Consider the following 84,238-nt stretch of genomic DNA (forward strand, 5'->3'; position numbering starts at 1 on the left):
GGTTCATAGCTAACGAAAACGTTGACTGACACACCGTCTTCGCGAGCAAGCCCGCTCCCACACTGACCCGGTTCGCAACGCAACAGTCTGTTCATTCGACCTCCGGCGGCGTTGTAAACGTGTGATACGGCGCAGGCGAGGGCACGCTCCATTCCAGGCCCTCGGCGCCATCCCAGGGCTTGGCCGGCGCAGGCGGGCCGCCACGGATGCACTTGATGACAATGAACAGGAAGAAGATCTGCGTGGCGCCGAACATGAAGGCACCAATGGACGAGACCATATTGAAGTCAGCGAACTGCAGGTTGTAGTCCGGCACACGGCGCGGCATACCGGCCAGCCCCACAAAGTGCATGGGGAAGAACGCCATGTTCATGCCCACGAAAGACAACCAGAAGTGCAGTTTGCCCAGGGTTTCGTCGTACATGTGGCCAGTCCATTTCGGCAGCCAGTAGTAGGCCGAGGCGAAGATCCCGAAGATCGCGCCGGGCACCAGTACGTAATGGAAATGCGCCACCACAAAGTAGGTGTCGTGGTACTGAAAGTCCGCCGGGGCAATCGCCAGCATCAGCCCGGAGAAGCCGCCGATGGTGAACAGGATCACAAAGGCCACCGCAAACAACATCGGCGTCTCGAACGTCAGTGAGCCTTGCCACATGGTGCTGACCCAGTTGAATACCTTCACCCCCGTGGGTACGGCGATCAGCAGGGTGGCGTACATGAAGAACAGCTCACCCACCAGCGGAATGCCCACCACGAACATATGGTGCGCCCACACGATGAATGACAGGAACGCGATGCTCGCGGTGGCGTAAACCATTGAGGTGTAACCGAATAGCGGCTTGCGCGAGAAGGTCGGGATGATCGAGCTGACCGCGCCAAAGGCCGGCAGGATCATGATGTACACCTCGGGATGCCCGAAGAACCAGAACACATGCTGGAACAGCACGGGATCGCCACCACCGGCCGCACTGAAGAAGCTGGTGCCAAAGTGGATGTCCATCAGCATCATGGTCACGCAGCCCGCCAATACCGGCATCACCGCGATCAGCAGGAACGCGGTGATCAGCCAGGTCCACACGAACAGCGGCATTTTCATCAGGGTCATGCCCGGCGCGCGCAGGTTGAGGATGGTGGCGACCACGTTGATCGCGCCCATGATCGAACTGATGCCCATCAGGTGGATGGCGAAGATAAAGAACGTCACGCTTTCCGGCGCATAGGTGGTGGAGAGCGGGGCGTAGAAGGTCCAGCCGAAATTCGGCCCGCCGCCGGGCGTGAACAAGGTGGACACCAGCAGCAGGAACGCCGCCGGCAGCAGCCAGAAACTGAAGTTGTTCATGCGCGGCAGGGCCATGTCCGGCGCGCCGATCATCAGCGGGATCATCCAGTTGGCCAGGCCGACAAACGCCGGCATCACCGCACCGAACACCATGATCAGCCCGTGCATGGTGGTCATCTGGTTGAAGAACGCCGGTTGCACGATCTGCAGGCCCGGCTGGAACAACTCGGCGCGGATCACCATGGCGAACGAGCCGCCGAGCAGGAACATGGTGAAGGCGAACCACAGGTACAGGGTGCCGATGTCTTTGTGGTTGGTGGTCAGCACCCAGCGCATCAGGCCCTTGGCGGGGCCGTGGGCGTGGTCGGCATGACCATGGTCGATCACAGTGCTCATGGCCGTTCTCCTGCAAGCGAGTGAGCGGGACGATTCAGGGCATTGGCAATGAAAGTCGTCATTTGCTTTCCGCCTGTTTCAGAGCCAGCACGTCTTTGGGCGTGACCATGTCGCCTTTGTTATTGCCCCAGGCGTTACGCTCATAGGTCACCACAGCGGCGATATCCACTTCCGAGAGCTGCTTGCCGAAAGCTGCCATCGCGGTGCCGGGCTTGCCGTGATACACGATGCTCAGATGGTCTTTGGCCGGCCCGGTGGCGATTTTCGAGCCCTTGAGCGCCGGGAACATCGGTGGTAAGCCCTGCCCCTCAGCCTGGTGACAGGCCACGCAAGTGGTGTGATAGACCTTGTCGCCACGGGCCACCAGTTCGTCCAGCGTCCACTCCTTGGAGGTCAGCTCCTTGAGCTTGGCCGCCTCCTGCTTGCGCTCGCCCAGCCAGGTGTCGTAGTCGGCCTTGGACTTGACCTCAACCACGATGGGCATGAAGCCATGGTCCTTGCCACACAGTTCGGCGCACTGGCCACGGTAGATGCCGGGCTTCTCGACGCGGGTCCAGGCCTCGTTGACGAAGCCGGGGATGGCGTCGCGCTTGACCGCAAAGGCCGGCACCCACCAGGAGTGGATCACATCGGCGGCGGTCACCAGAAAGCGCACCTTAGCGCCCACCGGCAACACAAGCGGCTGGTCGACTTCCAACAGGTAGTGTTCGCCCTTGGTGGCCTGGTTATGGATCTGCTCGGCGGGCGTGGCCAGGTTGCTGAAGAACTCCACTTCCTGACCCAGGTATTTGTAGTGCCACTTCCACTGATAGCCGGTGACCTGGATATCGATATCCGACTCACTGCTGTCGTAGATGTTGATCAGGGTCTTGGTGGCCGGAATGGCCATGGCCACCAGAATCAGCAAGGGCACCACGGTCCAGAGGATTTCCACGGTGGTGCTTTCGTGGAACTTGGCCGCTACCTGGCCCGTGGACCGACGGTGCAGGATCATCGACCAGAACATCGCGCCAAACACGACGATGCCGATCACCACACAAATCCAGAAAATGGTCATGTGCAGGTCAAACACAGCGTGGCTGACTTCAGTAGCCCCTGGCGCCATATTCGTAGTCCAGGCGGCGTGCGCCTGGCCGAATACCGACCACAACAGGAGGCCCATCCAAACGTGTGGATGTCGCGTCATTGCGGGTTCCCCTTTATGTTTCTTGTTATCCCGCCGGTTTGCACCTGCGGCGAAGGGAGCGGCTTCCATACTGCTTACAACCGCCAAGCCTTGCCTGCGCCATGCAGTTGGGCGTCATCAGCTAATTGCGTACAAAATCGAGTATAGACAGCCGTAGCAACCCCGCAATGTGTGGGGGCAAATGAATAGAAACAGACAGACGGAGCCCGTAAAATGGACGGCGGAATCGTTTATCCGACGAACGATGGCATTTCGATATAACCCCTGCCTATAACCATGAAATAATTATGACAAATGCGTCTTAGGCGCTCGTATAAACGAACTACCTTATCTTCTCCCTTTTCCTACGCCTGCTTCACTGGAGCCCTCATGAACACCGCCGCATTGCGCGAGCAGATTTCCCGTGCCCATCAACACGAAGCCAGCACCGGCCAGCTCGTCAGCCAGCTGAAAAAACAAGTGCCGCACCTGCATTCGTCCATCGCCCTGGCTGACGGTGATCGCAACATGGTCATGACCCGTTTTGTGACCGCTTACATCGACCTGGTTCCTGACTTGCTCGACGCCGCCAATGACGTGGCCCGTGAGGCCGGGATTGAAAGCCAGATCAAACCGGTACTGAAAATCGCTGAACATTTCTTCCTGCAGCCGCCCGCGATTCTGGCCGGCCACGACGGCCTTGATGGCCTGCTGGATGAGGCCTACCTGGCGCATCGCCTGGTCGAAGAAGTGAACGATCTGTATATCAAGCATTTTGGCCAACCGTTGATTCCAGCGGATACCACGGTGGCCAACGTGATCGCCCATCAACTGATCGGTGAAGACTTCGCCAACCAATTGGATGAAGCCGTGCACCTGGCGGTGGATGAGATGCTTAACGAGGAAAGCTTTGCGCTGGAGTCGGTCGAGGCCTATCGCGAACAGCTCAAGAGCCCGCAGACCGAAGCATCCTGGAAGCGCTGGCCATGCCTGTCGCGCCAGCTTGGGGTTGAGCTGTCGCTGGATCAGCCGGCATAAATCACAGCGCCAACAGGCGAGCTGGACAAGCTTTTTGTAGGAGCGAGCTTGCTCGCGAAAAACTCACAGACGCCGCGTTTATTCAGCAAGCACGCGTTATCGTTAGCGTTTTTCGCGAGCAAGCTCGCTCCTACAAAGAACAATGACACCCACAGTTTTTTGAGGGGTCAGGCAGGCGCTGAGCCGATCCCCACTGTTGTTCTCACCCGACCTTCCAGCCGACGCTTCAACCCACGCGCCTCGATCACCAACGTCGAGCCCTTGGCCGCATTGGCCCGGCCCCATTCTTCCAACAACTCCAGGCAAGAGTGGTCGATGTAACTCAAGTTGCTCAACGGCACATGCAGGGTGGTCCCCGCAGGTACCGCCGACAACACCTGAGTCAACGCCGGCACCTTCAGAAAGGTCGCCGCCCCCGTCAAACGCAGCTCCATCTCACCTTCCTGGGGCAGGTCGATCAGGCTGACTTTCAGACGCGACGCCTTGAAGGCCAACTTGAGCAATGTGAGCCCGAAGCCCACCAGCACGCCGGTCAGCAAATCGGTAAAGATGATTGCCAGCGCGGTGGCCGCATAGGTGAACATCGGCATCCGCCCATAGCGCCCCAGCGCCTTGAACGCCTTGACGTCTACCAGCTTGATCCCGGTGTACACCAGCACACCCGCCAGGCTCGCGACCGGAATGCTCTGCAGCACGCTCGACAGCAAGAGCACGAAACCCAGCAGCCACAGGCCATGGAACATCGCCGACAGACGCGTGGTAGCACCGGCCTGAACGTTAGCCGAGCTGCGCACGATCACGCCGGTCATTGGCAATGCTCCTACCAGGCCGCAGAGCATGTTGCCCACCCCTTGGGCCGACAATTCCTTATCGAAATCCGAACGTTGACCACTGTGCATGCGGTCCACCGCTGCGGCAGACAGCAGGGTTTCGGCACTGGCAATAAACGCCACGGCGAATGCCGCGATCAGCAACTGTGGATCAGCCAGGTTCAGCAGGTCGCTGGGGCGCAGCCAGTCGATTGCGTCCGCCAGGTTTTCCGGGACTTCCACACGCTTGACCTGCAACGCCAGCACCAGGCTGGCGACGGTCGCCAGGCCCACGCCAAGCAACGCGCCAGGCACAAACCGCAGTTGTTGCGGGCGGAATTTGTCCCACAGGTACATCACCAACATCGTCGACAGGCCGAGTACGCCAGCCTGCCAGCCGAGCCCTCCGCCGAAGGTAGGAATTGCTTCAGCCAGCGCTGCCGGGAAGCCTGCGAGGTTATCCAGTCCTGACGGCTTGGGCGCGCCGTCGAGCATCACATGGATTTGCGACAGCACGATCAACACGCCAATCCCGGCCAACATGCCGTAGACCACCGCCGGCGCGGTGACTCGAAACCAGCAGCCCAGGCGCAAACGCCCGGCCACCAATTGCAGGAAGCCAGCCAGCAACAGGATCGGCCCCAGCATCAGCATGCCGTGCTGGCGCACCAGTTCGAACACCAGTACCGCCAGACCCGCCGCCGGGCCGCTGACTTGCAGCGGCGAGCCGGCCAACCAGCCCACCACCAGGCCGCCGATGATGCCAGTGATCAGGCCCTTGGCCGGCGGCATGCCGGACGCAATCGCAATGCCCATGCACAGTGGCAAGGCGACCAGAAAAACAACCACCGAGGCGAGCAGCTCCCGTGGCAATACAGCTTTCAATTGAGCAGCACGCATGATGACTCTCCCGAGGCATTCGCCGGGCGCGGTAAAGCCTGGCTGCATCCATGGCAGCCACCGCATTACCCGGCAGGGAAGTGTTTTAGAAGCGCGCTTTAGGCGTCGCTGAAGGGATCGGCTCGGTGCCGTTCAGCGGTCGGAACGCCGCCTTGTCCGCATCGTAGGCCCGAATTTCGCTGGTCTCGATGTTGTAGATCCAACCATGGATAAACAAATGACCATTGGCCATGCGCGAAGCCACGGAAGGGTGGGTGCGCAAATGTTGCAGTTGGGCGATGACGTTTTCTTCGGTCAGCACCGCCATGCTCTCGCCTTCGTTGGCGCAGTCGCAGTTGTCATGGACCATGGTCTTGGCGACCTCGGCGTGACGCAACCAGGCCTTGACCGTCGGCATCTTTTCCAGGCTGTCGGGGTTGAGCACGGCACGCATGGCGCCGCAGTCCGAATGCCCGCACACGATGATGTGCTGTACGCCAAGGGCGAGCACTGCGTACTCGATGGCCGTGGAGACACCGCCGTTCATCTGACCGTAGGGCGGCACCACGTTACCGACGTTACGGGTCACGAACAGGTCGCCTGGGGAGCTCTGGGTAATGAGCTCGGGCACGATGCGCGAGTCGGCGCAGGTGATGAACATCGCCCGTGGGCTCTGAGCGGTGGCGAGTTTCTTGAAGAGTTCTTCCTGCTGGGGGAAGACGTCGTGATGGAAATGCAAAAAGCCGTCAACGATATGCTGCAGCGCTGCATCGGCGGATTCCGCCACCTGAGGGGCTGAAGCCGACGCAGCCAACGGCTGTTTATCCTTGTCACTCATGATTCATCCTCTTGATCAATGCAGGGGAGGGTTCAGGTCAGTTCGACGCCATGGCGGTGAAATAGTTGTAAAACACACACCGGCCAGGCCGCCGACTCATCAGTCACTCGCTGAACAAGGTAACCACCGAAACTTAACTCAAACTGAATGAACCGCTCTAGAACGCGGGTTTCAGTGATATCAAAACGCAACTATTCCTACAGCAAAGTTGCACGTCTCTCCCTCAGTCTACAACAAAGCCATCTGCCTGCCCGGTGGGCAAAACACCGTGCAATCGAGGTTGAACCCTTCCCGCCGATTCAGCCCCAGACGCTTGATTGCCTTACTGAAACGCTGCGCCAGCAAATCGGCAAACGGCCCCTCACCACGCATGCGCACGCCAAACCGGCTGTCATACACCTCACCCCCGCGTACCTGGCGCACCAGGCTCATCACATGGGCCGCTCGCTGGGGGTAATGGGCCGCCAGCCACTCCTCGAACAACGGCGCCACCTCCAACGGTAGGCGCAGTATCATATACGCCGCGCTTTGTGCGCCGGCCGCATGAGCTTCGGTAAGCAGGCTCTCCAGCTCGCTGTCGTTGATCATCGGGATCATTGGCGAGCACAGCACGCCCACCGGGATACCCGCGTCGCGCATTACCCGAATCGCCCGCAGCCGTGCCTTGGGCGCTGCGGTGCGCGGTTCCAGGATGCGCTTGAGCTCGTCGTCCAGGCTGGTGAGGCTGATCATCACCGCCACCAGGCGCTGGCGGGCCAACCCGGTCAGCAGGTCGAGGTCGCGCAGGATCAGCGAGCCCTTGGTGATGATAGTCACCGGGTGCCGGTAGCGCAGCAGTACTTCAAGGGTTTGCCGGGTTATCCGGTATTCGCGCTCGATTGGCTGGTACGGATCGGTATTGGAGCCCAGGTTGATCGGCGCACACACGTAGCCCGGCTTCGACAGCTGCTGTTCCAGCACATCGGCCGCGTTGCTCTTGGCAATCAATTTGGTTTCAAAGTCCAGCCCGGGCGACATGTCCCAATAGGCATGGCTGGGCCGCGCATAGCAGTAGATGCAACCATGTTCACAACCGCGATACGGATTGATGGACCGATCAAACGGCAAGTCCGGCGAGTTGTTGCGGGTGATGATGGTCTTGGCCGTTTCGATACGCACTTCGGTGCCTTGGGTCGGCGGTACTTCCTGATACCAACCGTCGTCCTCGGCCACGCTGACGGTGGGTGCAAAGCGATTATGCAGATTGGTGGCCGTACCCCGGCCACGGGGCGGCAGCGCAGTAGACATGAAAACGCCTCGATACTGTTTTTATATACAGTATCGAGGCGCGTGGGTTCTGACCAGTGCCGTTGGGCGGCCAGCGAACTTATCAGTGCTTTTGCGTCACCTGCCCCAGGTCATCGCCCGAGGTGGTGTGCAGATCGTTTTTGCGCAGATCCGCCACATCGCTGGCCTTGCCCGGCGCGCCCTGGTTGCCCCAACTGCCACGGATAAAACGGCCCACATCCGCCACTTCCTGGTCCGACAGACGCCAGGCGAACGCCGGCATGGTGAAGGTTGACGGCGCCGCATGGGTGGCCGGCAAGGTGCCGCCGTTCAACACAATGTTGATCAACGACGTGGCATCTGCCGTCTGCAACACCGGGTTGCCCGCCAGCGCCGGGAATACCCGTGTATAGCCATGGCCGTCGGTACGGTGGCAGGCCGCGCAGTTGTCGATATACACCGACGCACCCGGCTTGCTGTCATCCCCCTTCCACAGCGCTTGCGCTACCTGCTTGTCGTACTGGTGCGGCTGATCCTTGGGATCGACCGCCGGCAGGCTCTTGAGGTAACGGGCGATAGCGGTCAGGTCCTCTTGCGACATGTACTGCATGCTGTGGACGACCACATCACTCATGCCACCGAATACCGCGCTGCGGTCGCTGCGACCGGTCTTGAGGAATTGCACCAACTGCTCCTCGCTCCAGCTGCCGAGGCCGTCCTTGTGGTCGCCGCGCAGGCTTTTGGCAATCCAGCCTTCCAACGGCGCACTGCCAGACAGGAAGGCGCTGCCGTCCGTGGCACTCAGGGCTTTTTCCTGCATGGTCAGGGCGCGCGGCGTATGGCAGGCGCCGCAATGTCCGAGACCTTCCACCAGGTAGGCACCGCGATCGATCACCGGGTCGACAGCGGCTTGCGGCTGATGCGCCTCGACCGTTGGGGCAAACATCCAGCGCCAGGCCGCCAACGGCCAACGCATGCTCAGGGGCCAGGGAATATCGCTGTCCTTGTTTTCCTGGGCAACCGGTTCGACCCCCTTCATGAAGTACGCATACAACGCTTGCATATCGCTGTCGCTGACGCGTGCGTAAGACGGGTAGGGCATCGCCGGGTAAAGCGTACTACCGTTCTTGGCGACGCCATGGCGCACGGCCTTGTCGAAATCCTCGAAGCTGTAGTCGCCCAGGCCGGTCTTGTCCGGGGTGATGTTGGTGGAGTAGATCACGCCAATCGGTGTTTCCATCGGCAGGCCGCCAGCGAAGGGCTTGCCCCCCTTGGCGGTATGGCAGGCGACACAGTCGCCGGCGCGCGCCAGGTATTCACCCTGTTTGATCAAATCGGTTTCGGCGGCGCTGATCGAGCAGCTGCTGAACAGCGCCAGGGAGGCGATAACGAATGCTTTCATGGTCATCGCTCCTTATGCCTGAACCAGTGGGCCGGGGTTTTTGAGGTACTGCTCGCGAATCGCGCGAGCCGACCAATAGGTCAACGCTGCCACCAGGCCGGTAGGGTTGTAGCCCAACCCTTGTGGGAAAGCGGAAGCGCCGGGGACAAAGACGTTGTGCACATCCCAGCTCTGCAAGTAGCGGTTCAAGGCACTGGTTTTCGGGTCGGTGCCCATGATCGCGCCACCGTTGAGGTGGGTGGTCTGGTACGAGGCGGTATTGAAATGCTCACCGACCTTTTTACCCAGCACGGCGATGGCCTTGGGGTTCATGGCCTGGGCCACTTTGCCCATTTTTTCCATCATGAAGCGGTTCATCTTGATGTCGTTTTCTTGCCAGTCGAAGGTCATGCGCAGCAGTGGCAGGCCGTAGGCATCGCGATAAACCGGGTCCAGATCCAGGTAGTTGCTGCGGTAGGACTGATGGGCACCGTGGGAGTCCATTGAGACCTGATGGGTGTAGTAATCGGCGGTGGCGCGCTTCCAGGCGCTGCCCCAGGCCGGCGTGCCCGGCGGGTTGGACGTACCGGCAATCGGCCGGCTGCCCGCCTGGTTGACCCACATCGGCGAACCACCCACAAAGCCATGGGGGCCATGGTCAAAGTTGTCGGCATTGAAGTCGTCGATGGCCACGCCATTGCCGCCCGCGCCGATAAAGTTGTTGGTGTGGGTGTCCTTGTCGAAGAACGCCTTGATGGTGCCCATGTTCTGGTAGGCGAAGTTGCGGCCTACCACACCCTCGTTGGTAATCGGGTCGTAGGGTTTGCCGATGCCGGACAGCAGCATCAGGCGCACGTTATGGAACTGGAATGCGCCAAGAATCACCAGGTCCGCCGGTTGTTCGCATTCGCGGCCCTGGGCGTCGATGTAGGTCACGCCGGTGGCTTTCTTCTTGGTGCTGTCGAGGTTGACCTTGAGCACGTGGGAATTGGGGCGCAGCTCGAAGTTAGGCACCTGGCGCAAGGCCGGCAGGATGTTCACGTTCGGCGAGGCCTTGGAGTACATGTAGCACACGTAGCCACTGCAAAAACCGCAGAAGTTGCACGGGCCCATCTGCGCACCGTAGGGGTTGGTGTACGGCCCCGACGTGTTGGCCGAAGGCAGGTTGTAAGGTTTATAACCTACGTCGGTCGCCGCTTTCTGAAACAGCTGGGCGGAAACGGTATTTTTCTGCGCCTCAAGCGGGAACGGGCTGGAGCGATCCGGCGCGTAGGGGTTGCCGCCACGGCCTTCGCCGACCAGTTGGCCCTTGACTGTCCAGGCTTGCCCGGAGGTGCCAAAGACTTTTTCCGCATAGTCGAAAAACGGCTCCAGCTCTTCATAGCTGACGCCGAAGTCCTGGATGGTCATGTCCTTGGGAATAAAATTCTTCCCGTAGCGCTCTTCGTAATGGCTGCGCATGCGCAGCTCAATCGGGTCGACGCGAAAATGCACGCCCGACCAGTGCAGCCCCGCACCACCAACACCGTTACCCGGCAGGAATGCGCCCAACTGACGATTGGGCAGGGCAACGTCATTCACGCTGTGGCGAATGGTCACCGTTTCTTTGGAGATGTCCTGGAACAGCTTCTTACGCACGCTGTAGGTCAGTTCGTCGATGACCTGGGGATAGTTGCCGTCTGGGTAAGTGTCCTGCATCGGGCCGCGCTCCAGCGCTACCACGTTGAGGCCCGCTTCTGTCAGCTCTTTGGCCATGATCGCGCCCGTCCAGCCGAAGCCCACAATCACTGCATCCACTTTCTTCATGATGGTCGCCACGTTTACGCCCTCTCGCCGCGAATGGAAACAGCCGGGAAGGGGTATTGCTCGTTGCGTTCCACCCAATCCATGAAATCGGCGCGGGCGCCGGGGAAGCCGATCATGGTCCAGCCGACCATGCCTTTATTACCGCCGTGGATAGGGTCGCAGAAGAAGCCTTCCTTGGTGTTTTGCAGCAAAAGGTTAAAGAACATCTTGGGTGGCACGGCGTCGAAGTGCGCCGCCACTTCGCTGCCGCCAGCCTCCAGACGCCTAAGCATATCGTCTCGGGTAGCGCTGTCTTGCGCAGCAAAAGCCTTACCGTTGAACGCTTTCGACCACGCATCCGTAGCAGCAATGCCGAGGCGATAGATCTCCTTGGGTACCAATTTGCTTTGCCAGCCCATCTCCGGCGCCGCATCGGCGTTGAACGGGCCTTGCATGAACCACAGGGCGCCACTGGCGTAAGGGGTGTTCATCTGGCGGTCGATGTATTCCGGCGCGCCAGCCTCCAAGGCACCGGGGCCCTGGGCGTCAGCGGGAATCAAGCGCTCGACGGCGGCGTTGATAAACGCCCATTCCTCGGCCGTGAAATAGCTTGGCTCGTAGGCTTTGTCGCTAACCGCGGATTTGGCCGGCTCGGCCTGGGCCGGTTCCGGAGTGGCCATCAACATCGAACCGCCAAGGCCGGTGCTGGCAACCGTGACCACCGGGATCAAGGTCAAGGATTTGCGTAAAAAGTCACGCCGGGGGTTGTCTTGATCTTGATCAGACATAGGTACACCTCATCATGTGGTCACGGGTTTATCCGCCGCTTCTGGGAGCAGCGTGAAGGCTTTGCCGCTAATTGGATCCAAGCAGACACAGCACAATGGCAAACATTAGTTACAAATGATAGCAGGCTAAGAATTCAGAGACGTCGATTCGGTGACAAAAACACCGGATCAGATCGCAAGAATCACGATTCTTTGACGCGGACCTCACGCCGTATTGACCCGCCGTGAGTGAGTCTGTGGCCCATCAGCCACTTCCTCGCTCGGTCACAACGTTCATGTTCAACTCACGCTTACTGCTCGCTCTCGGCCTGGCGCTCATGAGCCTGTTCAACACCGTACAAGCCGATGAGGCTGCGTCGATCCGCTCGCCGGAATGGGCCCAGCCGGTGGGTAACCAATACAACCTGCACCAAATGACACCCACGCTCTATCGCAGCGCATTGCCGGATGGGCGTGCGCTGCCGTTATTGCAAAAACTCAAGATCGTTACGGTCATCAACTTCCTGCCAGAATCTGATGCGCAGTGGCTCCAATCCTCTGATATCAAACAGGTGCAGTTGAGCTATCGCACCAACCACGTCGACGATGCCGACGTGCTGGCGGCGATCAGAGCGATTCAGGCAGCAGAGGCCGATGGCCCGGTATTGATGCACTGCAAGCACGGCGCCGACCGCACCGGCCTGATGGCAGCGATGTATCGGGTGGTGGTTCAAGGGTGGAGCAAGGAGGACGCGCTGAACGAAATGACCTTGGGCGGCTTTGGCAGCAGCAATGGTTTCAAGGATGGCGTTCGCTACATGATGAAAGCTGATGTCGACAAGTTGCGTACAGCTTTGGCGAATGGGGATTGCAGCACCAGCACCTTTGCGTTGTGTTCAATGAAAGACTGGATCACCACAACGGGTAAGGAAGAGAAAAAATTGTAGGAGCGAGCTTGCTCGCGAAAAACTCAACAGCGCCGCTGTTTATCCTGGAAACGCGCGTTATCGTTGACGTTCTTCGCGAGCAAGCTCGCTCCTACAGTGAGTGCCGGCTTAGTCTTTTTTCAGCTTCGGGTTCGGGAAGAACTGCACTGCCTGCACTTTAGGATCCGCCGGCGCTTTCAACGCGGTGGTATTGACCCTTGTGCCCAATTCCTTGGGCACCGAGAGGCCTTGATCATTCAGCGTATCGGTATACCCGCACGCCACGCATTCGCGGTGCGGCACGCTGTCTTCGGTCCACATCTTCAACTTGTCCGGCTCGCTGCACGCCGGGCAGACCGCCCCGGCGATAAATTGCTTTTTGGTGATCACTGGCCCTTCACTCATGCTGCCGCGTCCTCACTCAGGCCGCTGTGGCGCAAGAGTGCGTCAATCGACGGCGCGCGTCCGCGGAAATCGACGAACAGCACCATCGGCGCCTGGGAGCCGCCACGGGCCAGGATGGCTTCACGGAACGCACGCCCGGTCTGGGCGTTGAGCACACCGTCTTCCTCAAACTTGGAGAAGGCGTCCGCCGACAACACTTCCGCCCATTTGTAGCTGTAGTAACCCGCCGCATAACCGCCGGCAAAGATGTGGGCGAAGCTGTTGGGGAAGCGGTTGTAGGCCGGAGGGCGCATGACCGAGACGTCATCCCGCACGCCTTCAAGCACCTGGGCCACGCTGCGACCATCGCCATGGGTGGCGTGCAGTTCAAAGTCGAACAGCGAGAACTCCAGCTGACGCACCATCATCAGGCCGGACTGGAAGTTTTTCGCCGCGAGCATTTTCTCCAGCAGATCCTGGGGCAGTGGCTCGCCGGTTTCGTAGTGGCCGGAGATCAACGCCAGGCCTTCAGGCTCCCAGCACCAGTTCTCCATGAATTGGCTCGGCAGTTCCACCGCGTCCCACGCCACACCGTTGATACCGGATACGCCGGCGTGTTCCACGCGGGTGAGCAGGTGATGCAGGCCGTGGCCGAATTCGTGGAACAGGGTGGTGACTTCATCGTGGGTCAGCAGGGCAGGCTTGCCACTGTCGGCCGGGGTGAAGTTGCACACCAGGTTGGCGACGGGGCTTTGCAGCACGCCATCAAGGGTACGGCGGCGGTCACGGGCACCGTCCATCCAGGCACCGCCACGCTTGTTGGCGCGGGCATACAGGTCAAAGAAGAAGCGCCCGACGTGCTCGCCGTTCTCCTTGATCTCGAACAAACGCACATCCGGGTGCCAGGTGTCGAAGCCTTTAAGCTCGGCGATCTCGATGCCGTATAGGCGCTGCACAATGGCAAACAGGCCGCCCAGCACTTTGTCGATGGGGAAGTAGGCGCGCAGCGCTTCCTGGGACACGCTGTAGCGCTGCTCACGCAGTTTTTCGCCGTAGAAACCGCTGTCCCAGCTTTGCAGATCGGCGCAGCCTTGCTCGGCGGCGTAGGCCTTGAGTTGCTGCAGGTCCTGGGTGGCAAATGGCTTGCTGCGCTTGGCCAGGTCACGCAGGAAGCTCAGCACCTGGTCGCTGGACTCGGCCATCTTGGTGGCCAGGCTCAGCTCGGAGAACGACGCATAACCCAACAGTTGGGCCAGTTCCTGACGCAGGTCGAGGATCTGCTCCATCACCGGGCCGTTATCGTTCTGACCGGCATTCGGGCCTTGGTCCGACGCACGGGTGCAGTAGGCGGCGTACACCTCTTCACGCAGGGCACGGTCCTGGGCGTAGGTCATGACGGCGTAGTAGCTGGGGAATTCCAACGTGATCAGCCAGCCGTCAAGGCCCTTGGCCTGGGCGGCGGCAGCCATTTGCGCCTTGGCCGAATCGGTCAGGCCGGCAAGGGTGGCTTCATCGGTGACGTGCTTGGTCCAGGCCTGGGTGGCGTCCAGCAACTGGTTGGAGAATTTGCTGCCCAATTCGGACAGCTTGCTCTGCACCTCGGCGTAGCGTTTTTGCTGCTCCGGCGGCAAGTCGATACCCGACAGGCGAAAGTCACGCAGGGAGTGTTCCAGAATGGTTTTTTGCGCCACATCGAAACCGGCAACTTCCGGGCTGTTGGCCAGGGCTTCGAAGGCCTGGAACAGCTCACGGTTCTGGCCCATTTCGGTGGAGTAGGCGCTCAATGCCGGCAGGCACGCCTCGTAGGCTTCGCGCAGTTCGGCGCTGTTGCACACGGCATTGAGGTGGCTGACCGGGCTCCAGGCGGCGCCGAGGCGATCATTGAGTTCATCCATGGCGAGGACCAGGCCGGCCCACGTCGGGTTTTTACCCTGGCTTTGCAGGATCTCGGCGATTGCCACGCGGTTGTCGGCGAGGATCTGTTCGATGGCCGGCTGGACGTGCTCGGCACGGATCGCCGAGAACGGCGGCAGGTCGTAGGGCTGCAAAAGAGGGTTGTTCGCGCTCACGGTGGGCACCTTGGCTGAAGAAACATGTAGAACAAAGATGGGGCCATCTTAATTACAATCAACACCCACCGCAGCTATCAGCAGAAGAGAGAGAGGCTATCGTGACCCTTCGCACCTATCAGAACCACACGCCAACCCTCGGCGCCGGGGCGTTTGTCGATATTTCAGCGGTGGTGATCGGCGATGTCGAAATCGGCACTGACAGCTCGGTTTGGCCGCTGACAGTGATCCGCGGCGACATGCACCGCATCCGCATCGGTGCGCGCACCAGCGTGCAAGATGGCTGCGTGCTGCACATTACCCATGCCGGGCCGTTCAATCCGCAGGGTTACCCGTTGCTGATCGGCGACGACGTGACCATCGCCCACAAAGTCATGCTGCATGGCTGCACCGTGGGTAGCCGCGTCCTGATCGGCATGGGCAGTATCGTGATGGATGGCGCCGTGGTCGAAGACGATGTGATCATCGGCGCCGGCAGCCTGGTGCCGCCAGGCAAGAAACTTGACAGCGGTTTTTTATATGTGGGCAGCCCGGTTAAACAGGTTCGCGCATTGACTGACAAAGAACGCGCCTTTTTCACCTACAGCGCCGCGAACTACGTGAAGCTCAAAGACCTGCACCTGGCTGAAGGATTCGATCAATGACCCTGCATCACCCCACCGTCCTGTTCGACCTGGACGGCACCCTCACCGACCCACGCGAGGGCATCACCCGTTCGATCCAGTACGCCCTGGCCAAACTAGGCATTGATGAGCCCGACCTGACCAAGCTCGAACACTTCATCGGCCCGCCCTTGTTGCAGGCGTTCATGCAGTTTTACGCCTTCGACGAGGCCAAGGCATGGGAGGCGGTGAATTTCTACCGTGAGCGCTTCAAGGTTACCGGCCTGTACGAAAACCGTGTGTTCGACGGCGTCATGCCGTTATTGGAAGAGCTGAACAGCCAAGGACGCCAGCTGTACGTCGCCACCTCCAAACCGTGGGAGTTTGCCCGCGAGATTGCGCGGCATTTCGACTTTGCCAAGCACTTCAAGGTGATCTACGGCAGCGAATTGGACGGCACACGCACCAACAAGGTCGAGTTGATCGCGCATTTGATGCGTGAGGAACGGCTGGATCCGGCCACCACTTTGATGATCGGTGATCGCAAGCATGACCTGATCGGGGCACGCAGTAATGGGCTGGATTCGGCCGCCGTGGGGTATGGGTTCGGTAGTTTTGAAGAGCTGAGTGCCGAGGCACCCACCTGGCATTTCGAGACGTTGGCGCAGATGCACCAGGCGTTTTTGTAGCGCTCTTAAGAGCGCTTTCGCAGGCAAGCCAGCTCCCACAGTTGACCGATTTTCAACATGAGAATGCGGTCAACTGTGGGAGCTGGCTTGCCTGCGATAAGGCCCTAACGGCCAACCTTCTCCAACTGCCTCAACGCCGCTTTACGCTGCTCCACCGGCAGCTCACCCAACTTCTCCACCGCCGCATAAAACCTCACCCAATCCCCTCCTTCTCGCGCAAACAACGCCGCAAACGCCGGTACCCACTGGTCATACAACCCAAACGGCAAAAGCCGAGCGTTATTCATCGGCTGGTTGATCCAGGCGTCATAACGCTTGTCACCACCCCATTGGCTATCACGCAGTTGCCGGTATTCGCTGCGCAACTGCTCGAATTGCGCCGCTTTGGCCCGGCGCATCGCGTCCGCTGCCAAGGGCTGTGCGTACAACGCCTCCAGACGTTTACGGGTATCGAGAATCAGCCGGATAAATTGATCGCGTTGCTTCAACGCCGCATCGCCGACAGGCGCCAGGCCCCGCGCCGCACGCCATTGTCGGGTGCCTTCCTGCTCGACAAAACTGGCATAGGACTCGTTGAACTCGGTGTCGTCCTTCACGTAAAAGCGCTGGTGGGCCAGCTCATGGAAAATCAGCGTGGCGAGGCGCTCATCGCCCCAGCTCATCATCGAGCTCATGATCGGGTCGTTGAACCAGCCCAGGGTGGAATAGGCCTCCACGCCACCGATTGACACATCCATGCCCTGTTGCCGCAACAGCGCTGCCTCGCCCCGTGCCGCGCCTTGGTTGTAGTAGCCGCGATAGGCGACGCAACCGGCGATGGGAAAGCAATGGGTCTGTGGTGACAGAGAAAATTCCTGCGTGGCGAAGACATTCCAGACCACATAGGGTCGGCCGATATCGGCATACAGCCGGTAACTTTGGTTGTCAGGCAGATGCAGGTGTTCACTGGCAAAGGTTCGGGCTTTCTGCGATTGAGCCAGATGCTCGCGCAGCACTGACGGGCGGGCAGGGTCGGCGATGACCTCGGCTACCGGTTCCCGGGCCCGCAACAGGTGCCACTGGCCGCTCGCCAACTGGCCGTAATACCCGACACTGGAACAGCCGCTAAGCAGCACAACCATCAGCCCTGGAAGAAAACGCCTGATCATGCACTGACTGCTCCTGGGTGATGGGTTCGCCAGACTATCGCGCTTGCAGGGGATTTTTCCACGGCGTGGCGTGTTTATACTCAAACCTCTCTTCGTGCTGAGTACCTGCCATGCGTCCGTTCCTGTTCCCCGTCGCCGCCCTGTTGCTCAGCGCTTGCACCTCGACCCCCATCCCCCCCGTGGACCCGCAGCAGGCCTGGGTCGATTTCACCACGCCCACCCCGGGTTCCAAGTTGGTAATGGCTCAGCGCCTGGACGGGAAAAACCTCGACGACGGGCGCTTTTTTCAAATGCCTCCCGGCCCTCACGAGCTGATGGTGCGCTTTGACTTTGAAGTGCCCGCCGGCGGCGGCCTGGGTGGCCTCAGCCAGATGATGTATCGCACCTGCTTCATGACGCTGCAGTACGACCACTTTCAGGCCGGCCAGCGCTATGTGCTGGAAGGGCGATCACTGGCGTTCACGCCCAACATCCGGCTGTACGACTCAACCCGCCAGTTATTGGCCGAAGAGCGCAGCGTGAACTGCATCTGAGTCAGTCGTTGTTCTTTTGGTAGATGATGCGCTTGGTGCCGTTTTCGCACGAACCGACAATCATGGCTTCGTCATGGTTCTTGGCTTCTTCGGCGGTGATGATTTCCAGGGTGTAGGACGGAATCGCCTTGGCCTGGATCTTCACTTCGATTTCTTTCCTGAGCTCTTCACAATCTTTTGGCGCGGCCACGGCCGAAGTGGCCAATACACCGCAGATGATTGCCAAGGCAAAACGTTTCATGTGTGGAGCTCCCTGAATGCGCTGCGCACGAGTGTGCGCCTAGGCTGCATGGGCTATTCGACCACATTTTACAAACACGAGTTCTGATTTTACGCAGAACTAAAAATGAGGGAGCGGGCTTGCTCGCGAATACGGAGTATCAGTCACCGAAGATATCGGCTGATCCACCGCTTTCGCGAGCAAGCCCGCTCCCACATTTTTGATCCGGTTCCTATAGCAGCCTTCGTTTAGCCGCCGAGGTACGCCTCCCGCACCTTCGGATCCGTCAGCAATTGCTCCCCGGTGCCCTGCATCACCACCCGGCCATTCTCCAGCACATAGGCACGGTCAGCGATTTTCAGCGCCTGGTTGGCGTTCTGCTCCACCAAAAACACCGTCACACCGTCCTTGCGCAGCTGTTCGATGATGTCGAAGATCTGCTGGATGATGATCGGTGCCAGGCCCAGGGAAGGCTCGTCCAGCAACAACAGCTTGGGCTTGCTCATCAGCGCCCGGCCGATGGCGAGCATTTGCTGCTCGCCGCCGGACATGGTGCCGCCGCGCTGGCTGAAGCGTTCCTTGAGGCGGGGGAACAGGTGCAGCACCTTGTCCATCTGCTCCTGGTAGTCGCCCTTGTCGGTAAAGAACCCACCCATGGCCAGGTTCTCTTCCACGGTCAGGCGCGAAAACACCCGACGGCCCTCTGGCACCACCGCAATGCTCTTGCGCATGATCTCGGCGGAGTGCTTGCCCACCAGCTCTTCACCCATGTAGCGGATGCTGCCACTGTAGGCTTGCGGCGAACCGCACAAGGTCATCAGCAAGGTCGATTTACCAGCCCCGTTGGCGCCGATCAGGGTCACGATCTCACCCTGGCGTACTTCGACGTTGACGCTGTGCAGGGCCTGGATCTTGCCGTAGAAAGTGGAAACGTTTTCGAATTGCAGCATTTTACGCTTCCCCCAAGTAGGCTTTGATCACTTCAGGATTGTCGCGGATCTGCTCCGGCGTCCCGTTGGCCAGTGGCGTGCCCTGGTTGATCACCACGATGTGGTCGGAGATGCTCATGACCAGTTTCATGTCGTGTTCGATCAACAGCACCGTGGCGTTGTTTTCCTCACGCAGCACACTGATCAGCGCCTTGAGGTCTTCGGTTTCCTTGGGGTTCAGGCCCGCGGCAGGTTCGTCGAGCATCAGGATGCGCGGGCGGGTCATCATGCAGCGGGCGATTTCCAGGCGACGTTGCTGGCCGTAGGCGAGGGTGCCTGCCGGGCGGTTGGCGAACTCGGTCAGGTTGACCTTGTCCAGCCAGTACGCCGCGTACTCCATGGCCTCGCGTTCGCTCTTGCGGAACGCCGGGGTCTTGAACAGGCCGGCGAAGAAGTTGGTGTTCAAGTGACGGTGCTGGGCGATCAACAGGTTCTCGACCGCCGTCATGTCCTTGAACAACCGCACGTTCTGGAAAGTACGCACCACGCCTTTGCGGGCGATTTCATGGCCGGCCAGGCCCTGGATCGGCTGGCCGTCCAGCAGGATGCTGCCACCGCTCGGCTTGTAGAAACCGGTGAGGCAGTTGAACACCGTGGTCTTGCCGGCGCCGTTGGGGCCGATCAGCGCTACCACTTGTTTCTCTTTGACGGTCAGGGCCACGCCATTGACCGCCAGCAAACCGCCGAAGCGCATGCTCAGGTTTTCAACTTTCAGGATCTCGCGGCTCATTTGCGCAGCTCCATGTGTGGACGTTGCATGGGCAGCAGGCCTTGAGGGCGCCAGATCATCATCAGCACCATCATGGCGCCGAACATCAACATGCGGTATTCGCTGAACTCACGCATCATTTCCGGCAGCAGGATCATCACGATGGCCGCCAGGATCACGCCCAGTTGCGAGCCCATGCCACCCAATACCACGATGGCGAGAATGATCGCCGACTCGATAAAGGTGAACGATTCCGGCGTCACCAGGCCTTGGCGAGCGGCGAAGAAGCTGCCGGCAAAGCCTGCGAACGCAGCGCCCAGGGTGAATGCGGAAAGCTTGATGATGGTCGGGTTCAGGCCCAGGGCGCGGCAGGCGATTTCATCTTCGCGCAACGCTTCCCAGGCGCGGCCGATGGGCATGCGCAGCAAACGGTTGATCACGAACAGTGCCGCCAACGCCAATAGCAGCGCCACCAGGTACAGGAACACCACTTTGCTCACCGGGTTGTAGGCGATCCCGAAGTACTCGTGGAAGGTCTGCATGCCTTCGGCGGCGGTGCGGTCGAACGACAGCCCGAAGAACGTCGGCTTGGGGATGCTGCTGATACCGTTGGGGCCACCGGTGATATCGGTGAGGTTACGCAGGAACAGGCGAATGATTTCCCCGAAGCCCAGGGTCACGATGGCCAGGTAGTCACCGCGCAGGCGCAGCACCGGGAAGCCCAGCAGGAAGCCGAACGTGGCCGCTGCCATACCGGCCAGTGGCAGGCAGATCCAGAAGCTCCAGCCCAGGTAGTGCGAGAGCAGCGCATAGGTGTAGGCACCCACGGCGTAGAACCCCACATAACCCAGGTCGAGCAGGCCTGCCAGGCCCACCACGATGTTCAGGCCCAGGCCCAGCAGCACGTAGATCAGGATCAGCGTGGCAATGTCGACCGCGCCGCGCGAACCAAAGAACGGCCAGATCAGCGCCGCGATGATCAGCCCGATGATGATGTAGCGCTGGGTGCGCGGCAGGGTCAGAAATTGGCTGACCTTGGGCGACACCAATGGGCCACGGTTGCCCTTGAACAAGGCACCGACCTGCTGGGTGAACAGTACACGCAGGAACATTAGCACCGAACACAGCGCGATGACGGTCAGGGTCACAGGCCCGGTGCCATGCACTTCCAGGTTGATGCCGACAATGCTCAGCTTGAGACCGAGTACCGGAAAGGCCACGGCCCATACCAGCAAGGCGCTGAAAAACGCCGATTTAAGATATCTGCTCATACTTTCTCAACCTCCGGACGGCCCAGGATGCCGGTCGGACGGAACAACAACACCAGAACCAACAGGCCGAACGCGACGACGTCCTTGTACTGGTCACCGAAGATATCGGCGCCAAAGGCTTCGGCCACACCCAGCACCAGCCCGCCGAGCATGGCGCCCGGAATGCTGCCGATGCCGCCCAATACCGCTGCGGTAAAGGCTTTGAGGCCCACCAGGAAACCGGCGTTGGGGTTGATCACGCCGTATTGCATGCTCAGCAACACGGCCGCCACGGCCGCCAGCGCAGCACCAATGACGAAGGTCAGGGCGATGATGTTGTTGGTGTTGATGCCCAGCAGGTTGGCCATCTTGATGTCTTCGGCGCAGGCCCGGCAGGCGCGCCCCAGACGGGAGCGGGAGATGAACAGCGTCAGGCCCAGCATGGCCACCAGGGTGACCACGAAAACCAGAATCTGCATGTACGAAATCAGCACTTCTTGTGCGCCACCCGGGCCGAAGGAGATGCTCCCCGGAATCAGGTTGGGAATGGACTTGTCCTTGGAGTCCTGGGATAGCAATACGGTGTTCTGCAGGAAAATCGACATACCGATGGCAGAAATCAGCGGGATCAAACGGTTGCTGCCCCGCAGGGGACGGTAGGCAACCCGCTCGATACTGTAGCCATAGGCACTGGTCACGATGATCGACGCCAGGAACGCAGCGGTCATCAATAGCGGCAGGGAGTGGATCCCCATCATGGCCAGCCCGGCAAGGGCGATGAAGGCCACGTAGGAACCAATCATGTACACCTCGCCATGGGCGAAGTTGATCATTCCAATGATGCCGTAAACCATTGTGTAGCCAATGGCTATCAAGGCATAGGTGCTGCCAATGGTCAGGCCATTAACCAGCTGTTGGAAAAAATGATAGATCTCAGGCATTACAGCGCTCCTAAAAACCCGATACGCATTTCACTGGTGGAGTCATTTCCGGCTCGGTGCCCTGTTCTGTGACCAGGTTGCACAAAGCGTTTGCCAGCGAACCGCTGGTGACGGTTTTAAGATTTTCAGGTGAGCCAGCGCCCGGATCGCGGGTGACATGGCCCATAAACCTCGTAAAACAAAGCCCACTGCTTGCACAGTGGGCTTGTTGACCAGTAACGCCTGGCTTACTGAGGGGAAACTTCGGTTTTTGGTTTACCGAAGTGCCATTCGTAGACCACGAACTTGAAGTCCTTCAGGTCGCCCTTGGCGTCGAAGCTCAGGTCGCCCGTAGGGGTCTTGAAGGTACCGGCGTGGATGGCCTCGGCCACCTTGGCGGTGTCTTCGCTTTTGGCTGCGGTGATAGCGCCGGCAATGACTTCAACCGCCGAGTAGGCCGGGAACACGAACGGACCGGTTGGGTCCTGCTTGTTCTTGGCGAACTCTTCGACGATGGCTTTGTTGGCAGGGTCGGTGTCGAAGGATTTCGGCAGGGTCACCAGCAGGCCTTCGGAAGCGCCCTGGGCGATTTGCGAGATAGAGTCGTTACCCACGCCCTCTGGGCCCATGAACTTGGCGTTCAGGCCTTTTTCCTTGGCTTGGCGCAGGATCAGGCCCAGCTCAGGGTGGTAGCCGCCGTAGTAGACGAAGTCGACGTTGGCTTGCTTGAGTTTCTGGATGATCGAGGAGAAGTCTTTGTCACCGGCGTTCAGGCCTTCGAAGACGGCAACCTTGGTGCCTTTTTCTTCAAGGGTCTTCTTCACGGCGCTGGCGATACCTTCACCGTATTGCTGCTTGTCGTGCAGGACGGCAACGATTTTCGGCTTCACGTGGTCGGCGATGTAGTTGCCGGCTGCCGGGCCTTGTGCGCTGTCCAGACCAATGGTGCGGAAGATCAGCTTGTAGCCACGGGAAGTGATTTCAGGGCTGGTGGCAGCCGGGGTAATCATGATGACGCCTTCGTCTTCATAAATATCCGACGCTGGCTGAGTGGAGCTGGAGCAGAGGTGGCCGACGACGAACTTGACGCCATCATTGACCACTTTGTTGGCAACGGCCACGGCTTGCTTTGGATCGCAAGCGTCGTCGTATTCCTTGGCCTCAAGCATCTTGCCGTCTACGCCGCCCTTGGCGTTGATGTCTTTGATGGCTTGCTTGGCACCCATGAATTGCATGTCGCCGTATTGCGTCACCGGACCGGTCTTGGGACCGGCGATGCCGATCTTGATGGTGTCGGCTGCGAACGAATGGCCGGCAACCCCAGCCAGGACCATAGCGGCAAACAGTTTGGAAATCTGCTTAGTAGCCTTATTCATAGTGCTCCACTCTTACTGTTGTATTTTTTATAGTTCTAGCGGCCTTGTGAGCTGCAGAACCGGATCAGATATCGCGGATATCCCCCCGGCATTGCCCTGGCAACTGTACCGGTACAGTGTAGAGCGCCGGTTGATCGCTTGAAAAGCTGGCAGTTGGGGGCAAAACCTGGACATGTCGCTTAAGTGAAAGAAAAAGACAGAATTGCGCCGGGCTGCTAACCGCTTTCAAGGCATTCCTTGGCTTTCCTGGCAGTTTCAATCGCTACCTCATTTGCTACTGGGTTTTTCTGCCTGAGCGACGGAGCTATGATTGCGCCGATTTTTTACTCAGGTGAATTCCCATGACGCAAGAACCAAGCACCCTCTATGCCAAGCTACTCGGTGAAACCGCCGAAATTTCCTGGAAGGAGCTTGAACCGTTCTTTGCCAAGGGTGCCCTATTGTGGGTCGATGCCGGCCTGGATTTGATCGAGGCCGCCGAAGGCATGGCCGAAGACAACCGTGACAAAGTCGCCGCCTGGCTGGCTGCAGGCACCCTTGGCGAGGTGTCTGCGACGCGGGCATTGGACCTGGTCGAACGGGATCCAAGCTTATGGGCGGTGGTGGTCTCGCCATGGATCCTGATCCAAGAAAGGGCGAGGTAAGAATGTCGCGCACGAAAAAGGTGCGTATTTTTCACGCGCTGAAGTGTGTAGCCGAGTAACCGCTCAACGCGTGATGGCACCTTGCCGTAGAGAAAGGTCACAGCCGAGGGTGACGTAAGCGTCACGGGAACAGTTGATGTCCGAAGGAATGAGTGGCGCAATTGTTTCCAGGTATGACCCGGCGTGAAGAGAAGCAACGATCACACCACCACTCCCCGTGCCTGGGTCTCAGCGAATCGGCCTGACAATAGAAGGCGGGCCGATACGCCCTGGCGCCGGGTCTTTTGGCTGTGGAGGGTCGTTGCCCTCCACGCTGAGCGGATACAGCGGATTGCGCATGGCAATCCCCTGCATCACGCCGATGATGTCCTCGAAAGGCACCGCCGGGCTGAGCAGATAGCCCTGGATGTAGTCGCAGCCATGCTTGAGCAACAGCTCGAACTGCGCCTGGGTTTCCACGCCCTCGGTGACCACCTGCAAGTGCAGGGTGTGGGCCATGCCAATAATCGCCTGGACAATTTCACTGTCTGCGGTGGATTTGGGGATGTCCTGGATAAACGAACGGTCGATCTTCAAAGTGTTGAGCGGCAAGCGCTTGAGATAAGCCAGCGACGAATAGCCGGTGCCGAAGTCATCGATGGCCAGTGACACACCCAGGGCGCGAATTTGCCGCAACAGTGCCAGGGTGCTGCTGATGTTGCCCATCAACGCGTTTTCAGTGACTTCCAGTTCCAGGCGGTTGGTGCCTATGCCGGCGAAGCGCAGGGCGTCTTCGATTTCGTCGGCCAGTTCGTCGCGCGCCAGGTTCAACGCCGAGCAGTTCACCGCCATGATCAGCTCGGTGTAGCCCCGGTCAGACAACAGGCTCAGGTCATGACAGGCTTGGCGCAATACCCAGTGGTCCAGTTCGGCGATCAGCCCGTTGTTTTCGGCGATGCCGATAAAGCGGTCCGGGGCCAGCAGCCCGTGTTGGGGGTGCTGCCAGCGCACCAGGGCTTCCAGGCGTGTGACCTTGCCCAGCTTCATGTCAAAGATCGGTTGATAAAACAGCACCAGCTGGCTGCGCGTACGCAAGGCGGCGCGCAGTTCTTCTTCCAGTTGCAGCTCAAGAAAGGCACGGGTTTTAAGGTTGGAACTGAAGAAGTTCAAACAGTTGCGCCCGGCATCCTTGGATTGGTACAGCGCCAGGTCGGCGGTTTTCAGCAGTTCTTCGCAGGTGTGGCCGTCCTCGGGAAACAGGCTGATACCGATGCTGGTGGTCATCACCATGCGTCGGCCGGCCAGTTCGATGGGCTCTTTCATCTTCTGCATGATGCGCTGGGCCATGTGCCGGGCTTCGTCGCGGTGATGAATATTGACCAGGATGCAGAACTCATCGCCGCCAAAGCGTGCCACTACATCTTCATGGCTGCGTATCGAGCCCTTGATATGCCCGGCGAGCACCGTGAGCAACTGGTCGCCCGCATCATGGCCCAGGCTGTCATTGATACGCTTGAAATGGTCTATATCAAGGAAGATCACCGCCAGCATGCCTTGGCTTCTGGTTTTTTCCGCGACTTTTTCCGCGAAGATCTGATTGAAACCACGACGATTGAGCAGGCTGGTCAGCGCGTCAAAGTGGGCCACTTGTTGCAGTGAAGCGCGGGCCTGGTCGAGTTCGCTGAGCAGCGCGTTGACCCGGCGCAGGTCGCGCTCCTTGTGTTGCAGCTTCTTGTCGGCCAGGGCTGCGCTGACGCTGCTGCCGATCACCAGCAAGGTAATCATCGCGACCGAAAGGCCCAGTTGAATCGGGTTGTTATCCGCCGGCAACGAAAGATCCGGGCCGCTGGACACCAGCATTTGCATAGCCGCCATGCCGGTGAAGTGCATGCTCAGGATCCCGGCGCCCAGCACCAGGCTGGCGGCGTATTTGAGCAGTTGGTGAAACACGCCGGCACCGTTGCGCAGGTAACTGGACAGCAACAATGCGGCCAGGCTGGCGCCTATGGCAATCGCCACCGAGGCCAAAAACAGCCGTGTTTCGAAGTACACCTGGGCCTGGGAACGCATGGCTGACATGCCCACGTAGTGCATCAACGCGATACCCAGCCCCATCCACACCGAAGCCAGCAGGTACTGATGAAAACGCAGGTGGGTATGACTGAGGGTCTGCATGGCGAGCAGCGAGGCGATCAGGGCGATCAGCAGCGAGGTGAACGTCATGAACAATTCGTAGTGAATGGCGATGGGGGCCTGGAAGGCCAGCATGCTGATGAAGTGGGTCGACCAGATGCCGCCTGCCAGGCAACCCGCACCCAGCCAGCGCCAATGGCGGCGGGCGGTGGGGTCTTCGACATGGCCCACACGTTCGGCCATGTCCAGCGTACCGAAACCCGCCGCGCAGGCGACCAGGTACGCCAGCAGCACCAGAAACGGGTTATGACTGCAGTTGAGCAATAAATGCCCGCTGTCTGGAAGGTCGGTAAAAAAATGCTGCCCCAGCCATTCCATAGCTTATCCCGTCACAGAGCCATGTCACTGCCAGCGGCGATGACCTATGAGGTCGAGTATAGAAGTCTCTCTAGATTTGCCATGAGTAATGGCGTTTTGATCTCAAATTATTTTGATATGCCTTCCATAGCGTTTGGTGCTAAGCGCTGATGGGCAGGTCGAGTTCGAAGTGCGGGGCCTCCAGCGGGGCCAGGCCAAATGCGGCACGGGCGGCGTCGCAATCGGCATTTTGCACGCCCTGGCTCCAGGACGCCTCGAACTCGCGACACACGCTGGAGCGCTGCTCATAAATTGAGCAACTGGTGGCCTGTCCGACTTCACCTTCAAGGCTGCAGCACCGTGCCGGTTTGCGGTCGGTGCCGATCATCGCCACGCGGCTGGGGTTGATCTGCACCACCAGGTCATCGGGCACCGTGCCCCCGGACGAGGCGCACTCACCCCAAAAGAAAGACACGCGAAAGTGTGAACAGCAGGCACCGCAATTCAGACACGGACTGGCTTCGGACATGGGCGTCATCAATAAGAAAAGTAGGAGGAGGGTGCTGCGAAAGGCTCGCCATTCTATCCGTGCCATGGCCGTTGGGAAGAGGGGCACGCACTTATATTTTCGTGGGCAAAATCCCCCGTTGCCTGGGTGAAATCATGCCCTATCAGCTTTACGAATCATTACAGACAATCACCGCCAGCCTGACTATGTTGCAGTGACCTGAGCAGGATGCACCGGGCATCACAGCTCTCATAACAATAAAAGAGACGGACCCATGCAGAACTCGACCCAAGCGGCGAATGCCTGGCGCATTCTGTTCCTGCTGTTCCTCGCCAACCTGTTCAATTTCTTTGACCGCACCATTCCCGCGATTATCATCGAGCCGATCCGCATGGAATGGCACTTGAGCGACTTTCAGCTCGGTATCATCGGCACCGCGTTTACCATCGTCTACGCCATTGCCGGGCTACCGCTTGGGCGCCTGGCCGACACCGGCTCACGCAGCAAGTTGATGGGCTGGGGCTTGTTCGCCTGGAGCGGGCTGACTGCGGTTAACGGCATGGTCGGCAGTTTCTGGACCTTCCTGCTGGTGCGCATGGGCATTGGCATCGGCGAAGCCAGCTATGCACCAGCGGCCAATTCGCTGATTGGCGACCTCTTTCCCGCCCATCGCCGCGCCCGCGCCATGGGGATTTTCATGCTTGGCCTGCCATTGGGCCTGTTGCTGGCGTTCTTTACCATCGGCGCGATGGTCAAGGCGTTCGACAGCTGGCGTGCGCCCTTCTTTATCGCGGCGGTGCCGGGGCTGATCCTGGCGGTGTTCATGTTCTACATAAAAGAACCCAAGCGCGGCGCGGCGGAAACCGTGCAAGTCTCCCAGGAGCGCGTTGACCGCCCGATCCGCCGCGTGCTGGCCGTGCCGACCTTCCTGTGGCTGGTGCTGGCCGGGCTGTGCTTTAACTTTGCCACCTATGCGTGCAACTCATTCCTGGTGCCGATGCTGCAACGCTATTTCCTCATGCCGTTGCAGGACGCGGCCGTCGCGACGGGCGTCATTGTCGGCCTGACCGGGTTGGTGGGCCTGACGCTGGGCGGCTGGATTGCCGACAAGATTCATCAGCGGGTCGCCAACGGCCGATTGTTGTTTGCCGCATTCAGCTTGATCATCTCCACGGTTACCACCGCCTGGGCATTGCATGCCGGGCGCGTCGAAATCGGAGTGTTTGTCGCGCTGTTCAGTGTGGGCTGGTTGTTTGCCTACAACTTCTATACCTGTGTGTATACCGCGATCCAGGACGTGGTCGAACCGCGTTTGCGCGCGACGGCGATGGCGCTGTTCTTTGCTGGGCTGTATTTGCTCGGCGGTGGCATGGGGCCGGTGGTGGTCGGGGCGCTGTCCGATCACTTTGCCCATTCGGCGATGTATGCGGCCGGGGCGCAGCAGATGACCGAGGCTTATAAAGCGGTGGGCTTGCATGACGCCATGTACCTGATTCCGGTGGCGCTGTTCTTGACCATGCTGTTTCTGTTCCAGGCCTCGCGCAGTTTTGTGCGGGATGCCAAGCGGATGAAGGAAGGGCTGAGTGCGGTTGAGGTGCCGGCAACTGCGGTAACGGCGTGAGACCGCGGTGACCCTTTCGCGAGCAAGCCCGCTCCCACAGGAGAATGTATTTCAAAATGTGGGAGCGGGCTTGCTCGCGAAGAGGCAATTACAGGCTCCGGTATTCTCAAGTGAATAAAAAGGCCCGCACTAAGCGGGCCTTTTACGTTCAGCGGATTATCAACCCGCCACCAACACTCGAATCGCTTCCAGTCGCAACGCGGCTTTATCGAGCATGGCCAGGCCTTGCTCGCGCTGGTTGCGCAGGGCAACCAACTCGCTGTCACGCACGGTCGGGTTGACCGCTTGCAGCGCGGTCAGGCGCGCCAGCTCTTCGTCGGTGTCTGCCGCCAGGCGACGCTTGGCTTCGGCCACACGCTCGGCGTGACGCGGGGCGATCTTCTCTTCACCGGCGTTGATGCGCGGTGTGAGTTGGTCACGCTGCGCCTGCACGAATTTGTTCGCGCTGGCCCGTGGCACGCTTTCCAGCTGGTCATTCAAGGTCACGAACGACACGCGGCCCGACAGGTCATTGCCGTTGGCATCCAGCAGGCAGCGCAAGGCGGCCGGCGGTAGGTAGCGGCCCAGTTGCAGGGAGCGCGGGGCGACCACTTCGCTGACATACAGCAGTTCAAGCAATACGGTGCCTGGCTTGAGCGCCTTGTTCTTGATCAGCGCCACGGCGGTGTTGCCCATGGAACCGGACAGCACCAGGTCCATACCGCCTTGCACCATCGGGTGCTCCCAGGTGATGAATTGCATGTCTTCGCGCGACAGCGCCTGGTTACGGTCGTAGGTGATGGTCACACCTTCGTCGTCGCCCAGGGGGAAGCTGGCGTCGAGCATTTTTTCGCTGGGCTTGAGGATAAGCGCGTTTTCCGAATGGTCTTCGCTGTCGATGCCGAACGCGTCGAACAGGGTTTCCATATAGATCGGCAGGGCGAACTGGTCGTCTTGTTCGAGGATGTCCTCGACCAGTGCATCGCCTTCGCCGGCGCCGCCGGAATTGAGTTCCAGCAAACGGTCACGACCGGTGTGCAGCTCCTGCTCCAGGCGCTCGCGCTCGGCACGGGCTTCGTCGATCAGGGCTTGCCACTCGCCGTCGTCGGCGGCTTCCAGTAAGGGCAGCAGGCGCGGGCCGAACTGATGCTGCAAAGCGTTGCCGGTCGGGCAGGTGTTGAGGAAGGCATTGAGCGCTTCGTGGTACCACTGGAACAGGCGTTCTTGCGGGCTGGTTTCCAAGTACGGCACGTGCAGTTCGATCACGTGTTTCTGGCCGATCCGGTCCAGACGCCCGATACGCTGTTCCAGCAGGTCGGGGTGGGACGGCAGGTCGAACAGCACCAGGTGATGGGAAAACTGGAAGTTGCGGCCTTCACTGCCGATTTCCGAGCAGATCAGCACCTGGGCGCCGAATTCTTCATCGGCAAAGTAAGCGGCGGCGCGGTCACGCTCGAGGATGTTCATGCCCTCGTGGAACACCGTGGCCGGGATGCCGGAGCGCACACGCAGGGCGTCTTCCAGGTCCATGGCGGTTTCGGCGTGGGCGCAGATCACCAGGACCTTGGTGCGCTTGAGCATTTTCAACTGGTCGATCAGCCACTCGACCCGTGGGTCGAAGCGCCACCAGCGGTTCTCTTCCTCGATGTCCGGTTGCGCCTGGAAGCTGACTTCCGGGTACAGCTCGGCGTGTTCGCCCAGGGGCAGTTCGAGGTATTCGTCCGGGTTCGGCAGCGGGTAGGCGTGCAGCTTGCGCTCCGGGAAGCCTTGCACCGCGGCACGGGTGTTGCGAAACAGCACGCGGCCGGTGCCGTGGCGGTCCAGCAGCTCACGCACCAGGCGGGCACTGGCTTCGGTGTCGCCATCGTTGACGGCGGTGAGCAGGGCTTCACCTTCGTCACCGAGGAAGCCTTGGATGGTCTTGTGCGCGGTCGGCGACAGGCGGCCCTTGTCCAGCAGCTCCTGCACGGCTTCGGCCACCGGGCGATAATTTTCGCTCTCGGCGCGGAAGGCTTGCAGGTCGTGGAAGCGGTTCGGGTCCAGCAGGCGCAGGCGCGCAAAATGGCTGTCCTGGCCCAGTTGTTCCGGGGTGGCGGTCAGCAGCAGCACGCCAGGAATCACTTCGGCCAGTTGTTCGACCAGCGAGTATTCGGCGCTGGCCTTGTCTTCGTGCCACACCAGGTGGTGGGCTTCGTCGACCACCAGCAAGTCCCAGCCGGCAGCAAACAGCGCGTCCTGGGCCTTCTCGTCGTCCACCAGCCATTCCAGCGCAACGAGTGCAAGCTGGGTGTCTTCGAACGGGTTGGTGGCATCGCTTTCGATAAAGCGCTCTTCATCGAACAGCGCAACCTGCAGGTTGAAGCGGCGGCGCATTTCCACCAGCCATTGGTGCTGCAGGTTTTCCGGAACCAGGATCAGTACGCGGCTGGCGCGGCCCGAGAGCAGTTGGCGATGGATCACCAGGCCTGCTTCGATGGTCTTGCCCAAACCCACTTCGTCCGCCAGCAACACGCGTGGCGCGATACGGTCAGCGACTTCGCGAGCGATGTGCAGTTGGTGGGCAATCGGTTGGGCGCGTACGCCACCCAAGCCCCACAGCGAGGACTGCAACTGGCGGCTGGTGTGTTCCAGGGTGTGGTAGCGCAGCGAGAACCACGCCAGCGGGTCAATCTGCCCGGCGAACAGACGGTCGCTGGCCAGGCGGAACTGGATGAAGTTGGACAGTTGGGTTTCCGGCAGGGTGACCTGCTCGTTCTGCCCATTGAGGCCGTGGTAGACCAGCAGGCCATCGACGTCGTCGACTTCCTGTACGGTCATTTTCCAGCCTTCGAAATGGGTGATGGTGTCACCCGGCGAAAACCTCACGCGAGTGAGGGGCGCATTCCGTAGCGCATACTGGCGAGTGTCGCCAGTGGCCGGATAGAGCACGGTCAACAAGCGGCCGTCCTGTGCCAGAACGGTGCCTAACCCCAGCTCTGCTTCGCTGTCACTAATCCAGCGTTGCCCCGGTTGATACTGCTGCGCCATGCTGCCTGACTCCCGCCGTGAAAAAGCCGACTATGTTAACGGAACACGGCCCGGCGCCCAAGAACTCTGACAAAAACTACGCTGTTTGTACGGGCAGGCGGAAATTGAATCGACGGGTGGCGGGCACTTGAGAGTGTCGACTGAGTCACAGCTTGGCACGCGGGTGCTCAAGTCGCCCTGCCACCCGCCGACAGCCTGTTGATCAGGAGAATAATTATCATGCTGCCACCCATGCTGCCCGTCAGTGTTGTGCCGGTCACGTCGCAACTCGACCCGGCACGCCAGAAGCCGGATATTCCGCCGGTGGTGCCCGTTCAACCGGGCTCCAACGAGAGCACGATCGACCTGAAAAAAGGCGATGCCGAGCAATCGACCTTTCTGCTGCGCGAAGAGCAGCGTCGCCAGCAGGAGCAGCAGAAACGCCGGCGTGAAGCCGATGACGACGCGCAGCAGCATTTGCCGATTCCCGGCGACTTGCTCAACGCTGACAACACCGTGCCCGTGGCGCCGCTGATCGAAGACGCGCCGCGCCAGGGCCTGTGGGTGGATATCGAGGTTTAACCGTTCAGTTCGCGCAGGGCCTTCACCAGTAACTCAATCTCGTCATCGGTGTTGAGCGGGCTGACGGAGATGCGTGCAACGCTGGTCAACCCACGTGCTTGCATGTCCAGCGGGGTGTAGGCCACGCCATTGGCGCCAATGTTGATGCGTTTGCAGCCCAGGCGTTGCTTGAGTTCAAAGCTATCCCAGCCGGCCAGGTTGAACGCGATCAAGCCTGAATGCGTGTTACCCAAGTCATGCAGGGTAATTCCCGGTATCTGACGCAGTGCTTCGCGGATTCGCGCGCTGGTCTGCGAGACCCTTTGCCATACCCGCTCAATCCCCAGTTGATTGATCTCGTGCAACGCATTGCCCAGGCCGGCCAGCAGGGCGAAAGACATTTCGCTGGTTTCAAAGCGCCGGGCGTCGTTGCGCAGGTCGAAGCCTTCGGCGGTCCAGGGCGCTGAAAACACGTCGCGCTGGGCCGGGTTCAGGTGCGCAAGGAAATCCGGCCTGATGTACAGCAGTGCGGTACCGCGAGGCCCGCGCAGGTGTTTGCGGCCGGCAGACTTGAGCACGTCGCACTGCAACGCTTGCACATCCACCGGCAGCTGGCCGACGGCTTGGCCCGCGTCGATGAAGTAGGGGATGGCATGCCGCCTGGCCACATCGCCGATGGCCTGGGCCGGGTTGATCAAACCCCCGTTGGCCGGCAGCCAGGTGAGGTCGATCAGCTTCACCTTGGCATCCAGCATCGCCTCCAACGCCACCGGGCAGACCGCGCCGCAGGCATCGCAGGGGATGACCTCCACCCGTGCCCCGGCTTGAACGGCCAGTTCCATGCTCGCCAGGTTACCGCCCCATTCGTGGCGCCCCACTAGAATTCGATCGCCCGGCTGCCATGGCCCCAGCGCCTGGAAGGCCATGCTCCAGGCCGTCGAGCCACTGCTGGCGAAGGCAATCGCTGAGGCGGGCGCCTTGAGCCGTTGCCCGGCGGCGCGGGGGGCCTTTTCCACTAAGACGGCACCCTGTTCTCCGGCCTCCATCGGGCCGTCGCGGGCTTCGCGCTGCAGCTGTTCGATGATGGCGTCGAGCGTCGCCTGGCTGGGCAAGGAGGCTCCAGCATGATTGAAGTGCACGATGCCGGACTGGCAACCGGGCGTGGCTTCTCGCAAGTGCTGCACTTGCAGCGGGCTCATGGCTGCAGCTCGAAAATGGCGTCCCCCTCCACGGCGACGCCAGCCGGCAAACTGCAGACCCCTACGGCGGTGCGCACGTGTCGACCCTTGTCGCCGAGGGCGTTGACCAGCAGGTTCGAAGCGCCATTGGCGACCAGGCTTTGGCGCTGGAAGTCGGCGCTGCTGGCAATGAACACGCCCAGGCGCAGGATGCGCACCACCCGCGACAGGTCATCGCCCAGCGCATCGCTTAATTGCCCCAGCAGGCCCAGCGCCGCCAATTCCGCCGCTTGGGCGCCATCTTCATCGCTGAGAGAATCGCCCAGCCGGCCAATGTAGGCGGGTTTACCATCGATCATGGGAATTTGCCCCGAGATGAACAGCTGGGGGTGGCAGGGCACATGATTGATGTAGTTGGCCGCGGGTTGGCTGGGTGTAGGCAGTGTCAGGCCGAGGGCGTGTACGCGCTGGCGGATGGAGTCGGTCATGGTGAAATCCTCTGGTGTCAGAAGGTTCCAGCATGTTGGCGGTGGCGAGGGGCGACAAACGGATAGATCTCAACCGACGTATCGAAAAAACTCACCCGTCGGCGCACGCTTGCTTCAACCACTGACTGAAGCATTCAGCCGCTTCACTGAGTGGACCCTGGGGGGCGATCAGCCAATAGCCGATGTCGCTGTGATAGGGCGGCCAGTCAAAGGCCTCCACCAGGCTGCCGTCCTGGAGCCTGCGTTCAATCAGGCGATGGCGGCCCATGGCGATACCCTGGCCGGCCACGCTCGCTTCGACCACGATGTTGTAGTCATGCAACATCACGCGGGGGTGGCGATCGAGGTTGATCTGGTAATGGGCGGACCAATCGGTCCACTCGAAAGGGCGGTGCGAGGTCGCCATCAACAACGGGCCTGTGGCGACCTGTCTGGCCTTGAACGCGGGGCTGCATACCGGTGACAGGGTTTCGGTCATCAGGCGTGTGGCGAGCACGTCGGGCCAGTCGCCCTTGCCGTAGCGGATGGCCAGGTCAACTTCGGCCGTGGCGACGTTGGCCAATTGAATTGCGGGCAGCAACTCCACCTGGATATGCGGGTAGCGCTGTAGAAACTCGGCCAGGCGCGGCGCCAGCCACAACGTGGCAAAGGACGCCAGCAAGCCGATACGCAACACACTGGCGCTGGGCACGCCCCGCTGGCTGCGTGTTGCAGCGGCGATGGCGTCCAGGGCAGGGCGTATTTGCGCGTAGTAATCTTGCCCGGCCAACGTCAGGTCAATCGCACGGGTTCGCCGGATAAACAACGGTTTGCCCAGGTGGTGTTCGAGCTTATGTACCTGGTGGCTCAGCGCACTTTGGGTCACCGACAACTCGTTCGCCGCCTTGATAAAACTCAAGTGCCGCGCCACGGCCTCGAAGGCGCGCAGGGCCAGCAGCGGTGGAAGGTCGTTGTGCAAGGCCACCTGGATGCGCCTCCTGGGCAGGGTAGAAAGTGCCGATTTTGGTCGATGGCCTGCATTTTGTCGCCCGCTTAATTGCCGTCGGGCGGGGCAGGCCGCATTATTGAGGCATTCTCGCCACGACGTAAGCCAAGCCATGAGTGATGACGACAAGCTGATCGACCTGAACGCCGAACGTGCCAAGCGCGTTCACGACCTTAATGACAAGCGCCTGAATGAAGTGCGCCAAGCCTTTGAACACGCCATGCCCTTGGGCAAGCCCAAGAAGAAGTCGAAGAACAAACCGAAAAAACGTTGAAACGCCCTGCATCTTTTGATGCAGGTCAGTTATTCCCCTTCTTTACGCCCCGTTGTGGGCGACATTGATCCTGGTCAATTTCCCACTGCACCTTCTCCATTAACTTAGCCCTATCGCAACAGGGCAAGTGCAGGAGGCCGGTCATGTTTTTCGATAATGTGGTTTTTGCCGGAGTGCTGACTGTTAGCCTCATGGTGCTGTTTTTTGTAGGGTTTGGATTTTTTATCTGGAAAGACGCGAACAAGCGTAAAAAACCTTAAGTCTTTCCGGGTTACATGAGCACGCAAGGCATTTTGGGCGACTTCGGTCGCCCTTTTTTTTGGATCGTTCCCACGCTCCGCGTGGGAACGCATCCCGTGACGCTCCGCGTCACCCGTGCGCCAGTGGGACGCGGAGCGTACGCGGCGGCATTCCCACGCAGAGCGTGGGAACGATCATAAAAAAAGGTGCGACCCTCGCGGATCGCACCTTTTTTATTGCCGGCAGGCTATCAGTTGCCCAAAGCCTTGGACGCCAACCAGAACAACCCGGCCGAGAGGCCTACGGTCGCTGGCAAGGTCAATACCCAGGCCATCAGGATGGTCTTGACGGTGCCACCTTGCAGGCCGCTTTTGTTGGCAACCATGGTGCCCGCCACGCCAGAAGACAGGACGTGGGTGGTGGACACTGGCAGGGCGAAGATGTTGGCGAAACCGATCATGGTGGCCGTGGTGATTTGCGCCGACATGCCCTGGGCATAGGTCATGCCTTGCTTGCCGATCTTTTCACCGATGGTCAGTACCACGCGCTTCCAGCCCACCATGGTGCCCAGGCCCAGGGCCAGTGCGACCGCGAGGATCACCCAGAACGGGGCGTACTCGGTGGTGGCAGTCAGGTCTTTGCGCAGCTTGTCGAGGTCGGATTTCTCACGGGAGTCCAGGCCTGGCAGCTTGCCGACCTTTTTCGCGGTGTCATCCAGGCAGAGCAGGTAGCGACGTACCTCGATGCGGTGGTCGGCCGTCAGCGAGTGGTAGTCCGAGACGCCCTTGAGGGTGCCCAGCAGCGCGTTGATCGTCGGTTCGGTCTGCTGCGGGTTGCAGCGGAACTTGCCCGGCAGGTCATCCTTCACGCTTTTGCCCAGGGCCAGGAACTCACCGAGGGTCTCGTGGTTGCGCTGGTAGAACTGGTTAAGGTGCAGGGTGGCGTCGCGGGTACGTTCGATCTGGTAAGTGGTGCTGCCCAGGTCCAATACGAACTGTGCCGGCACGATACCGATCAGGACCAGCATGATCAGGCCGATGCCTTTCTGGCCATCGTTGGAGCCGTGCACGAAGCTCACAGCCATGGCCGAAATCACCAGGACCAGGCGGTTCCAGAACGGCGGGTGCTTCTTGTCGTCAAGCTTGCGGCGCTGGTCCGGGGTCTTGTGCATCTTCGACAGCGGACGCCACCACTTCAGGCCGATCAGTACCAGAGCGGCGACCAGAAAGCCCGCCATCGGCGAGAACACCAGGGAGGCGCCGATATCCACTGCCTTCTGCCAGTTCACACCGTCAGCCAGGGGGATGTCGTTGATCAACGCGTTGGCCAGGCCGACACCGAGGATCGAGCCGATCAGGGTGTGGGAGCTGGAGGCGGGGATACCGAAGTACCAGGTGCCCAGGTTCCAGGTGATCGCCGCCGCCAACAACGAGAAGACCATTGCCAAGCCGTGGCCGGTGTTCACATTGATCAGCAACTCCACCGGCAGCAAGTGCACGATGGCGTAGGCGACACCGACACCACCGAGCAATACGCCGAGGAAATTGAACACCCCGGAGAAGAACACGGCCAGGTGTGGCGGCATGGCTTTGGTATAGATGACTGTGGCCACCGCGTTAGCGGTGTCATGAAAGCCATTGATGAACTCGAAGGCGAGGACAAAGGCCAGGGCGAGCAACAGGCTCACTAGAACCCAAGCATCCAGTCCGCTGAATAAATCGATCATGAAGGTTTTCTGACCCGGTCGTAAGGGGGCGCGATTATGCCAGAAAACATCAGTAATCGATGCATTAGCTGCTCATCGGTAACAATCTTCCTGGAAAAAAACGCGGCAAGACGCACGCATCCCAGGGTTTTCGGGGCTTTGGCAAGTCTTTGATTTATAAAGCGCAGACCGCAGAAGGCGGGCTTTAGTCATGAAAATGCCATGCCTGAAACATTTGTATGAAATTTCGTGGGTGGCTGTAGGTTGCTGACCAGCGGACGCTAAAGCAGGTGCCCTCTGCCAGTACTTCACCGGCAGAGACAGCACGACCCTTAAGGCTCGAACCGAAGCGCTTATGGCTCCTCGGTCTTGAGCTCCTGCTCGATCTTTTGGATTTCCTGGGCAAATGCCTGGTCCAGCAGGCTGGCGCGTTTACGCCATGGCTTGCGTTCCGGCTCGGGTTGCGCGGCGTGGGTGGTGACTCCCCCGCCGTAGACATCCTTGTAACGTTGCTCCTGGCGCTCAAGTTCCGCGCGCAGTTCATCTTTCGTCACAGTATTACCTAATTGAGTTGAGTTTATTGATTGCGCAGCGTCATGCCTGAAAGTCGTGCTCGGGCGAATCCAAATAGAACAATAAATCGTTCAAGTGGGTAAGTAGGCCTGAGAGCAGTTCTTTTAAGCGAGTACTTGTGTCCGGCCCTGCATACAGCCGGCAACGCCCGGTGAGCTCCATTCCCGATACATACCGGGCTGACCTCTGCACAGGTTGCATTATAGCGGCGCATTTGAATAACACTATCATCATGAAGTTAAAAAGCGTCAACGATGTGTCAGAGGTTTGTTACATGCTGGCGTCGGTATTTGTGAACACCGTCATCATCCTGGCAGGGTAAATGCCCATGCTTTATAGATGCATCAGGCAAATCTGAAACCATGGCCGCGAGATCTGCGTCAGCGCCGGCCAAATTGCGATAATCGCATGGTCGTCCGATAATCGCCCAATGTTGCCGGCGCTGACTTGTGCAGGGCGACCGGCACGGCTTGTAATAGCCGCCAACCCTCCCGTGGTGATAACAAGAGAAGGCCCCTTGAAATGAACGATCAATTGCGCAACTCCTTTGCATCAGTGGCGCCGCCGATCGTGGCTTCACCGGCCAAGCGCATCCAGGCATTCACCGGTGATCCTGATTTCATGACGTCCCTGGCCCGTGGCTTGGCCGTGGTGCAGGCATTCCAGGAGCGCAAGCGTCACCTGACCATCGCCCAGATCAGCCATCGCACGGAAATTCCCCGCGCCGCCGTACGCCGTTGCCTGCATACCTTGATCAAGCTCGGCTACGCCACCACGGATGGGCGCACCTACTCGCTGTTGCCCAAGGTGCTGACCCTCGGTCATGCCTATCTGTCGTCCACACCGCTGGCCGTCTCGGCCCAGCCTTACCTGGACCGCATGAGCGAGCAGCTGCATGAAGCCTGCAACATGGCCACCCTGGAAGGCGACGACATTCTTTATATCGCCCGTTCCGCCACCACCCAGCGGCTGATCTCGGTCGACCTGTCGGTGGGTGGGCGCTTGCCTGCGTATTGCACGTCCATGGGCCGCATTCTGCTGGCTGCCCTCGACGACGCCTCGCTGCAGGACTACCTCGACCATGCCGACCTGCAAACCAAGACCAGCCGCACTCTGACCACGCCGCAAGCGTTATTCGAATGCCTGCAACAGGTGCGTCAGCAGGGCTGGTGCATTGTCGACCAGGAACTGGAACAGGGCCTGCGTTCCATCGCGGTGCCGGTGTATGACGCGTCCGGCCAGGTGTTGGCCGCGCTGAATGTGAGCACCCACGCCGGTCGGGTCAGCCGCAGCGAGTTGGAGCAACGCTTTCTACCGAGCATGCTCAGCGCCAGCCGTGAGCTGAGTGCGCAACTGTTTGCCTAAGCTGTTCGGTGACCGCACAGATCCCGGCTGGCTCGATTGACGGTGTTTCCCTTGGCTTATTAATGTGCGGCAGCGCTCTGAGGAGCTGCCCCCTACAAGAATGACGACCTCAGGTTGTCAGCCCGCCATCGGTGTGGAATAAAAATAATGAATCAGCCTTCTGTCGGTACCACCCTGGACGTACAGTCCTTTATCAACGCCCAGCCACTCTCGCGCTATCAGTGGCGCGTGGTGATCCTGTGTTTCCTGATTGTGTTCCTCGACGGCCTCGACACCGCCGCGATGGGCTTTATCGCACCCGCGCTGTCTCAGGACTGGGGCATTGACCGCGCCAGCCTCGGCCCGGTGATGAGCGCCGCGTTGATCGGCATGGTGTTTGGCGCACTCGGTTCTGGCCCGCTGGCCGACCGCTTTGGCCGCAAAGTCGTGCTGGTGGGCGCGGTGTTGGTGTTTGGTGCGTTCAGCCTGGCGTCGGCCTACAGCACCAATGTCGACCAGTTGCTGGTGCTGCGCTTTCTCACCGGCCTGGGCCTGGGCGCCGGCATGCCGAACGCTACTACCTTGCTGTCTGAATACACCCCCGAGCGGCATAAGTCCTTGTTGGTGACCAGCATGTTCTGTGGCTTCAACCTCGGCATGGCCGGTGGTGGGTTTATTTCGGCCAAGCTGATCCCGGCCTTCGGCTGGCACAGCCTGTTGCTGATCGGCGGCATCCTGCCGTTGATCCTGGCGGTGGTGCTGTTGGTTTGGCTACCGGAGTCTGCCCGCTACCTGGTGGTACGCAATCGCGGCACCGACAAGGTGCGCAAGACACTGGCCCCTATCGAGCCACACATCGTTGCCCAGGCCACTCACTTCAGCGTACCGGAGCAAAAAACCGTCAAGGCCCGCAATGTGTTCGCGGTGATCTTCTCGGGCACCTACAGCGCTGGCACCTTGCTGTTGTGGCTCACGTACTTCATGGGCCTGGTGATTGTTTACCTGCTGACCAGTTGGCTCCCCACCTTGATGCGCGACAGTGGCGCGAGCATGGAGCAGGCCGCGTTTATCGGCGCGCTGTTCCAGTTTGGCGGGGTCTTGAGCGCGGTGGGCGTGGGCTGGGCGATGGACCGGTTCAACCCGCACAAAGTGATCGGCACTTTCTATCTGCTGGCCGGGGTGTTTGCCTACGCGGTGGGGCAGAGCCTGGGCAACATTACGCTGTTGGCCACCCTGGTGCTGGTCGCCGGGATGTGCGTCAACGGTGCGCAATCGGCGATGCCGTCTCTGGCGGCGCGTTTCTACCCCACCCAGGGCCGTGCCACCGGGGTGTCGTGGATGCTCGGCATCGGCCGCTTCGGCGCGATCCTGGGGGCGTGGATGGGCGCGACCTTGCTGGGCCTGGGCTGGAACTTCGAGCAGGTGCTGACGGCGCTGGTGATTCCGGCGGCCTTGGCCACGGCAGCGGTGGTGATCAAGGGCATGGTCAGCCATGCCGATGCGACCTGAGCCCCGGTACAGTTTGAACATGTGGGGGGGCAAGCCCCAATGCCAGTCCGTTAAGCGAACGCAATGCTCAAGGCAGCGAAGATAAAATGTGGGAGCTGGCTTGCCTGCGAAAGCGGTCTTGCAGTGACAGATGCAGTGACTGACACACCGCCTTCGCGAGCAAGCCCGCTCCCACAGTTTGATCGCGGGGTGTCAGGTGAGCATGTGTCGGTTATCGGGCCGCCATCGCAGGCAAGCCAGCTCCCACATTGGAAGATTAGCTAGGCAACAATCGGTTCGATAATCGAACACTCAGTCGATTATCGGATTGTTCGGCCCATTTCCCCGGCTTAATCTTCAAGCACTTCGGCGCCACCTCAGCGCCTTTTTCGATCAACACCGGGAGCCCAACCCCATGGCTGAAATCCTCACCCTGCGTGATGCGGTCAAGCGCTTCGTGAACGACGGCGATACTGTCGCCCTCGAAGGCTTCACCCACCTGATCCCTACGGCCGCAGGCCATGAAATCATTCGTCAGGGCAAGAAAGACCTGACACTGGTGCGCATGACGCCTGACCTGATCTACGACCAGTTGATCGGTGCCGGCTGTGCGCGCAAGTTGATTTTCTCCTGGGGCGGCAACCCGGGCGTGGGTTCCCTGCATCGGCTGCGCGACGCGGTAGAGAAACAATGGCCGCAAGCGCTGGAGATCGAAGAGCACAGCCACGCCGACCTGGCCAATGCCTACGTTGCCGGTGCCTCCGGCCTGCCGTTCGCCGTGTTGCGTGCCTACGCCGGTTCCGACTTGCCCAAGGTCAACCCGCTGATCAAGACCGTCACCTGCCCCTTCACGGGTGAAGTGCTGGCGGCGGTGCCATCGGTGCGTCCGGACATCACCGTGATTCACGCGCAGAAAGCCGATCGCAAAGGCAACGTGCTGCTCTGGGGCATTCTGGGGGTGCAAAAGGAAGCGGCCCTGGCGGCCAAGCGCTGCATCGTCACCGTCGAGGAAATCGTCGACGACCTGAATGCGCCGATGAACAGCTGTGTGCTGCCGACCTGGGCGCTGACGGCGGTATGTCACGTACCCGGTGGTGCCCATCCTTCCTACGCGCACGGATACAACGAGCGGGATAACCGCTTCTACCAGGCGTGGGACCCGATTGCCCGCGACCGCGGGACCTTTACCGCCTGGATCGACGAATATATTCACGGCACTGCCGACTTCAGTGAATTCCAGGCCAAGCTGGCCGCCGCGCAGGAGGCTAAGTAATGGCTTATTCCACCAATGAAATGATGACCGTCGCCGCCGCACGCCGCCTCAAGAACGGCTCGGTGTGCTTCGTCGGCATCGGCCTGCCATCGAAGGCGGCCAACCTGGCGCGCCTGACGTCCTCACCGGATGTGGTGCTGATCTACGAGTCGGGCCCGATTGGGGCCAAGCCCAGCGTGTTGCCGTTGTCCATCGGTGACGGCGAGTTGGCCGAGACGGCCGACACCGTGGTGCCCACCGGTGAGATCTTTCGCTACTGGCTGCAGGGCGGGCGCATTGATGTGGGTTTTCTCGGCGCGGCTCAGGTGGACCGTTTCGGCAATATCAACACCACCGTGGTCGGTGATTATCACCAGCCTAAAGTACGTTTACCGGGCGCCGGTGGCGCGCCGGAGATCGCAGGTTCGGCCAAGAGCGTGCTGATCATCCTGAAACAGTCGTCGCGTTCGTTTGTGGACAAACTGGACTTCATCACTTCCGTCGGTCACGGAGAAGGTGGCGACTCACGCAAGCGTCTGGGCCTGCCCGGCGCCGGCCCGGTGGGCATCATTACCGACCTGTGCATCATGGAACCGGAGGAGGGCAGCCATGAATTCGTGGTTACTGCGCTGCACCCCGGCGTGACCCGTGAGCAAGTGATCGCCGCCACCGGCTGGGCAATTCGCTTTGCCGACCAGGTGAGCACCACCGCTGAACCCACCGAGACCGAACTGACCGCCCTGCGTGACCTCGAAGCACGCACCGCCGCCGCCCATGGCCAAGCACCGGGAGAAGCCTGATGCGCGAGGTTTTTATCTGTGATGCCATTCGCACGCCTATCGGCCGTTTTGGCGGTGGCCTGTCCACGGTGCGTGCCGACGACCTGGCGGCACTGCCGATCAAGGCGTTGATCGAGCGCAACCCGTCGGTGGACTGGAGCGCCGTAGACGAAGTCTTCCTCGGCTGCGCCAACCAGGCCGGTGAAGACAACCGCAACGTGGCACGCATGGCGTTGCTGCTGGCGGGGCTGCCGGAAAGTATCCCGGGTGTGACCCTCAACCGCCTGTGTGCCTCGGGCATGGATGCCATCGGCACCGCGTTTCGTGCGATTGCCAGCGGTGAAATGGAGTTGGCGATTGCCGGTGGCGTCGAGTCGATGTCCCGCGCTCCGTTTGTGATGGGCAAGGCCGACGCGGCGTTCTCGCGCAACATGAAGTTGGAAGACACCACCATTGGCTGGCGCTTTATCAACCCGCTGATGAAGGCCCAGTACGGCGTGGATGCCATGCCGCAGACCGCCGATAACGTGGCCGATGACTACCAGGTTTCCCGTGCCGACCAGGACGCTTTCGCCCTGCGTAGCCAGCAACGCACCGCCGCGGCCCAGGCCGCCGGTTTCTTCGCCGAGGAAATCGTTCCGGTGCGGGTCGCCCATAAAAAAGGCGAAACCCTGGTGGAACACGATGAACATCCACGGGACACCACGTTGGAAGCCCTGGCCAAGCTCAAGCCGGTCAACGGCGCGGACAAGACCGTCACCGCTGGCAATGCCTCGGGCGTCAACGATGGCGCCGCCGCGCTGATCCTTGCCAGCGCCGAGGCCGTCAAGCAACACGGCCTCACCGCCCGCGCCCGAGTACTGGGCATGGCCAGCGCCGGTGTCGCCCCGCGGGTGATGGGCATCGGCCCGGTGCCAGCGGTGCGCAAACTGGTGGAGCGCCTGGGGTTGGCGGTCACCGACTTTGATGTGATCGAACTCAACGAAGCCTTCGCCAGCCAAGGCCTGGCGGTGCTGCGCGAGCTGGGTATTGCTGACGATGCGCCGCAGGTCAACCCGAACGGCGGCGCCATTGCCCTCGGCCACCCCTTGGGGATGAGTGGTGCGCGGTTGGTACTGACGGCCCTGCACCAATTGGAAAAAACCGGCGGCCGCAAAGGCCTGGCGACCATGTGTGTGGGCGTCGGCCAAGGCTTGGCCCTGGCGATTGAACGCGTCTGATCAATAAAAGAGGATTGCTCCATGAGTGACAAGCCCGGTTACCGGCGCCCGCAAGCGGGCACTCAACCTGATTACCTGCACCCGGCCTACCAGTCGACGAACCTGCGTTCGCCGTCCCAGCCTTTGGTGTTTCTGCCCCATTCCTTGTCGGAAATCACCGGCCCGACCATCGGCGCCGAACGTATCAATGAGAAGGACAACGACCTGACAGCCCAGCATGAGGGCGAGCCGCAAGGCGAGCGCATCATCATTCATGGCCGTGTGCTGGACGAAAACGGATTGCCAGTGCCGGGCATTCTCGTGGAGATCTGGCAGGCCAATGCCGCCGGCCGCTACAACCACAAGCGCGACCTGCACGATGCACCCCTGGACCCGAACTTCACCGGCACCGGGCGCACCGTCACCGACGCCGACGGCTGGTACCAGTTCCAGACCATCAAGCCCGGCGCCTACCCGTGGGGCAACCACCACAACGCCTGGCGCCCGGCGCATATCCACTTTTCGCTGTTTGGCCCCAGCGTGCTGACGCGCTTGGTGACGCAAATGTATTTCCCGGGTGACCCGTTGCTGGAATACGACCCGATCTACAACTGCGTGCCGGATACCAGTGCCAAGCAACGTTTGATCGCTAGCTTCGACCTGGAAAAAACCATTCCTTCCTATGCCCTCGGCTACCGCTGGGACATCGTCCTGCGCGGCCGCGACGCCACGCCGATGGAGAAATGAGATGACACTCAACGCGACCACGTCCCACACCGTCGGGCCGTATTACCACATTGGCCTGACCTGGCTGAACCGTGAAGACCTGACCGTCACCGCCACCCTCGGCGAACGCGTGGCAATCAGCGGGCAAGTGGTGGACGGCAACGGTGATGTCGTCAACGACGCCATGCTGGAAGTCTGGCAGGCCAATGCCGCCGGCAAATATGCTCACCCCGAAGACGAGCAGGACAAAGCGCTCGACCCGAACTTCGAAGGCTTCGGCCGCGTGCCGGTGGATGCCGAAGGGCGTTTTCGCTTTACCACCATCAAGCCGGGCAGTGTGCCGGGGCTCAAGGGCACCACCCAGGCGCCGCATTTGGTGGTGCTGGTGTTTGCCCGTGGGTTGGTGAAGCACTTGCTGACGCGGATTTATTTTGACGGTGAGGCCTTGAACGGCGATGACCCGTTGCTGGCGTGTGTGCCGACAGAACGCCGTAGCACTTTGATTGCCCAGGCGGATGCGGCAGGGGTTTATCAGTGGAATGTGATTTTGCAGGGGACAGATAAGGAAACGGTGTTCTTCGACTATTGACCGGTCCCTGTAGGAGCGAGCTTGCTCGCGAAAGTCGCCAACGATAACGCGGTCAGCTTGGATGAACGCGGCGCTCTCAGGTTTTTCGCGAGCAAGCTCGCTCCTACAAGGATGAGGCTCAGGCTCCACCTATCCAAAAGTCTGCTTGCGGAACAGGGTTGTTGCAAAGTATGTCTAGGCTATAACCGTTCCCACTGAGTAAAAAAACATGACAACAAAAACCAGCCACTACACCGGAGAAGAACGCAGCAAAAGGATCTTTGCGATTGTCGGTGCGTCCTCCGGCAACCTGGTCGAATGGTTCGACTTCTACGTCTATGCCTTCTGTGCGATTTATTTTGCTCCGGCGTTTTTCCCCTCAGACGACCCCACGGTGCAGTTGCTAAACACCGCCGGTGTGTTTGCCGCCGGGTTCCTGATGCGACCGATCGGTGGCTGGTTGTTTGGCCGGGTGGCCGACAAGCACGGGCGCAAGAACTCGATGATGATCTCGGTGCTGATGATGTGCGGCGGCTCCCTGGTCATCGCCTTCCTGCCCACTTACAACGACATCGGTGCCTGGGCGCCGGCGCTGCTGTTGGTGGCACGGCTGTTCCAAGGCTTGTCGGTGGGCGGCGAATACGGCACCACGGCCACCTACATGAGTGAAGTCGCGCTCAAGGGCCAGCGTGGCTTCTTTGCTTCGTTCCAGTACGTGACCCTGATCGGCGGCCAGTTGCTGGCGGTGCTGGTGGTGGTGATCCTGCAACAGATTCTCACCGAAGAAGAATTACGCGCCTGGGGCTGGCGCATCCCCTTTGTGATCGGCGCCATTGCCGCCGTGATCTCCCTGCTGCTGCGTCGCACCCTGAAAGAAACCACCAGCAAGGAAATGCGCGAAGACAAGGACGCCGGCAGTATCGTCGCGCTGTTTCGCGACCACGGCAAAGCGTTCATTACGGTGCTGGGCTACACCGCCGGCGGCTCGCTGATTTTCTATACCTTCACCACCTACATGCAGAAGTACCTGGTGAACACCGTCGGCATGCACGCCAAGACCTCGAGCTACATCATGACCGGCGCGCTGTTTCTGTACATGTGCATGCAGCCGTTGTTCGGCATGTTGGCCGACAAGATTGGCCGGCGTAATTCGATGCTCTGGTTTGCTGGCCTTGGCACGCTGTTCACCGTGCCGATCCTGCTGACCTTGAAAACCGTGACCAGCCCGTTTTTGGCGTTTGTGCTGATCACCCTGGCCTTGGCGATTGTCAGCTTCTACACCTCCATCAGCGGCCTGGTCAAAGCGGAGATGTTCCCGCCCCAGGTGCGTGCGTTGGGCGTGGGCCTGGCGTATGCGGTGGCTAACGCGGTGTTTGGCGGTTCGGCGGAAGTGGTTGCGCTGAGCCTCAAATCCATCGGCATGGAAAACACCTTTTATTGGTACGTCACCGCGATGATGGCGGTGGCCTTCCTGTTCAGCTTGCGCCTGCCGAAACAGGCGGCGTACCTGCATCACGATCTGTAAGGGATGAGTTATGACGTTGCGCACGAGCAATCAACTGTTCGACGCTTATTTCACTGCTGACAGCATGGCCGAGGTGTTCTGTGACCAGGGGCGCTTGCAGGGCATGCTGGATTTCGAAGCGGCACTGGCCCGGGCGCAGGCCCGGGTCGGGTTGATTCCCCAGGCCGCCGTCGCACCGATTGCCCAGGCGTGCCTGGCGTCGCTGTATGACGTGGATACCCTTGGCAGCGCAATTGCCACGGCGGGCAACTCAGCGATTCCATTGGTGAAGGCGTTGGGCAAGTTGATCGCCTGTGAGGACGCCGATGCCGAGCGTTATGTACACCTGGGCGCAACCAGTCAGGATGTGATGGACACCGGCCTGGTGCTGCAACTGCGCCGTGGGGTGGAATTGATCGAGGCCGACCTGGCTTGCCTGGGGGAGGTGTTGGCCGCCCAGGCTCAGCGTTACGCCACCGTGCCGTTGGCCGGGCGCACCTGGTTGCAGCACGCGACGCCGGTCACCCTGGGGATGAAAATCGCCGGTTGGCTGGGCGCGGTGACGCGCAGTCGCCAGCGCCTGGCCGAATTGAAGCCTCGCTTGTTGGTGCTGCAATTTGGCGGCGCATCGGGCACTTTGGCGGCCCTCGGCGAACACGCCATGCCTGTGGCCGAGGCCTTGGCGGCCGAGTTGGAACTGGGCTTGCCGGAGCAACCCTGGCACACCCAGCGTGACCGCCTGGTGGAGTTTGCCAGCCTGCTTGGCCTGATCGCCGGCAGCCTCGGCAAATTGGGTCGCGATATCAGCCTGCTGATGCAGACCGAAGCGGCGGAGGTGTTCGAGCCTTCGGCGCCGGGCAAGGGCGGTTCGTCCACCATGCCGCACAAGCGTAACCCGGTGGGCGCCGCAGTGCTGATCAGCGCGGCCACCCGCGTACCGGGCCTGGTGGCGACGATGTTCAGCGCTATGCCTCAAGAGCACGAACGCAGCCTGGGCTTGTGGCACGCCGAATGGGAAACCTTGCCGCAGATTTGCCGCTTGGTGTCCGGTGCCTTGCACCAGGCGATTCTGGTCAGTGAAGGGCTGGAGGTGAATGCCGAACGCATGGCACAGAACCTCGACCTGACCCAGGGCCTGGTGCTGGCCGAAGCGGTGAGTATCGTGCTCGCCCAACGCTTGGGCCGCGACACTGCGCACCATCTGCTGGAGCAGTGCTGCAAACGTGCGGTCGCCGAGCAGCGCCATTTGCGCGCGGTACTGGCGGATGAGCCGCACGTCACCGCCGAGCTGTCGGCGGCTGAACTGGACCGCCTGCTCGACCCGGCCCACTACCTGGGCCAGGCGTCTACCTGGGTCACGCGTGCGGTGACCGAACATTTCGCTTTGACTGCCTGAGGAGACCGCTGTGGCTTTTGTACAACTCGCCGAGGGCGAACTGCATTACCAACTCGATGGGCCCGCCGACGCACCGGTATTGGTGCTGTCCAATTCCCTGGGTACCGACCTGCATATGTGGGATATCCAGATCCCGGCCTTCACCGAGCATTTTCGTGTGCTGCGATTCGACACCCGTGGCCACGGTCAATCCCTGGTGACCGAGGGGCCTTACAGCATCGAGCAACTGGGTGCAGACGTGATCGCACTGCTGGATGCGCTGGATATCCAGAAGGCGCATTTTTGCGGGCTGTCCATGGGCGGCTTGATCGGCCAATGGCTGGGCATTCATGCCGGCGAGCGCCTGCAACGCCTGGTGGTGTGTAATACCGCGGCCAAGATCGGCACGCCCGAGGTGTGGAACCCGCGTATCGAAATGGTCCTGCGTGATGGCGCCGCCGCGATGGTGGCGCTGCGCGATGCGTCCATTGCGCGCTGGTTCACCGCAGATTTCGCCGCTGCCAACCCGCACCAGGCCAAGCAGATCACCGATATGCTCGCGGCCACGTCGCCCGAGGGTTATGCCGCCAACTGCGGCGCCGTGCGCGATGCGGATTTTCGTGAACAATTGTCCTCGATCAAGGTGCCGACTTTGGTGATTGCCGGTACCGAAGACGCGGTGACGCCGCCAGCCGGCGGCCACTTTATCCAGAGCCATGTGCAGGGCGCCGAGTATGCCGAGTTCTATGCGGCGCACCTGTCCAACGTTCAGGCCGGTGCTGCGTTCAGCGACCGGGTGATTGAATTTTTGCTGGCCCGCTGAGGAGCGATTTGTGGACGAGAAGCAACGTTACGCCGAGGGCCTGCAGGTGCGCCGCGAAGTACTGGGCGATGCCCATGTCGACCGTAGCCTCAATGCCCTCACCGAGTTCAACAGCGAGTTCCAGGAAATGATCACCCGCCACGCCTGGGGTGACATCGGGACCCGCCCCGGCCTGCCTCGGCATACCCGCAGCCTGATCACCATCGCGATGCTGATCGGCATGAACCGCAGTGAAGAACTGAAACTGCACCTGCGTGCTGCCGCCAGCAACGGCGTGACCCGCGCCGAGATCAAGGAAGTGCTGATGCAAAGTGCGATCTATTGCGGGATCCCGGCAGCGAATGCGACGTTTCACCTGGCGGAGTCAGTGTGGGATGAGTTGGGTGTGGAGTCCCGCCAACAAGACTGAATGTGAAAGGCGATCACCTGTGGGAGCTGGCTTGCCTGCGATGAGGCCCTCCCAGCCAATACACCTCTAACTCTCCTGCGCTCTGTAGGCTCCCGGCGTCAACCCCGTCCACTTCTTGAACGCCCGATGAAACGCCGACGGTTCGGAAAACCCCAACTGCTCGGCGATCTCCTGCAAAGACAAATCCGCCCGCCCCAAGTGGTAAATGGCGATATCCCGGCGTAGCTCATCCTTCAATGCCTGAAAACTCGTGCCTTCTTCGCGCAGGTGGCGGCGCAGGGTCTGTGGGCTGATGTGCAGGTGCTGGGCAACGGCTTCCAGGTCTGGCCAGGGCGTGCGGTCGCGGCTCAGCAAGCGGCGCAACTGGCTGCTCAGGCTGTCGCCTTCATCCGGCCGGGACAACAAGTCGGCAGGGGAGCGCTGCAAGAAGTGCTTGAGGGTGCGTTCGTCCTGCAACAGCGGCAGGCTCAAGTAGCGGCTGGGAAACACCAGGCTGCTGGTCGGCGCACCGAACACCTGGGGGCAGGGGAACAGCAGGTCGTATTCACCGGCATGGGCCGGCATCGGGTAGCTGAAGGTGGCCTGCTGCAGCCGGATACGCTGGCCGATCAACCAACTGCCCAGGCGATGCCAGATCACCAGCAGGCATTCACTGAGGAAGTGGTCCGGGTCCCATAGTTGCGAGTCGTCCAGGCTCAGGCGCGCCATGTCGCCTTCTTTGGTCAGCTGCCAGCGTGGGCCTTGGGGGAACAGGCTATAAAACAATAAGCCGCGCTCCAGCGCCTTCTCCAGCGTGCGGCAATGGATCAGCGCGTGGCACATCATGGCGAAGGTGCCACGTTTGCTCGGCCCTTCGGCAAACCCCAGGTATTCGTCATCCAGCCCCAGCCAGAGCATTTGCAATAACCGGGTAAATTGCTCTGGAGCGATGCGGGCGCGGGGCTCGGTCAGCAGTTCCGGGGTAATGCCCGCGCGCTGCAACACCCCCGAGTAGTCAAAACCGACCCGGCGCGCACCGCCGAGGGCCGCTCGAGCGTAATGGCTGGCGATGGTACGTTCACGCATGCAAGGGCCTCGTCCATGGAGTGGCGGATGGGAGCCATCACCCGGCGGGGCGACAAGGCGGATATCCGCCAAAATGTAGGACGAGACAGGATGAGTGGGCGGAAATCCGCCACCTTGTTGCACGCCTCAGAGTCGCCCGTAAACCCCAAGCCCTGATGTCTAAAGGCCTTCAGCGCGTTTAAGCGAAGTGGCACGCTGTTTGCGATAAGGATTACAGCGCAGGCTTATTCCTACAGGCTTCGCAAACAACAAATCCCTCCAGTGCAGGAGGGTTCGCAATTCAAGTGCCGTGGGCAATGGCGGATATTTGCCACACGGGACGATTGAGGAACTTTGCAATGACGACTCGTCAGCCAATCTACAAATCCCTGTATTTCCAGGTGATCGTCGCAATCGTTATCGGTATCTTGCTCGGCCACTTCTACCCGCAGACCGGCGTGGCCCTCAAGCCACTGGGTGACGGCTTTATCAAGCTGATCAAAATGGTCATCGCCCCGATCATCTTCTGCACCGTGGTCAGCGGTATCGCTGGCATGCAAAGCATGAAATCGGTAGGCAAGACCGGCGGCTACGCGCTGCTGTACTTCGAAATCGTTTCCACCATCGCCCTGCTGATTGGCTTGGTCGTGGTTAACGTGGTGCAGCCGGGTGCCGGCATGCATATCGATGTTGCAACCCTGGATGCTTCCAAAGTGGCGGCCTACGTCACCGCCGGTAAAGACCAGAGCATCGTCGGCTTTATCCTCAACGTCATCCCTAACACCATCGTCGGCGCCTTCGCCAACGGCGACATCCTGCAAGTACTGATGTTCTCGGTGATCTTCGGTTTCGCCCTGCACCGCCTGGGTGCCTACGGCAAGCCGGTGCTGGACTTCATCGATCGCTTCGCCCACGTGATGTTCAACATCATCAACATGATCATGAAGCTCGCGCCAATCGGTGCTCTGGGCGCCATGGCGTTCACCATCGGCGCCTACGGTGTAGGTTCCCTGGTGCAGTTGGGCCAGTTGATGATCTGCTTCTACATCACCTGCATCCTGTTCGTGGTGCTGGTGCTGGGCGCTATCTGCCGCGCTCACGGTTTCAGTGTGTTGAAGCTGATCCGCTACATCCGTGAAGAACTGCTGATCGTACTGGGCACCTCGTCTTCGGAATCCGCACTGCCACGTATGCTGATCAAGATGGAACGCCTGGGCGCGAAGAAGTCCGTGGTCGGCCTGGTGATTCCAACCGGTTACTCCTTCAACCTCGACGGTACGTCGATCTACCTGACCATGGCGGCCGTGTTCATCGCCCAGGCGACCGACACCCACATGGACATCACTCACCAGATCACCCTGCTGCTGGTGTTGCTGCTGTCGTCCAAAGGCGCGGCTGGCGTGACCGGTTCGGGCTTCATCGTACTGGCCGCCACCTTGTCGGCCGTTGGCCACCTGCCGGTTGCCGGCCTGGCGCTGATCCTGGGTATCGACCGCTTCATGTCCGAAGCCCGTGCCCTGACCAACCTGGTGGGTAACGCAGTTGCCACCATCGTTGTGGCCAAGTGGGTCAAGGAGCTGGACACCGACAAGCTGCAAAGCGAGCTGGCGTCTGGCGGTACCGGTATCTCCGAAACCCGCGAGCTCGATGACCTGGGCGTGGCTGAAGGCCCGGCGCCTGTCGTCAAGTAAGTGGCTGCTGGCGTGAACTGACGCCAACGCTATCCGTAAACGCCCCGACTGGTTCGGGGCGTTTGCGTTTCTGGCGGGATACAACGGATATTTTTGGTTTACAGTGAACGCGACAGTACTTACCGGAGGCCTGATGGACAGTGTGGATCTGAACGTCCTGCGCAGCGTGCTGCAATGGCGCCGCGCCGGGCAGCGCGTGATGTTGTACAGCGTGGTGCAAACCTGGGGCAGTGCGCCGCGCCCGCCGGGCGCAATGTTGGCCCTGCGCGGTGATGGCGTGGTGATTGGCTCGGTGTCGGGCGGTTGCATCGAGGATGACTTGATCGCGCGCCTGCAAGACGGCCGCTTGCCTGCTGACGGCCCGCCCGTGCAGTTGGTGACCTACGGCGTCACACGCGATGAGGCGGCACGTTTTGGCCTGCCCTGCGGCGGCACCCTGCGGCTCACCGAGGAGCGCGTGGAAGAGTGGGGGTGGGTCGAAGCGCTGCTGGCGCGTTGTGAAGATCATCAGATTGTCGCTCGCGAGCTGAACCTGGCCACCGGCGAAGTGACCTTGAACGCCGCCAGCAAGACCGACGTGGTGAGTTTCGACGGCGAACACTTGCGCGCCATCTACGGTCCGCGCTGGCGCCTGCTGTTGATCGGTGCCGGGCAGCTGTCGCGTTACGTAGCGGAAATGGCGCGCCTGCTGGATTTCGAAGTGCTGATCTGCGACCCCCGCGAAGAGTTCGTCTACGGTTGGGAAGATCAGCATGGCCGCTTTGTGCCGGGCATGCCCGACGAGGCGGTGTTGAATATTCACACCGATGAGCGCACGGCTATTGTCTGCCTGACCCACGATCCACGTCTGGATGACATGGCGTTGCTGACGGCGCTGAACTCCACGGCGTTCTATATCGGCGCCCTGGGTTCGCGGGTCAATACCCAAAAGCGTCGGGAGAACCTGGCGGCGCTGGGCTTGTCGGCGGATGCGATTGCGCGCTTGCACGGGCCGATTGGTTTGCATATCGGCAGCCATACACCGGCGGAGATTGCCCTGTCGTTGATGGCGGAAATTGTCGCGATCAAGAACGGCGTGGCACCGATGCAGAAAAAGCCCCTGGCGGTAGCGGCGCAGTGACCGTTACAGCGATTGTGCTGGCAGCGGGGCAGGGCAGTCGCTTTCGCGCCGAAGCCGGGGCGGATCAAGACAAGTTACTGGCTGCTTGCGTGGGGCTGGATGGCGTTATTCGGCCGGTCATCGAGCAGGTGCTGGTTAACCTGCCCGCGACGCTTGTTGAACGCTGGGTGGTGACCTCACCGGAGCGCCTTGAGGTGATTCGTTTAGCTGACGCGCACGGTTGCAAGGTCCTGCTGTTGGAATCGGCCGGTATGGGCGACAGCATTGCCGCTGCCGTTGCGGCCAGCGCCTCGGCGGATGGCTGGCTAGTGGTGCTGGGTGATATGCCGTTTATTCGATCCGCGACGATCGAGCGTGTGCTGGCCGATCCGGAAAACATTACAGTACCTGTGCATGCCGGGCAGTATGGGCATCCGGTGGCTTTTGGTCGTGTATTCGGGCCTGCATTGATGGCGTTGACCGGGGACCGTGGCGCGAAGCCTTTGTTTGCACAAGCACAGGTGCGGGGCGTACAGGTGGATGATCCTGGGGTGTTATGGGATGTGGACGTGCCGCAACGGTTGAGTTTCAGCGTCGAGCGCTAATACCTGTAGGAGCGAGCTTGCTCGCGAGAAACGTCAATGATAAAGCGTGCTTCCTGAATGAACGCCGGGCCTGTGAGTTTTTCGCGAGCAAGCTCGCTCCTACAGGCATTAGGGCAAGCCCCTCCCGCACTTGAACAGCCGTGTGTTCGAATCTTTTGCAAAAAAAAGCCCCGCCTGATTGCTCAGGCGGGGCTTTCTAGTGGCGGATGGAATCAGACGAGGGGTTTAGGCTCTTCTTCCACGGCCTTGTGCTCTACCGCCTGGGCAGCCGCTGCGGCAGCTGCTTCGGCTTCCTTGCGGCGACGACGCACTTCACGTGGGTCATTCGGCGCACGGCCGTTTTCGGTGAGGGCGCTTGCAGGTGCAGCTTCAACCACAGGGGCGGCCACTTCGGCAACCACCGGGGCTTCAACTTCAACCACGGGCGCAGGCTCCACAACCGGCGTCGGCTCAACCACTGGGGCTGGCTCGGCGACGACTTCGGCAACCGGTGCCGGTGCTTCTTCTGCCACAGGGGCAGGTGCTGGCGCTTCAACCGGTGCGGCAGGTTCGGCAGTCCACTGGAAGGCGGTCTGTTCTTCGCGAACTTCACGCACAGCCGGGGCAGCTTCTTCGACCACCGGAGCTTCTACAGCCGCTTCGACTACTGGCTGAGGCTCAGCCAATGGAGCTGGTTCAACGGCAACCACGTCGGTTTCCGGCTGTGCATCGCGAACCGGTGCAACTTCCACTTCCGCAACCACTGGGGCTTCGACAGGGGTCGTGGCTTCAACGATTGGCGCTTCAACAGCCGGCGCTTCAACCGCTGGGGTCTCGGCCACTGGCGCTTCTACTGCAACGGTGTCTTCGACAGCGGCGGTAGCGCGTTCGGCTTGCTCGTGAGCCTGAGCTTCAGCAGGTGCGCTGATGACTGAGCTGGCAACGGCAGCGGTAACGGCCAAACCGGCAGCCAGTTCGGCGCCTGTTGGTTCGTTGTGGGCAGCTTCTGCGTTTTCGCCGGTTTCTTCCGAACCTTCGATTACGTTGCCGTTGGCATCACGCTGACGCTCACGACGGTTGCTGCGACGACGCTGACCACGGGAGCGGCGGCGTGGACGATCGCCTTCGGCGTTGTCCTGGCCGTCTTCCTGCAGTTGCTCTTCGCCGGTCAGTACTTCTTCTTCGCTGGCGGCAGCGGCTTGCTCGGCGCGTGGTTGACGCTCTTCACGTGGCGGGCGCGGTTGGCGCTCTTCGCGTGGTGCGCGCTCTTCACGCGGCTGGCGGGCCGGGCGTTCTTCGGTGGTAACGGCTGCGGCAGCGGCAGCGGCAGCGGCAGGTGCCGCGTCCAGAGGTTCGCGCAGTTCACGCACGCGTTCTTCACGCTCGCCACGCGGCTTACGATCTTCACGTGGAGCGCGTGGGGTACGTGGTGCGCGTTCTTCACGCGGTGCACGTTCTTCACGAGCTACGGTCGGGGTGTCTTCACGGGCTTCGCGAGGCGCACGCTCTTCACGTGGTGCCCGTTCTTCACGCGGAGCACGTTCTTCGCGAGGCTTGCGCTCTTCGTCACGGCGGCCGTTGCGGTTACGGCTCTGCTGGCGACCGTTGCGACGTTCTTCGTTGCGCGCCGGGCGCTCGGCGGCAGGTTTTTCAACCACAACCGGGGCAGCAGGCTCTTCCTTGGTGGCGAACAGGCTGACCAGCGACTTCACCAGGCCCTTGAACAGGCTTGGCTCAGGCAGGGCGGCTGGCGCGGCAACCGGGGCGGCGGCTTCGGTCGGTACCGGTGCGTTGGCGCGGGCCGGCGCAGTCTTGACGGCCGCTTCCTGGCGAACCAGGGTGCGGGTCGCAGCGGCTGGCTGGACTTCTTCGACTTCGGCAGCAGCTGCGGCGATTTCATAGCTGGACTGGCCGCTGTGGGCTTCCGGGCTGTCATCACGCAGGCGCTGAACTTCGAAGTGCGGCGTTTCGAGGTGATCGTTCGGCAGGATGACGATACGGGCACGGGTGCGCAGTTCGATCTTGGTGATCGAGTTGCGTTTTTCGTTGAGCAGGAAGGCGGCAACCGGAATCGGCACTTGTGCGCGTACTTCGGCGGTGCGGTCTTTCAGGGCTTCTTCTTCGATCAGGCGCAGGATCGCCAGGGACAGCGATTCAACGTCACGGATGATGCCGGTGCCGTTGCAACGCGGGCAGACGATGCCGCTGCTCTCGCCCAGGGATGGACGCAGGCGCTGACGGGACATTTCCAGCAGGCCGAAGCGCGAGATGCGGCCGACTTGCACGCGAGCGCGGTCAGCTTCCAGGCATTCGCGGACTTTCTCTTCCACGGCGCGCTGGTTCTTGGCAGGGGTCATGTCGATGAAGTCGATCACGATCAGGCCGCCGATGTCACGCAGGCGTAGCTGGCGGGCGATTTCTTCAGCCGCTTCCAGGTTGGTCTGCAGGGCAGTTTCTTCGATGTCGCTGCCTTTGGTCGCACGTGCCGAGTTGATGTCGATGGACACCAGGGCTTCGGTCGGGTCGATCACGATGGAGCCGCCGGAAGGCAGTTCGACTACGCGCTGGAAGGCGGTCTCGATCTGGCTTTCGATCTGGAAACGGTTGAACAGTGGCACGCTGTCTTCGTACAGCTTGATCTTGCTGGCGTACTGCGGCATCACCTGGCGGATGAAGGTCAGGGCTTCGTCCTGGGCCTCAACGCTGTCGATCAGCACTTCGCCGATGTCCTGGCGCAGGTAGTCGCGGATGGCGCGGATAATCACGTTGCTTTCCTGGTAGATCAGGAACGGCGCGGAACGATCCAGGGACGCTTCTTTGATAGCGGTCCACAGTTGCAGCAGGTAGTCGAGGTCCCACTGCATTTCTTCGCTGCTGCGGCCAAGGCCGGCAGTGCGCACGATCAGGCCCATGTCGGCCGGTGCAATCAGGCCGTTCAGCGCTTCACGCAGTTCGTTGCGTTCTTCGCCTTCGATGCGACGGGAAATACCGCCGGCACGTGGGTTGTTCGGCATCAGTACGAGGTAACGACCGGCGAGGCTGATGAAGGTGGTCAGGGCCGCGCCCTTGTTGCCACGTTCTTCTTTTTCGACCTGGACGATGACTTCCTGGCCTTCGCTCAGGACGTCCTTGATGTTCACGCGACCTTCAGGGGCTTTCTTGAAGTATTCGCGGGAGATTTCTTTAAGGGGCAGGAAGCCGTGGCGCTCGGAGCCGAAATCGACAAAGGCAGCCTCAAGGCTTGGTTCGATGCGAGTGATACGGCCTTTATAGATGTTGGCCTTTTTCTGCTCGCGTGCACCAGATTCGATGTCCAGGTCGTAGAGGCGTTGGCCATCTACCAGTGCAACACGCAACTCTTCGGGTTGAGTTGCGTTAATCAGCATTCTTTTCATGTTGTACCGTCGGTTTCCGGGCTGCCGGAAACGGCGTTCGGCACACACGACTTCTCACGGTCGGTGTCAGGTGCGTCAAGAGTGGTTGGCCACTCCAGTGTCCAGCAAAATCGGCCAATTGGGCCGGTATCGCGACGGACGCGTCCTGCTCGTTAGCGGTGGTGACAAAGGCACCACTTCAACAAAAGCTAAGGTCAGGAGGAGGAATCAACCGGCGACTGTGGACGAGATGAAGCGTCTAAAACAAGCCTAGTGCTACACAGTCCGACGGTTGTGCATCTCCACCCTACACGTATCCCTGATAATTCGGGTGCTGCCGCGCGCAGAATCCGCAGCGGGTTGGCATTTACCGTGTTCTCCAATGGGGAGTCCACGCTCATGGCTAAACAAGACTAGGTGTGGGCGGTTGCGCTCTCACTCAGCTCTTAACAGGCGTTGTTTCCGAAGCATTCGCCATGGTCTGGCTCAAAACTGACTGCACTTTGTGAACTGGCCGTAAATATCGGCGCAAAAGGCGAGTATTCACTCTGCTTTCTGCACTCGCTTCAGGCCTCATGTCACCTGCGCTTGTTACAATCTTGAGCCTTCCTGGGTGGCGAAAGCCCCGTAGGACGGCCTCGCGTCCTGATGAATTGCGATGGTCAGGGCCGGCAGTTTGCCGCATGTCCTCTGTCCAGGCCGCTTTTGGCGGCGTTCGCGACTATAGCAGTAATGATTAAGTGCTTCAATTCCATAAAAAATTGTTATCATCGCCGCCATGACGACTACCACCCCCCCGACCCCCAGCGTCCAGCTGCTTGAGGTCTCGCCGGAATATGCCGGCCAACGCATCGACAATTTTCTCCTGGCCAGGCTCAAAGGCGTGCCCAAGACCTTGATTTACCGCATTTTGCGTAAAGGCGAAGTGCGCGTGAACAAAGGGCGCATCAAGCCTGAGTACAAGCTGCAGGCGGGCGATATCGTCCGTGTGCCGCCTGTGCGCGTGCCTGAGCGCGACGAACCGGTACCGCTGGCCCAGGGGTTGTTGCAGCGCCTGGAGGCGTCGATCGTGTTCGAAGACAACAAGCTGATCGTGATCAACAAGCCTTGTGGCATTGCGGTTCATGGTGGCAGTGGCTTGAACTTCGGCGTGATCGAAGCCTTTCGTCAGTTGCGCCCGGATTGCAAGGAGTTGGAACTGGTGCACCGCCTGGATCGTGACACCTCCGGCCTGTTAATGATCGCCAAGAAGCGCAGCATGTTGCGCCACTTGCACACAGCCCTGCGTGGTGATGGCGTGGACAAGCGCTACATGGCGCTGGTGCGCGGCAACTGGGCCAGCTCGATCAAGAGCGTGCGTGCGCCGTTGCAAAAGAGCAACCTGCGCTCCGGCGAGCGCATGGTCGAAGTGGACGAGGAGGGCAAAGAGGCCCTGACTCTGTTCAAGGTGCTGCGGCGCTTCGGGGACTTCGCCACGATGGTGGAGGCCAAGCCGGTCACCGGCCGTACCCACCAGATTCGTGTACACACCCTGCATGCGGGCCACTGCATCGCGGGTGACACCAAGTACGGCGACGAGGATTTCTCCAAGGAAATTCGCGACCTGGGCGGCAAGCGCCTGTTCCTGCACGCCTACATGCTCACCGTGCCGCTACCCGATGGCGGCGAGCTGAAATTGCAGGCGCCGGTCGATGAAATGTGGGCCAAGACCGTGGAGCGTTTGAGTGTCGCACCTTGACTACAAGCTGCTGATCTTCGATTGGGACGGGACGCTGGCCAATTCCATTGGTCGCATCGTCGAGTCCATGCACATGGCGTCGACCCGCTCGGGCTTTGAGTTGTGCACGGACCTGGCGGTCAAGGGCATTATCGGCCTGGGTTTGCCTGAAGCCATTCGCACCCTGTACCCCGACATCAGCGACGCTGAGCTGGTGGCGTTTCGGGAGCACTACGCCGACCACTACATTGCGCTGGAAGCTACCCCTTCGCCGCTGTTTGAAGGCGTGGTGCAATCGCTGGAAGCGTTTCGTGCCGAGGGTTATCACCTGGCGGTCGCTACCGGCAAGGCTCGTCGCGGCCTGGACCGTGTGCTCAAGGCTCACGGCTGGGAAGATTACTTTGATATCACCCGCGCTGCGGATGAAACCGCCAGCAAGCCTCATCCCTTGATGCTGGAGCAGATCCTTGCGCACTGTGGCGTTACGCCACGCGAGGCATTGATGGTAGGCGATGCGTCTTTCGACCTGATGATGGCGCGCAATGCGGGCATGGACAGCGTCGCCGTCAGCTACGGCGCCCAGTCTGCCGAGGCGTTGCAGCAATACGAGCCGAGGCTGACGATTGATCATTTTTCCGAACTGCAGGCCTGGCTCAGCCGGGCCCTATAAGTCTTTGCTGGGGTTAATGGCATGAGTGACGAGTGGAAGGCGCCTGAAAAGGCTGAGAGCAGTGATGATAAAAGCTGGAAGCTGCTGGAGAAGACCCTCCTGGCCAGCGTCCAGGAGCAGCGGCGTTCGCGGCGCTGGGGGATTTTCTTCAAGCTGCTGACCTTTGTATACCTGCTTGGGGTGCTGGCGCTGTTCAGTCCGCTGATGGACATGGAAAAGAGCGCTACCCGTGGTAGTCATTACACCGCCTTGATCGAGGTGCGCGGCGTGATTGCCGACAAGGAGCCCGCCAGTGCCGACAATATCGTCACCAGCCTGCGCGCGGCGTTTGAGGACCCCAAGGTCAAAGCCGTGGTCCTGCGCATCAACAGCCCAGGCGGTAGCCCGGTGCAGTCGGGTTATGTGTATGACGAAATTCGTCGTCTGCGCGCCTTGCATCCGGATACCAAGCTCTATGCCGTGATCTCCGACCTGGGTGCCTCGGGCGCCTATTACATTGCCAGCGCCGCAGACCAGATCTATGCCGACAAGGCCAGCCTGGTGGGCTCTATTGGTGTCACAGCGGCCGGTTACGGTTTTGTGGGTGCCATGGAGAAGCTGGGGGTGGAGCGTCGCACCTACACCTCGGGTGAGCATAAGTCGTTCCTCGATCCTTTCCAGCCGCAGAAGGCGGATGAAACCGCGTTCTGGCAGGGCGTGCTCGACACTACCCATCGTCAGTTCATTGCCAGCGTCAAGCAGGGCCGTGGTGACCGGTTGAAGGATAAGGAGCATCCGGAGCTGTTCTCCGGGTTGGTGTGGTCGGGCGAGCAGGCGTTGCCGCTGGGCTTGATTGACGGCTTGGGCAGTGCCAGCTCGGTGGCGCGGGATGTGATTGGCGAGAAGGAGTTGGTGGATTTTACGGTCGAGGAGTCGCCGTTTGATCGCTTCTCCAAGAAGCTCGGTGCCAGTGTTGCGGAGAAATTGGCGCTGTACATGGGCTTCCAGGGGCCGTCCCTGCGCTGAAATCTGAAGGCTGACATAGCTCAAAATGTGGGAGCGGGCTTGCTCGCGAAGGCAGTGGATCAGTCGCACTTGTATTGGCTGACACTCCGCTTTCGCGAGCAAGCCCGCTCCCACATTTGGTTTTGCAGTGTTCTTAAGGGGTTTTCACGCCTTCGGTCAGCAGCATGTCCACCAGTCGAATCAGTGGCAGCCCAACCAGGCTGGTCGCATCCGGTCCCTCGGTGCTCCGGAACAAGCTCACGCCGAGCCCTTCTGCTTTGAAGCTGCCCGCACAGTCATAAGGCTGCTCGATCCGCAGATAGCGCTCTATACGCTCTGCATCCAGTTCGCGCATGTGTACGGTAAACGGCACGCAGTCCACCTGGCAGCGCCCCGTCTCGCTGTTGAGCAGCGCCAGGCCGGTAAGAAAACTCACACGCTTGCCGCTGGCTGCCAGTAATTGCTCGCGGGCGTTTTCGAACGTATGGGGTTTGCCGATAATCCTGCCTTCCAGCGCAGCGACCTGATCGGAACCAATAATCAAATGACCAGGATGGCTGGCGGCGAGGGCGCGGGCCTTTTGTTCGGCCAGGCGCTTGACCAGTTCGATAGCGGATTCATCCGGGCGGTGGCTTTCGTCGATATCCGGCGAGCTGCAGGTGAACGGCAGGTGCAGGCGGCTCAGTAATTCCCGGCGATAAACCGAGCTGGACGCGAGTAATAAAGGCAGCATATACGTCTCCTCAAGGCAGTCGCCGATTCTAGCGATGTGACCGGCTGACGCACAGGGCTGAATTTCCTTTGACATGGCCGGGTGCATCCCTATAATGCTGCGCCTATGTTGAATGACCCGATTCCACCTCACGTTGACCCGCGCAAATTGGCTGATCGTGGCACCACCCTTCAAGGTGAAGTGCTGCTGGCCGATTTGGAGAGACTCTGCGACCCGCTTTCCGACACTGTCGGTACGGTGCAGGCGAAATTCGTTTTTGAACGAGATGAACGTAAATCTGTGGTAATCCACAGCGTTATCGACACCGAAGTCAAAATGGTTTGCCAGCGTTGTCTTGAGCTGGTCACCCTGCCGATCCACAGCGAATGCAGTTATGCTGTGGTGAAAGAGGGTGCGAATACCCAGTCGTTGCCGAAAGGTTATGACGTGCTGGAACTGGGCGAAGATCCATTGGATCTGCATGCACTGATCGAGGAGGAGCTTTTGCTCGCCTTGCCCATTGTGCCTGCTCATCATCCGGAAGAATGCCAGCAGCCGGAGGGTCTCGATGACGAGGCCGAGCCGAGCGAGGACGAGGTAACGCGGTCCAACCCGTTCAGTGTATTGGCGCAGTTAAAGCGTGACCCAAACGTTTAGGAGTTAATCAATTATGGCTGTTCAGCAGAACAAAAAATCCCGCTCCGCCCGTGACATGCGCCGTTCGCACGACGCTCTCGAGGCTAGCACCCTGTCCGTGGAAAAGACCACTGGTGAAGTTCACCTGCGTCACCACGTATCGCCAGAAGGCGTATACCGTGGCCGTAAAGTGATCGACAAGGGCGCTGACGAGTAATCACTTGTCTGCTCAAGTCATCGCGATTGACGCAATGGGCGGGGACTTCGGTCCCCGCAGCATTGTTCAGGCCTGCATTGCCAGCCTGTCTGCCACGCCCTCGCTGCACCTGACCCTCGTCGGTCAACCCTCCCTACTTGAAGAACTGATTGCCAGCCATCCGGCGGTGGATCGCGCGCGCCTGACGATTACGCCAGCCAGCGAAACCATTAGCATGGATGAAAAACCGGCGGTTGCCCTGCGTGGCAAGCCCGACTCTTCAATGCGGGTGGCCCTTGAGTTGTTGCGTGATGGCGAGGTGCAAGCCTGTGTCAGTGCCGGTAATACCGGCGCGTTGATGGCCTTGTCGCGGCACGTGCTCAAAACCCTGCCGGGTATTGATCGGCCGGCGATGGTGGCGGCGATCCCGACGCAGAAGGGCTATTGCCAGTTGCTGGACCTGGGCGCCAATGTCGATTGCAGCGCCGAGCACCTGTTGCAGTTCGCCGTAATGGGGTCGGTGGCCGCCGAAGCGCTGGGCGTGGCCCGACCCCGGGTTGCCCTGTTGAATATCGGCACCGAGGACATCAAGGGTAACCAGCAGGTCAAGCTTGCCGCTACCTTGCTACAAAGCGCGCGGGGCTTGAACTACATTGGCTTTGTCGAGGGTGACGGTTTGTACCGTGGCGAAGCTGATGTGGTGGTGTGTGATGGATTTGTCGGCAATATTCTGCTCAAGTCCAGCGAGGGCCTGGCGACCATGATCGCCACGCGTATCGAAGCTTTGTTCAAGCGCAACCTGGCGTCACGTATGGTGGGTGCCTTGGCGCTGCCCCTGATGCGACGCTTGCAGGCCGACCTGGCGCCAGCACGGCACAACGGTGCAAGCTTTCTTGGCTTGCAGGGCATTGTGGTAAAAAGCCATGGCTCGGCCGGTGTGCTGGGCTTTCAAAGTGCAATTGCACGGGCCTTGATCGAGATTCAAGAGAACCTGCCGCAACGCTTGCATGGCCGTCTTGAGGACCTGTTGCCTTAGGCGAATTGGCCCGGGAGTGCTTAAATGTGACCGGCCAGTTCAATTGACCATCCAATCTGTCAGTTTCGTTCGCTCCCACCGTAGGCGCGAGCATTTTTGACGACCAGATCATTAGGGGCTTGTTACATGTCTACATCCCTCGCATTCGTCTTTCCAGGGCAGGGTTCGCAGTCCCTCGGCATGTTGGCTGAGCTGGGCGCGCAATTTCCGCTGATCCTGGACACCTTCAAGGAAGCTTCTGACGCCCTGGGTTACGACCTGTGGGCACTGACCCAGCAAGGGCCGGAAGCGCTGCTCAACCAAACCGATAAGACCCAGCCGGCCATCCTGACCGCCTCGATCGCCCTGTGGCGCTTGTGGCTGGCAGAAGGCGGCGCGCGCCCTGCATTCGTCGCGGGTCACAGCCTGGGCGAATACAGCGCCCTGGTGGCCGCGGGCAGCCTGACCTTGGCTGAAGCGGTCAAGCTGGTCGAGCGTCGTGGTCAACTCATGCAAGAAGCCGTTCCGGCCGGGCAGGGCGGCATGGCCGCTATCCTGGGCCTGGACGACGCGGTGGTGATCGAGGCCTGCGCCGAAGCGGCGCAAGGCGAAGTGGTCAGCGCGGTGAACTTCAACTCCCCAGGCCAGGTGGTGATCGCCGGCGCCAAGGCAGCTGTCGAGCGTGCCATCGAGGGTTGCAAGGCCCGTGGCGCCAAGCGTGCCCTGCCATTGCCGGTGAGCGTACCGTCCCACTGTGAGCTGATGCGCCCGGCGGCAGAGCGTTTTGCCGAGTCTATCGCTGCCATCAACTGGCAGGCGCCGCAGATCCCGCTGGTGCAGAACGTCAGCGCGGCCGTGGCCGCCGGCCTCGACACCCTCAAGCGCGACCTGCTGGAGCAACTGTACAATCCAGTGCGCTGGGTTGAATCGGTCCAGACCCTGGCCGCCAACGGTGCCACCGAACTGGTCGAGTGCGGCCCGGGCAAAGTCCTGGCCGGCTTGAACAAGCGCTGCGCCGACGGTGTGTCGACCGCCAACCTCAATACCCCAGAAGCCTTCGCTGCCGCTCGCGCGGCACTGGCCTGAATCCCGTACTTAGGAGAAGCCTGCATGAGTCTGCAAGGTAAAGTTGCACTGGTTACCGGCGCAAGCCGTGGCATTGGCCAGGCGATCGCCCTGGAGCTGGGCCGTCAGGGCGCCGTTGTGATCGGCACCGCCACCTCTGCCTCGGGCGCCGAGCGTATCGCCGCGACCTTGAAGGAAAACGGCGTGCAAGGCACCGGTCTTGAGCTGAATGTGACCAGCGATGAGTCCGTGGCTGCCGTACTGGCCCAGATCACTGCTCAGTTCGGTGCGCCGGCTATCCTGGTGAACAACGCCGGGATCACCCGTGACAACCTGATGATGCGCATGAAAGACGACGAGTGGTACGACGTGGTCGATACCAACCTGAACAGTCTGTTTCGCCTGTCCAAGGGCGTTTTGCGCGGCATGACCAAAGCGCGTTGGGGCCGAATTATCAATATTGGCTCCGTAGTGGGTGCCATGGGCAACGCAGGCCAAGTAAACTATGCCTCTGCCAAGGCCGGTCTGGAAGGTTTCAGCCGCGCACTGGCGCGTGAAGTCGGCTCGCGGTCGATTACGGTCAACTCGGTGGCCCCTGGGTTCATCGACACCGATATGACCCGCGAACTGCCGGAAGCACAGCGCGAAGCCTTGCTGACGCAGATTCCGCTGGGCCGTCTGGGCCAGGCCCAAGAGATCGCGAATGTGGTCACTTTCCTGGCATCCGACGGTGCGGCATACGTGACTGGGGCTACAATCCCGGTTAACGGCGGGATGTACATGAGTTAAATTGTGACGGATCGCTTCAAAAAAATGTCATACGAGCTGTCTAAAATCCGTTATAAAGCTGCAACTTAATTTATAGGCAGGTGGTCGACCGGGTACAGGGTGAAGCTTTCAGTTGAAAAGCTGAAAAGGCTTTCTATACACTTACCCACTGGCCAGCTGCCTGAATTTGTCCATTAGGAGTTAAACAAGGTATGAGCACCATCGAAGAGCGCGTCAAGAAAATCGTCGCCGAGCAACTGGGCGTTAAGGAAGAAGAAGTGGTCAACACTGCTTCCTTCGTAGAAGACCTGGGTGCCGATTCCCTTGACACCGTTGAGCTGGTGATGGCTCTGGAAGAGGAATTCGAGACCGAAATCCCGGACGAAGAAGCTGAAAAAATCACTACTGTTCAAGCTGCCATCGACTACGTTACTAGCCACCAGGCGTAATAGTTTGTAGTCGTCGCTTGCTGTCAGGGAAAAACCGCACTGCTGTAAAGGCGTGCGGTTTTTTCTTTAGCGGCGATGAAAAGTGTCGTCATTAGAAAAAGGAGAGTGCTGTGTCGCGTAGACGCGTCGTAGTCACCGGTATGGGTATGTTGTCGCCACTGGGTACGGATGTGCCGAGCAGTTGGCAGGGCATTCTGGCTGGCCGCAGTGGTATTGGTCTGATCGAACACACGGACCTTTCTGCCTATTCCACCCGTTTTGGCGGCTCGGTAAAGGGCTTCAATGTCGAGGAATATCTCTCGATCAAAGAGTCCCGCAAGCTCGACCTGTTCATTCAGTACGGCCTGGCTGCCGGTTTTCAGGCAGTGCGTAACGCCGGCCTGGAAGTCACCGACGCCAACCGTGACCGCATCGGCGTGGCCATGGGTTCAGGTATTGGCGGTCTGACCAATATCGAAGAAACCAGCCGCACGCTGCATGAGACTGGCCCACGTCGAATTTCACCGTTCTTCGTACCGGGCTCGATCATCAATATGATTTCCGGCTTCCTGTCCATTCATCTGGGTGCACAGGGACCTAACTACGCAATCGCCACGGCGTGTACCACAGGTACCCACTGCATCGGCATGGCGGCGCGCAACATCGCCTACGACGAAGCCGACGTGATGATCGCTGGCGGCGCCGAAATGGCCGCGTGCGGCCTGGGCATGGGCGGCTTCGGCGCGTCCCGTGCACTGTCGACCCGCAATGACGAGCCGACCCGTGCCAGCCGTCCGTGGGACAAGGGCCGTGACGGCTTCGTGCTGTCCGACGGTGCCGGTGCGCTGGTACTCGAAGAGCTGGAGCACGCCAAGGCGCGTGGCGCCACCATCTATGCAGAGCTGATTGGGTTTGGCATGAGCGGCGATGCTTACCACATGACCTCGCCGCCGTCCGACGGTGCGGGTGCTGCGCGTTGCATCACCAATGCCCTGCGCGATGCGAAGGTCAACCCCAACCAGGTGCAGTACATCAACGCCCATGGCACTTCGACCCCGACCGGCGACCTGGCGGAAGCCGAGGCCATCAAGTCGGTGTTCGGCGAGCATGCCTACAAGCTGGCGGTCAGCTCCACCAAGTCCATGACCGGCCATCTTCTGGGTGCGGCGGGCGCGGTCGAGGCGATCTTCAGCGTGATGGCAATCAGGGATCAGGTCGCTCCGCCGACCATCAACCTTGATGAGCCTGACGAAGGCTGCGACCTGAACTTCGTGCCCCACGAAGCGCAACCCATGCCGATCGACGTGGCGATTTCCAACTCGTTCGGTTTCGGTGGCACCAACGGTTCCCTTGTGTTCCGCCGGTTCGCCGAGTGATGCACAGCTGGGTCGACGGTCAGCCAGCGGACAACGTGCCCCTGAAAGATCGCGGCCTGGCCTATGGCGATGGGGTGTTCGAGACCATCGCCGTCAAGGCCGGGCAGCCGTTGCTGCTCGACCGTCACCTGCAACGCCTGGAAGAGGGTTGCCGGCGTTTGGCATTGGTGGCGGATCACGGGTTGATTCGCCACGAAGTGCTGAGCTTCGCCGCCGCCCTTGGCGACGGTATTCTCAAATTGATCCTCACCCGTGGCGACAGCTTGCGCGGTTATGGCATCAACCCTGGCGCTCCGGTGCGCCGTATTTTGCAGGGCAGTGCGCGCGCTGCTTATCCCCTTGCCTATGAAGTCGACGGCGTCCGCCTGTTTGCGTGTGTCACGCGCTTGGCGCAGCAGCCGCTGCTGGCCGGTATCAAGCACCTCAATCGCCTGGAGCAGGTGATCGCGCGTGCGGAATGGCAAGATACCGAACATGCCGAAGGCCTGATGCTGGACATGTCTGGCCGGGTGATCGAAGGCATATTCAGCAACCTTTTCCTGGTACGCAACGGCTTGTTACTAACCGCTGATCTGAGCCGTTGTGGCGTTGCCGGCGTAATGCGCGCCGAAGTGCTGGCTCAGGCACAAGCGCTGGGCGTCCCGGTGGCCGTGGCCGACATCAGTGTTGAGCAGTTGCAACAGGCCGATGAGGTCTTCGTCTGCAACAGCGTATATGGCATTTGGCCGGTGCGTGGTTGCGCTGCGATGAGCTGGCCGGTTGGGCCACTCACCCGTAAACTGCAGGGCATTGTTCGCGCGCTATTGGATATTTGAGTTGATACGAAAACTGGTGTTACTGCTGCAGATCAGCCTGGTCTCGGCGGCTTTGCTCGTGGGCTTTTCTGCCTGGAAACTCGACTCTGCCCTCAAGCAGCCCCTGAAGCTGCCTCAGGAGCAGTTGCTCGACGTACCTGCTGGCGCTACGCCGACGGGCACCTTCAATCGTCTGGAAGCCGACGGCGTGCTCGACGATGCCTTTTGGTTGCGCCTGTACTGGCGCTTCAACCTCGAAGGCCAGCCACTGCACAGCGGCGAGTACCGCATGAGCCCGGGCCTTACCGCCGAGGGTTTGATCGGCCTGTGGCAGCGTGGCGAAGTGGTGCAGTACAGCCTGACCTTGGTGGAGGGCTGGAATTTCCGTCAGGTGCGCACCGCCCTGGCCAAGCATGAAAAGATCGTGCAGACCCTAGCGGGCCTGACTGACAGCGAAGTGATGGATAAGCTCGGCCACCCAGGTGTGTTTCCTGAGGGGCGGTTCTTCCCGGACACCTACCGTTTTGTCCGCGGCATGACCGATGTCGAATTCCTGAAAAAAGCCTACAACCGCCTGGACGATGTACTCGCCCAGGAGTGGAGCAAGCGTGCCGCCGACGCGCCCTACACCGACCCTTACCAAGCACTGATCATGGCGTCGCTGGTGGAAAAGGAGACCGGGGTGCCCCAGGAGCGCGGGCAGATTGCCGGTGTGTTCGTGCGTCGCCTGAAGATCGGTATGTTGCTGCAGACCGACCCCACCGTGATCTATGGCCTGGGTGAGCGCTACAACGGTAAATTGACCCGTGCCCACCTTAAGGAAGCCAACCCCTACAACACCTACATGGTCGCCGGCCTGCCGCCCACGCCCATCGCGATGGTCGGCCGCGAGGCGATCCATGCTGCGCTGAACCCGGTACCGGGCAGCAGCCTGTATTTCGTCGCCCGTGGCGATGGCAGCCATATATTCTCGGATAACCTGGATGCGCATAATGCCGCCGTGCGTGAGTTCCAGCTCAAGCGCCGTGCCGATTACCGTTCCAGCCCGGCGCCTGTGGTGAAACCGCTGGAAGATTCGGCACCTTCCAGCGACGCGCCTACCCCCGACGCACCGATCGAGCCCGCGCCGGACACTACCGCGCCGCAAAGCCCGCAATGACTCTGACTAAGGACTGCCTGTGACTGGCTTGTTTATTACCCTGGAAGGCCCGGAAGGCGCCGGCAAAAGCACTAACCGTGACTACCTGGCCGAGCGCCTGCGTGGGCAGGGCATCGAGGTGGTGCTGACCCGTGAGCCGGGCGGTACGCCATTGGCCGAGCGCATCCGTGAAGTGCTGCTGGCCCCGGGTGACGAGCCGATGAACCCGGATACCGAACTGCTCCTGGTGTTTGCTGCCCGTGCCCAGCACCTGGCCGAAGTGATTCGCCCGGCCCTGGCGCGGGGGGGCGTGGTGATCTGCGACCGGTTTACCGATTCCACCTACGCCTACCAGGGTGGGGGGCGGGGTTTGTCCCTTGAGCGCATCGCCACCCTGGAAACCTTCGTGCAAGGCGATCTGCGCCCCGACCTGACCCTATTGTTCGACCTGCCGGTGGAAGTGGGCATGGCCCGCGCCAGTGCGCGAGGTCGTCTGGATCGCTTTGAGTTGGAAGGCCAGGGCTTTTTTGATGCGGTGCGCAGTGCCTTCCTGCAGCGCGCCAAGGCTGAGCCCGCACGTTATTACCTGTTGGACGCCGCCCAGCCGCTGAGCCAGGTGCAACAGTCCATCGACGCGCTGCTGCCCACCCTGTTGGAGCGCACCCGTGGCTGAGTCCTACCCATGGCAGGACGGCCTCTGGCAGCAACTGGCAGGGCGCGCCCAGCACGCCCACGCCTATCTGCTGCATGGGCCGGTGGGCATCGGTAAACGCCACCTCGCCGAACGCCTGATGGGCAGCCTGTTGTGCCAACGCCCGGTCAACCTGGAGGCGTGTGGCGAGTGCAAGTCCTGCCTGTTGCTCAAGGCCGGCAGTCACCCGGACAACTATGTGCTGGAACCCGAGGAAGCAGACAAAGCCATCAAGGTCGACCAGGTGCGCGACCTGGTCAGCTTCGTGGTGCAGACCGCGCAGATGGGCGGGCGCAAAGTGGTGCTGATCGAGCCGGTCGAGGCGATGAACATCAACGCGGCCAACGCCTTGCTCAAAAGCCTTGAAGAGCCGTCCGGCGATACCGTGCTGTTGCTGGTGAGCCACCAGTCCAGCCGCCTGTTGCCGACCATTCGCAGTCGTTGCGTGCAGCAGGCTTGCCCGTTGCCCAGTGAGGCCATGAGCCTGCAATGGCTGGCGCAGGCGTTGCCGGAATGCAGCGCAGAAGAACGAGGCGAGTTGCTGACCCTGGCGGCCGGTTCGCCCTTGGCGGCGGTGAAGCTGCAGGCTCAGGGGGTGCGCGAACAGCGTGCACTGGTCGTGGATGGCGTGAAGAAGCTGCTCAAGCAGGAACTGTCCGCCACGCAACTGGCCGAAAGCGCCTGGAAGGACATTCCGCTGTTGCTGCTGTTCGACTGGTTCTGCGACTGGTCCAGCCTGATCCTGCGCTACCAGCTTACCCAGGATGAGAACGGCCTGGGCCTGGCGGATATGCGCAAGGTCGTGCAATACCTGGCGCAAAAAAGTGCCCAGGACAAGGTGCTGAACATCCAGGACTGGATCCTCGCCCAGCGCCAGAAAGTCCTCGGCAAGGCCAACCTCAACCGCGTGCTGTTGCTCGAGGCATTGCTGGTGCAGTGGGTCGGCCTGCTCGGGCGCCGTTAAATTCCGTGGCCGACGGGTGTATCGTTGGCCCTACCTCTTTTGTGACTTAAGCCCTGATTCCTATGCTCGTAGATTCCCATTGCCACCTTGATCGCCTCGACCTTGCCCAGCACGGCGGCTCCCTCGACGCCGCTCTTGAAGCTGCCCGCCAGCGTGGGGTAGGACACTTCCTGTGCATTGGCGTCAGCGCCGACAACGCCGCCGACGTCAAAGCCCTGGCTGATCGCTATGCCGACGTAGACTGCTCGGTGGGCATCCACCCGCTGGACCTCAAGCCTGGCGAAGCGCCGGCTCTGGACTGGCTACTGGGCGAACTCAACCACCCGCGGGTGGTGGCCATTGGCGAAACCGGCCTGGACTATCACTACGAGCCTGAAGCTGCCGAGTTGCAGCAGGCCTCGTTCCGCCTGCACCTGCAAGCCGCCCAGCAGACGGGCAAGCCGGTGATCGTCCACACCCGAGGCGCCCGTGCCGATACCCTGGCCTTGCTACGTGAAGCCGCATTGCCGCAGGCCGGCGTGTTGCATTGCTTTACCGAAGACTGGGACATGGCCAAGGCGGCCCTGGACCTGGGGTTCTATATTTCCCTGTCGGGTATCGTCACCTTCCGCAATGCCGACGCGCTGCGCGATGTGGCCCGCCAGGTGCCTGCCGACCGCCTGCTGGTGGAAACCGACTCGCCGTACCTGGCGCCCATCCCCCATCGCGGCAAACCGAACTTGCCCGAATATGTACGGGACGTGGCTGATTACCTGGCGATGCTGCGCGGCGAGTCGTGCGAACGCTTTGCCGAGCAGACTACCGAGAACTTCAAGCGCCTGTTCCCGCTGGCCCACGTAGCCGGTTAGAGCGGCTGAATCGCAGGCAAAAAAAACCCGGGTTCTGGGGGGTGAATCCGGGCTAAGACCATTAGGAGTAAAACAAGGGCACGCAGTCCGTCGGTACCCAGGTCGACGCGTCACTTGGGGGAGATGTCGCGCCGACAGTTGAAGTATTGACCACTATCCCATTCAGTCCAGTCGTGATTGATCGTTTTTTAAACAGATTTGGAATACGCGGCCTTCGCTTGAGTTCTCATTGCGCTGATGGGCAAGTTCAGGTGTTGCGTGTTATTTCTGACTGATAGCAGCGAAATCGTTGGCGCATTGAAAGTTATGTGCCTGGCGGGTTCACATAGACATTGCCCAACGACCGTTCAGTCGGGATAATCCCTCGCACCGGGTAAATCGTATCGCCACGTATCCATGGCCCTGCGCAACCCTCCCTATTTCCGACCTCTGCAGACTCTTCCTCATGCACAAAGAACCCCGTAAGGTCCGTGAGTTTCGCCGCCGTGAGCAGGAAATTCTCGACACCGCGCTCAAGTTGTTTCTTGAACAAGGCGAAGACAGCGTCACCGTCGAGATGATTGCGGATGCCGTGGGTATCGGCAAAGGCACGATCTACAAACACTTCAAGTCCAAGGCCGAAATCTACCTGCGCCTGATGCTCGACTACGAGCGCGATTTGAACGAGTTGCTGCACTCGGCGGATGTCGACAAAGACAAGGAAGCCCTGTCCCGCGCTTACTTCGAGTTCCGCATGCGTGACCCGCAGCGCTACCGCCTGTTCGACCGCCTGGAAGAGAAGGTGGTCAAAGGTCACCAGGTGCCGGAGATGGTCGAGGAGTTGCACAAGATCCGTGCCTCGAACTTCGAGCGCCTGACCCTGTTGATCAAGGGCCGTATCAGCGAAGGCAAGCTTGAAGACGTGCCGCCGTATTTCCACTACTGCGCCGCCTGGGCCTTGGTGCATGGCGCTGTGGCGCTGTACCACTCGCCGTTCTGGAGCAATGTGCTGGAAGACCAGGAAGGTTTCTTCCAATTCCTGATGGACATCGGCGTGCGCATGGGCAACAAGCGTAAGCACAGCCCGGAACTGCCGGGCGCCGAGAAGAGCGGCGAAACCCCTGCCACGTAAGTCATTCGCTACAGTGACGGCGCAATGATTTACTGCCAGGCGCAGTAACCCAGGAATATACTCAGGCAAGGACCTTGCTAAAAGCTGAGTTATGAGTCAGCTTTTAGTGCGCCCGAATTATCCTCTGCCGGAGTGATCCATGATCGTTGATCGTCAAGGCAGGCGTTTTCGCAATTTGCGGATCAGCCTGACTTCAGCCTGCAATTATGCGTGTACCTATTGCGTGCCTGACGGCAAGCGGCTGGTGGCTGCCCAGGATGAACTGTCGGCCCAAGCCATGGCCCGAGGCGTGGCTTACCTGATCGAAGCGGCGGGTATCGAGCGCTTGCGCATTACCGGCGGTGAGCCGTTGGTCAGCCCCAAGTTGGAAGCCTTCATGGGGGCGGTAGGGCAGATGGGCCTGAGCGACATCAGCCTGACCACCAACGGCCAACTGCTGGCGCGCAAACTGCCGTTGCTGGTGGCTGCCGGTATTCGGCGCATCAATGTCTCCCTCGACACGCTGGATGCCGATGCTTTCCGCAGCATCGCCCGTGGCGGCGACCTGGCCACCGTGCTTGATGGCATGGACCAGGCCAGTGCTGCCGGAATCAAGATCAAGGTCAACATGGTGCCGTTGCGCGGCCAGAACCTGGACCAGGTGATGCCGCTGCTCGATTACTGCCTGGCGCGTGGCTACGAGCTGCGCTTTATCGAACTGATGCGCATGGGGCACCTGGCCAAAGACTCCAACGCGTTCCTGCAACAGTTTGTCAGCTTGCAACAACTGCTCAGTCTGATCGGCGAGCAACACGAATACCTGCAAGCCAACGCACCCGTCGATGCGACGGCGGTACGCTACGAAGTGCCGGGCAAGGGCTTCTTCGGTGTGATCGCCAACGAGAGCGTACCGTTCTGCCGCACCTGTTCGCGGTTGCGGTTGTCCTCCACCGGTTGGCTGCATGGCTGCCTGTCGTCCAGCAATCGCCATTATGTCGGTGACTTGCTCGATCAACCGCGCCATCAAGCGTTGCCAGCGTTGCAGGGCTTGTTGATGAAGGCCTTGGCCGACAAGCAGGAAGTGGCGTTCTCCGGCGGTGCCACGATCATGAAGATCATTGGTGGCTAAGCAGATATTGCGGGTTCACACATTTGATTTGTGGCGCAGCTGACTGGCGCGGATTCTGCATCCCACGCCCCATTCGCCGGTTTCCTGTCACCGGCCTCTGGAGGATTAGGATGCGTAGTCTGGTTTTGCTGCTGGCGTCATTGGCCCTGGGCGGTTGCATGACCGTCAGTGATATGGCCGAAGGCACCCGCTATCAGATGAGCGATGCCGGGCTGCTCGATCACAGCGATACGCGGCGTACTGCCTCGGTGCGCATACAGCCGGACTCCTTTGTGTTTATCGCCCAGGGCGCCTTCGTGCCGCCGGGCAGCGCCTACCCGCGGCCTAATGTGGTGGCCGAGGAAGCATTCAATGGCTTCGTTGAATATTTCCCCATGGTGCGTCGCGCCCGCCAGCCGGAAGGTCTGGAACAGGCCATGGCCGAAGCCCGCGACGCCGGTGCCCATTACCTGCTGTATTGCCGCTTTGCGGCAGCCGATGACCGTATTGGCAACGCTGACGAGTGGACCGACCAACAAGCCCTGGACCGCCTTGGCCTGGACAGCGGGGTGATCCAAGTCATGTTGATCGAGACCAGCACCCAGTATTTGATTGATACTGCACGTATTCGCAGTCGTGGCGGTTTACTGACGTTCCACGACACATCGCCACAAGATTTGATCGCCCGCCCCCTGGCTCAATATGCCCGCGGTTTGCTAGGTATGAGTGATCAGTAAGACAGAGGAGCCCGCCATGACCGATTCCGCCAAGGCCAATGATTTATTGGCCCAACTGCCCAAGGGCAAGGGGCCGGCACCGGTGCATCTGTGGAATCCGGATTTCTGCGGCAACATCGACATGCGCATCGCCCGCGATGGCACTTGGTTCTACCAGGGCACACCTATCGGGCGAAAGCCGATGGTCAAGTTGTTCTCCAACATCATCCGCCGCGATGGCGATGATTATTTCCTGGTGACGCCCGTGGAGAAGGTCGGCATCCGCGTCGATGATGCGCCGTTTGTCGCAGTGACCCTGGATGTGCAAGGGCAGGGCGAAAGCCAGGTATTGCGCTTTACCACCAACGTCGACGAACAGGTCGAGGCAGGCCTCGAACACCCGCTGCGGGTGGTGACCGACCCCATCACCCAGGAACCCGCCCCCTATGTGCGCGTTCGCACCAACCTCGAAGCCCTCGTGCATCGCAACGTTTTTTACCAGTTGGTGGAGCTGGCGGTGAGCCGTCCGATCAACGGTCAGAACTGGCTTGGCGTCTGGAGCAGCGGGGAGTTTTTCCCCATCGGCCCGGAGCCCTGAGGCGGTTTTTGGCTTCAGCCTGAAATAATCCTCTTGCGGTAAACGCGCGCTTTCGGTTATCAATTTGTACATGATTAGACATGTTCGATTTGATAAGAAAAAACGCGTCGTCGACGAACTCATCCGCCGTATCGAGGGTGGGGTCATGGCCGACGGCTTCCTGTTGCCCGGCGAGCACCAACTGGCCGAGGAGTTTGCGGTCAGCCGGGGCACGCTGCGCGAGGCGCTGGCCGAGCTCAAGCGTCGCAACTACATCGCCACCCAGAGCGGCGTCGGTTCGATTGTCACCTTTGACGGCATGGTGTTGGACCAACGCAGCGGTTGGGCCCAGGCCTTGGCCGATACGGGCGCTCAAGTAAGCACCGACGTCCTGCGTTTCGAAGCCGTGACGCGCCCGGATCTGTTCAGCCGTTTCGGCACCGACCAGTTCATTACCCTCGACCGCCTCCGACGCACGGCTGACGGTACAGCGGTGTCGCTGGAGCGCTCGTTGATGCCGGCCGTTGGCGATCTGGAAAACCTGCCCCACATTGGCCTGATCGACAACTCCCTGACCATCACCCTGGCCGCCTACGGCTACGTCGGGGCCGACGGTGACCAGTGGATCGGTGCCGAACCCCTGAGTGATGAAGACGCCGAATTACTCGGGCGCCCCAGCGGCACGGTATTTCTCAAGGCGTCGCGCACCACCTATGATCGTCGCGAGCGTTTCATGGAGCATGTCGAAAGCCTGCTCGACCCGCTGCACTTTCGCCTGCACCTGCAGTTTGGAGCGCCAAAATGACCCGCGAAAATCGCGCACTCGGCGCGTTCTATGGCTTGGCCCTGGGCGATGCCTTGGGCATGCCCACCCAATCCTTGAGCCGTGAGCAGGTACAACAGCGCTTCGGTGCCATCACCGCCTTGGAAGACGCCGACGCCGACCAGCCCATTGCGCCCAACCTGCCTGCCGGTTCCATCACCGATGACACCGAACAAGCCATCCTGGTTGCCGAGTTACTGGTGCAAGGCCAGGGCCAGATCGAGCCCAGCGTGCTTGCCCAGCGCCTGATCGACTGGGAAGCGGGGATGCGCGCCAAGGGTTCCCAGGACTTGCTCGGGCCGTCTACCAAACGCGCGATCGACATGATCCTCGCCGGCCATACCCCGGAAGAATCCGGGCGCTACGGCACTACCAATGGCGCGGCCATGCGCATCACCCCGGTGGGCATCGCCGCCGATGTCAGCGACCCGGGGCGGTTTGTCCAGGCGGTGATCCAGGCGTGCCAGGTTACCCATAACACCAGCCTGGGTATTTCCAGCGCTGCGGCCGTGGCGGCTGTGGTCTCGGCTGGCGTCAATGGCGTGGACCTGGGTGAAGCCCTGAATATCGGCACCCAGATTGCCCGACAGGCCGAAAGCCATGGTCACTGGGTCGCGGGTGGTCGCATTTCCACCCGCATCAGTTGGGCTCGCACCCTGAGCGTCGGCAGCGGCGACAAAGCGTTGTTTGCCGACCTGCTTTACGAGTTGATCGGTACTTCGGTGGCTTCTCAGGAATCGGTGGTGGTCTCGTTTGCCTTGGCCCAGCAAGTGGCGTCCGGCGACATGAATGCCTTCGAAGCCCTGTGCCTGGCGGCCAGCCTGGGCGGAGACACCGACACCATCGCCGCGATCCTCGGCGCCATGCTGGGGGCGTGCCTGGGCATGCAGTGCTGGCCTGAGGCGTTGGTTGAACAGGTCAAGCGGGTCAATGGATTGGATGTGCAAACCTTGGTCCAAGGGTTATTGGCCTTGCGATAAACACAAATCTGATGTGGGCGCTGGCTTGCCTGCGATAGCGGTTTTCCAGTGGCTGATGGGCTGGTTGCCCACCGCAATCGCAGGCAAGCCAGCTCCCACATTAAAAAGCGTTGGGTCAGGAAGACCGGATAAAGATTCGACTCGCTGCCACAACCACAACCACAACCACAACAACAATACAGGCACCAGGAGCACCCTTTCATGAGCAGCCCCTCTTCCGGCCAAAGCGTCGGGCAACTGGAAACACGCGGCATCGAGCCGGTCCCGGAAGGCGAGTGCAACGGTCATCCGCTGCAACTGTTCTGGGTGTGGTTCGCGGCCAATATCAGCATCCTCGGTTTGCCCCTTGGTGCAACGCTGGTGGCGTTTCGTGGCCTGGCCATCTGGCAGGCGATCATCGTCGCGATTCTTGGCGCCGCTGGCTCCTTTGCCGTAGTGGGCATTATCTCCATCGCCGGTCGCCGTGGTCGCGCGCCCAGCCTGACCTTGTCCCGCGCCATCTTCGGTGTGCGCGGAAATATCGGCCCGACATTGGTGTCGCTGATGTCGCGCCTGGGTTGGGAAACCGTTAACACCACCACTGCAGCCTTCGTGTTGTTGTCGTTGAGCTCCATCCTGTTCGGCTCGGCAGTGGAGGCGAAAAGCGCGCCGCTGCTCACCCTGATCTTCATCGCCATCTTCGTGCTGCTGACCCTGGCCGTATCGGGCCTGGGCCACGCCACGTTGCTGGTGATTCAGAAGTGGGCCACCTACGTATTCGGCGGCTTGAACATTCTGGTGGGCGGCTTTCTGTGCGCCACCATCGACTGGAGCGCGGTGTTCAACGCCACCCCGGCGCCGTTGAGCGCGATGATCATTGGCGTAGGCACCATGGCTGCCGGTACCGGTATCGGTTGGGCCAACGCCGGTGCAGACATGTCGCGTTACCAGCACCGCAGCGTCAAGGCCGTGCGCCTGGTGGCCTCCGCCGCGTTTGGTGCAGGTATCCCGCTGGTGCTACTGATCACCCTCGGTGGTCTGTTGTCGGTGGGTAACAATGACCTGGCATCGGCCACCGACCCCATCATCGCGATCCGCGACATGCTGCCGACCTGGATGGCCGTGCCGTACCTGATTACCGCGTTCGGCGGGCTGTTGTTGTCGAACAACCTGTCGGTGTATTCGGCCGGTCTCACCACCTTGACCCTGGGCTTGAAGGTCAAGCGCGTGCATGCGGTGATTGTCGATATCGTGGCGATTTTTGCCGGCTCCATCTACTTCATGCTGATCGCCGATAGCTTCTATGGCCCGTTCATTACCTTCATTTCGCTGCTGGCGGTGCCGATCACGGCGTGGGTCGGGATCTTCGTGGTCGACTTGATTCACCGTCATTACTACAGCCCCACCGACCTGCTGGACGTCAGCCCCAGCAGTGCCTACTGGTATCGCGGTGGCGTGGAGTGGCGTGCATTTGGCGCCTGGGCGGTGGCCATTGTGCTGGGCTTCAGTTTCACCACCATCGGCACCACCGCCGAAAACATCTGGTTTGCCGGGCCGCTGTCCGATTCCTGGCTGGGCCATAACGGCCTGGGCTGGATCGTGACCTTCCTGGTGGCTGGCGGAACCTATGCAGTATTGGGCGGCGCGGCTGACCGTCGTCCGGCTTTAGTCGAGAGCGCCAATGTCTAGATTGCTGCACACCGGCCAGGTCATTGTCGACCTGGTCATGGGTCTCGACACCCTGCCGGTAAGCGGCGGTGACGTGCTGGCCAACTCCGCCAGTTTCCAAGTCGGTGGCGGGGTCAACGTGATGGCTGCGGCGCGGCGCAATGGGTTGCCGGTGGTTTACCTGGGGCGCCATGGCGAGGGGCGCTTTGGCGAGCTGGCGCGTGCCGCGATGCAGGCCGAGGGTATTGAAATGGCCTTGGCGGCCAGCGCTGGCAAAGATACCGGGTTGTGCGTGTCGCTGACTGAAGCGAGCACCGAACGCACCTTCATCTCCCATCTCGGTGCCGAGGGTGAACTGAGCGCCGACGATTTGGCTCAGATCGTTCCGCATGTCGATGACTACGTATACGTCAGTGGCTACAGCTTACTGCTTGAAGGTAAGGCGCAGCCGTTGCTCGACTGGCTGCTGGCGCTGCCGCGAGAGATCGTGGTGGTGTTCGACCCAGGCCCGTTGGTCAAGGCGCCGGACTCGGTGTTGATGCGCGCGTTGTTGCCGCGTATCGACATCTGGACCAGCAACGGCCCTGAAGCCCTCGCGTTTACCGGGGCGACGCATATGAGTCAGGCGCTGCCCATGCTGAATCAGCATATGCAGGCACTGCTGGTTGTGCGTGATGGGCCAAATGGTTGCTGGGTAGGGCGTGGGGCAGAGACTGAGCATGTACCAGGCTTCAAGGTTCAGGCCGTGGACAGCAATGGCGCGGGGGATGCCCATGCTGGTGTATTTATTGCCGGGTTGGCGAATGGCTTGAAACCGGTTGAGGCGGCGCGTCGAGCGAACGCAGCGGCGGCATTGGCGGTAACCCGCTGGGGGCCGGCCACTTCCCCTGGCGTCACCGAAGTCGACGCATTGCTAGCTGAATAAATACGCACAACCCTGTGGGAGCGGGCTTGCTCGCGAATGCGGGGTATCAGTTGAAGCATGTGCTGACTGACACACCGCATTCGCGAGCCAGCCCGCTCCCACAATGGGGTCTGCGCTTAGCCTGCTTTTTTCAGCGCTTGGATCAACTCATCTTTGCGCATCGTCGAGCGCCCACGAATATCCTTGGCCCGCGCCTCTTTCATCAAACTTTCCTTGGTCTGCGTACTCAGCGAAGTACGGCTGCTGCGCGGGTGGCCTTCACGGCTGGCAGCGGCACGCTTGGCGGATTCCTGCCGGTCCTGGGTTTTCTTGGCCGGTGCTTTGCGCCTGCCTGATCCGCCGGCTTTTTCACCACCGCCGGACTGTTTGTTGACGGTCGCCCAGGCACGAGCTTCGGCTTCATCCTTGGGCAACCCTTTGTGCTCATAACTGTCTTCGATATGAGCGGCCTTGCGTTTCTGTTCATCGGTGTATTTGGCTTTGCTTCCACGAGGCATCGCTAAAACTCCTTCTGGCCCCAGTCGCAGGGCCAGACCAGAAATGGATTACTAAGTGCTCTGAGCGTCGAGCTTGCGCGCCTCATCCACACCAGAAGCGGTGAGCTTGATCGGCAGGTTCAACGCGTATTCGCCGGCGTCGTCGGTGGTCACATGCCCATCCTTGATCAGCCCGCGGTCCTGCAGGAACGCCAAGACACTGGCGACCTCTTTTTCACCGCGGTAATTGTCCAGCACCTCCTTGCCCAAGCCTTGCGGATGGGCGTGCAGCAGGCGGGTGAGGACTTCTTTTTCAAGGTTTCTATTGACGTTCATGCGTACCTCTTCACTGGGAAATGATCGGGTGTTGGTCGTACCAGGGATGTATCAAGGCGCTGGTTGTTTCTGCGCGCCCGGGATGTTCGAGTCGTCGCCCTTGTTGATCTTCGGCTCATTGTTGCTCGTGCCTGGGCCCATCTTGCCGTTGCCCACGGCCGCCGGTGCCTGGCGCTGGGTGTCGTTGCCTTTGGTGCGTGGGTCAGCGCTGTTGTCGATGATCGCGCCACCGTTGGTGTCCATGCCGGTGCCCATGGATTTTTGCGATTCGGTAGTGGCGTCCGGCGTTGGATCGGTGGGGCCAGTGGTCGAGCTAGCCGCGAAGGCGCTCAAGGACGCGGCAGACAACAGGCCGGTGAGGGCGAGGGCAGCAAATTTGGAATTTTTCATCAGGGTGTCTCCATATGATTAATGTCCTTACCCTGTATTGGTCTGCCCGCGATTGCTGATCGTGCCGGGATGGCGACGAACGGTATCAGCTCACATGTATCACTTTATGTGCCGATACTCGGCGCGCTATCAAGCGCGCCACCGTGATCGCCCAGTTGAGTGCGGCGATCACCAGTACGCTCAGCATCATTGTCGCAAGGCCGAAGTCGACGATGATCTTGCCTGCGAGCCAGGGAAACCCGAAGACGCCGATAAAGTACGCCAGGCTGAACAGCAACAACGCCTGGGAAGTGGTGCCGCTGGGCGCTTCGTTGGCCACCAGGCCGTTAATCACCGAATACGTCAGGCCATACCCGATCCCTAGCGTGGCGGCCGCGAGCACATAACTGAGGTTGCCGCTGACACCAAACGCGAACAGCGCGATCGCGCCGAACATTACCCCGGATAACACGCAGGCAGCCTGGTACGCGTCGCGCTTGACCACGAAGCCGGCGATCAGCAAGCGACTGGTGATTGCCGCTGTCAGGAACCCGGCGAAGAACAGCGAATAGTCCAGTTTATGGGCAACGGCATAGCTGGTCTGGAACGAAGACAGCCCCCCGAATACGCAGCCACCCAGGCCGACCATGAGAATGGCGAACGCCGCCTTGGACGACAATATGCGGCGGCTTGCGCGCCAGGAAATCCTGGCGGTTGGCACATTCGCGTGCTGTTTCAACCGGGAGCCCATGCGCCAGAACATCACCACGCCGGCTAGGCTGGCGAGCCCGGCGATATAAAACGCGCTTGTCAGGGGCAGGTCCAGCGCAGTGGCGGCGCGTCCCAGCAAAGGGCCGGAACCTATGCCGCTCAACATACTGCCCGAGAGCAATGCGAAATATTTGGCCCGCTGGCGCGGTTCCACCAGCAGCGTCACGATGATCGGGCCCAGGGTATAGAACACGCCCCAGCCCAAACCAAGAGACAATCCAAACAGCATCAAGCCTTGGCCAAACCCTGGCGTCAGGGCAAACCCCAGGCAGGCCACCACCAACAATAAACCGGTGCTCGAAATCGCTCGCGCCGCGCCTAGCGCATCGGCCAGATGCCCGGAAAGGACCACCGCTACAAAGGTGCTGAGCATCGCCGTGGCAATGACACTGCCCGCGTCGTGTTCATTACCGCCACGGGCATGGATCAGCAGTGACAACAAGAAGGTCGAGCCGTAAGACAGTGACAACAAAAAGCTGGCGAGGCAGAACAGCGCGAATGTCTTCGTGCTCACGGGTGGCGTGGCGTGCATGAGCAGGTCTCTGATCGTTGGATTTATGCCCATTGTTTACCATGGGCATCCGCGGGCTTTGTTCTGTGGTTGCTGATGCTTGCATCACCCCGCGCCGGAGTGAAACGCGCTCGTCGGCATCAATTGCACTGCAAACGGCAATCAAACCGTCTTAGTATGTGGCCTTTGAATTTGCCCAAGGCTCGCCCATGACCATCGAGATTCGCCCCGCCGTGCCCAGCGATGCTGCGCAGATCCTGACCTTTATCACTGAACTTGCCGAGTACGAAAAAGCCCGGCATGAAGTGATCGCCAGCGTGGTGGATATCGAACGCAGCCTGTTCAGCGAAGGCGCCACGGCCCATGGCCTGATCTGCTTGCGCGACGGCTTGCCGATTGGCTTTGCGGTGTTCTTTTTCAGTTACTCGACGTGGCTGGGCAGTAACTGCCTGTACCTCGAAGACCTGTACATCAACCCGGAACAACGCGGCGGCGGGGCCGGCAAGAAGTTGCTGCGCCACTTGGCCAAGATCGCCTTTGACAATGGTTGCGGGCGCTTTGAATGGAGCGTGCTGGACTGGAACGAGCCCGCGATTGCCTTCTACAAGTCCATCGGCGCCCAGCCTCAGGAAGAATGGGTGCGTTATCGCATGGAAGGCGATGCCCTGCGCGACTTCGCCCAAGGCTGAAGCCTCATTCCTGTAGGCACCCAAGATCCATTTTTTCAACTTTTTCTCATTATGTGGGACGATAATTTATATATTGAGATATTTCAGGCGATGGGTTTATAGTCGCCAGCATCAGCACTCACTATAAAAAATAAAAAGGTGAAGCGATGCAGGCGCAACCGTTGTCCCTACCCGCCGTGCCCGAGCCCACTTACGGTGAGCGGCTGAAGAACAAGGTGGTGATCATCACCGGCGCCGCCCAAGGCATTGGCGAAGCCATCGTTGCCTGTTTCCAGGCCCAGCAGGCGCGGTTGATCATTGCCGATATCCAGGGCGACAAAGTCGAGAAAATCGCCGCTCATTGGCGCGAACACGGTGCGCAGGTTTACGCCCAACCGGTTGATATCACTTCCAAGGATCAGTGGCAGGCATTGGTCAACCTGGCCATCGAGCGCTTTGGCCGCGTGGATGTGCTGGTCAACTGTGCCGGAGTCAACGTGTTCCGTGACCCGCTGGAGATGAGCGACGAGGACTGGCGTCGCTGTTTCGCCATCGACCTCGACGGCGCCTGGTACGGCTGCCGTTCGGTATTGCCGCACATGATCGAGCAGGGCATCGGCAACATCATCAATATCGCGTCCACCCATTCCAGCCACATCATTCCCGGCTGCTTTCCTTACCCTGTCGCTAAGCACGGCCTGCTCGGCCTTACCCGTGCCCTGGGCATCGAGTACGCGCCCAAGGGCATTCGCGTGAATGCCATCGCCCCCGGCTATATCGAAACCCAGCTCAACGTCGATTACTGGAACGGTTTCCCTGACCCCCACGCCGAACGCCAGCGTGCGTTCGACCTGCACCCGCCCAAACGCATTGGCCAGCCCATCGAAGTGGCCATGACAGCACTGTTCCTGGCGACCGACGAGGCGCCCTTTATCAACGCCACTTGCCTGATGATCGATGGTGGGCGGTCTGTGATGTACCACGACTAAAGCGTTTTTCAATAACAAGAAGGAGGTGGTCCATGTTCAAGCAAACACTCGGTGCTGTGGCGCTGGCGATGGCGTTCTGCGGCTCGGTATCGGCTGAAGAAGTGAAGATCGGTTTCCTGGTCAAGCAGGCCGAGGAACCCTGGTTTCAAACGGAGTGGGCATTCGCGGAAAAAGCCGGCAAGGAGCATGGTTTCACCGTGATCAAGATCGCCGTGCCTGATGGCGAAAAAACCTTGTCGGCCATCGACAGCCTGGCTGCCAATGGCGCCAAAGGCTTCGTGATCTGCCCGCCGGACGTGTCCCTGGGCCCTGCGATTGTCGCCAAGGCCAAGGTCAACGGTTTGAAAGTGATGGCCGTGGATGACCGCTTTGTCGATGCCAAGGGCAACTTCATGGAAGACGTGCCGTACCTGGGCATGGCCGCGTTTGAAGTCGGCCAGAAGCAGGGCGCCGCGATGGCCGCCGAAGCGAAAAAACGCGGTTGGGACTGGAAGGACACCTATGCGGTGATCAACACCTTCAACGAACTCGACACCGGTAAAAAACGCACCGACGGCTCGATCAAATCCCTGGAGGAGGCCGGTATTCCCAAGGACCACATCCTCACCGCTGCGCTGAAAACCCTCGACGTCCCCGGCAGCATGGACGCCACCAACTCGGCCTTGGTCAAGCTGCCGAGCGGGGCGAAGAACCTGATCATCGGCGGCATGAACGACAACACCGTGCTCGGCGGCGTGCGCGCGACCGAGAGCGCCGGCTTCAAGGCCGCCAACGTGATCGGCATCGGCATCAATGGCACTGACGCCATCGGCGAATTGAAGAAAGCCGACAGCGGTTTCTTCGGCTCCATGCTGCCCAGCCCGCATATCGAGGGCTACAACACCGCGCTGGCGATGTACGAGTGGGTCACCACCGGCAAGGAACCGGCCAAATATACCGCCATGGACGAAGTGACCTTGATCACCCGCGCCAATTTCCAGGAAGAACTGACCAAGATCGGCCTGTGGAAATGAGCGGCGCAGCCCTGCGTTTCAATGGCATCGGCAAGGAGTTTCCCGGTGTGAAAGCCCTGGCGCAGATCAGCTTTGAAGCGCGGCCGCATTCGGTGCACGCGCTGATGGGCGAGAACGGCGCAGGCAAGTCGACCCTGCTGAAGATCCTCGGCGGCGCCTACATTCCATCCAGCGGCACCGTGCAGATCGGCGCGCAGACCATGGCCTTCAAATGCGCCGCCGACAGCATTGCCAGCGGTGTGGCGGTGATTCACCAAGAGCTGCACCTGGTGCCGGAAATGAGCGTGGCCGAGAACCTGTTCCTCGGGCATTTGCCCACGCGCTTTGGC

At 60.6% G+C, this 84,238-nt stretch carries 83 protein-coding genes; 51 read left to right on the forward strand and 32 right to left on the reverse strand.

Annotated elements, in window-relative coordinates:
* Positions 1–91: 91 nt before the first annotated feature.
* Positions 92–1,675: a cytochrome c oxidase subunit I gene (gene ctaD, locus CER19_RS23280; protein WP_116668139.1), complete on the reverse strand. Its 1,584-nt coding sequence runs from the start codon at positions 1,673–1,675 to the stop codon at positions 92–94.
* Positions 1,676–1,733: 58 nt separating this feature from the next.
* A complete protein-coding gene (gene coxB / locus CER19_RS23285) occupies positions 1,734–2,861 on the reverse strand; it encodes a cytochrome c oxidase subunit II (RefSeq protein ID WP_116668140.1) in 1,128 nt (375 codons plus the stop codon).
* 369 nt (positions 2,862–3,230) lie between these two features.
* Here coxB and CER19_RS23290 point away from each other — a divergent pair, with 369 nt between their 5' ends.
* Positions 3,231–3,878: a hypothetical protein gene (locus CER19_RS23290; protein WP_003187334.1), complete on the forward strand. Its 648-nt coding sequence runs from the start codon at positions 3,231–3,233 to the stop codon at positions 3,876–3,878.
* Between the two features lie 167 nt (positions 3,879–4,045).
* Here the strand turns inward: CER19_RS23290 and CER19_RS23295 are convergent, their stop codons facing one another.
* The 6 genes from CER19_RS23295 to CER19_RS23320 all read right to left on the reverse strand — a co-directional run bounded on the left by CER19_RS23295 (position 4,046) and on the right by CER19_RS23320 (position 11,624).
* Positions 4,046–5,587 (reverse strand): SulP family inorganic anion transporter, encoded by a 1,542-nt coding sequence (locus tag CER19_RS23295; protein WP_014716321.1) that lies wholly within the window; start codon positions 5,585–5,587, stop codon positions 4,046–4,048.
* An 85-nt stretch (positions 5,588–5,672) separates the two neighbouring features.
* On the reverse strand, positions 5,673–6,404 hold the full coding sequence (locus CER19_RS23300; RefSeq protein WP_003187331.1) for a carbonic anhydrase: 732 nt from the start codon (positions 6,402–6,404) through the stop codon (positions 5,673–5,675).
* 228 nt (positions 6,405–6,632) lie between these two features.
* The gene (locus CER19_RS23305) at positions 6,633–7,691 is read right to left on the reverse strand and encodes a PA0069 family radical SAM protein (RefSeq protein ID WP_116668141.1); all 1,059 of its coding nucleotides are present in this window, start codon (positions 7,689–7,691) and stop codon (positions 6,633–6,635) included.
* Positions 7,692–7,773: 82 nt separating this feature from the next.
* Positions 7,774–9,072, reverse strand: a complete 1,299-nt coding sequence (locus CER19_RS23310; RefSeq protein WP_116668142.1) for a cytochrome c — start codon at positions 9,070–9,072, stop codon at positions 7,774–7,776.
* A gap of 12 nt (positions 9,073–9,084) precedes the next feature.
* Positions 9,085–10,869: a GMC family oxidoreductase gene (locus CER19_RS23315; RefSeq protein ID WP_116668143.1), complete on the reverse strand. Its 1,785-nt coding sequence runs from the start codon at positions 10,867–10,869 to the stop codon at positions 9,085–9,087.
* 2 nt (positions 10,870–10,871) lie between these two features.
* Complete coding sequence (locus CER19_RS23320) at positions 10,872–11,624, reverse strand: gluconate 2-dehydrogenase subunit 3 family protein (RefSeq protein WP_116668144.1); 753 nt, start codon at positions 11,622–11,624, stop codon at positions 10,872–10,874.
* A gap of 275 nt (positions 11,625–11,899) precedes the next feature.
* Between CER19_RS23320 and CER19_RS23325 the strand changes: the two genes are divergently transcribed.
* Positions 11,900–12,550: a dual specificity protein phosphatase family protein gene (locus tag CER19_RS23325; RefSeq protein ID WP_116668145.1), complete on the forward strand. Its 651-nt coding sequence runs from the start codon at positions 11,900–11,902 to the stop codon at positions 12,548–12,550.
* A 108-nt stretch (positions 12,551–12,658) separates the two neighbouring features.
* Here the strand turns inward: CER19_RS23325 and CER19_RS23330 are convergent, their stop codons facing one another.
* A complete protein-coding gene (locus tag CER19_RS23330; RefSeq protein WP_020301415.1) occupies positions 12,659–12,934 on the reverse strand; it encodes a YheV family putative zinc ribbon protein in 276 nt (91 codons plus the stop codon).
* Entirely contained in the window at positions 12,931–14,982 is a 2,052-nt protein-coding gene (gene prlC / locus CER19_RS23335; protein WP_116668146.1) for an oligopeptidase A, read from the reverse strand. Before prlC ends, CER19_RS23330 begins: the two co-directional genes overlap by 4 nt.
* A gap of 101 nt (positions 14,983–15,083) precedes the next feature.
* Between prlC and CER19_RS23340 the strand changes: the two genes are divergently transcribed.
* The gene (locus CER19_RS23340) at positions 15,084–15,626 is read left to right on the forward strand and encodes a gamma carbonic anhydrase family protein (protein WP_003187318.1); all 543 of its coding nucleotides are present in this window, start codon (positions 15,084–15,086) and stop codon (positions 15,624–15,626) included.
* Positions 15,623–16,273, forward strand: a complete 651-nt coding sequence (locus tag CER19_RS23345) for an HAD family hydrolase (RefSeq protein WP_116668147.1) — start codon at positions 15,623–15,625, stop codon at positions 16,271–16,273. Before CER19_RS23340 ends, CER19_RS23345 begins: the two co-directional genes overlap by 4 nt.
* Before the next feature lie 104 nt (positions 16,274–16,377).
* Here CER19_RS23345 and CER19_RS23350 read toward each other — a convergent pair whose 3' ends face one another.
* Positions 16,378–17,421 (reverse strand): aminopeptidase, encoded by a 1,044-nt coding sequence (locus tag CER19_RS23350; RefSeq protein ID WP_116668148.1) that lies wholly within the window; start codon positions 17,419–17,421, stop codon positions 16,378–16,380.
* Between the two features lie 110 nt (positions 17,422–17,531).
* Here CER19_RS23350 and CER19_RS23355 point away from each other — a divergent pair, with 110 nt between their 5' ends.
* The gene (locus CER19_RS23355; RefSeq protein ID WP_116668149.1) at positions 17,532–17,954 is read left to right on the forward strand and encodes a hypothetical protein; all 423 of its coding nucleotides are present in this window, start codon (positions 17,532–17,534) and stop codon (positions 17,952–17,954) included.
* A 1-nt stretch (position 17,955) separates the two neighbouring features.
* On the opposite strand, the gene CER19_RS23360 is transcribed toward CER19_RS23355, so the two are convergent.
* The 6 genes from CER19_RS23360 to CER19_RS23385 all read right to left on the reverse strand — a co-directional run bounded on the left by CER19_RS23360 (position 17,956) and on the right by CER19_RS23385 (position 23,418).
* On the reverse strand, positions 17,956–18,195 hold the full coding sequence (locus CER19_RS23360; protein WP_003187312.1) for a DUF1161 domain-containing protein: 240 nt from the start codon (positions 18,193–18,195) through the stop codon (positions 17,956–17,958).
* 227 nt (positions 18,196–18,422) lie between these two features.
* Positions 18,423–19,124 carry an ABC transporter ATP-binding protein gene (locus CER19_RS23365; protein ID WP_003193540.1) on the reverse strand — a complete coding sequence of 234 codons (702 nt, stop codon included), beginning with the start codon at positions 19,122–19,124 and terminating at the stop codon, positions 18,423–18,425.
* A 1-nt stretch (position 19,125) separates the two neighbouring features.
* Positions 19,126–19,893 (reverse strand): high-affinity branched-chain amino acid ABC transporter ATP-binding protein LivG, encoded by a 768-nt coding sequence (livG, locus tag CER19_RS23370; RefSeq protein ID WP_003193538.1) that lies wholly within the window; start codon positions 19,891–19,893, stop codon positions 19,126–19,128.
* The gene (locus CER19_RS23375; RefSeq protein ID WP_034125955.1) at positions 19,890–21,143 is read right to left on the reverse strand and encodes a high-affinity branched-chain amino acid ABC transporter permease LivM; all 1,254 of its coding nucleotides are present in this window, start codon (positions 21,141–21,143) and stop codon (positions 19,890–19,892) included. The genes livG and CER19_RS23375 overlap by 4 nt, the downstream gene beginning before the upstream one ends.
* Positions 21,140–22,063, reverse strand: a complete 924-nt coding sequence (gene livH / locus CER19_RS23380; protein ID WP_003193535.1) for a high-affinity branched-chain amino acid ABC transporter permease LivH — start codon at positions 22,061–22,063, stop codon at positions 21,140–21,142. The genes CER19_RS23375 and livH overlap by 4 nt, the downstream gene beginning before the upstream one ends.
* A 227-nt stretch (positions 22,064–22,290) precedes the next feature.
* Positions 22,291–23,418, reverse strand: coding sequence for a branched-chain amino acid ABC transporter substrate-binding protein (locus CER19_RS23385; protein WP_116668150.1), 1,128 nt, complete (start codon positions 23,416–23,418; stop codon positions 22,291–22,293).
* A gap of 341 nt (positions 23,419–23,759) precedes the next feature.
* On the opposite strand from CER19_RS23385, the gene CER19_RS23390 reads away from it, so the two are divergent.
* On the forward strand, positions 23,760–24,062 hold the full coding sequence (locus tag CER19_RS23390) for a DUF2288 domain-containing protein (protein ID WP_014717281.1): 303 nt from the start codon (positions 23,760–23,762) through the stop codon (positions 24,060–24,062).
* Between the two features lie 228 nt (positions 24,063–24,290).
* On the opposite strand, the gene CER19_RS23395 is transcribed toward CER19_RS23390, so the two are convergent.
* Both CER19_RS23395 and CER19_RS23400 read right to left on the reverse strand, forming a co-directional pair.
* Positions 24,291–26,552, reverse strand: a complete 2,262-nt coding sequence (locus CER19_RS23395; protein WP_116668151.1) for a bifunctional diguanylate cyclase/phosphodiesterase — start codon at positions 26,550–26,552, stop codon at positions 24,291–24,293.
* 139 nt (positions 26,553–26,691) lie between these two features.
* Positions 26,692–27,060 (reverse strand): YkgJ family cysteine cluster protein, encoded by a 369-nt coding sequence (locus CER19_RS23400; RefSeq protein WP_116668152.1) that lies wholly within the window; start codon positions 27,058–27,060, stop codon positions 26,692–26,694.
* 253 nt (positions 27,061–27,313) lie between these two features.
* On the opposite strand from CER19_RS23400, the gene CER19_RS23410 reads away from it, so the two are divergent.
* Positions 27,314–28,660 (forward strand): MFS transporter, encoded by a 1,347-nt coding sequence (locus CER19_RS23410; protein WP_116668153.1) that lies wholly within the window; start codon positions 27,314–27,316, stop codon positions 28,658–28,660.
* 159 nt (positions 28,661–28,819) lie between these two features.
* On the opposite strand, the gene rapA is transcribed toward CER19_RS23410, so the two are convergent.
* Positions 28,820–31,666 (reverse strand): RNA polymerase-associated protein RapA, encoded by a 2,847-nt coding sequence (gene rapA / locus CER19_RS23415; protein WP_032895680.1) that lies wholly within the window; start codon positions 31,664–31,666, stop codon positions 28,820–28,822.
* 219 nt (positions 31,667–31,885) lie between these two features.
* Here rapA and CER19_RS23420 point away from each other — a divergent pair, with 219 nt between their 5' ends.
* Complete coding sequence (locus tag CER19_RS23420; RefSeq protein WP_116668154.1) at positions 31,886–32,227, forward strand: aspartate-semialdehyde dehydrogenase; 342 nt, start codon at positions 31,886–31,888, stop codon at positions 32,225–32,227.
* Here CER19_RS23420 and CER19_RS23425 read toward each other — a convergent pair.
* From CER19_RS23425 to CER19_RS23435, 3 genes are all read right to left on the reverse strand, one after another.
* On the reverse strand, positions 32,224–33,405 hold the full coding sequence (locus CER19_RS23425; RefSeq protein WP_116668155.1) for an aminotransferase class V-fold PLP-dependent enzyme: 1,182 nt from the start codon (positions 33,403–33,405) through the stop codon (positions 32,224–32,226). The genes CER19_RS23420 and CER19_RS23425 overlap by 4 nt on opposite strands.
* Positions 33,402–33,872 carry a RidA family protein gene (locus tag CER19_RS23430; protein WP_116668156.1) on the reverse strand — a complete coding sequence of 157 codons (471 nt, stop codon included), beginning with the start codon at positions 33,870–33,872 and terminating at the stop codon, positions 33,402–33,404. The genes CER19_RS23425 and CER19_RS23430 overlap by 4 nt, the downstream gene beginning before the upstream one ends.
* Positions 33,873–33,963: 91 nt before the next feature.
* On the reverse strand, positions 33,964–34,836 hold the full coding sequence (locus tag CER19_RS23435; RefSeq protein ID WP_116668157.1) for a LysR substrate-binding domain-containing protein: 873 nt from the start codon (positions 34,834–34,836) through the stop codon (positions 33,964–33,966).
* A 133-nt stretch (positions 34,837–34,969) separates the two neighbouring features.
* Here CER19_RS23435 and CER19_RS28845 point away from each other — a divergent pair, with 133 nt between their 5' ends.
* On the forward strand, positions 34,970–35,131 hold the full coding sequence (locus tag CER19_RS28845; RefSeq protein ID WP_165861666.1) for a hypothetical protein: 162 nt from the start codon (positions 34,970–34,972) through the stop codon (positions 35,129–35,131).
* 143 nt (positions 35,132–35,274) lie between these two features.
* Positions 35,275–35,391, forward strand: coding sequence for a cytochrome c oxidase subunit CcoM (gene ccoM, locus CER19_RS29315; RefSeq protein WP_019817835.1), 117 nt, complete (start codon positions 35,275–35,277; stop codon positions 35,389–35,391).
* Positions 35,392–35,621: 230 nt separating this feature from the next.
* Here ccoM and CER19_RS23440 read toward each other — a convergent pair whose 3' ends face one another.
* On the reverse strand, positions 35,622–37,097 hold the full coding sequence (locus tag CER19_RS23440; protein ID WP_003189291.1) for an inorganic phosphate transporter: 1,476 nt from the start codon (positions 37,095–37,097) through the stop codon (positions 35,622–35,624).
* A 332-nt stretch (positions 37,098–37,429) separates the two neighbouring features.
* Positions 37,430–37,630, reverse strand: a complete 201-nt coding sequence (locus CER19_RS23445) for a hypothetical protein (RefSeq protein WP_116668158.1) — start codon at positions 37,628–37,630, stop codon at positions 37,430–37,432.
* A 541-nt stretch (positions 37,631–38,171) separates the two neighbouring features.
* Between CER19_RS23445 and pcaR the strand changes: the two genes are divergently transcribed.
* The 11 genes from pcaR (at position 38,172) to pcaC (ending at position 49,116) form a co-directional block, all read left to right on the forward strand.
* Positions 38,172–39,014, forward strand: a complete 843-nt coding sequence (gene pcaR / locus CER19_RS23450) for a pca regulon transcriptional regulator PcaR (protein ID WP_003189296.1) — start codon at positions 38,172–38,174, stop codon at positions 39,012–39,014.
* Between the two features lie 147 nt (positions 39,015–39,161).
* Positions 39,162–40,502, forward strand: a complete 1,341-nt coding sequence (locus CER19_RS23455) for an MFS transporter (protein ID WP_116668159.1) — start codon at positions 39,162–39,164, stop codon at positions 40,500–40,502.
* 394 nt (positions 40,503–40,896) lie between these two features.
* Entirely contained in the window at positions 40,897–41,754 is an 858-nt protein-coding gene (locus CER19_RS23460; protein ID WP_014717292.1) for a CoA transferase subunit A, read from the forward strand.
* The gene (locus tag CER19_RS23465) at positions 41,754–42,533 is read left to right on the forward strand and encodes a CoA-transferase subunit beta (protein WP_034125965.1); all 780 of its coding nucleotides are present in this window, start codon (positions 41,754–41,756) and stop codon (positions 42,531–42,533) included. Before CER19_RS23460 ends, CER19_RS23465 begins: the two co-directional genes overlap by 1 nt.
* Entirely contained in the window at positions 42,530–43,732 is a 1,203-nt protein-coding gene (pcaF, locus tag CER19_RS23470; protein ID WP_178088122.1) for a 3-oxoadipyl-CoA thiolase, read from the forward strand. The genes CER19_RS23465 and pcaF overlap by 4 nt, the downstream gene beginning before the upstream one ends.
* A 21-nt stretch (positions 43,733–43,753) precedes the next feature.
* Positions 43,754–44,458 carry a protocatechuate 3,4-dioxygenase subunit beta gene (pcaH, locus tag CER19_RS23475; protein ID WP_019817832.1) on the forward strand — a complete coding sequence of 235 codons (705 nt, stop codon included), beginning with the start codon at positions 43,754–43,756 and terminating at the stop codon, positions 44,456–44,458.
* 1 nt (position 44,459) lies between these two features.
* Positions 44,460–45,026: a protocatechuate 3,4-dioxygenase subunit alpha gene (pcaG, locus tag CER19_RS23480; RefSeq protein ID WP_116668160.1), complete on the forward strand. Its 567-nt coding sequence runs from the start codon at positions 44,460–44,462 to the stop codon at positions 45,024–45,026.
* A gap of 208 nt (positions 45,027–45,234) precedes the next feature.
* A complete protein-coding gene (locus CER19_RS23485; RefSeq protein WP_032893116.1) occupies positions 45,235–46,530 on the forward strand; it encodes an MFS family transporter in 1,296 nt (431 codons plus the stop codon).
* Positions 46,531–46,540: 10 nt separating this feature from the next.
* Complete coding sequence (locus tag CER19_RS23490) at positions 46,541–47,905, forward strand: 3-carboxy-cis,cis-muconate cycloisomerase (RefSeq protein ID WP_116668161.1); 1,365 nt, start codon at positions 46,541–46,543, stop codon at positions 47,903–47,905.
* A 10-nt stretch (positions 47,906–47,915) separates the two neighbouring features.
* Positions 47,916–48,707 carry a 3-oxoadipate enol-lactonase gene (gene pcaD, locus CER19_RS23495; RefSeq protein WP_116668162.1) on the forward strand — a complete coding sequence of 264 codons (792 nt, stop codon included), beginning with the start codon at positions 47,916–47,918 and terminating at the stop codon, positions 48,705–48,707.
* A 10-nt stretch (positions 48,708–48,717) separates the two neighbouring features.
* Positions 48,718–49,116, forward strand: coding sequence for a 4-carboxymuconolactone decarboxylase (gene pcaC / locus CER19_RS23500; RefSeq protein ID WP_116668163.1), 399 nt, complete (start codon positions 48,718–48,720; stop codon positions 49,114–49,116).
* Positions 49,117–49,182: 66 nt separating this feature from the next.
* Here pcaC and CER19_RS23505 read toward each other — a convergent pair whose 3' ends face one another.
* Positions 49,183–50,181, reverse strand: coding sequence for an AraC family transcriptional regulator (locus CER19_RS23505; protein WP_116668164.1), 999 nt, complete (start codon positions 50,179–50,181; stop codon positions 49,183–49,185).
* Positions 50,182–50,519: 338 nt separating this feature from the next.
* Between CER19_RS23505 and CER19_RS23510 the strand changes: the two genes are divergently transcribed.
* The 3 genes from CER19_RS23510 (at position 50,520) to CER19_RS23520 (ending at position 53,555) form a co-directional block, all read left to right on the forward strand.
* Complete coding sequence (locus tag CER19_RS23510) at positions 50,520–51,851, forward strand: dicarboxylate/amino acid:cation symporter (RefSeq protein ID WP_003189258.1); 1,332 nt, start codon at positions 50,520–50,522, stop codon at positions 51,849–51,851.
* 133 nt (positions 51,852–51,984) lie between these two features.
* Complete coding sequence (locus CER19_RS23515; protein WP_116668165.1) at positions 51,985–52,971, forward strand: XdhC family protein; 987 nt, start codon at positions 51,985–51,987, stop codon at positions 52,969–52,971.
* Positions 52,968–53,555 (forward strand): NTP transferase domain-containing protein, encoded by a 588-nt coding sequence (locus CER19_RS23520; protein WP_116668166.1) that lies wholly within the window; start codon positions 52,968–52,970, stop codon positions 53,553–53,555. The genes CER19_RS23515 and CER19_RS23520 overlap by 4 nt, the downstream gene beginning before the upstream one ends.
* Positions 53,556–53,767: 212 nt before the next feature.
* On the opposite strand, the gene rne is transcribed toward CER19_RS23520, so the two are convergent.
* Positions 53,768–56,920 carry a ribonuclease E gene (gene rne, locus CER19_RS23525; protein WP_178088121.1) on the reverse strand — a complete coding sequence of 1,051 codons (3,153 nt, stop codon included), beginning with the start codon at positions 56,918–56,920 and terminating at the stop codon, positions 53,768–53,770.
* A gap of 766 nt (positions 56,921–57,686) precedes the next feature.
* Between rne and rluC the strand changes: the two genes are divergently transcribed.
* The 3 genes from rluC to CER19_RS23545 are packed head-to-tail and all read left to right on the forward strand — an operon-like array spanning position 57,687 to position 60,300.
* Positions 57,687–58,646 carry a 23S rRNA pseudouridine(955/2504/2580) synthase RluC gene (gene rluC / locus CER19_RS23535; RefSeq protein ID WP_014719568.1) on the forward strand — a complete coding sequence of 320 codons (960 nt, stop codon included), beginning with the start codon at positions 57,687–57,689 and terminating at the stop codon, positions 58,644–58,646.
* A complete protein-coding gene (locus tag CER19_RS23540; protein WP_116668168.1) occupies positions 58,633–59,295 on the forward strand; it encodes an HAD-IA family hydrolase in 663 nt (220 codons plus the stop codon). The genes rluC and CER19_RS23540 overlap by 14 nt, the downstream gene beginning before the upstream one ends.
* 21 nt (positions 59,296–59,316) lie before the next feature.
* A complete protein-coding gene (locus CER19_RS23545) occupies positions 59,317–60,300 on the forward strand; it encodes a S49 family peptidase (RefSeq protein WP_116668169.1) in 984 nt (327 codons plus the stop codon).
* A gap of 133 nt (positions 60,301–60,433) precedes the next feature.
* Here CER19_RS23545 and CER19_RS23550 read toward each other — a convergent pair whose 3' ends face one another.
* Complete coding sequence (locus CER19_RS23550; protein ID WP_116668170.1) at positions 60,434–61,012, reverse strand: nucleoside triphosphate pyrophosphatase; 579 nt, start codon at positions 61,010–61,012, stop codon at positions 60,434–60,436.
* A 105-nt stretch (positions 61,013–61,117) separates the two neighbouring features.
* On the opposite strand from CER19_RS23550, the gene CER19_RS23555 reads away from it, so the two are divergent.
* From CER19_RS23555 to CER19_RS23650, 20 genes are all read left to right on the forward strand, one after another.
* Positions 61,118–61,648 carry a YceD family protein gene (locus CER19_RS23555; protein WP_003175611.1) on the forward strand — a complete coding sequence of 177 codons (531 nt, stop codon included), beginning with the start codon at positions 61,118–61,120 and terminating at the stop codon, positions 61,646–61,648.
* A 13-nt stretch (positions 61,649–61,661) separates the two neighbouring features.
* Entirely contained in the window at positions 61,662–61,844 is a 183-nt protein-coding gene (gene rpmF / locus CER19_RS23560; RefSeq protein WP_003179396.1) for a 50S ribosomal protein L32, read from the forward strand.
* 4 nt (positions 61,845–61,848) lie between these two features.
* Positions 61,849–62,859 carry a phosphate acyltransferase PlsX gene (gene plsX / locus CER19_RS23565; RefSeq protein WP_116668171.1) on the forward strand — a complete coding sequence of 337 codons (1,011 nt, stop codon included), beginning with the start codon at positions 61,849–61,851 and terminating at the stop codon, positions 62,857–62,859.
* A 126-nt stretch (positions 62,860–62,985) separates the two neighbouring features.
* A complete protein-coding gene (gene fabD, locus CER19_RS23570; protein ID WP_116668172.1) occupies positions 62,986–63,924 on the forward strand; it encodes an ACP S-malonyltransferase in 939 nt (312 codons plus the stop codon).
* 24 nt (positions 63,925–63,948) lie between these two features.
* Positions 63,949–64,692 carry a 3-oxoacyl-ACP reductase FabG gene (fabG, locus tag CER19_RS23575; RefSeq protein WP_003189275.1) on the forward strand — a complete coding sequence of 248 codons (744 nt, stop codon included), beginning with the start codon at positions 63,949–63,951 and terminating at the stop codon, positions 64,690–64,692.
* 191 nt (positions 64,693–64,883) lie between these two features.
* On the forward strand, positions 64,884–65,120 hold the full coding sequence (gene acpP, locus CER19_RS23580; protein ID WP_003175607.1) for an acyl carrier protein: 237 nt from the start codon (positions 64,884–64,886) through the stop codon (positions 65,118–65,120).
* Positions 65,121–65,230: 110 nt separating this feature from the next.
* Positions 65,231–66,475, forward strand: coding sequence for a beta-ketoacyl-ACP synthase II (fabF, locus tag CER19_RS23585; RefSeq protein WP_034128438.1), 1,245 nt, complete (start codon positions 65,231–65,233; stop codon positions 66,473–66,475).
* Positions 66,475–67,290, forward strand: a complete 816-nt coding sequence (gene pabC / locus CER19_RS23590) for an aminodeoxychorismate lyase (protein WP_116668173.1) — start codon at positions 66,475–66,477, stop codon at positions 67,288–67,290. Before fabF ends, pabC begins: the two co-directional genes overlap by 1 nt.
* Before the next feature lies 1 nt (position 67,291).
* Positions 67,292–68,428 carry an endolytic transglycosylase MltG gene (mltG, locus tag CER19_RS23595; RefSeq protein WP_003189280.1) on the forward strand — a complete coding sequence of 379 codons (1,137 nt, stop codon included), beginning with the start codon at positions 67,292–67,294 and terminating at the stop codon, positions 68,426–68,428.
* Positions 68,429–68,447: 19 nt separating this feature from the next.
* Complete coding sequence (gene tmk / locus CER19_RS23600; protein WP_116668174.1) at positions 68,448–69,080, forward strand: dTMP kinase; 633 nt, start codon at positions 68,448–68,450, stop codon at positions 69,078–69,080.
* Positions 69,073–70,062: a DNA polymerase III subunit delta' gene (locus CER19_RS23605; protein ID WP_034128434.1), complete on the forward strand. Its 990-nt coding sequence runs from the start codon at positions 69,073–69,075 to the stop codon at positions 70,060–70,062. The genes tmk and CER19_RS23605 overlap by 8 nt, the downstream gene beginning before the upstream one ends.
* A 62-nt stretch (positions 70,063–70,124) precedes the next feature.
* Positions 70,125–70,910 (forward strand): TatD family hydrolase, encoded by a 786-nt coding sequence (locus CER19_RS23610; protein ID WP_116668175.1) that lies wholly within the window; start codon positions 70,125–70,127, stop codon positions 70,908–70,910.
* Between the two features lie 445 nt (positions 70,911–71,355).
* Complete coding sequence (locus CER19_RS23615) at positions 71,356–72,021, forward strand: TetR/AcrR family transcriptional regulator (protein ID WP_003189287.1); 666 nt, start codon at positions 71,356–71,358, stop codon at positions 72,019–72,021.
* 139 nt (positions 72,022–72,160) lie between these two features.
* Positions 72,161–73,129, forward strand: a complete 969-nt coding sequence (locus CER19_RS23620) for a GTP 3',8-cyclase MoaA (protein WP_116668176.1) — start codon at positions 72,161–72,163, stop codon at positions 73,127–73,129.
* A gap of 110 nt (positions 73,130–73,239) precedes the next feature.
* The gene (locus tag CER19_RS23625) at positions 73,240–73,845 is read left to right on the forward strand and encodes a DUF4823 domain-containing protein (RefSeq protein ID WP_116668177.1); all 606 of its coding nucleotides are present in this window, start codon (positions 73,240–73,242) and stop codon (positions 73,843–73,845) included.
* 16 nt (positions 73,846–73,861) lie between these two features.
* Positions 73,862–74,422 (forward strand): DUF1285 domain-containing protein, encoded by a 561-nt coding sequence (locus tag CER19_RS23630; protein ID WP_116668178.1) that lies wholly within the window; start codon positions 73,862–73,864, stop codon positions 74,420–74,422.
* Positions 74,423–74,492: 70 nt separating this feature from the next.
* Positions 74,493–75,206 carry a GntR family transcriptional regulator gene (locus tag CER19_RS23635; RefSeq protein ID WP_116668179.1) on the forward strand — a complete coding sequence of 238 codons (714 nt, stop codon included), beginning with the start codon at positions 74,493–74,495 and terminating at the stop codon, positions 75,204–75,206.
* The gene (locus CER19_RS23640) at positions 75,203–76,204 is read left to right on the forward strand and encodes an ADP-ribosylglycohydrolase family protein (protein WP_116668180.1); all 1,002 of its coding nucleotides are present in this window, start codon (positions 75,203–75,205) and stop codon (positions 76,202–76,204) included. The genes CER19_RS23635 and CER19_RS23640 overlap by 4 nt, the downstream gene beginning before the upstream one ends.
* Before the next feature lie 201 nt (positions 76,205–76,405).
* On the forward strand, positions 76,406–77,872 hold the full coding sequence (locus tag CER19_RS23645; protein ID WP_116668181.1) for a cytosine permease: 1,467 nt from the start codon (positions 76,406–76,408) through the stop codon (positions 77,870–77,872).
* Positions 77,865–78,776: a PfkB family carbohydrate kinase gene (locus CER19_RS23650; RefSeq protein WP_116668182.1), complete on the forward strand. Its 912-nt coding sequence runs from the start codon at positions 77,865–77,867 to the stop codon at positions 78,774–78,776. Before CER19_RS23645 ends, CER19_RS23650 begins: the two co-directional genes overlap by 8 nt.
* Positions 78,777–78,892: 116 nt before the next feature.
* Here the strand turns inward: CER19_RS23650 and CER19_RS23660 are convergent, their stop codons facing one another.
* The 4 genes from CER19_RS23660 to CER19_RS23675 all read right to left on the reverse strand — a co-directional run bounded on the left by CER19_RS23660 (position 78,893) and on the right by CER19_RS23675 (position 81,260).
* The gene (locus CER19_RS23660; RefSeq protein WP_116668183.1) at positions 78,893–79,273 is read right to left on the reverse strand and encodes a termination factor Rho; all 381 of its coding nucleotides are present in this window, start codon (positions 79,271–79,273) and stop codon (positions 78,893–78,895) included.
* A 51-nt stretch (positions 79,274–79,324) separates the two neighbouring features.
* Complete coding sequence (locus CER19_RS23665; RefSeq protein ID WP_116668184.1) at positions 79,325–79,588, reverse strand: hypothetical protein; 264 nt, start codon at positions 79,586–79,588, stop codon at positions 79,325–79,327.
* A 51-nt stretch (positions 79,589–79,639) separates the two neighbouring features.
* Entirely contained in the window at positions 79,640–79,978 is a 339-nt protein-coding gene (locus tag CER19_RS23670) for a hypothetical protein (protein ID WP_003193500.1), read from the reverse strand.
* Positions 79,979–80,063: 85 nt separating this feature from the next.
* The gene (locus CER19_RS23675; RefSeq protein WP_116668185.1) at positions 80,064–81,260 is read right to left on the reverse strand and encodes an MFS transporter; all 1,197 of its coding nucleotides are present in this window, start codon (positions 81,258–81,260) and stop codon (positions 80,064–80,066) included.
* Between the two features lie 188 nt (positions 81,261–81,448).
* Here CER19_RS23675 and CER19_RS23680 point away from each other — a divergent pair, with 188 nt between their 5' ends.
* From CER19_RS23680 to CER19_RS23695, 4 genes are all read left to right on the forward strand, one after another.
* A complete protein-coding gene (locus CER19_RS23680) occupies positions 81,449–81,928 on the forward strand; it encodes a GNAT family N-acetyltransferase (protein WP_116668186.1) in 480 nt (159 codons plus the stop codon).
* 146 nt (positions 81,929–82,074) lie between these two features.
* Positions 82,075–82,896, forward strand: coding sequence for an SDR family oxidoreductase (locus tag CER19_RS23685; RefSeq protein ID WP_116668187.1), 822 nt, complete (start codon positions 82,075–82,077; stop codon positions 82,894–82,896).
* A gap of 32 nt (positions 82,897–82,928) precedes the next feature.
* On the forward strand, positions 82,929–83,909 hold the full coding sequence (locus CER19_RS23690; RefSeq protein WP_116668188.1) for a substrate-binding domain-containing protein: 981 nt from the start codon (positions 82,929–82,931) through the stop codon (positions 83,907–83,909).
* The coding region (locus CER19_RS23695) for an ATP-binding cassette domain-containing protein (RefSeq protein WP_116668189.1) at positions 83,906–84,238 on the forward strand (333 nt) is incomplete at its 3' end. The genes CER19_RS23690 and CER19_RS23695, both read left to right, overlap by 4 nt.

The organism is Pseudomonas sp. GL93 (assembly GCF_003408955.1).
Classification (GTDB): domain Bacteria; phylum Pseudomonadota; class Gammaproteobacteria; order Pseudomonadales; family Pseudomonadaceae; genus Aquipseudomonas; species Aquipseudomonas paracarnis.

Coding starts and splice junctions, on each gene's coding strand:
- CER19_RS23320 (WP_116668144.1), bottom strand. CDS start 11,624: ATGTCTGATCAAGATCAAGACAACCCCCGGCGTGACTTTTTACGCAAA.
- CER19_RS23675 (WP_116668185.1), bottom strand. CDS start 81,260: ATGCACGCCACGCCACCCGTGAGCACGAAGACATTCGCGCTGTTCTGC.
- CER19_RS23455 (WP_116668159.1), top strand. CDS start 39,162: ATGAATCAGCCTTCTGTCGGTACCACCCTGGACGTACAGTCCTTTATC.
- CER19_RS23515 (WP_116668165.1), top strand. CDS start 51,985: ATGGACAGTGTGGATCTGAACGTCCTGCGCAGCGTGCTGCAATGGCGC.
- CER19_RS23620 (WP_116668176.1), top strand. CDS start 72,161: ATGATCGTTGATCGTCAAGGCAGGCGTTTTCGCAATTTGCGGATCAGC.
- CER19_RS23640 (WP_116668180.1), top strand. CDS start 75,203: ATGACCCGCGAAAATCGCGCACTCGGCGCGTTCTATGGCTTGGCCCTG.
- rpmF (WP_003179396.1), top strand. CDS start 61,662: ATGGCTGTTCAGCAGAACAAAAAATCCCGCTCCGCCCGTGACATGCGC.
- CER19_RS23670 (WP_003193500.1), bottom strand. CDS start 79,978: ATGAAAAATTCCAAATTTGCTGCCCTCGCCCTCACCGGCCTGTTGTCT.
- CER19_RS23665 (WP_116668184.1), bottom strand. CDS start 79,588: ATGAACGTCAATAGAAACCTTGAAAAAGAAGTCCTCACCCGCCTGCTG.
- CER19_RS23355 (WP_116668149.1), top strand. CDS start 17,532: ATGCGTCCGTTCCTGTTCCCCGTCGCCGCCCTGTTGCTCAGCGCTTGC.
- CER19_RS23490 (WP_116668161.1), top strand. CDS start 46,541: ATGACGTTGCGCACGAGCAATCAACTGTTCGACGCTTATTTCACTGCT.
- pcaG (WP_116668160.1), top strand. CDS start 44,460: ATGACACTCAACGCGACCACGTCCCACACCGTCGGGCCGTATTACCAC.
- CER19_RS23425 (WP_116668155.1), bottom strand. CDS start 33,405: ATGAGCCCGCTGCAAGTGCAGCACTTGCGAGAAGCCACGCCCGGTTGC.
- CER19_RS23505 (WP_116668164.1), bottom strand. CDS start 50,181: ATGCGTGAACGTACCATCGCCAGCCATTACGCTCGAGCGGCCCTCGGC.
- coxB (WP_116668140.1), bottom strand. CDS start 2,861: ATGACGCGACATCCACACGTTTGGATGGGCCTCCTGTTGTGGTCGGTA.
- CER19_RS23630 (WP_116668178.1), top strand. CDS start 73,862: ATGACCGATTCCGCCAAGGCCAATGATTTATTGGCCCAACTGCCCAAG.
- CER19_RS23645 (WP_116668181.1), top strand. CDS start 76,406: ATGAGCAGCCCCTCTTCCGGCCAAAGCGTCGGGCAACTGGAAACACGC.
- CER19_RS23420 (WP_116668154.1), top strand. CDS start 31,886: ATGCTGCCACCCATGCTGCCCGTCAGTGTTGTGCCGGTCACGTCGCAA.
- pcaH (WP_019817832.1), top strand. CDS start 43,754: ATGAGTGACAAGCCCGGTTACCGGCGCCCGCAAGCGGGCACTCAACCT.
- CER19_RS23615 (WP_003189287.1), top strand. CDS start 71,356: ATGCACAAAGAACCCCGTAAGGTCCGTGAGTTTCGCCGCCGTGAGCAG.
- CER19_RS23510 (WP_003189258.1), top strand. CDS start 50,520: ATGACGACTCGTCAGCCAATCTACAAATCCCTGTATTTCCAGGTGATC.
- CER19_RS23610 (WP_116668175.1), top strand. CDS start 70,125: ATGCTCGTAGATTCCCATTGCCACCTTGATCGCCTCGACCTTGCCCAG.
- CER19_RS23635 (WP_116668179.1), top strand. CDS start 74,493: ATGATTAGACATGTTCGATTTGATAAGAAAAAACGCGTCGTCGACGAA.
- CER19_RS23460 (WP_014717292.1), top strand. CDS start 40,897: ATGGCTGAAATCCTCACCCTGCGTGATGCGGTCAAGCGCTTCGTGAAC.
- CER19_RS23400 (WP_116668152.1), bottom strand. CDS start 27,060: ATGTCCGAAGCCAGTCCGTGTCTGAATTGCGGTGCCTGCTGTTCACAC.
- CER19_RS23660 (WP_116668183.1), bottom strand. CDS start 79,273: ATGCCTCGTGGAAGCAAAGCCAAATACACCGATGAACAGAAACGCAAG.
- CER19_RS23310 (WP_116668142.1), bottom strand. CDS start 9,072: ATGAAAGCATTCGTTATCGCCTCCCTGGCGCTGTTCAGCAGCTGCTCG.
- rapA (WP_032895680.1), bottom strand. CDS start 31,666: ATGGCGCAGCAGTATCAACCGGGGCAACGCTGGATTAGTGACAGCGAA.
- CER19_RS23385 (WP_116668150.1), bottom strand. CDS start 23,418: ATGAATAAGGCTACTAAGCAGATTTCCAAACTGTTTGCCGCTATGGTC.
- CER19_RS23375 (WP_034125955.1), bottom strand. CDS start 21,143: ATGAGCAGATATCTTAAATCGGCGTTTTTCAGCGCCTTGCTGGTATGG.
- rne (WP_178088121.1), bottom strand. CDS start 56,920: ATGCTGATTAACGCAACTCAACCCGAAGAGTTGCGTGTTGCACTGGTA.
- CER19_RS23295 (WP_014716321.1), bottom strand. CDS start 5,587: ATGCGTGCTGCTCAATTGAAAGCTGTATTGCCACGGGAGCTGCTCGCC.
- livH (WP_003193535.1), bottom strand. CDS start 22,063: ATGCCTGAGATCTATCATTTTTTCCAACAGCTGGTTAATGGCCTGACC.
- CER19_RS23485 (WP_032893116.1), top strand. CDS start 45,235: ATGACAACAAAAACCAGCCACTACACCGGAGAAGAACGCAGCAAAAGG.
- pabC (WP_116668173.1), top strand. CDS start 66,475: ATGCACAGCTGGGTCGACGGTCAGCCAGCGGACAACGTGCCCCTGAAA.
- CER19_RS23625 (WP_116668177.1), top strand. CDS start 73,240: ATGCGTAGTCTGGTTTTGCTGCTGGCGTCATTGGCCCTGGGCGGTTGC.
- CER19_RS23465 (WP_034125965.1), top strand. CDS start 41,754: ATGGCTTATTCCACCAATGAAATGATGACCGTCGCCGCCGCACGCCGC.
- CER19_RS23330 (WP_020301415.1), bottom strand. CDS start 12,934: ATGAGTGAAGGGCCAGTGATCACCAAAAAGCAATTTATCGCCGGGGCG.
- acpP (WP_003175607.1), top strand. CDS start 64,884: ATGAGCACCATCGAAGAGCGCGTCAAGAAAATCGTCGCCGAGCAACTG.
- livG (WP_003193538.1), bottom strand. CDS start 19,893: ATGAGCCGCGAGATCCTGAAAGTTGAAAACCTGAGCATGCGCTTCGGC.
- ccoM (WP_019817835.1), top strand. CDS start 35,275: ATGTTTTTCGATAATGTGGTTTTTGCCGGAGTGCTGACTGTTAGCCTC.
- rluC (WP_014719568.1), top strand. CDS start 57,687: ATGACGACTACCACCCCCCCGACCCCCAGCGTCCAGCTGCTTGAGGTC.
- CER19_RS23300 (WP_003187331.1), bottom strand. CDS start 6,404: ATGAGTGACAAGGATAAACAGCCGTTGGCTGCGTCGGCTTCAGCCCCT.
- CER19_RS23685 (WP_116668187.1), top strand. CDS start 82,075: ATGCAGGCGCAACCGTTGTCCCTACCCGCCGTGCCCGAGCCCACTTAC.
- CER19_RS28845 (WP_165861666.1), top strand. CDS start 34,970: ATGAGTGATGACGACAAGCTGATCGACCTGAACGCCGAACGTGCCAAG.
- fabG (WP_003189275.1), top strand. CDS start 63,949: ATGAGTCTGCAAGGTAAAGTTGCACTGGTTACCGGCGCAAGCCGTGGC.
- CER19_RS23440 (WP_003189291.1), bottom strand. CDS start 37,097: ATGATCGATTTATTCAGCGGACTGGATGCTTGGGTTCTAGTGAGCCTG.
- CER19_RS23365 (WP_003193540.1), bottom strand. CDS start 19,124: ATGCTGCAATTCGAAAACGTTTCCACTTTCTACGGCAAGATCCAGGCC.
- CER19_RS23410 (WP_116668153.1), top strand. CDS start 27,314: ATGCAGAACTCGACCCAAGCGGCGAATGCCTGGCGCATTCTGTTCCTG.
- CER19_RS23690 (WP_116668188.1), top strand. CDS start 82,929: ATGTTCAAGCAAACACTCGGTGCTGTGGCGCTGGCGATGGCGTTCTGC.
- CER19_RS23395 (WP_116668151.1), bottom strand. CDS start 26,552: ATGGAATGGCTGGGGCAGCATTTTTTTACCGACCTTCCAGACAGCGGG.
- CER19_RS23290 (WP_003187334.1), top strand. CDS start 3,231: ATGAACACCGCCGCATTGCGCGAGCAGATTTCCCGTGCCCATCAACAC.
- CER19_RS23650 (WP_116668182.1), top strand. CDS start 77,865: ATGTCTAGATTGCTGCACACCGGCCAGGTCATTGTCGACCTGGTCATG.
- CER19_RS23545 (WP_116668169.1), top strand. CDS start 59,317: ATGAGTGACGAGTGGAAGGCGCCTGAAAAGGCTGAGAGCAGTGATGAT.
- CER19_RS23555 (WP_003175611.1), top strand. CDS start 61,118: ATGTTGAATGACCCGATTCCACCTCACGTTGACCCGCGCAAATTGGCT.
- ctaD (WP_116668139.1), bottom strand. CDS start 1,675: ATGAGCACTGTGATCGACCATGGTCATGCCGACCACGCCCACGGCCCC.
- CER19_RS23550 (WP_116668170.1), bottom strand. CDS start 61,012: ATGCTGCCTTTATTACTCGCGTCCAGCTCGGTTTATCGCCGGGAATTA.
- CER19_RS23345 (WP_116668147.1), top strand. CDS start 15,623: ATGACCCTGCATCACCCCACCGTCCTGTTCGACCTGGACGGCACCCTC.
- CER19_RS23680 (WP_116668186.1), top strand. CDS start 81,449: ATGACCATCGAGATTCGCCCCGCCGTGCCCAGCGATGCTGCGCAGATC.
- fabD (WP_116668172.1), top strand. CDS start 62,986: ATGTCTACATCCCTCGCATTCGTCTTTCCAGGGCAGGGTTCGCAGTCC.
- CER19_RS23390 (WP_014717281.1), top strand. CDS start 23,760: ATGACGCAAGAACCAAGCACCCTCTATGCCAAGCTACTCGGTGAAACC.
- CER19_RS23325 (WP_116668145.1), top strand. CDS start 11,900: ATGTTCAACTCACGCTTACTGCTCGCTCTCGGCCTGGCGCTCATGAGC.
- CER19_RS23430 (WP_116668156.1), bottom strand. CDS start 33,872: ATGACCGACTCCATCCGCCAGCGCGTACACGCCCTCGGCCTGACACTG.
- CER19_RS23305 (WP_116668141.1), bottom strand. CDS start 7,691: ATGTCTACTGCGCTGCCGCCCCGTGGCCGGGGTACGGCCACCAATCTG.
- pcaR (WP_003189296.1), top strand. CDS start 38,172: ATGAACGATCAATTGCGCAACTCCTTTGCATCAGTGGCGCCGCCGATC.
- CER19_RS23360 (WP_003187312.1), bottom strand. CDS start 18,195: ATGAAACGTTTTGCCTTGGCAATCATCTGCGGTGTATTGGCCACTTCG.
- CER19_RS23350 (WP_116668148.1), bottom strand. CDS start 17,421: ATGATCAGGCGTTTTCTTCCAGGGCTGATGGTTGTGCTGCTTAGCGGC.